107 protein-coding genes and 2 pseudogenes are annotated in these 113873 nt (G+C 69.1%); 67 read left to right on the forward strand and 42 right to left on the reverse strand.

What is annotated here, in order from left to right:
- Nucleotides 1–199: 199 nt before the first annotated feature.
- From D1409_RS19805 to D1409_RS19820, 4 genes are all read right to left on the reverse strand, one after another.
- The gene (locus D1409_RS19805) at nt 200–1363 is read right to left on the reverse strand and encodes a polymer-forming cytoskeletal protein (protein ID WP_123538731.1); all 1164 of its coding nucleotides are present in this window, start codon (nt 1361–1363) and stop codon (nt 200–202) included.
- A 94-nt stretch (nt 1364–1457) separates the two neighbouring features.
- Entirely contained in the window at nt 1458–1688 is a 231-nt protein-coding gene (locus tag D1409_RS19810) for a SelT/SelW/SelH family protein (protein ID WP_123538732.1), read from the reverse strand.
- 80 nt (nt 1689–1768) lie between these two features.
- Nucleotides 1769–2443 carry a DUF7546 family protein gene (locus D1409_RS19815; protein WP_123538733.1) on the reverse strand — a complete coding sequence of 225 codons (675 nt, stop codon included), beginning with the start codon at nt 2441–2443 and terminating at the stop codon, nt 1769–1771.
- A gap of 6 nt (nt 2444–2449) precedes the next feature.
- Entirely contained in the window at nt 2450–3907 is a 1458-nt protein-coding gene (locus D1409_RS19820) for a heme o synthase (RefSeq protein WP_235853635.1), read from the reverse strand.
- Between the two features lie 208 nt (nt 3908–4115).
- Here D1409_RS19820 and coxB point away from each other — a divergent pair, with 208 nt between their 5' ends.
- Nucleotides 4116–4901 (forward strand): cytochrome c oxidase subunit II, encoded by a 786-nt coding sequence (gene coxB / locus D1409_RS19825; protein WP_123538734.1) that lies wholly within the window; start codon nt 4116–4118, stop codon nt 4899–4901.
- 130 nt (nt 4902–5031) lie between these two features.
- Here the strand turns inward: coxB and D1409_RS19830 are convergent, their stop codons facing one another.
- The gene (locus D1409_RS19830; protein WP_206425142.1) at nt 5032–5307 is read right to left on the reverse strand and encodes a DUF2250 domain-containing protein; all 276 of its coding nucleotides are present in this window, start codon (nt 5305–5307) and stop codon (nt 5032–5034) included.
- Nucleotides 5308–5438: 131 nt separating this feature from the next.
- On the opposite strand from D1409_RS19830, the gene D1409_RS19835 reads away from it, so the two are divergent.
- Nucleotides 5439–6020 (forward strand): response regulator transcription factor, encoded by a 582-nt coding sequence (locus D1409_RS19835; RefSeq protein ID WP_123538736.1) that lies wholly within the window; start codon nt 5439–5441, stop codon nt 6018–6020.
- A 54-nt stretch (nt 6021–6074) separates the two neighbouring features.
- Here D1409_RS19835 and D1409_RS19840 read toward each other — a convergent pair whose 3' ends face one another.
- A complete protein-coding gene (locus D1409_RS19840) occupies nt 6075–6548 on the reverse strand; it encodes a redoxin domain-containing protein (RefSeq protein WP_123538737.1) in 474 nt (157 codons plus the stop codon).
- Between the two features lie 108 nt (nt 6549–6656).
- On the opposite strand from D1409_RS19840, the gene D1409_RS19845 reads away from it, so the two are divergent.
- Both D1409_RS19845 and D1409_RS19850 read left to right on the forward strand, forming a co-directional pair.
- Nucleotides 6657–7433 (forward strand): DUF7388 family protein, encoded by a 777-nt coding sequence (locus tag D1409_RS19845; RefSeq protein ID WP_123538738.1) that lies wholly within the window; start codon nt 6657–6659, stop codon nt 7431–7433.
- On the forward strand, nt 7430–8554 hold the full coding sequence (locus tag D1409_RS19850) for an NAD(P)/FAD-dependent oxidoreductase (protein ID WP_123538739.1): 1125 nt from the start codon (nt 7430–7432) through the stop codon (nt 8552–8554). Before D1409_RS19845 ends, D1409_RS19850 begins: the two co-directional genes overlap by 4 nt.
- 119 nt (nt 8555–8673) lie before the next feature.
- Here D1409_RS19850 and D1409_RS19855 read toward each other — a convergent pair whose 3' ends face one another.
- Together D1409_RS19855 and D1409_RS24820 are read right to left on the reverse strand one after the other, a co-directional pair.
- Nucleotides 8674–9228 (reverse strand): Hsp20/alpha crystallin family protein, encoded by a 555-nt coding sequence (locus D1409_RS19855; RefSeq protein ID WP_123538740.1) that lies wholly within the window; start codon nt 9226–9228, stop codon nt 8674–8676.
- Nucleotides 9229–9331: 103 nt separating this feature from the next.
- Entirely contained in the window at nt 9332–9490 is a 159-nt protein-coding gene (locus tag D1409_RS24820; protein WP_164471806.1) for a DUF7559 family protein, read from the reverse strand.
- A 131-nt stretch (nt 9491–9621) separates the two neighbouring features.
- Between D1409_RS24820 and D1409_RS19860 the strand changes: the two genes are divergently transcribed.
- The gene (locus D1409_RS19860) at nt 9622–10410 is read left to right on the forward strand and encodes a DUF429 domain-containing protein (protein WP_123538741.1); all 789 of its coding nucleotides are present in this window, start codon (nt 9622–9624) and stop codon (nt 10408–10410) included.
- 1 nt (nt 10411) lies between these two features.
- Here the strand turns inward: D1409_RS19860 and D1409_RS19865 are convergent, their stop codons facing one another.
- Entirely contained in the window at nt 10412–11824 is a 1413-nt protein-coding gene (locus D1409_RS19865) for a response regulator (RefSeq protein ID WP_123538742.1), read from the reverse strand.
- Between the two features lie 167 nt (nt 11825–11991).
- Between D1409_RS19865 and D1409_RS19870 the strand changes: the two genes are divergently transcribed.
- The 4 genes from D1409_RS19870 (at nt 11992) to D1409_RS19885 (ending at nt 18194) form a co-directional block, all read left to right on the forward strand.
- Nucleotides 11992–13890, forward strand: a complete 1899-nt coding sequence (locus tag D1409_RS19870) for an ABC transporter ATP-binding protein (RefSeq protein ID WP_123538743.1) — start codon at nt 11992–11994, stop codon at nt 13888–13890.
- Between the two features lie 74 nt (nt 13891–13964).
- Entirely contained in the window at nt 13965–14384 is a 420-nt protein-coding gene (locus D1409_RS19875) for a universal stress protein (RefSeq protein ID WP_123538744.1), read from the forward strand.
- Between the two features lie 64 nt (nt 14385–14448).
- Complete coding sequence (locus D1409_RS19880; RefSeq protein WP_123538745.1) at nt 14449–16245, forward strand: radical SAM protein; 1797 nt, start codon at nt 14449–14451, stop codon at nt 16243–16245.
- A gap of 92 nt (nt 16246–16337) precedes the next feature.
- The gene (locus D1409_RS19885) at nt 16338–18194 is read left to right on the forward strand and encodes a flippase-like domain-containing protein (protein WP_123538746.1); all 1857 of its coding nucleotides are present in this window, start codon (nt 16338–16340) and stop codon (nt 18192–18194) included.
- A gap of 21 nt (nt 18195–18215) precedes the next feature.
- Here D1409_RS19885 and yjjX read toward each other — a convergent pair whose 3' ends face one another.
- The gene (gene yjjX, locus D1409_RS19890) at nt 18216–18737 is read right to left on the reverse strand and encodes an inosine/xanthosine triphosphatase (protein ID WP_123538747.1); all 522 of its coding nucleotides are present in this window, start codon (nt 18735–18737) and stop codon (nt 18216–18218) included.
- Between the two features lie 252 nt (nt 18738–18989).
- On the opposite strand from yjjX, the gene D1409_RS19895 reads away from it, so the two are divergent.
- The 4 genes from D1409_RS19895 (at nt 18990) to D1409_RS19910 (ending at nt 22332) form a co-directional block, all read left to right on the forward strand.
- Nucleotides 18990–19958, forward strand: a complete 969-nt coding sequence (locus D1409_RS19895; protein ID WP_123538748.1) for a transcription initiation factor IIB — start codon at nt 18990–18992, stop codon at nt 19956–19958.
- 104 nt (nt 19959–20062) lie between these two features.
- Nucleotides 20063–21028: a methyl-accepting chemotaxis protein gene (locus D1409_RS19900; protein ID WP_449404907.1), complete on the forward strand. Its 966-nt coding sequence runs from the start codon at nt 20063–20065 to the stop codon at nt 21026–21028.
- Between the two features lie 114 nt (nt 21029–21142).
- Nucleotides 21143–21820, forward strand: a complete 678-nt coding sequence (locus tag D1409_RS19905; RefSeq protein WP_123538863.1) for a type I 3-dehydroquinate dehydratase — start codon at nt 21143–21145, stop codon at nt 21818–21820.
- Between the two features lie 62 nt (nt 21821–21882).
- Nucleotides 21883–22332: a zinc ribbon domain-containing protein gene (locus tag D1409_RS19910; protein ID WP_123538750.1), complete on the forward strand. Its 450-nt coding sequence runs from the start codon at nt 21883–21885 to the stop codon at nt 22330–22332.
- 18 nt (nt 22333–22350) lie between these two features.
- Here the strand turns inward: D1409_RS19910 and D1409_RS19915 are convergent, their stop codons facing one another.
- The 5 genes from D1409_RS19915 to D1409_RS19935 all read right to left on the reverse strand — a co-directional run bounded on the left by D1409_RS19915 (nt 22351) and on the right by D1409_RS19935 (nt 26766).
- Nucleotides 22351–23391, reverse strand: coding sequence for a glycosyltransferase family 4 protein (locus D1409_RS19915; protein ID WP_123538751.1), 1041 nt, complete (start codon nt 23389–23391; stop codon nt 22351–22353).
- Nucleotides 23388–23720, reverse strand: coding sequence for a winged helix-turn-helix domain-containing protein (locus D1409_RS19920; RefSeq protein ID WP_123538752.1), 333 nt, complete (start codon nt 23718–23720; stop codon nt 23388–23390). Before D1409_RS19920 ends, D1409_RS19915 begins: the two co-directional genes overlap by 4 nt.
- On the reverse strand, nt 23713–24438 hold the full coding sequence (locus D1409_RS19925) for a hypothetical protein (RefSeq protein ID WP_123538753.1): 726 nt from the start codon (nt 24436–24438) through the stop codon (nt 23713–23715). Before D1409_RS19925 ends, D1409_RS19920 begins: the two co-directional genes overlap by 8 nt.
- Before the next feature lie 241 nt (nt 24439–24679).
- Entirely contained in the window at nt 24680–25855 is a 1176-nt protein-coding gene (locus tag D1409_RS19930) for a 3-dehydroquinate synthase II (protein ID WP_123538754.1), read from the reverse strand.
- Between the two features lie 50 nt (nt 25856–25905).
- Nucleotides 25906–26766 carry a hypothetical protein gene (locus D1409_RS19935; protein WP_123538755.1) on the reverse strand — a complete coding sequence of 287 codons (861 nt, stop codon included), beginning with the start codon at nt 26764–26766 and terminating at the stop codon, nt 25906–25908.
- Between the two features lie 204 nt (nt 26767–26970).
- Here D1409_RS19935 and D1409_RS19940 point away from each other — a divergent pair, with 204 nt between their 5' ends.
- Complete coding sequence (locus D1409_RS19940; protein ID WP_123538756.1) at nt 26971–27402, forward strand: hypothetical protein; 432 nt, start codon at nt 26971–26973, stop codon at nt 27400–27402.
- Between the two features lie 36 nt (nt 27403–27438).
- Here the strand turns inward: D1409_RS19940 and D1409_RS19945 are convergent, their stop codons facing one another.
- Entirely contained in the window at nt 27439–28206 is a 768-nt protein-coding gene (locus D1409_RS19945; RefSeq protein ID WP_123538757.1) for an SDR family NAD(P)-dependent oxidoreductase, read from the reverse strand.
- Between the two features lie 184 nt (nt 28207–28390).
- Between D1409_RS19945 and D1409_RS19950 the strand changes: the two genes are divergently transcribed.
- From D1409_RS19950 to D1409_RS20050, 20 genes are all read left to right on the forward strand, one after another.
- The gene (locus D1409_RS19950) at nt 28391–28834 is read left to right on the forward strand and encodes a GNAT family N-acetyltransferase (RefSeq protein ID WP_123538758.1); all 444 of its coding nucleotides are present in this window, start codon (nt 28391–28393) and stop codon (nt 28832–28834) included.
- A 166-nt stretch (nt 28835–29000) separates the two neighbouring features.
- Entirely contained in the window at nt 29001–30362 is a 1362-nt protein-coding gene (locus D1409_RS19955; RefSeq protein WP_123538759.1) for a ferritin-like domain-containing protein, read from the forward strand.
- 102 nt (nt 30363–30464) lie between these two features.
- Nucleotides 30465–30755, forward strand: coding sequence for a winged helix-turn-helix domain-containing protein (locus D1409_RS19960; protein ID WP_123538760.1), 291 nt, complete (start codon nt 30465–30467; stop codon nt 30753–30755).
- 49 nt (nt 30756–30804) lie between these two features.
- Complete coding sequence (locus tag D1409_RS19965; protein ID WP_123538761.1) at nt 30805–31110, forward strand: hypothetical protein; 306 nt, start codon at nt 30805–30807, stop codon at nt 31108–31110.
- A 540-nt stretch (nt 31111–31650) separates the two neighbouring features.
- Nucleotides 31651–34935, forward strand: coding sequence for an isoleucine--tRNA ligase (ileS, locus tag D1409_RS19970; protein ID WP_123538762.1), 3285 nt, complete (start codon nt 31651–31653; stop codon nt 34933–34935).
- A 355-nt stretch (nt 34936–35290) separates the two neighbouring features.
- Nucleotides 35291–36547 carry a Glu/Leu/Phe/Val family dehydrogenase gene (locus D1409_RS19975; RefSeq protein ID WP_123538763.1) on the forward strand — a complete coding sequence of 419 codons (1257 nt, stop codon included), beginning with the start codon at nt 35291–35293 and terminating at the stop codon, nt 36545–36547.
- A gap of 159 nt (nt 36548–36706) precedes the next feature.
- The gene (locus D1409_RS19980) at nt 36707–37135 is read left to right on the forward strand and encodes a CBS domain-containing protein (RefSeq protein WP_123538764.1); all 429 of its coding nucleotides are present in this window, start codon (nt 36707–36709) and stop codon (nt 37133–37135) included.
- Between the two features lie 181 nt (nt 37136–37316).
- A complete protein-coding gene (gene gltB, locus D1409_RS19985) occupies nt 37317–41897 on the forward strand; it encodes a glutamate synthase large subunit (RefSeq protein ID WP_123538765.1) in 4581 nt (1526 codons plus the stop codon).
- Nucleotides 41898–42033: 136 nt separating this feature from the next.
- A complete protein-coding gene (locus tag D1409_RS19990) occupies nt 42034–42834 on the forward strand; it encodes a MarR family winged helix-turn-helix transcriptional regulator (RefSeq protein ID WP_123538766.1) in 801 nt (266 codons plus the stop codon).
- Between the two features lie 303 nt (nt 42835–43137).
- Nucleotides 43138–44064, forward strand: coding sequence for a 4-hydroxy-tetrahydrodipicolinate synthase (gene dapA / locus D1409_RS19995; protein WP_123538767.1), 927 nt, complete (start codon nt 43138–43140; stop codon nt 44062–44064).
- Nucleotides 44061–44825, forward strand: coding sequence for a 4-hydroxy-tetrahydrodipicolinate reductase (gene dapB / locus D1409_RS20000; protein WP_123538768.1), 765 nt, complete (start codon nt 44061–44063; stop codon nt 44823–44825). The genes dapA and dapB overlap by 4 nt, the downstream gene beginning before the upstream one ends.
- A 60-nt stretch (nt 44826–44885) precedes the next feature.
- A complete protein-coding gene (locus tag D1409_RS20005; RefSeq protein WP_123538769.1) occupies nt 44886–45716 on the forward strand; it encodes a 2,3,4,5-tetrahydropyridine-2,6-dicarboxylate N-succinyltransferase in 831 nt (276 codons plus the stop codon).
- A 12-nt stretch (nt 45717–45728) separates the two neighbouring features.
- The gene (locus D1409_RS20010) at nt 45729–46526 is read left to right on the forward strand and encodes an Nmad3 family putative nucleotide modification protein (RefSeq protein ID WP_123538770.1); all 798 of its coding nucleotides are present in this window, start codon (nt 45729–45731) and stop codon (nt 46524–46526) included.
- A gap of 86 nt (nt 46527–46612) precedes the next feature.
- Entirely contained in the window at nt 46613–47524 is a 912-nt protein-coding gene (locus D1409_RS20015) for an ABC transporter ATP-binding protein (protein ID WP_123538771.1), read from the forward strand.
- Nucleotides 47521–48312 (forward strand): ABC transporter permease subunit, encoded by a 792-nt coding sequence (locus D1409_RS20020; RefSeq protein WP_123538772.1) that lies wholly within the window; start codon nt 47521–47523, stop codon nt 48310–48312. The genes D1409_RS20015 and D1409_RS20020 overlap by 4 nt, the downstream gene beginning before the upstream one ends.
- A complete protein-coding gene (locus D1409_RS20025; RefSeq protein ID WP_123538773.1) occupies nt 48309–49127 on the forward strand; it encodes an ABC transporter permease in 819 nt (272 codons plus the stop codon). The genes D1409_RS20020 and D1409_RS20025 overlap by 4 nt, the downstream gene beginning before the upstream one ends.
- A gap of 203 nt (nt 49128–49330) precedes the next feature.
- Nucleotides 49331–50938 carry a hypothetical protein gene (locus D1409_RS24825; protein WP_164471807.1) on the forward strand — a complete coding sequence of 536 codons (1608 nt, stop codon included), beginning with the start codon at nt 49331–49333 and terminating at the stop codon, nt 50936–50938.
- A gap of 75 nt (nt 50939–51013) precedes the next feature.
- Complete coding sequence (gene lysA, locus D1409_RS20040) at nt 51014–52309, forward strand: diaminopimelate decarboxylase (RefSeq protein ID WP_123538775.1); 1296 nt, start codon at nt 51014–51016, stop codon at nt 52307–52309.
- 2 nt (nt 52310–52311) lie between these two features.
- Nucleotides 52312–53433 (forward strand): M20 family metallopeptidase, encoded by a 1122-nt coding sequence (locus tag D1409_RS20045; RefSeq protein ID WP_123538776.1) that lies wholly within the window; start codon nt 52312–52314, stop codon nt 53431–53433.
- 54 nt (nt 53434–53487) lie between these two features.
- Nucleotides 53488–53733 carry a hypothetical protein gene (locus D1409_RS20050; RefSeq protein ID WP_123538777.1) on the forward strand — a complete coding sequence of 82 codons (246 nt, stop codon included), beginning with the start codon at nt 53488–53490 and terminating at the stop codon, nt 53731–53733.
- 31 nt (nt 53734–53764) lie between these two features.
- On the opposite strand, the gene D1409_RS20055 is transcribed toward D1409_RS20050, so the two are convergent.
- Entirely contained in the window at nt 53765–54382 is a 618-nt protein-coding gene (locus tag D1409_RS20055) for a phosphoribosyltransferase (RefSeq protein ID WP_123538778.1), read from the reverse strand.
- A 74-nt stretch (nt 54383–54456) separates the two neighbouring features.
- On the reverse strand, nt 54457–55845 hold the full coding sequence (gene purB / locus D1409_RS20060; RefSeq protein ID WP_123538864.1) for an adenylosuccinate lyase: 1389 nt from the start codon (nt 55843–55845) through the stop codon (nt 54457–54459).
- A gap of 152 nt (nt 55846–55997) precedes the next feature.
- On the opposite strand from purB, the gene purH reads away from it, so the two are divergent.
- From purH to D1409_RS20100, 8 genes are all read left to right on the forward strand, one after another.
- Nucleotides 55998–57611 carry a bifunctional phosphoribosylaminoimidazolecarboxamide formyltransferase/IMP cyclohydrolase gene (purH, locus tag D1409_RS20065; protein ID WP_123538779.1) on the forward strand — a complete coding sequence of 538 codons (1614 nt, stop codon included), beginning with the start codon at nt 55998–56000 and terminating at the stop codon, nt 57609–57611.
- A gap of 92 nt (nt 57612–57703) precedes the next feature.
- A complete protein-coding gene (locus tag D1409_RS20070; protein ID WP_123538780.1) occupies nt 57704–58834 on the forward strand; it encodes a Gfo/Idh/MocA family protein in 1131 nt (376 codons plus the stop codon).
- Between the two features lie 89 nt (nt 58835–58923).
- Complete coding sequence (locus D1409_RS20075) at nt 58924–59478, forward strand: SHOCT domain-containing protein (RefSeq protein ID WP_123538781.1); 555 nt, start codon at nt 58924–58926, stop codon at nt 59476–59478.
- A 76-nt stretch (nt 59479–59554) separates the two neighbouring features.
- The gene (locus D1409_RS20080; RefSeq protein ID WP_123538782.1) at nt 59555–60397 is read left to right on the forward strand and encodes a hypothetical protein; all 843 of its coding nucleotides are present in this window, start codon (nt 59555–59557) and stop codon (nt 60395–60397) included.
- The gene (locus tag D1409_RS20085; RefSeq protein WP_123538783.1) at nt 60390–60710 is read left to right on the forward strand and encodes a DUF7538 family protein; all 321 of its coding nucleotides are present in this window, start codon (nt 60390–60392) and stop codon (nt 60708–60710) included. The genes D1409_RS20080 and D1409_RS20085 overlap by 8 nt, the downstream gene beginning before the upstream one ends.
- Before the next feature lie 109 nt (nt 60711–60819).
- On the forward strand, nt 60820–63390 hold the full coding sequence (gene folP, locus D1409_RS20090; protein WP_123538784.1) for a dihydropteroate synthase: 2571 nt from the start codon (nt 60820–60822) through the stop codon (nt 63388–63390).
- Nucleotides 63391–63462: 72 nt separating this feature from the next.
- Nucleotides 63463–64125, forward strand: coding sequence for a class I SAM-dependent methyltransferase (locus D1409_RS20095; RefSeq protein ID WP_123538785.1), 663 nt, complete (start codon nt 63463–63465; stop codon nt 64123–64125).
- A 387-nt stretch (nt 64126–64512) separates the two neighbouring features.
- Nucleotides 64513–64869, forward strand: coding sequence for a VOC family protein (locus D1409_RS20100; RefSeq protein WP_123538786.1), 357 nt, complete (start codon nt 64513–64515; stop codon nt 64867–64869).
- A 12-nt stretch (nt 64870–64881) separates the two neighbouring features.
- Here D1409_RS20100 and D1409_RS20105 read toward each other — a convergent pair whose 3' ends face one another.
- Nucleotides 64882–65940: a glycosyltransferase gene (locus D1409_RS20105; RefSeq protein ID WP_123538787.1), complete on the reverse strand. Its 1059-nt coding sequence runs from the start codon at nt 65938–65940 to the stop codon at nt 64882–64884.
- A gap of 176 nt (nt 65941–66116) precedes the next feature.
- On the opposite strand from D1409_RS20105, the gene D1409_RS20110 reads away from it, so the two are divergent.
- Nucleotides 66117–66848, forward strand: coding sequence for a zinc metalloprotease (locus D1409_RS20110; RefSeq protein WP_123538788.1), 732 nt, complete (start codon nt 66117–66119; stop codon nt 66846–66848).
- A 26-nt stretch (nt 66849–66874) separates the two neighbouring features.
- Here the strand turns inward: D1409_RS20110 and D1409_RS24830 are convergent, their stop codons facing one another.
- Entirely contained in the window at nt 66875–67177 is a 303-nt protein-coding gene (locus tag D1409_RS24830) for a hypothetical protein (RefSeq protein WP_164471808.1), read from the reverse strand.
- A gap of 199 nt (nt 67178–67376) precedes the next feature.
- Here D1409_RS24830 and D1409_RS20120 point away from each other — a divergent pair, with 199 nt between their 5' ends.
- From D1409_RS20120 to D1409_RS20140, 5 genes are all read left to right on the forward strand, one after another.
- Nucleotides 67377–69257, forward strand: coding sequence for a S9 family peptidase (locus D1409_RS20120; protein ID WP_123538789.1), 1881 nt, complete (start codon nt 67377–67379; stop codon nt 69255–69257).
- Between the two features lies 1 nt (nt 69258).
- Nucleotides 69259–69825: an NUDIX hydrolase gene (locus D1409_RS20125; RefSeq protein WP_123538790.1), complete on the forward strand. Its 567-nt coding sequence runs from the start codon at nt 69259–69261 to the stop codon at nt 69823–69825.
- A gap of 140 nt (nt 69826–69965) precedes the next feature.
- Complete coding sequence (locus tag D1409_RS20130; RefSeq protein ID WP_123538791.1) at nt 69966–70490, forward strand: NUDIX domain-containing protein; 525 nt, start codon at nt 69966–69968, stop codon at nt 70488–70490.
- A gap of 82 nt (nt 70491–70572) precedes the next feature.
- On the forward strand, nt 70573–71322 hold the full coding sequence (locus D1409_RS20135) for an ABC transporter ATP-binding protein (RefSeq protein ID WP_123538792.1): 750 nt from the start codon (nt 70573–70575) through the stop codon (nt 71320–71322).
- Nucleotides 71319–72914: a hypothetical protein gene (locus tag D1409_RS20140; RefSeq protein WP_123538793.1), complete on the forward strand. Its 1596-nt coding sequence runs from the start codon at nt 71319–71321 to the stop codon at nt 72912–72914. Before D1409_RS20135 ends, D1409_RS20140 begins: the two co-directional genes overlap by 4 nt.
- A gap of 48 nt (nt 72915–72962) precedes the next feature.
- On the opposite strand, the gene D1409_RS20145 is transcribed toward D1409_RS20140, so the two are convergent.
- Nucleotides 72963–73367: a hypothetical protein gene (locus tag D1409_RS20145; protein ID WP_123538794.1), complete on the reverse strand. Its 405-nt coding sequence runs from the start codon at nt 73365–73367 to the stop codon at nt 72963–72965.
- A gap of 175 nt (nt 73368–73542) precedes the next feature.
- Nucleotides 73543–74601: an NAD(P)-dependent glycerol-1-phosphate dehydrogenase gene (locus D1409_RS20150; RefSeq protein ID WP_123538795.1), complete on the reverse strand. Its 1059-nt coding sequence runs from the start codon at nt 74599–74601 to the stop codon at nt 73543–73545.
- A gap of 90 nt (nt 74602–74691) precedes the next feature.
- Here D1409_RS20150 and D1409_RS20155 point away from each other — a divergent pair, with 90 nt between their 5' ends.
- Nucleotides 74692–74970 carry a hypothetical protein gene (locus D1409_RS20155; RefSeq protein WP_123538796.1) on the forward strand — a complete coding sequence of 93 codons (279 nt, stop codon included), beginning with the start codon at nt 74692–74694 and terminating at the stop codon, nt 74968–74970.
- 29 nt (nt 74971–74999) lie between these two features.
- On the opposite strand, the gene D1409_RS20160 is transcribed toward D1409_RS20155, so the two are convergent.
- Nucleotides 75000–75989 (reverse strand): NAD-dependent epimerase/dehydratase family protein, encoded by a 990-nt coding sequence (locus D1409_RS20160; protein ID WP_123538797.1) that lies wholly within the window; start codon nt 75987–75989, stop codon nt 75000–75002.
- Between the two features lie 139 nt (nt 75990–76128).
- On the opposite strand from D1409_RS20160, the gene D1409_RS20165 reads away from it, so the two are divergent.
- A complete protein-coding gene (locus tag D1409_RS20165; RefSeq protein ID WP_123538798.1) occupies nt 76129–76311 on the forward strand; it encodes a hypothetical protein in 183 nt (60 codons plus the stop codon).
- Between the two features lie 43 nt (nt 76312–76354).
- Nucleotides 76355–76852 (forward strand): LabA-like NYN domain-containing protein, encoded by a 498-nt coding sequence (locus D1409_RS20170; RefSeq protein ID WP_123538799.1) that lies wholly within the window; start codon nt 76355–76357, stop codon nt 76850–76852.
- Between the two features lie 59 nt (nt 76853–76911).
- Here the strand turns inward: D1409_RS20170 and D1409_RS20175 are convergent, their stop codons facing one another.
- Complete coding sequence (locus D1409_RS20175; protein WP_235853637.1) at nt 76912–78426, reverse strand: HVO_2922 family protein; 1515 nt, start codon at nt 78424–78426, stop codon at nt 76912–76914.
- A gap of 147 nt (nt 78427–78573) precedes the next feature.
- Nucleotides 78574–78759, reverse strand: coding sequence for a hypothetical protein (locus tag D1409_RS20180; protein WP_123538800.1), 186 nt, complete (start codon nt 78757–78759; stop codon nt 78574–78576).
- Between the two features lie 182 nt (nt 78760–78941).
- Here D1409_RS20180 and D1409_RS20185 point away from each other — a divergent pair, with 182 nt between their 5' ends.
- Nucleotides 78942–79418, forward strand: a complete 477-nt coding sequence (locus tag D1409_RS20185) for a PUA domain-containing protein (protein WP_123538801.1) — start codon at nt 78942–78944, stop codon at nt 79416–79418.
- 41 nt (nt 79419–79459) lie between these two features.
- On the opposite strand, the gene D1409_RS20190 is transcribed toward D1409_RS20185, so the two are convergent.
- Both D1409_RS20190 and icd read right to left on the reverse strand, forming a co-directional pair.
- Nucleotides 79460–80323, reverse strand: a complete 864-nt coding sequence (locus D1409_RS20190) for an alpha/beta fold hydrolase (RefSeq protein ID WP_123538802.1) — start codon at nt 80321–80323, stop codon at nt 79460–79462.
- Nucleotides 80324–80386: 63 nt separating this feature from the next.
- Nucleotides 80387–81655 carry an isocitrate dehydrogenase (NADP(+)) gene (gene icd, locus D1409_RS20195; RefSeq protein WP_123538803.1) on the reverse strand — a complete coding sequence of 423 codons (1269 nt, stop codon included), beginning with the start codon at nt 81653–81655 and terminating at the stop codon, nt 80387–80389.
- 330 nt (nt 81656–81985) lie between these two features.
- Here icd and D1409_RS20200 point away from each other — a divergent pair, with 330 nt between their 5' ends.
- Both D1409_RS20200 and D1409_RS20205 read left to right on the forward strand, forming a co-directional pair.
- The gene (locus D1409_RS20200; protein ID WP_123538804.1) at nt 81986–82375 is read left to right on the forward strand and encodes a nascent polypeptide-associated complex protein; all 390 of its coding nucleotides are present in this window, start codon (nt 81986–81988) and stop codon (nt 82373–82375) included.
- Nucleotides 82372–83100 carry a methyltransferase domain-containing protein gene (locus D1409_RS20205; RefSeq protein ID WP_123538805.1) on the forward strand — a complete coding sequence of 243 codons (729 nt, stop codon included), beginning with the start codon at nt 82372–82374 and terminating at the stop codon, nt 83098–83100. Before D1409_RS20200 ends, D1409_RS20205 begins: the two co-directional genes overlap by 4 nt.
- Nucleotides 83101–83141: 41 nt before the next feature.
- Here D1409_RS20205 and D1409_RS20210 read toward each other — a convergent pair whose 3' ends face one another.
- From D1409_RS20210 to D1409_RS20245, 10 genes and pseudogenes are all read right to left on the reverse strand, one after another.
- Complete coding sequence (locus D1409_RS20210) at nt 83142–83657, reverse strand: hypothetical protein (protein WP_235853639.1); 516 nt, start codon at nt 83655–83657, stop codon at nt 83142–83144.
- 142 nt (nt 83658–83799) lie between these two features.
- Nucleotides 83800–84126, reverse strand: a complete 327-nt coding sequence (locus D1409_RS20215; RefSeq protein ID WP_123538807.1) for a transcription factor S — start codon at nt 84124–84126, stop codon at nt 83800–83802.
- 112 nt (nt 84127–84238) lie between these two features.
- Nucleotides 84239–85144 carry a DUF7139 domain-containing protein gene (locus D1409_RS20220; RefSeq protein WP_123538808.1) on the reverse strand — a complete coding sequence of 302 codons (906 nt, stop codon included), beginning with the start codon at nt 85142–85144 and terminating at the stop codon, nt 84239–84241.
- A gap of 165 nt (nt 85145–85309) precedes the next feature.
- The gene (locus tag D1409_RS20225) at nt 85310–85609 is read right to left on the reverse strand and encodes a hypothetical protein (RefSeq protein WP_123538809.1); all 300 of its coding nucleotides are present in this window, start codon (nt 85607–85609) and stop codon (nt 85310–85312) included.
- A gap of 14 nt (nt 85610–85623) precedes the next feature.
- Nucleotides 85624–86148: a DoxX family protein gene (locus D1409_RS20230; protein ID WP_123538810.1), complete on the reverse strand. Its 525-nt coding sequence runs from the start codon at nt 86146–86148 to the stop codon at nt 85624–85626.
- Between the two features lie 262 nt (nt 86149–86410).
- Nucleotides 86411–86896 (reverse strand): annotated as a pseudogene (locus tag D1409_RS25460) (alkaline phosphatase family protein); the annotation flags it as partial.
- 558 nt (nt 86897–87454) lie between these two features.
- A pseudogene (locus D1409_RS20240) lies at nt 87455–88315 on the reverse strand (alkaline phosphatase family protein); the annotation flags it as partial.
- A 116-nt stretch (nt 88316–88431) separates the two neighbouring features.
- On the reverse strand, nt 88432–88569 hold the full coding sequence (locus D1409_RS24835) for a hypothetical protein (RefSeq protein ID WP_164471809.1): 138 nt from the start codon (nt 88567–88569) through the stop codon (nt 88432–88434).
- Between the two features lie 161 nt (nt 88570–88730).
- Nucleotides 88731–88901 carry a DUF7331 family protein gene (locus D1409_RS24840; RefSeq protein ID WP_164471810.1) on the reverse strand — a complete coding sequence of 57 codons (171 nt, stop codon included), beginning with the start codon at nt 88899–88901 and terminating at the stop codon, nt 88731–88733.
- A 189-nt stretch (nt 88902–89090) separates the two neighbouring features.
- Nucleotides 89091–89624 carry an inorganic diphosphatase gene (locus D1409_RS20245; RefSeq protein ID WP_123538811.1) on the reverse strand — a complete coding sequence of 178 codons (534 nt, stop codon included), beginning with the start codon at nt 89622–89624 and terminating at the stop codon, nt 89091–89093.
- A 220-nt stretch (nt 89625–89844) separates the two neighbouring features.
- Here D1409_RS20245 and D1409_RS20250 point away from each other — a divergent pair, with 220 nt between their 5' ends.
- Nucleotides 89845–90207: a PadR family transcriptional regulator gene (locus tag D1409_RS20250; RefSeq protein WP_123538812.1), complete on the forward strand. Its 363-nt coding sequence runs from the start codon at nt 89845–89847 to the stop codon at nt 90205–90207.
- 1 nt (nt 90208) lies between these two features.
- Here D1409_RS20250 and D1409_RS20255 read toward each other — a convergent pair whose 3' ends face one another.
- A complete protein-coding gene (locus tag D1409_RS20255) occupies nt 90209–90832 on the reverse strand; it encodes a DUF7108 family protein (RefSeq protein WP_235853641.1) in 624 nt (207 codons plus the stop codon).
- Nucleotides 90825–91418: a ribonuclease HI gene (gene rnhA, locus D1409_RS20260; protein ID WP_123538813.1), complete on the reverse strand. Its 594-nt coding sequence runs from the start codon at nt 91416–91418 to the stop codon at nt 90825–90827. The genes D1409_RS20255 and rnhA overlap by 8 nt, the downstream gene beginning before the upstream one ends.
- 161 nt (nt 91419–91579) lie before the next feature.
- Here rnhA and D1409_RS20265 point away from each other — a divergent pair, with 161 nt between their 5' ends.
- From D1409_RS20265 to D1409_RS20280, 4 genes are all read left to right on the forward strand, one after another.
- Nucleotides 91580–92548: a transcription initiation factor IIB gene (locus D1409_RS20265; RefSeq protein ID WP_123538814.1), complete on the forward strand. Its 969-nt coding sequence runs from the start codon at nt 91580–91582 to the stop codon at nt 92546–92548.
- Between the two features lie 55 nt (nt 92549–92603).
- Nucleotides 92604–93542, forward strand: a complete 939-nt coding sequence (locus D1409_RS20270; protein ID WP_164471811.1) for a M48 family metallopeptidase — start codon at nt 92604–92606, stop codon at nt 93540–93542.
- Between the two features lie 61 nt (nt 93543–93603).
- Nucleotides 93604–94854, forward strand: coding sequence for a DNA repair protein NreA (gene nreA / locus D1409_RS20275; RefSeq protein ID WP_123538816.1), 1251 nt, complete (start codon nt 93604–93606; stop codon nt 94852–94854).
- An 83-nt stretch (nt 94855–94937) separates the two neighbouring features.
- Nucleotides 94938–95237, forward strand: coding sequence for a hypothetical protein (locus D1409_RS20280; protein ID WP_206425144.1), 300 nt, complete (start codon nt 94938–94940; stop codon nt 95235–95237).
- 13 nt (nt 95238–95250) lie between these two features.
- Here D1409_RS20280 and D1409_RS20285 read toward each other — a convergent pair whose 3' ends face one another.
- Together D1409_RS20285 and D1409_RS25835 are read right to left on the reverse strand one after the other, a co-directional pair.
- Nucleotides 95251–95703 carry a DUF302 domain-containing protein gene (locus D1409_RS20285; RefSeq protein WP_123538817.1) on the reverse strand — a complete coding sequence of 151 codons (453 nt, stop codon included), beginning with the start codon at nt 95701–95703 and terminating at the stop codon, nt 95251–95253.
- Nucleotides 95704–95791: 88 nt separating this feature from the next.
- On the reverse strand, nt 95792–96232 hold the full coding sequence (locus D1409_RS25835; protein WP_449404906.1) for a DUF7331 family protein: 441 nt from the start codon (nt 96230–96232) through the stop codon (nt 95792–95794).
- On the opposite strand from D1409_RS25835, the gene D1409_RS20290 reads away from it, so the two are divergent.
- The 3 genes from D1409_RS20290 to D1409_RS20300 all read left to right on the forward strand — a co-directional run bounded on the left by D1409_RS20290 (nt 96211) and on the right by D1409_RS20300 (nt 102119).
- Nucleotides 96211–98157 (forward strand): COG1361 S-layer family protein, encoded by a 1947-nt coding sequence (locus D1409_RS20290; protein WP_123538818.1) that lies wholly within the window; start codon nt 96211–96213, stop codon nt 98155–98157. The genes D1409_RS25835 and D1409_RS20290 overlap by 22 nt on opposite strands.
- The gene (locus tag D1409_RS20295; RefSeq protein WP_235853643.1) at nt 98132–100609 is read left to right on the forward strand and encodes an efflux RND transporter permease subunit; all 2478 of its coding nucleotides are present in this window, start codon (nt 98132–98134) and stop codon (nt 100607–100609) included. Before D1409_RS20290 ends, D1409_RS20295 begins: the two co-directional genes overlap by 26 nt.
- Before the next feature lie 100 nt (nt 100610–100709).
- Nucleotides 100710–102119, forward strand: coding sequence for a dihydrolipoyl dehydrogenase family protein (locus tag D1409_RS20300; RefSeq protein ID WP_123538820.1), 1410 nt, complete (start codon nt 100710–100712; stop codon nt 102117–102119).
- Nucleotides 102120–102512: 393 nt separating this feature from the next.
- Here the strand turns inward: D1409_RS20300 and D1409_RS20305 are convergent, their stop codons facing one another.
- The gene (locus D1409_RS20305; RefSeq protein WP_123538821.1) at nt 102513–102887 is read right to left on the reverse strand and encodes a cupin domain-containing protein; all 375 of its coding nucleotides are present in this window, start codon (nt 102885–102887) and stop codon (nt 102513–102515) included.
- 447 nt (nt 102888–103334) lie between these two features.
- Between D1409_RS20305 and D1409_RS20310 the strand changes: the two genes are divergently transcribed.
- The 5 genes from D1409_RS20310 to D1409_RS20340 all read left to right on the forward strand — a co-directional run bounded on the left by D1409_RS20310 (nt 103335) and on the right by D1409_RS20340 (nt 113732).
- Nucleotides 103335–105857: an integrin alpha gene (locus tag D1409_RS20310; RefSeq protein ID WP_164471813.1), complete on the forward strand. Its 2523-nt coding sequence runs from the start codon at nt 103335–103337 to the stop codon at nt 105855–105857.
- A 352-nt stretch (nt 105858–106209) separates the two neighbouring features.
- The gene (locus tag D1409_RS24850; RefSeq protein WP_164471814.1) at nt 106210–108654 is read left to right on the forward strand and encodes an integrin alpha; all 2445 of its coding nucleotides are present in this window, start codon (nt 106210–106212) and stop codon (nt 108652–108654) included.
- A gap of 100 nt (nt 108655–108754) precedes the next feature.
- Complete coding sequence (locus D1409_RS20330; RefSeq protein WP_123538823.1) at nt 108755–111082, forward strand: DEAD/DEAH box helicase; 2328 nt, start codon at nt 108755–108757, stop codon at nt 111080–111082.
- A 387-nt stretch (nt 111083–111469) separates the two neighbouring features.
- On the forward strand, nt 111470–111847 hold the full coding sequence (locus D1409_RS20335; RefSeq protein WP_123538824.1) for a DUF7344 domain-containing protein: 378 nt from the start codon (nt 111470–111472) through the stop codon (nt 111845–111847).
- 217 nt (nt 111848–112064) lie between these two features.
- A complete protein-coding gene (locus tag D1409_RS20340; RefSeq protein ID WP_123538825.1) occupies nt 112065–113732 on the forward strand; it encodes a helix-turn-helix transcriptional regulator in 1668 nt (555 codons plus the stop codon).
- The last annotated feature ends 141 nt before the right edge of the window (nt 113733–113873 follow it).

Raw genomic sequence — 113873 nt, forward strand, 5'->3', positions numbered from 1 at the left:
GGGAGGGCGGATGTGCGTCAGCGGGGTGGGAGGGCGGATGTGCGTCAGCGGGGTGGGAGGGCGGATGTGCGTCAGCGGGGTGGGGGGCTGATGGAGGACGGATATGCGTCAGCGGGGTGGGAGGGCGGATGTGCGTCAGCGGGGTGGGGGGCTGATGGAGGGCGGTTGGGCGTCAGCGGAGTGGGAGGGCGGATGTGCGTCAGACGGGATCGGGCGACGGGTTCGGCGGAGGTGACTCGACGCTGTCGTCGCCGCCGTCGCCCCGCCAGCGGGCGGCGAGGGCGAGAGCGCCCGTGCCGAGTCCGAGGAGGGTGACGGCGAGCGTGATCAGGTCGCCGAAGACGGGGACGCGGCCGAGCGCCTGGACACCGAAGACGCCCAGCGCGAGCGCGGCCCAGCGGTTGTGGACGCCGGCGGCGGCGAGCACGCGGTCGCCGACCAGGAACTCGCCGTACACGAGCGCGACCCAGACCAGGAGCGCGAACACCGCGCCGCCGGCCAGCGCCAGCGGGATGCCGATGAGCGTCATCGCCGTCGCGATCAACACCGCGGGCGCCGCGATCAGGGTCGCGACTCCGGCCGCGGAGGCGCGGACCGGGTCGGTCGTCACCGTCTCGACCATCTCCGCGGTGAACTCGGGGAACAGCAGGAGCAGGAGCCCCCCGACGACGAGCGCGGAGAAGCCGGAGACGACCGCGACGAGCAGGGAGGGGACGCCCGCGAACTCGTCGCCCAGGACGAGGCCGAACTCGGCGTTGTCGAACTGCCAGCCGAGGCTGTCGTCCTCCGAGATCCTCCCGTCGACGGTCGCGCCGGACGCGCGTTCGATCTCCTCGCCGTAGGTCACGTCGCCGCCGACCGACGCGCCGTCTCCGAGGCGGACGGTGTCGCTCCCGGTCACGTCGTCCTCGACCGTGCCATCGACGGTGACCGTCCCGGCGGCGGCTTCCACGTCGCCCTCGACGACTGCGTCGGGGCCGACGTCGACCGAGCCCGCCGCGGCCTCGACCGTCCCGCCGACGCGACCGTCGACGGTGACCGACCCCGCAGTGGCGGTCACGTCGCCGGTCACGTCGCCGGTGACCTCGACCGACCCGGCCATCGCGGTCAGGTCGCCTTCGACCGTGCCGCGGACGAGCACGTCGCCGCTCGCGACCGTCAGGTCGTCCGAGACGGTCTCGTCGGGTCCGACGACCAGGTCGTCGCCGACAGTCTGGTCGGCGGGCGCGGAACCGGCGTCGGGGCCGTCCGCGAGAGCGGGTACTGCGGCCGCCGCACCCGGGAGGAGCGCGAGCGCGACGACGAGGCTGCACACGAGTGCGACGGCCCGCGACGAGCGGGCCTCCGTTCCGAACTTGACCATCGCAACTGGACAGAGAACTCCCTACCCGGTAAGTACCGAACGAGACTTTCCGAGCCGGTAGTCCGGGGGAAGAATTAAATACCAGTTCTGTCGCTCAGAGCTCGGATCGCACGTCACGGACGATGCCGTCGACGTCGAAGTCGTCGGCCTCCTTGTCGAAGACGACCTCGCCGTCCACTTCGATGCGGAAGACGCCGTTGTCGCCCATCGAGAGCTCGAAGCTGTCGATCTCGGCTTCGAGACTCGTGAGGATCGCTTCCTGCGTGTCGAGCGCGCGCTCCCTGAACCCGCAGGGGACGCAGTACTCCAGCGTGACTCGTGTCATGGGGGCCACTCCGTGGGAAGCGGGGATAAAACGTCCGGCGCGGGCGGCGGGGCGGTGTCGGGCGAGTCGGTGAGCGCCCGTCAGTCACGACCGAACGGTCGCCAGTACAGCAGCGCGACGGTGGCGACGAAGACGACGGTGGAGATGCCGTAGGAGCCGTCGGTGACCGCGGCGGCGATGCCGGATCCGCTCCCGGCGATGCCGGTCGCGAGCGAGGCGATGACGGGCCAGCTACACGAGACACAGGAGAGCAGTCCGAGGACGCCGGTGACGGCCGACCCGGCGGCGTCGAGTATCGTCGCGTACACGAGGTAGGCGAGGGTGACGAACCCGACCAGTTTGTACGGGATGAGCGTCAGGGCGACGCCGTTCCCGTTGTAGATGAACGTGGGCGACCAGCCCGGGGGGAGCGACCACGCGATCCGGGCGGTCGTCGGGCCGTGAGCGTGGCCGACGAGCCCGCCCGTGTAGGCCAGGACGCCGAAGTAGCCGAGCGCGAGGGCGGCAGCGATGCGTCGATTGCGGGTCGAGGCCGACGCCGGGGACGTCTTGACGAGCGCCCACAGCGAGACGTTGATCCAGACGAACGGGTAGAGCCACATGCGGAGGCCGCGCGCGGAGAGCAACTCCTGCGAGCCGACGGCGGCGTAGACGAGCACGAGCACGAGTTCGGTGTTGAGGACGAGCGCGCTCCACAGGAGCGTCTCTCGGCCCGGGTCGAAGCTGTCGCGGATCGAGGTGCGGGTAGTTGCCATGGTGGGTCAGACGGCCAGCGCGTCGACGACGATGGCGAGCAGGAGCGTCCCGAGGTAGGCGTTGGAGGCGTGGAACGCTCGGAACGCCGCCGACTCGGTGCGCTCGTGGTGCAGTCGGATGACGGCCCAGAGGAAGACGCCGCCGAAGACGACGGTCGTCGCCGCGTACACCCAGCCGAGATCCGTCAGCGCCGCGAGGCCGACGGCCGCGACCAGCGTCGCCGCGAGGTAGTAGAGGATGTGTTTGCGCGTCTCGGCCTCGCCGCGGACGACCGGCATCATCGGGAAGCCGCCCCTGGCGTAGTCCTCCTTGTACGCGAGCGCGAGGTTGTAGAAGTGCGCCGGGGTCCACAGGAAGATGACGCCCGCGAGCGCCAGGCCCGGCAGGCCGAACGTGCCGGTGACGGCCGCCCAGCCGATGAGCGCCGGGAGCGCGCCGGCGAAGCCGCCGATCACCGTGTTCTGGACGGTGTTCGGCTTGAGCACGAGGGTGTAGATGACGCTGTAGAACAGGATGGCGACCAGCCCGAGGGCGGCCGCGAGCAGGTTCACCTGCGCGAACACGGCGAGCGAACTCGCGGCGAGCGTGACGCCGAACGCGACCGCCCGCCGGACGGGGATCTGGTGGGTCGCGATCGGCCGATCCGAGGTCCGGTCCATCTTCTTGTCTTTCTCGCGCTCGAGGACGTGGTTGAACGTCCCCGAGGCCCCGATGGCGAGGACGCCCCCGCCGAGGGTCAGGACGACGGCGCGGACGGTCAGGTCCGGTCGGCCCGTCGCGGCCAGGGCCATCCCGGCGGCGGCGACGAGACAGAGGAGCCACATCAGCCGCGGCTTCGTCAGTCGGAAGTACGCCGAGAGGGTGGCGGTGGCGCGCCGGAGTGGCGGGAGGTCCGCGGGCGCGGGAGCCGGCGCGTCGGTTGCCGGTGCGTCGATGGCCGGTGCGTCGGATTCGGACACCGACTCGGCCGCGTCGACGCCGGGTTCGACGGCCCAGCCCTCCTCGGGCGCGTCGGACTGGGCCGGTTCGAGGTGCCACGCGAGCGCGAGGACGATAGCGGTGAAGAGCGCCACGCCGACGATGAGATGGGCGCCACTCAGGGCGGCGGTCGGTCCGGCGGTCGCGACGAACGCGCCCAGGCCGATCTGGACGGGGAAGAGTGCGATGCCGATACCGAGCGCGACGAGGACGCGAAGACGGATCCCTTCGCGGTTGCGGAGCGCGACGACGGCCGTCGCGAGCGCGAGGACCCCGACGAACAGGGCCACGGTGCGGTGGCCCCAGGCGACGAGGAGTGCGGGGTCCGAGAGCGTGACCGGGCCGCGACAGACGGGCCAGCTCGAACAGGCTCGCGCGGCGTCGGCGATCGACGCGGTCGCGCCGGCGACGACGAGCAGGTAGACGCCCAGTGCGGTCGCTGCGATCAGGCTCGGGAAGTCCGGTCGAGTGGCGCGTCTGAACACGTAGTGAACCCCGCTGTTACCCCGGCTTTGGGGCGTTCGCACTTAGTGTCCGCGCTTCGCCGGCGGGGAACCGACGCGCCCGCTCGAACATATTCGAACCGGCCGCACACGTTCGGGAACAGACCCTCTATCGACATTCATCATCTCCCGGACACGGCGACGGGATTCAGCACGTTAATATGCGGACGTTCCCAAGCCCCGAGCAACGATGAAGGGTAAGCGCGTCGCACTCCTGACGCTGTTCGCGGCCGCCCTGGCAGCGGTGGCGATCGAACCCGCCGCCGCACAGTCGGCCGACTCCACGACGGAGCGACTCATCTGGGACCTGAACAACCAGTTGATGTACATCGCAGTCCCGATCACGGTGCTCGTCGAGGCCATCCTCTTCTACACCGTCTGGAAGTTCCGGAAGAACGAGTCGCCGCTCCCGACGAAGGAGAACCGCCGACTCGAGATCACCTGGACCGTCGCAACGGCGATCATCCTCCTGTTCGTCGGCGTCGCGTCCTACCAGGTGCTCGCCGAACCGTACGTCACGGCGACCGGGGCGGACGCCGGCGTCGACACGGTCACCGAGGACGAAGAGGAGATCGTCGACGTCCAGGTGACGGCAGTCAAGTACAACTGGCAGTTCGAATACCCGGAACAGGACGTCACGAGCGCCAACACGCTGGTGTTGCCGGCGAACCGGCCGGTGCGGTTGAACATCACGTCGACCGACTGGCTCCACGCGTTCCACGTCCCCTCGATGGGCCTGAAGTCCGACGCGTTCCCGGGTCAGTCCAACTACATCCTCACCAAGCCCACCCAGACCGGTGAACACCAGCTCTACTGCGCCGAGTACTGCGGCGTCGGTCACTCGCAGATGCTCGGCACCGTCGAAGTCCGCAGCCAGTCGGAGTACCAGAGCTGGCTCGACGAGCAGAGCGACGACGGCGGCGCGGACGCCGAGGCAGGCGCGGACGGCAACGAGACGAGCGCGCTCAGCCCCTGACCGACGACGGCACTCCCCGACGCGACTGTTCTCTCACCCGTGCGCGGCTCGCGGATACTCTCTACTGACGACTCGTAGTCGGTACGTCGGATCGAAGTGACGGAGCTGGTCGTAACCGGTCTGGCCGGGGTTAGCTGGGTACGACCAGCCCGGGTTCCGGTGCGCCCTCGTGCTCGGTGTAGGCGGCCAGTTGGTGCTCGCCGCGCTCGGTGATCCGGTAGACGACCTCCGCGCTCACCGGCTCGACGAGCCCCGCGTCGACCAGATTCTCGACTCGCTCCTCGGCGTAGTCCGTGGGCATTCCCAGACGGTTCGCGATCAGCGGTGTGTACGTCGGCCGTTCTCGCGAGAGGTAGCTCAGGATCGCTGCGTCTGCACGGCGGAACCAGTCTGGGTACTGTGACATCGGATATCCCCGACGTACCATGTGTCTTGTTCACACATAACAGTATCGGCCTGACGGGACCCGGGGCGAAAGCGGTCGGGAGCGGAGGCCAACAGAGTGAAACCCGGGCAGTCCTGAACGCGAGTAGAGACGTGTCATCGAGTGTCGACGGCCGGCCGACGGTCCTCGTGGTCGACGACGAGGCGGAGGTAGCGGACATGCTCGCGCTGAAGATCCGCGAGGAGTACGAGACTATCGTCGCCTACGGCGGGGCGGACGCGCTCGACGCGATGGACGAGACCGTCGACGCCGTCCTCCTCGACCGTCGCATGCCCGACGTCCACGGCGACGACGTGCTCGCGACCATCCGCGAGCGCGGCTACGACTGCGTCGTCGTGATGACGACGGCGGTCGACCCCGACCTCAACATCCTCGAGATGGACTTCGACGACTACCTCTCGAAACCGATCGAGACGGAGACGCTCCTGACGACGCTCGACCAGCAACTCGACAGCAGACGCTCGGGCGACCCGAAGCTGGAGGCGTTCTTCTCCGTGGTCTCGAAGCTCGAAGTGCTGGAGGAGGAACTCACGCCGGCCGAACTGGCCGAGAGCGACGAGTACGAGGACCGAAAGCGCGAGGCCGAAGCGCTCGGTCGGGAACTGCAGGAGTCCCACCCCGACTTCGAGGAGATCGTCGACACCTTCCGCGACATCGGTCGCGGGTCGTCGTAGGTCAGGGGTCGTCGTCGGTCGCGACCCTCCGAATGCGTTGGGGAGCCGGACTGTTCAGAGTTCGTCCAGCACGGCCTGGACCTCGTCCCAGTCGGGCTGTTCGACGGGGTCGTCGGCGACCCAGCTGTACCGGACTTTCGTCTCGCCGTCGACGACGAAGACGGCGCGTTTCGACACGTCCCTGTGGCCCGCGAGCTCGTCGTACCTGACGCCGTAGCGCTCGCTGACGGCGCCGTCGCTGTCCGAGAGGAGCGGGAAGGGGATGTCGTACTCGCGGGCGAACGCCCGGTGGCTGAAGGCGCTGTCCCGGGAGATCCCGAACACCGTCGTGTCGTCGCGCACGTCGAACCACCCGAAGTTCTGGATCGCGCACAGCTCGTCGGTGCAGGCCGGGTGGAAGTCGAAGAGGTAGAACGCGAGGACGACGGGACCGTCCCTCGTGCGTTCGGCGAGCATGTACTCGCGGACCTCGTCGCCGTCGGTACCCGGGAGGATGAAGTCGGGCGCGGCGTCTCCGTCTGTGAGCATCGATTAGTGGTCCTTGGCAGTAGAACCCGATAAGTATGGAGGGGCGCGGTCGGTGATCCGCGTGAAGCGACAGAGCTTTTCCCCGCCGCTGGATACTCAGCTATCACGATGCTTCAGGGTGCGACGCTCGCGCAGGCAGGGATCGACGCGGTCGCGATCAAACCCGCGGAGGTCGACGTCGAGCGCGCGGCCGACCTCGACGTCGACGCGCTCGCGGTCGACTACGAGGGCCGCGAGCACCTGCCGTCGCCGGAGACGCTCGCGGACCTCGCGGCCGAGACGGACGTGCGCGTCACGACGCCCGTCCGCGCCGACGGCTTCGACCCGCTCGGCGAGGACGACCTGACGAGGGCGCTGCCCCGGGCCGTTCGGCGCGTGCTCGTCGCCGGGCACTCCGCGTATCTCACCGACGCCGAGCGAGCGCGGGCCGTCGCGCCACGGCTCCGGAAAGCCGCCGCGCGGAGCCGGGACCCCTGGGTCGGCACCGAGGGGATCGAACGGATCGCGCTCGCCGTCGGCGGCACGCAGTTCGAACTGCTCGGTCCCGGCACCGACCGCCGCGTCCGCGCGCTCAGAAACGCCGGCTACGAGGGGGAGATCGCTGTGTACGCGCCGACCGTCCTCACCGACGAGGAGGACTGCGTCCTCGACGCGCTGGGGGCCTACGCCGCCCGGCGCGGTCCCGTCGCGTCGGCGCTTCCCGACGGCGCACCGACCGACGCGACCGCCGACGGGCGCGCCCGCGAAGTCCTCTCGCAGGCCGTCCGCGACTACGGCCTCGTCGGCGACGTCGACGGCGTGACCGACCGCGTCGCGGACCTCCGTGACGCCGGGGCGGACCTGATCGTCGGCTACCCAGCCCGCGGGCTCGACCCCTTCCTGTGACGTCCGAACGCGTCGCCGTCGTCGGTGGCGGGGCCGTCGGCGTGACCGCCGCCCGCGACCTGGCCGCCGCCGGAGCGGACGTGACCCTCTACGAGCGCGACGAACTGGCCAGCGGTGCCTCCGGCCGCGCCGCCGGTATCGCCTACGACGCCTTCGCCGAGGACACCGACGCCGCGGTCGCCGAGCGCGCCGTCGAGCGCTTCCGCGCTCTCGACGAGGACGGTGCGATCGAGTTCACCGACCACCCGTACGTCTGGTTCGCGCGAGCGGGCGACGACCGCCGGGCCGACGCCGTCCGCGAGAGCGTCGAACGCATGCGCGCGAACGGACGCGACGTGACACTGCTCGACGGCGAATCGGTCGCCGAGCGCTTCCCCGCGCTCGCGTCCGTCGACGTGGCCGCGGCCGCAGTCGCCCGTGACGCCGGCTATCTCGACCCCGGTTCGTACGTTCGGGCGATGGGCGGGCGGGCCGAAGCCGCCGGCGCGGCCCTCAGGACCGGGACCGCGGTGGAACTCGCAGACGGTGGGACTGCGGTGACGACGCCATCGGAAACCGAGCGGTTCGACAGCGTGCTGGTCGCGGCGGGCGCACACACGAAGCGCCTGCTCGCCGGCGTCGGCGTTCCGATCCCGATGAAACCGTACCGCGTGCAGGCGCTCGTGACGAACCCCTTCGACGGGGCCGCGGATGTCCCGACGTTCTACGACGCGACGGAGAGTCGCTACGCTCGCCCGTGCGAGGGGGGCCTCCTCGTCGGCGACGGGACGGAGGAGCGCGAGTCCGACCCGGACGAGTACGAGCGCGACGCCGACGCGTCGTTCGAGCAGGCGTCACTGGACTGGGTGTCGGAGACGACCGGGACGACTCGGGGCCTCGCCCGGTCCTGGGCGGGCCTCTGTACGGCCACGCCCGACCGCGACCCGTTGCTGGGTCGGATCGAGCGCGGTCTGTACGTCGCGACGGGCTGGCACGGCCACGGGTTCATGCGCGCACCGGCGCTCGGTGAGCGGGTCGCGGCCGAGATTCTCGGTGGCGACGGCGTCGAGGCGTTCGATCCCCGTCGCTTCGACGGCGACGAGGAGTTCGAGGTGGTCGAGGGGATGACGGTCGGAGAGTAGCGAGGCACGACTGAAGGGAGTGCCTCGAAAGCGAGCGGTGAGAGCGAGGCGTGAGTGAAACGAACGCCTCGAAAGCGACCCGCGAGACGTAGCGTCGGAAGAAGTGCGTCCGCGGTCGGTTACTCGTCGTCGTCGGCCGTCTCCCAGCTGTCCTCGGAGTCGTCCGCGTCGGTCTCCGCTGTCTCGTCGCCCTCGTCGCCGGCGGTGGCCGTCGTCTCGGCGTCGAGTTCGTCGGCGTCGGTCTCGTCGACGGACTCGGTCTCGAGGGCTTCGTCCACCTCGTCGGCGACCGGTTCGTCGACCTTCGGGACGCGGACTTCGAGGGTTCCGTTCTCGCGGAGCGTCGCGGTGGCCGCGGTGGCGTCGACGCGGGCGTCGTCGGGCAGGTCGACGCTGCCGTCGAGCGCGAGGCCGCGGCCCGGATAGCGCATGTCGAAGCCCTCGTGGAACCCGCGGAAGCGGTCGATGCGAACCTCGACGCTCCCGTCGTCGTACTGGACCTGTACGTCCGTGCCCCGGGCGCCCGGCGCGTCGAACACCGCGAGGTAGGCGTCTTCGCTCTCCAGCAGATCGACCGGCAGCGGCGTCCGCTCCTGTGCGCGGCCCATCGCCCGGCCGACGTTCTCGAGGACTGCGTTGCCAAGCGACTCGCCGATGTCGCGGATCGTGTTCATACCTGCCGATTAGGCCGGTGTCGTCTTCAGGATTGTGCCCGCGCCGTCGGGACAGAAGCCGGCGGTCGGCGAGAATCGGCGCGGGTAGGGCGGTCGGCGGCCCCTATAGTTCGATCTCTTCGAGGCAGTCCGTCCCGCCACACACCGGACACTGCAGGTCGTCGACGGAGTGGTCGTCGGGCATGTCGTAGGTGTAGTGGTTCTCGAACATGTCGAGGAAGCAGTCGTCGCTCGTGCATTTGACCTCTTTCGTCGGTGGCATGCTCGCGGGTTGGGACGGCCGACGGATACTGTTTTCGCCACTCCCGCGAGCGGCGCCGTCGACTCCCGAAACCGGGCGCAGTCGCCCTGGGAAGGCGAACTTTCATATCGGACGCGTGAGAGACGATTGGTATGGGTTCGCGTGTCCTGGGGGTCGATTTCAGCGGGGCCAGTGACGCCGGGCGGTCCATCTGGCTGACGGAGGCGCGCCACACGGGGGATGGGCTGGTCGTCGACGACTGCTACCGGGCGGCCGACGAGTGGGGGACCGACCGCGAGCGCGCACACGCCGGCGTGCGCCGACGGGTGACCGACGGGTTCGCCGTCGCGGGCCTGGACTTCCCGTTCAGTCTCCCGCAGGCACTGCTCGACGAACACTGCGGCGGGACCTGGCTCGGTCTCGTCGAGTGGCTCTCGACCGGCGGGCCCGAGGACCCCGACACGTTCGCCTCGACCTGCCGGTCGACGGCGCGCGGATACACCGGCGACGGCACCGCCGCGCTCCGCCGCGAGACCGACCTCAGACGGGCGGCGCTCTGTCCGTACGGAACGCGCGTCCAGTACCAGACGTACTACGGGATCCGGAACGTCCTCGCCGGCCTGGCCGAGACGCCCGACGTGTCGGTCGCCCCCATGCAGTCGAGCGGACGCGGCGACACCCGCGTCGTCGAGGTGTATCCGGCCGCGACGTTCGGCTGGCTCGGGCTCTATCGCGAGGGGTACAAGGGCGACCACCGACAGCGCCGCTCCGCGAACCTCGAGGGTATCGAGGCCTGTAGCGTCGACGTCGGCGGATTTCGGGACACCTACGAGAGCAACCACGACGCGCTCGACAGCCTCGCGGCCGCCGTATCGGCCGGTCGCGTCACGGCCGATCCGCCGCGCCTCGGCCCTCGCGAAGAGGGACACATCTACGTGTAAGTCAGGCCTGTTTCCGGAGCGTGACGACGAACACCGTGCCGGTGGGCTGGTTGTCTTCGACGGCGATACTGCCGCCGTACCGGTCGACGAGCGTGTGCGCGAGGTAGAGGCCGATGCCGGTCCCGGGGCTCTCCGGCCCCATCTCGCCCTTGCCGAACACCGACTCCTTCCGCGAGTCGGGGATGCCGGGGCCGTTGTCGGCGACGCGAACGCGCAGTTTCGTCTCGGTCTCCTCGACGCCGACGGTCACCGCGGGATCCGAGGAGTCGTTGTGTCGGGCGGCGTTGCTCAGGAGGTTGCCGAACACGGAGGAGAGCAGTTCGTTGGCCCTGACGGGCGCGTTCGGGATCTCGCCGTCGACCGACACCGTCAGGTCCTCGTGCTGTCTGTCGGCCTTCTCGACCTCGTCTTCGAGGATGTACCGGACGTTGACGGCCTTGAGGTCGAACTTCTCGTCGCTGCCGATCGTGTCCACGAAGTCGCGCGCGATCGTCGTCAGTTCCGCGATGTGCCCACAGGTGTGCTGGATGCGGTCGACGTACTCCTGGCCCTCCTCGCCGACGTGTTCGCCGGCGCCGTCGGCCCAGGCGACGAGCAGCTGGATGTCGTTGTTGATGTCGTGACGGACCAGTCGGTTGATGACGGCCAGTTTCTCGGTCCGGCTCTGGAGTTCGCGCTCGCGGCGTTTCTGTTCGGTGATGTCGCGGGTGATGAGCTGGAAGGAGTCCGACTCGCTGCCGACGCTGACCGGCGCGGCGACGTTGTGGAAGTGCCGGACGCCGAACCCGTCCTGGAAGGTGACGGCCGACCCCGCCGTGAGCGCTCTGCGACCGTGTTCGATGCGCTTGGCCGCGGTGTCCGTCGGGAGCACGTCCGAGAGGTGGTCCCCGACGAGATCGGTCCGGGTCGTCCCGAACGACCGCGCTGCGGCCTCGTTGGCGGCCATCACCGTCCCGTCCATCCCGACCTGTGTGATCTCGTCGGGCGTGTTGTTCACCAGGAGTTCGTACTTCTCGTTGGCGCGGCGCTGGGCGACGACGTTCTCGATGCGGTTGGCGAGCAACTGGAGCTGGCCCTCCTCGGCGATGTCGTCCTTGCGCAGGTAGTCGTCGATGCCCGCACCGATCGCCCGACTCGCCGTCTGCTCGTCGCCCTGCCCGGTCAGCAGGATGAAGGGGAGTTCGTACTCCGCCTCGACGCGTTCGTACAGTTCGAGCCCGTTCAGCCCCGGCATCTCGAAGTCGCTGACGACGCAGTCGACGGACTGTTCGGAGAGCATCTCCAGCGCCTCGCGCCCGTCGCTCGCTTTCAGCACAGAGATGTCGTCCGTCGCCTTGAGCTTGTCAGAGACTATCGTTCTGAAGAATCCGCTGTCGTCGACGAGGAGCACGTCGATCGACGACGCCTGTTTCATTACAGAGCGTTTCAAACCGGGGTAGTTATAGCTGACTCCCGGATTTTTGTATCCGATAATCGAAGGGGCCGAGCGGCCTCTACGGGGCGAATTGACCGGCCCCCGGTCGAACCGGCGCCGTCCACCGCAAGCCCGGGATATTTCAGTCCGCAGTCGTACTCCGTGGCATGAGCGACGAACACGGCGGCTTCGAGGGCGTCCGCGAGAACCTCGACCGCCACCCGATGGTCCAGCTGTTCGGCTACGCGACGCCGTACTGGCTCCGCCTGACCGTCGGTGTCCTCGCCTCCTTCCTGACGCGCTTCGCTCGACTGGTCCCGCCGATCATCGTCGCCGCGGCCATCGACCGGGTCGTCCTCAACAACAGCGAACCGGGGCTGCTGACGCAAGCAGGTATCCTCCCGCCCGGAGAGATAGCGAGCGAGGCCGCGAAAGTCTCGTTCCTCCAGCGGCTGGTCGTCATCGCCGCGGTCGCGTATCTCGTCCGGTCGGTCACTCGCTTCGCCTCACGGTACCTCCTCCAGTCGACCGCACAGAAGGTCCAGCGCGACCTGCGCAACGACACCTACGACCACCTCCAGCACCTCTCGATGGGGTTCTTCGCCGACCACCAGACCGGCGGCATGATGTCGATCCTCAACAGCGACATCAACCGACTCGAGTCGTTCCTCAACACGGAGTTCCGCCAGTTCATCCGCGTCGTCGCCACCGTCGGCGGCATCGCTATCGTCCTCTCGACGTACTCGGTGAAGCTCGCGCTCATCGCGCTCGCGCCCGTCCCGATCATCGGCCTCGCCAGCTGGCTCTTCCTCAGCTGGATCGAACCGCGCTACCGCTCGATCCGCCAGACCGTCGCGCGGCTCAACACCCGCCTCGAGAACAACCTCAGCGGGGCGGCCGTGATCAAGGCCTTCGACCGCTACGACTTCGAGCGCGAGCGCGTCGAGAGCCAGAGCCAGACCTATCACGACGAGAAGGTCGCCGCCCTGCGCATCCGCCGGGGCTTCTTCGCCGCCCTGCGTCTGCTCACCGGCGTCGTCTTCGTCGTCATCCTCTACGTCGCGGGGATGGACTTCATCACCAGTGCGGAGAACGAAGCGATCCTCTCCGCGGGGGCGTTCACCGCGTTCTTCCTCTATCTCCGCCGCCTCTACTCCCCGATGCGCCGTGTCGGCAAGTCCGCCAACAAGTACCAGCTGGCCAAGTCCAGCGCCGAGCGCGTCTTCGGTCTGCTCGGGCAGGCCCCCGAAGTCACCGAGCCCGACGACCCCTTCGAACCCGAGCGGATCGACGGGGCCGTCGCCTTCGACGACGTGACCTTCGCATACGACGACGACCCCGTCGTTCGGGACGTGTCGCTCGACGTCTCCGCCGGTGATACGGTCGGCCTCGCCGGCCCGACCGGTGCCGGCAAGTCGACGCTCCTGAAACTCGTCCCGCGCTTCCACGACCCCAATGAGGGGACGGTCAGCGTCGACGGCCGCGACGTGCGCGGGTACGGCCTCCAGTCCCTGCGCGACCACGTCGCCGTCGTCGAGCAACAGCCCTATCTCTTCTCGGGGACCGTCGCCGAGAACGTCGCCTACGGCGACCGCGAGGTGCTGGACGGCGAGGAAGACGGCGACGAGGACGCCCGCGAACGTGTCCGCGAGGCCGCCCGCGCCGCCGAGGCCGACGCCTTCATCGAGGACCTCCCCGAGGGCTACGACACCCAGATCGGCGAGCGCGGCATCAAGCTCTCGGGCGGCCAGCGCCAGCGGGTCGCCATCGCCCGCGCCCTGCTCAACGACCCCGAGGTCATCATCTTCGACGAGGCCACCTCCGACGTGGACACCGAGACGGAGGAGCGCATCCAGGAGAGCCTCGACAGACTGGTCGAGGACCGCACCGCCTTCGTCATCGCCCACCGGCTCTCGACCATCCGCGACGCCGACCGCATCGTCGTCATGGACGAGGGACGGGTCGCGGAACGCGGCACCCACGACGAGTTACTCGTCGAGGGCGGCGACTACGCCGACCTGTGGTACGCACAGGCCGACGAACGGCCCGTGAGCGCGGACGATTAGGCGCTTTCGGCGCGGTCGGCCGCTCCCGGGGCGACGGGCCACCGATTTATTCGCGTCGGGGCCGTACTGATCGTATGATATCGCGGATCCTCGTCCCGATGGACGACTCGGAGATGGCCCAGCAAGCGCTCAGGTACGCCCTCGACAACCACGCCGACGCCGAGATCACCGTCATGCACGTCGTGGGCGAACCGTCGTCGATGTGGGGGGTCGCGACCGGACTCGCTCTCGAGGAGGACCTCGAAGCCGCCGCAGAGGAGCGCGCGGCGGACGTTTTCGACAGCGCGCGGGATATCGCTGCGGAGTACGACGTGGAACTCGAGACGAAGGTGCAGCTCGGGAGCCCGGTCCGGGCGATCCTGAACGAGACCGACGACTTCGACGCCGTCGTGATCGGGACCCACGGCGGGACGGTCGCCGACCGGCTGTTCGTCGGCAACGTCGCCCAGAAGATCGTTCGCCAGTCACCGATCCCGGTGGTAGTCGTCCGGTAAGCGGCGGTCGAGCGGTCGGACCGGACACGTCGTCCTTTTATCCGTCGAGAGTGTATCGGCGGGCATGACTGCGGACCCCGCGACCCTCTCCGTCACCATCGTCGACGGGTACGTCGACGAGCCGGCGCACTTCGGCGTGCCGCCGTACATCTCGACGTACCCCCGGTACACCGCGGGGGCGCTCGTCGACGCCGGCGTTCCCGAGGCGCAGATCACCTACCACACTATCGACGCGCTCCGGGACGACCAGCAGAACTGGTCGGACGTCGCCGACGCGGATCTCATGATCTACGTCGGCGGCATGACCGTCCCGGGAAAGTACGTCGGCGGCACCCCCGCCGAACCCGACGAAGTGCGTCGACTCACCTGGGAGGCCGACGGGACGACCCTGCTCGGAGGCCCCATCCGGTTCGGCGTCGGCGAGGAGAACAAGGGCGCCGAGGAGACCGAGCGCGACGATCTGGACTACGACTTCGTGGCGAAGGGCGACGTGGAGGCAGCCGCGTACGACCTCGCGGCGAACGGGCTGGAGGGGTTCGGAAACCGGATGCGCGACAACGAGGAGATCGCCCGCTGGGCCGAGAAGGGCGCGTTCGTCATCGAGCAACACCCCAACCACCCCGACTACCTCATCTGCGAACTGGAGACCTCGCGAGGCTGTGCGTATCGCTGTTCGTTCTGTACGGAACCGCTGTACGGCGACCCCGCGTTCCGCTCGGCGCAGTCGGTCGTCGACGAGGTGGCGGCGCTCAACGACCGCGGCGCCCGCGACTTCCGCCTCGGCCGGCAGGCCGACATCCTCGCCTTCGGTGGCGACGGCGAGGCACCCAACCCCGACGCCCTCCGGGACCTCTACGGCGGCATCCGCGGGGTGGCGCCGGACCTGCGGACGCTCCACCTCGACAACATGAACCCGGTGACGATCACGGACTACCCGGAGAAATCGAGGGAAGGGATCCGGATCATCGCGGAACACAACACGCCCGGCGACACGGCCGCGTTCGGCCTCGAATCTGCGGACCCGCTGGTGCAGGAGGAGAACAACCTGCTCGTGACCGCCGAGGAGTGTCTCGAAGCCGTCCGCATCGTCAACGAGGAGGCGGGCTGGCGGCCGGGCGGCGACAGAGACTCGGCGCCGAACTTCGGCGACGACGCCGCGCGCCGACTCCCGAAGCTCCTGCCGGGGATCAACCTCGTCCACGGGCTCAAGGGCGAGCGCTCGGAGACCTTCGAGCACAACAAGCGGTTCCTCCAGAGCGTCCTCGACGAGGGGCTGATGGTTCGCCGGATCAACATCCGGCAGGTGATGGCCTTCGAGGGGACGGAGATGGCCGAGACGGGCGCGGAGATCGCCCGCGACCACACGGAGCAGTTCCAGCAGTACAAGCGGGAAGTCCGCGAGGAGGTCGACAACCCGATGCTCAAGCGGGTGGCACCGCCGGGGACCGTGCTCCCCGACGTGCACCTCGAGTACCACCAGGACGGCAAGACGTTCGGTCGCCAGCTCGGGACGTACGCGCTCCTCGTGGCGGTGCCGGGCGAGCGCGAACTGGGCCAGACGGTGGACGTGGCGATCACCGACCACGGGTACCGCTCGGTGACGGGCGTGCCCTACCCGCTCGACGTGAACTCGGCCTCGATGGACGAACTGCAGGCCGTCCCGGGCGTCGGTCGGTCGACCGCCGGTGACATCGTCGTCGACCGACCGTACGACGCCGTCGACGCGGTCGGGACCGACGCCGACCTGTCGACGTTCGCGACGGTCGACGGCGCCGAGCCGCCGACCATTCCGGGGCTCGCGGACCGGGACGGGGCCGCGGACGGTTCGGACGGCGCCGGACGGCCGGAAGCCGACGACTGAGTGCTGGTCGGCACCGCTCGCAGCATCCAGATGGGCCGGCCTTTCAGTAGCGAACAGAAGGTTCTTGCCAGTCCCTGACCCTATCTCGACCAATGAGTGACCTCGCGGTCAGCGTCGTTCTCCCGGCCTACAACGAGGAGGCCACGATCGAGGGGACCGTCGAGGTCACGCTGGAGACGCTGGCTACCTTCCTCCCCGCCGGCTCGTTCGAGGTGATCGTCGCCGAGGACGGCTGTGACGACCGCACGCCGGAGATCGCCTCCCGGATGGCGGGCGAAGACGACCGCGTGCGTCACATCCACAGCGACGAACGGCTGGGCCGGGGCGGCGCGCTGGAGTACGCCTTCGAGCGCGCCGAGGGGGAGACCCTCGTCTACTTCGACACGGATCTGGCGACGGACATGAAACACCTCGAGGAGCTCGTCGAGAGCGTCCGGTCGGGCGAGTACGACGTGGCGACGGGCTCTCGCTGGATGCCCGAGAACACGGTCGAGCGGCCGAAAAAGCGCGCCGTGTCGAGCCTCGGGTATAACACGCTCGTGCGCCTCTTCCTGCGCTCGGACATGCAGGACCACCAGTGTGGCTTCAAGGCCATCTCGCGGGAGACGTTCGACGCGCTCCGCGGCGACGTGGAGGACGAACACTGGTTCTGGGACACCGAGGTACTCGTGCTCGCCCAGCGCCGGGGTTACCGGGTCAGAGAGTTCCCCGTCGACTGGGAGCCCAAGGGCGACACGAAGGTCGACCTCGTGCGGGACGTGTTCGGGATGGGGAGCCAGATCCTGCGGACGTGGTGGCAACTCTCCGTGAGTCCGCGCCTCTCACAGCGCGTGAGCATGGCCGCGGGGTCGGTGCTCGTGATGCTCGCGCTCGCGGTCGCGGTCAGCGTCGTGTTCGACCTGAACGCCGTCTTCGACGCGATGAGCGGCGCGGACCTCGGACTGGTCGCGCTCTCTGGCGTCGTCTACCTGTTCTCCTGGCCGCTCCGCGGGCTGCGCTATCGCGACATCCTCGACAGACTGGGGTACTCGGGGGACACGTGGTTCATGACGGGCGCGATCTTCATCAGTCAGACCGGGAACCTCGTCTTCCCGGCGCGACTCGGCGACGGCGTCCGCGCCTACATCGTGAAGGCGCGCCGCGACGTGCCCTACCCCAGCGGGTTCGCCTCGCTGGCCATCGAACGCGTGTTCGACCTGCTGGCGATCACGGTGCTGGCGGGCACCGTTCTCGTCGGACTCGTCCTGACCGGCGGGACCGAACAGATCGCCGAGGCCATCGCCGCCGAGGTGCCGCCGGTCAGTATCGGCGGCGAGACGATCGATCCGGGCGCGGCCGCCCGGACGGCCCTGCAGGTCGCGGCGTTCGTCGGCGGGACCGCGGTCCTCGCGGTCACCGCGATCCTCCTCAGCGCCCGCCGGGACAGCGACTACGTCCACCGCGTCGTCACGGCGGTCAGCAACGACTCCTACGCCGACTACGTCGCCGGCGTCATCGAGCAGTTCGTCGGGGACGTCCAGACGGTCATCAGCGACCGGGGCGCCTTCGCCCGCGTCGGCGTCGGCAGTCTCGTCATCTGGGTCGTCGACGTGGTGACGGCGCTGGTCGTGTTCGCGGCGTTTCCGGGTGAGGCCACGACGCTGACGCCCGCGCTGGTCGCCGCCGCTTTCTTCGCCGTCAGCGTCGGCAATCTCGCGAAGGTACTGCCGCTGTCGCCCGGTGGGATCGGCCTCTACGAGGGGGCGTTCACGCTCATCGTCTTCGGGTTCACGGGCGTCGCAGCGCCCGTCGCCTTCGCCATCTCCATCGTCGACCACGTCGTGAAAAACGCCGTCACCATCCTCGGCGGCCTCGTCTCGATGGCGTGGCTCAACGTCTCGCTGACCACCGCCGTCGAGGAGAGCCGCGAGGCAAGCGAGGTCGAGGCCACCGCGCCGCCCGAGGACTGACGACCCGCGTCGACTCCATTCTCAGTAGAACTCCGTCACGAACGGACCGAACGCGCCCGCGACGGCGTGGGTCAGCGCCGACTCGCGGTCGACGACCTCTCCGGTCAGGACCCCCGCCGCGCCGACCCGCTCTTTGATCCCGTCGGTGTCGAGCACGCCGTCCAGTACCGGCCCGAGTTCCTCGCCCGCTCGAATTCGATCGGCGATGTCGTCGGGGAGGCGGAGCGACGGGCCGCCGCCGCGCTCCAGCCGCTCGCCGTCCGCCACCGCGGCCCACATGATGAGATAGAGGCCCGGCCGCTCTCCGATGTCCGCCACTCCGCCCTCGATACCGACGCCGTAGGTCGCGTCGGTGTCGGCTTCGAGCGCGCGGGCCGCGCGGTTCTCCGCGCCCGTCACGGTCTCCGCGCGCCCGGTCGGCTGGTCTGGGACGCCCGAATCGACGGCGACGCCGACGACCGTCGCCTCGAACAGCTCCTCGACGACGCGTTCCGTCGCTGCGACTTTCACGGGGTTCGTGCTCCCGACTGCGACGCGTTCCATGCCTCCACCTGTGCCAGCGACCGCTTCGGCGTTTCGCTCCGTCTCCGTCCGCGAATCGTATATAAAGTGGCCAGCTAGTGGTATGGAACACGTTCACACACTGCTCGATACGCGCTCTCTGAGCTGTTTACGGCGATCCCCGGTTCCCGCACCGAAAGATTTATAAAATTTTCTCCGAATGTTCGTCTCACCATCGAACGCGTCCGGGATTTTTGGGGAGCTACCCTCCCCGGATGACGACGCCCCAGAGCCATGAGCGACTCCCGACTCAGAACCCACCACACGGACGAACAGGAAGAAGAACAGGAAGACGAGCGGGCCGACCAGGCCTGCCCGGAGTGTAGCGGCCACCTCGTCGTCGACGACGAGCGCGGCGAGACGGTGTGCGAGGACTGCGGCCTCGTCGTCGACACCGACGAGATCGACCGCGGCCCGGAGTGGCGCGCCTTCGACGCCGGCGAGAAGGACGAGAAGTCCCGCGTCGGCGCACCGACGACGAACATGATGCACGACAAGGGCCTCTCCACGAACATCGACTGGCGCGACAAGGACGCCTACGGCAACTCGCTGTCGTCGAACCAGCGCCAGAAGATGCAGCGCCTGCGCAAGTGGAACGAGCGGTTCCGCACCCGCGACTCCAAGGAGCGAAACCTCAAGCAGGCCCTCGGCGAGATCGACCGCATGTCCTCGGCGCTCGGCCTGCCGGAGAACGTCCGTGAGACCGCCTCGGTCATCTACCGCCGCGCGCTGGACGAGAACCTCTTGCCCGGCCGCTCGATCGAGGGCGTCTCGACCGCCGCCGTCTACGCGGCGGCCCGACAGGCGGGGGTCCCCCGGAGCCTCGACGAGATCAACGAGGTCTCCCGCGTCGAGAAGTCGGAGATCGCACGCACGTACCGCTACGTCATCCGCGAACTCGGGCTCGAAGTCGCGCCGGCCGACCCCGAGAGCTACGTCCCGCGCTTCGCCTCCTCGCTCGAACTCTCCGACGAGGCCGAACACCGCGCGCGAAAGCTCCTCGAGAACGCCAAGGAACAGGGCGTCCACTCCGGGAAGTCGCCCGTCGGCCTCGCCGCCGCCGCGGTGTACGCCGCCGCCCTGCTGACCAACGAGAAGACCACCCAGGCCGCGGTCTCGGAGGTCGCCGACATCTCCGAGGTCACGATCCGAAACCGCTACCACGAACTGCTGGAGGCCGAGCAGGGCCTCCCGATGGCCTGAGGACGGCGCCGACTCGTCGCCGAACTCGGGTCCCTGGCGGGACCGTCGCGATCGTAGCGTCCGGCACGAGCGACGCCGATACGACAGATTTCTGGCCGTTCACAATCAGGCCTGATAACCGCGGGGTCACGTTTAATCCGTTCGCTTACAGCGGTACGCGTATGGCTTCCGATACCGGTGACCTCGGCGACGAGGCACTCGACGTCTCCGACGAAGCTGGAGACATGACGGTCGACGAGCTCGGGACGGCGATAGACGAGTTGCTTCGTGCCTCCGAGAGCGTCTCGCAGAGCTCACAGCAGATCAGCGACCTCGCGAACGAACAGTCCGAGAACATGCGGGAGGTCGCGGGCGAGGTATCGAACCTCAGCGCGACGGTCGAGGAGGTCGCCTCGAGCGCGAGTCAGGTACGGCAGGTGAGCACGGAGGCGCGCGAACTCGCCGACGACGGGCGCGAGATGGCCGACGACGCCATCGACGCGATGGAGGCCGTCGACGAGGCCAACACGGAGGTCTCCGACGACGTCGACCAGTTGCGCGACCGCATCGACGAGATCGACGACATCGTCGAGGTCATCAACGACATCGCCGACCAGACGAACATGCTGGCGCTCAACGCCTCCATCGAGGCCGCTCGCGCCGGTGAAGCGGGCGAGGGGTTCGCCGTCGTCGCCGACGAAGTGAAGAGCCTCGCCGAGGAGTCCCAGCAGAACGCCACGGAGATCGAACAGCTCGTCTCGAACATCAAGAACGACACCGAGAGCACCGTCGAGAGCATCGACCACGCCAACGAGCAGGTCGAGGAAGGGATCGAGCAGGTCGACGACACGGTCGACGTGCTCCGCGAGATCGACTCAGCGGTCGAGGAGGCCGCCCAGGGGGCCCAGGAGGTCGCGAGCGCCACCGACGAGCAGGCCGCCTCCACCGAGGAGGTCGCGTCGATGGTCGACGTGACCGCCGAGAGCGCCGAAGAGGTCGCCGGCGAGATCGAACGCATCGCCGCCGCCAATCAGCAACAGACCGCCCAGATCAACGAGATCCAGGACCTCATCCGCGACCTCAAGCGGTAGTCGCGGTCGCGACTCACCGCCCGACTCGGCGGGCGGTCGTCCCTCGCCGGCTCCGACCGTCGGGAACGGATCCGGGCGCTTTTCTCCCGCCTCGCCGATAGCGCCGGTATGCACATCGACTTCTCGTCGTTCGTCCTCACGGCCGCGACGACGGACCTGTCCGCCGAGCCCGCGGCGCGCGACCACGCCGACGCCGTGGAGTTCCGCATGGACCTCGCGAGCGACGCGCTCGACGCGCTGGCGGCGTACGACGGCGACCTGCCGCTCGTCGCGACCAACCGCCCGACGTGGGAGGGCGGCGAGGCGCCCGACGACGACGCCCGCCTCGCCGCGCTTCGGACGGCGGTCGAACACGACGCCGTCGCCGCGGTCGACGTGGAGCTCGCGGCGCTCGAGGCCGGCGACGCAACCGGCGTCGTCGAGGCCGCCCGCGACCACGGGACGGCCGTGATCGTCTCGACCCACGACTTCGAGGCGACGCCGCACCGCGACTCGATGCGAGAGACGCTCGCCGACGCCGGTCAGCGAGGCGACGTGGCGAAACTCGCGGTCACCGCCGAGGGGCCTGGCGACGTGCTCGACCTCCTCGCGGCGACGTGGGAAGCGAGTACAGCGGACGAGACGGTGGCGACGATGGCGATGGGCGAGGCCGGTCGCCACTCCCGGGCGGTCGCGCCACTGTACGGATCCCGCATCGGCTACGCGCCCGTCGACCCCGCCGACGCCACCGCCCCGGGGCAGTACGACCTGGCGACGCTCGCCGGCCTCGTCGACAGTCTGGACGGCGAGTGAGCCCGAATCCGCCGGAGTCGGAAGGTTAACAACGCGTGACGACCGAAACCGGTGTATCAACAGTGAGCACACGCAAGCAAGCGCGCCCGTTGCTGGCGGTTCTGCTGGCGTTCCTCTATCCCGGGCTGGGCCACGTCTACCTGCGTGAGTGGCTCCGGGCGCTCGTCTGGTTCTTCCTCAACGTGACGAGCTTCGCGCTCCTGATGCCGGAGAACGCGGTCCCGGAGACCATCGGGATGGACTCGCTCCTCCGGGCCGCCGAGAGCGTTCCGCCGGAGGCCGCGCTGGCGCTCGCATCCATCACCGTCTTCAGCATGATCGACGCCTACTGGATGGCCAAACGGCAGAACACCGAGACCGCCGTCCAGGAGGGGACGACGTGCCCCAACTGCGGCCGGGACGTCGACGCCGACCTCGACTTCTGTCACTGGTGTACCGAGCGCCTCGCCCCCGAAGCGGAGACCGAGGGCGAGTCCGAGTCAGAATCCGAGGATCCCGGGACTGGCGCCTGAGGGCGTCTCCGCGCTCGATCAACCGGTCGGCGTCCGCTCGTTCGTCGTCCCGCTCACCAGTTCGTCGTAGAGCGTGACCAGTTCGTCGCCGACGGCGTCCAGCGTGAACCGCTCGGTCGTCGCGGCGGCGTTCTCGCCGATCCGGTCTCGCTCGCTCTCGTCCTCGCAGAGTTCGGTGATCGACTCGACGAACTCCCGGTCGGTCTCGCACTTGCGGCAGTCGTCGCCGTCGACCAGCCACTCGTAGGTCGGAATCGACCGGATCACCGGCGGCTTCCCGCAGTGCATCGCTTCGAGGAGCGCCATCCCCTCGTTCTCGTTCTTCGACGGCCAGAAGAACACGTCGCCGGCCGCGGGGGCGCCCCGCGGGTCCTCGATGTACCCCGTGAACCTGCAGTTGTCCGGCGAGTTCTCGACGAGTCTCCGCGTCTCGCGGGGTTGGAGGAATTTGTCGAGTCGCCCGCCGGTGGGGTTGAGATACCCGAACCAGGCGAAGTCGTACTCCGGGAGCTCGCGGGCCGCCTCGACGAACGTCTTCAATCCTTTGCGCTTGATCACGTGACCGAACATGAACACGACCGGCGGCTCCAGGTCGTAGCGGTCGAGGTACTCCCGGCGCAACTCGGGGTCGTCCCAGCCGGCGAAGCGGTCGCCGTCGAAGCCGTTCGAAATCACGGTCGAGGGCGTGTCGGTGTACTCCGCGATGACGCGTTGATTGTGCTCGGAGGGACAGACCAGGTGGTCGGCCTGGCTATAGGCGTACGCGAGGAAGGGTTTCAGGGGTCTCGCGAGCGCGTTCGAGAAGACGAAGCTGTCCCGGAAGTCCGCGGCGGTGTTGTGCGTGTGAAAGAGGACCGGGATCCCCGCGCGCCGGGCGCGCTTGGCGTAGTAGATCGAGCGCGGCCCGGCGTTGTTGAGGTGGAGGAGGTCGGCGTCGAGCGTCGACTCCGTGGTGAAGTCGATGCCGTGTCGGTCCATGACCGTCCGCTGGTTCTCGACGGACTGGGCGAACCCGCCGGTGACGACGCCCTCGCCCTCGAAGTAGTGGCTGACTCTCATAGCAGGTCGGCGACCCGGCCGCCCGCGTCGGTGAGGGCGTACCCGTCGTCGGTCTTCGCGACGAGTTCGCCGCGGAGCTTCTCCAGGTGGTAGTTGAACTGGCCGGAGTCGGTCACGCCCACCCGGGAGCGCAGGTCCGAGAAGCGCACCGCCTCGGCGTCGCTGTCGGCGAGCGCGGCGAGGATGCGGACGCGCGTCTCGTTGCTGAGTAGCGTGAACGTGTCCGTCACCGCCGCGGGGTCCGCGCGTTCGCCGAGGTGCTCGCCGACGGCCCGCGGCGCGTCCTCGTCCCCACTGGGTGCGTCGTCGCCGTCCGCGCGCTCACTCATCATCGAACAGCACCTCCGGGATCCCGACGTCCGAGACGACCGGCGCCCCGTCGTCGTCGCGACGCCAGGCGATGGCCGGGCCGACCTCGTAGGTCTCCTCGTCGCCGAACGACAGCGTCGCCGTCCCGCCGCGAGCGAGGTGTTCGTTGATCGACTGCCGGGTCTCGCGGTCGAAGCGGTTCATCCCGGACACCGACTTCCCTCCGCGGACGGCGACGACCTCGAAGTCGAGGCCGCCGCGACTCGTCTCCAGTCGGACCCGGAGCGGCACCCGGTAGCGCGGGTCGTCACCCGTCACCTCGTCGAACCGGAGGACTGCGTCCTCCGCGCGTTCGAGTTCGGTCACCTCGCGTTCGAGCCCCGCGTCCTCGACGGACTCCATCGAGGCGCGGAGCGACTCCCGCACCTGGTCGTGGACCTGCCCCTTGATCTCGTCGACCATCGCGCCGATGGAGTCGCCGGGGTCGAAGGAGTCGCCTTCGAACTCGACGCTCACGTCGTGGCCGCGTCGACCGCGGTGGTCGCCCTCCGGGCGGCGACCGCTCTCTCTGCCGGGACCTGCGCCCGGCGGGTGAGACTCCCCCTGGCGCTCCTCGGGCACCTCGCGCAATCCCCGATGGAGCACCTCCTCCCATGAGAGGTCGAGTTCCCGCTTGCGGGCCTTCATCCGCTCGAAGACCTCGTCGTCGTCGATGGTGATACGGACCTCGCGCGCCATACTGTGAGTGCTAGCGCAACGAGTACTTAAACTTTTCTTCGAAAACTCACATCGAACTCACATCGAGGGCGCGATCGACTCGCTATCGGGGAGAGATGTGAGTTTCTGAGGCGGGAGAACGGAGAGCGGGCTATGCGTGGAGCAGGTGGCCGGCCGCGGGAACGGCTTCGCACGGAGAAGGCCGTCTGCCGCGGGAGTGCGTCTCGCGTGGAGAAGGCCGTCGTTCGGGGAGGGCGCTACCTTACTGCTCGATGATGCTCTCTTCGATGGCTTCGCCGAAGTGGCGGGCCTTGTCGCCGTAGTAGACGAGCACCTCGTCGCCGGTGTCGAGGTCGGTGACGGCCTTGCGGCCGTCCGCGGTGGCGACCTTGATCGTCTCGGCGTTCTGGAGGAGCGTCTCGATGCGGTCGACGCCGTCGTCGGTCTCGACCTCCGCGCTGACGCGGAACATCGGTCGCTTCTCGATCTTGACGCGGCCGACGATGGCCTCGCGCGTGTGGCCCTCGGTGTCGACGACCTGCACCTCGTCGCCGCTGCGGAGTTCGGAGAGGTACTTCGTCCCGCCGTCGGGCGTGCGGACGTACGCGTGGACGGCGCCGGCGTTTACGCGGAACGGTCGCGAGGCGACGTACGGCGACTCGGCCGTCTCGGCGTGGACGAAGAACAGGCCGCGGCTCATCGAGCCGACGAGCATCCCCTCGTCGTGTTCCATGAGGTTGCCCGTGTCGATGCAGACGCGGTCGGCGGAGCCGGTCTGTTCGATCTGGGTGATCTCGGCGCTGGTCAGCTCCAGCTGTTCGCGCCCCATCTCGTCGCGGACCGCGACGGTCTCGCGGATCTCGTCGGGGTCGTCCGTGTCGAGCAGGACCGAGTCCGACCCGATCTCGAGGGTCTCGTAGGCGGTGCGGGCCTCCTCGGCCGTCGTGACGCCCGCGACGAGGTTCGTCTCGTCGCCGATGCGGGCGATGAGGTTCTCGAGGGGGATGATCTGCCAGTCCTCGCCGACGACGATGGTGTAGTCGGCGGCGGTCGCGACCTCCTCGGCGAACTCCTCGTAGCGCTCGTCGAAGATGCGGACGTAGCCCGCGCTCGCCTTGCCGTCCTGGCGGAGCACGGAGAGGTCCGCCGACCCCGAGAGGTCGCCGGGGATGTCCATCGAACCGTCCCCCTCGCCGTCCTTGCCGACGACGGCGATGTCCGGTTCGTCCTCCTCGTCGGCTTCGGCGTCCATGACGTGGACGTCGCCGTTCGTGAACGCAGCCACGTTGACGGCGCCCAGGTCGCGGACCTTCGCCACGTCGCTCTCGTCGACGAGGACCCAGTCGACGCCCGCCTCCAGGCCGGCGGTGATCCGCCGCTTGCGCGTCTCCCAGTCGCCGACCTCGTCGTCGGCCTTCAGCCACACTTGCCGTGTCATTGTACCCACGGTCGCCCCGGTCTGATTTGAACGTGGCGGAAGCGGCGCTATCAGTCACCGCCGGTTCGACACTCGAGTAGCTCCCCGTTTCGTGGGTCTGTGTCGTCGTCGGCAGTCCGCCGAACGACCCGCTCGTCGACGTAGTACGTCGCGCTCCACCAGTAGTCCCCGTGGAAGTTCGTCGCCTGCGCGGAGAGCTCTACACTCGTGCCGTCGACGTCGACGAACAGCGAGTCGCTCTCACCGGGGCCCGAGAGCCGGTCGAAGTCCCCGGAGAGCGACGCCAGCAGGTCGACGTACCGGTCGACTTCCTCGCCGGGCGGTTCGACGTGGTGTTCGGCCGCCCCGGTCTCGGCAGCCGACGTGAGCAGGTCGACGAGCGCGCCGTCGTCGACGTCGTCTATCGAGGCCACGTCGGCGTCCGCGGGCGGGTCCGCGGTGGTTGCCCCCAGCGACAGCGTCGGTCTGTAGACGCCGCCGCTGCCCGAGTACGAGAGCGTCCACCCGTCGCCGACTGCGGTCGGACTGTCGTTCACGCTCCCGCTCAGGTCGTAGGAGTCGAGTCGCGAGTCGGGTTCGTACTCGACGACGACCTCCCGGTAGTACGCGGCCTCGTAGGCCGCGACGAACGACTCGACCGCCGAGGCGTCGAGGTCGCTCGGCCACTCGACGTCGAGTCCCTGCGTCGTCGGGCAGGATTCAGGGAGCGCGGTGGGTTCGGCGGTCTCGGTGCCGTCGGCGGTCTCGGTGCCCTCGGAGTCGGTTCGGTCGGTGGTTCCGTCGTCCGAACCGATAGCGTCGGTGCCTGTCCCGGGTTCGTCGTCCGTCCCCGTCGGCTCGGAGCCGCTCAGACACCCCGCCAGCGAGGCCGTTCCCGAAGCGACGAGCCCGAGGAGCGTGCGTCGGTGCATACGAGTCGACACGCGACCCCACGGAAAGTGTCTCGTGGACGATCAAACGCCCGTTTGTGCCACGCGGACCAGTCCGTGGACTCGGTCGGCCGTCGAACCGCCGCTCGGGGGACCGTCTCTGCCTCCGCCCCCGCACTCGTCCGGCGTCCGATGAGCGCCTGCCACCCGACCATTTACTTGCGTGGGGCCCCGCGGATGTGTATAGTGCCGTCAGCAGAGTTCCAGCCGACAGAGACGGACAGCGACGGAGACCAGCCGCCCGTCCACTGCCCCGCGTGTCGGTCCGCGCTCCAGTCAGACGGGGGACAGACCACGTCGTTTCTCCTCCTGGACCGGCTGACGATTCCCGTTCTGGGCTGTGAGGACCACCTCTCGGAGTTCACCTCGGTCTGTGACCTGACCACGGAAGACACGGCGGACCTCCTCGGTCACCTCCCGGCCGGCGGGATCCAGTGTCCGGGGTGTCGCAACGCGCGCTACGACGCGGCCCACCCGATGGTGCCGGTCCACGACGGGGCCGTCGTCGTCGCCGCCTGCCCGGAGCACCAGTCGGCGATCCTCCAGCGGTTCCGGACGGGCCTCCAGACCCAGCAGCAACTGACTGCCGACCTCGGTGCGGCGGACTCTCCGCTGTGACCTCGCCGATACGTTCCCCGTTCTGCGCCGAAATTCTCAGACCGAGAACCGGTCGTAACCGCCGTCGATCGTGAGTATCTCGCCGGTCGTGAAGGAGGCGGCGTCGCTCGCGAGGTACAGCGCGGCGCCGCTGATCTCGTCGGGCGTCGCCACCCGATCCATCGGCGTCCGTTCGTCGACGCCCTCGCGGAACTCCGACCCGTCCTCCAGCTTCGGGCCGGCGAGCTCCGTCTTGACGAAGCCGGGAGCGATGGCGTTGACGCGGACGTCCGGGCCGAGGTCGGCGGCTGCCGCGCGGGTGAGACCGTTGAGACCGGCCTTGGCGGAGACGTAGCTCGGCCGGGCTTCGCGTGACTGTTCGGCCGACATCGAGGAGATGTTGATGATGCTCCCGCCGTCCATGGCGGCGCCGAACTCCCTGATCGCGCGGAAGGCGCCCGTGAGGAGCACGTCGATGTCCTGCGCCCACTCGTCTTCGCTCATCTCGGTGATCGGCGTCGTCGCGACCGACCCCTGCGAGGTGACGAGCACGTCCACGTCTCCGATGGCCGACTCGGTCGTCTCGCGGAGATTCTCGATGGACTCCGGGTCGCAGACGTTGCAGGTCACTTCGGCCGTCTCCGCGCCCAGATCGCGTAGTTCCGCGGCGGCGTCGGCGACCGAGTCCTCCGACCGGCTCGTGGCGACGACGTCCGCGCCGTTGCGGGCGAACGCGCGTGCGATCTCCAGCCCGATTCCGCTCGTGCCGCCGATGACCACCGCGTTCTTCCCGTCGACGCTGACGCCGTCTGTGTCGCTTGCCATGTCCCAACGACGCCGCGCTCGTCGGGATACGTTTTCGATTCGCGGCGCTCGTCGGTGGCTGTCGGGACGGCTTCGGGCCCGTCGAGAGTGAACGCAGTTGTTCGGCCCGGGGCTGGGCGGGGAGGGCGGTAGTTTGTGACACGCTGTCGGCACACTTTTCGCGACGCCGTCGGTGCCATCGGGTATGTCGATCACCATCGAGCGCTCGTTCGGTCCGGACGCCGCGGCCGACCTGCTCGATCTCTACGAGACGTTCGAGTGGTGGGCCGACCGCGAGGAGACGCCGCTCCGTCGCGCGCTCGCGGCCACGGACGAGGTGGTCGCGCTCCGCGACGAGGAGACCGACGACCTCGTCGCCGCGGCGCGAGTGCTGACCGACTACACCTACTACGCGATGGTGTTCGACGTGATCGTCCGCGAGGGGTACAGAAGCGAGGGCCTCGGCAGGGAACTGATGGCCGCGCTCGTGACGCACCCGCCCCTGTCGGGCGTCGACCTCTCGCTCCTCGCCCGGGAGGGACTACACCCGTTTTACGAGTCCTGTGGGTTCGAGCCGCTGGACACCGTCGCGCAACCGCACGGCTACCCCGATACGTTGCGGCCGATGGCGTACCGTCGGGACGGCTGACGCGCGTCTCTGAGCGCGCACCCCCAAACATCGCCGGTCAGTCTGCCGGAGAATTACCCCGAAATTGGGTGAGAGTTCTCCCCGACTCACGGGGAAGGCCCGGGGAAGTTATGTAAGAAATCGGAAAACTTGCTTTAGAGGGAGAGTCCACTGATAGGACGGAATCATGACCCGACCCACCGACGCAGACGGCCGAACTCGACGCAAATTCCTCGGAGCGACGGTTTCGCTGGCGGCACTCGGACTCGCTGGCTGTTCGAGCGACGACGGCGACGGCGGCGCTTCGACGGACGCGATGGCCACCGACACGCCGACGGCCACCCCGACCGACGCGATGGGCGGGACGACGGACACGCCGATGGCTACCGACACGCCGACCGACGAGCCAACCGACACGCCGACGGCCACCGACGCGATGGCCGCGCCGGACGTGCCCCTGCTCAACTACGCGCTGACGCTGGAGCACCTCGAGAACGCGTTCTACCGCGACGGCCTCGAACAGTTCAGCGACGACGAACTGACGAACGCCGACGCGCTCTCGAACTTCGGCGAGTCGGTCCGGAGGGAGGTCCCCGACTACCTCGCGACGGTGGGTGCCCACGAGGCGGCTCACGTCTCTGCGCTCTCGGACACCGTCGAGGCGCTCGGTGGGACGCCCGTCGGCGAAGGCGAGTACGACTTCGGGTACACCACCCCGACGGAGTTCCTCGCCGTCGCGCAAGCCCTGGAGAACACGGGCGTCGCCGCGTACGCCGGTGCTGCACCGCAGGTCGTCGACAACGACGTGCTCGCCGCGGCGGCGGGCATCCACAGCGTCGAGGCGCGCCACGCGAGCTTCCTCAACTTCGTCAACGGCGACAGCCCCTACCCCGCGGGCGTCGACGAGGCCAAGTCGATCGACGAGGTACTCGAGATCGCCGGTGGGTTCATCACGAGCGACGTCGATCCGAGCGTCTACGAGACGGGCGACGACCGCCCGACCCACGACCGCAAGGCCGAGAACGACACGACGGACGTGAACGTCCTCAACTACGCGCTGACGCTGGAACACCTCGAGAACGCGTTCTACCGGGACGGCCTCGCGGAGTTCAGCGACGAGCAGATCACGAACGCCGACGCGCTCGACCGCTTCGGCGACGACGTGCGGATGGCCGTGCCGGACCATCTCCGGACCGCTGGCGCCCACGAGGCGGCCCACGTCTCCGCACTCTCGGACACCGTCGAAGCGCTCGGCGGAACGCCCGTCGAGGAGGCCACCTACGACTTCGGCTATACGACCCCGACCGAGTTCCTCGGCGTGGCGAAGGCACTGGAGAACACGGGCGTCGCCGCCTACAAGGGCGCCGGGCCGACGGTCTCGAACGACGACGTGTTCGCGGCGGCTATCGGGATCCACAGCGTCGAGGCGCGCCACGCCGCCCTGCTCAACGAGATCAACGCGAGTTCGCCGTTCCCCGACGGCGTCGACGAACCCAAGACGATGGACGAGGTCGTCGAGGTCGCCGGTCAGTTCATCGTCGAGGAGTAGCGACGAGTTGCCCGTCCCCGTCCGCCGTCACCGCCGCCCGTCACCGGTCGTCCGACAGCGGGCCGATGCGCTTACGTGGGGGCCCCGTGTGGGTACTGGCCAATGGAGGCCGTCCTCTGGTACGTGCTGGCCGGAACGCGCGGCGGCGTCAACCGGGTGCGTATCCTCCGCGCGCTCGACGAACGGCCGCGCAATCCGAACCAGCTCGCCGAGGACATGAACCTCAACTACGACACGGTGCGCCACCACCTCGACGTCCTTACCGACAACGACGTTCTGGAGTCCAGCGGCGACGACTACGGCGCCGTCTACCTCCCGTCGGACACCGCCGAAGCCCACTGGGACACCGTCGAGAGCATCGTCGAGCAAGTCGACGGACCGGACGATTCATGACCCGACACACGAAACCGACCCACGACCGACACCCCCGAACCACCTACAGATGAGCACCCTGTTCACCATCGCGCGGATCGCCGTCGCCCTCAACGTCGCTCTACTGACCGTGCTCGGCGCGGTCTGGGCGCGCAACTACTGGACGCTCCGCTCGAAGCACACCCTCGGGATGCTCGTCTTCGCCGCTCTCCTGTTCGCCGAGAACGCCTTCGCCCTCTACTTCTACCTCTTCGACGAGGTCCTCTCGGCGTGGTTCAGCACCGCCGTCCCCGAGCCCGCCTGGCAGGCCATGCTCCTCTTCCACGTCCTCGAAACCCTCGCTATCGCCGTCCTCACCTGGGTCACCCTGGATTAGTTCGGAGCGTCTACTGGATTCGAGTGACCGCTCTCCGTGACAGTCGTCAGGACTCGAACGGCTCCCCGAACGTAACTGCGAACAGTGTGACCGCTCCCGACTCCTTTCGCTCCCACCCGTGTCGGCTCGTTCGGCGGTCTGTGCGGGTGGGACCGAAAGGAGCGACGCTGTTTTGCGGTAGATCCACTGACGAAGCGGCCCCGACTGACTCTTCCACGCCGAGCGGCGAAAACGATTTATCGACCGAGACGGATCTCTCACGTAATGACGCGGCACGTCGTGCCCGCGGCGACGATCATCATTGCCCCGTCAGGGGCATAGTACCAACTTTCTCGGGGCACGACGGTTCGTTCGAGTTCGACAGCGCCGCCCGTCTCGTCGGGCGCTGCGGTCGTGAGTTCCTCACGAGACCGATCTCGTCACGGGCCCGCTCGTGCCGTGAGTCCTGATCCGACAGCGGTGACTCACCGGCCAGCGGTCGGCCCGCGGTGAGTCGCCGCGTATCGTCCACCGAACGACGCGACGAGACACATCTGAGCGATGCCGGAACGATTACCAGACCACTACGATCCGAACGCAGTCGAACAGGCAGTCAAGGACTACTGGACGGACGCCGACGCCTTCCCGGGCGTCGACGCGCCCGAAGAGACCAGCCACGCATACGAGTACGCCAGACAGCGGGCCGAAGACGGCGACGGCGAGGGGTTCTACTTCCTCGACGGGCCGCCGTTCACGAGCGGGCGGATGCACGTCGGCAACGCGTGGGGGAAGATCCTCAAGGACGCGCTCCTGCGCTATCACCGGATGCAGGGCAGGGCGGTTCGGGCCCGCCCGGGCTACGACACGCACGGCCTGCCCGTGGAGGTGAACGTCGAGCGGGCCCACGAGTTCGAGAGCAAGCAGGCCGTCGAGGAGTACGGCGTCGACCGTTTCGTGGACGAGTGTCGCGAGTTCGTCGAGGACCAGCGCGCGGTCATGGACGAGGAGTTCCGCGATCTGGCGGTGTGGATGGACTGGGACGACGTGTACCAGACGATGGACCCGGAGTACGTCGACACCGTCTGGGACGCCTTCGCCGCGCTGTACGACCGCGGCCTCGTCGAACGGGGCGACCAGGTCGTCAACACCTGCCCGCGCTGTGAGACCGCCGTCTCAGATTCGCGACTGGCGTACGAGGACCGGACGGCCGACGCGGCGTACGTCGGTTTCCCGGTGGTCGATCGCGGCGGCGCGCTCGTCGCCTGGACGACGACGCCGTGGACCCTGGTCGGCAACCAGTTCGTCGCGGTCGACGCGGACGGCGAGTACGCGGCGGTCGAGGTGACGGGCAGCCCGGACTGCGAAGACGGCCCAGCTACCACGGACGGACCGCTCTACGTCGCCGCCGAGCGCGTCCCCGACGTGATGGCGGCACTGGGCGTCTCCGAAGGCGACTACGCCGTCCGCGAGACGCTCCCCGGAAGCGAACTCGTGGGACTGACCTACGAACACCCGCTCGCGGACCGACTGCCGGACCATCCGACACTGCAGGGTGAAGTCGCCCACGCCGACTACGTCGAGACAGGAGGCGACGGAACCGGACTGGTTCACAGCGCACCGGGGTTCGGTCACGAGGACTTCGAGCGTGCGCGGGAACTGGACCTGCCGACCTACTCACCGGTGGACCTCACCGGCCGGTTCACCGACGAGGCGGGGCCGTTCGCGGGCCTGCGCGTCCACGGCGAGGGCCGAGCGGCCGTCCTCGACGCGCTCGGCGAGACCGGAGCGCTCCTCGCCACGGAACAGTTCACCCACGAGTACCCGCAGTGTCCACGGTGTGACACCGACGTGGTCATGCGGGCGGCCGAGCAGTGGCTCGTCCGGGTGACGGGGCTGAAAGACGACCTCCTCGACGCGGTGGAGGAGACGACGTGGTACCCGGCCGAGGCCCGCGACGGCCGCTTCCGCAACACCGTCGAGAACGCGCCCGACTGGAACGTCTCCCGCCAGCGCTACTGGGGGAGTCCCCTGCCCGTCTGGCACTGCGACGACTGCGACCGGGACGTTGTCGTCTCCTCGCGGGCGGACCTCGCCGAACGCGCCGGTCTCGACGACGTCCCCGACGACCCCCATCGGCCCGTGGTCGACGAGGTGACCGTCGCCTGTCCCGACTGCGGCGGCGAGGCGACGCGCGTCGCGGACGTGCTCGACGTGTGGTTCGACTCGGCGGTGGCGTCGTGGGCGAGTCTCCGCGAGTGCCCGAGCGAGAACCCGCGCCCCGACGACTGGCCCGCCGACCTCGTGGTCGAGGGCAACGACCAGACGCGGGGCTGGTTCCTAATGCAACTGTATCTGGGCGTGGCGTTCGCCGGCCGCGCCCCCTACGAGGAGGTCCTGATGCACGGCTGGGCGCTGCTGGACGGCGAACCCATGTCGAAGTCGCGCGGACACGTCCTGCGGCCGCCGGAGGTCGCCGAGGCTCACGGTCGAGACGCGCTCCGGGCGCACCTGCTCGGCCACGAACAGCAGGGTCAGGACGTGTCGGTGACCTCCGACATGGCCGGTGTGGAGACGACCCGCGAACGCTTCGACGTGGTCTGGAACGTCGCGCGCTTCGCGGGGATGTTCATGGCCGAGGACGACTACACTCCCACGCTGACCCTCGAATCCGACTCCGACGACCGGACCGTCCTCGACGAGTGGGTCCTCGCACGCCTGCGGGAGGTGGTCGAAACCGCTACCGTGGCCTTCGAGGACCGCGAGCCGAACGTCGCGCTGGACGCCGCGCTCGATTTCCTCGTCGACGACGTGTCCCGGTACTACGTCCAGACGGTCCGGGACAGGGTGTGGACGCCCGACGCGACGGCGGACAAACGGGCCGCGTACGACGCACTCGGGACGGTCCTCGGGGTCTGCGTCCGCCTGCTCGCCCCCTTCACCCCGTACCTCGCCGAGCGGCTCTACCGCGCGCTCGACGGCCCCGCCGACGCGAGCGAACCGACGGTCCACGCGACGGACTGGCCCGAACCAGACGCGTTCGGACTGCCAGAGCGCCCGGCCCTCGTCGAGTCCGTCGAGGCGCTCCGGGCGGTGGAGAGCGCCGTCGCTCGCGCCCGACAGGAGATGGGTCGCAAACACCGCTGGCCGGTGACGACGGCGGTGGTCGAGACGACCGACGAGTCCGTGGCGACTGCCGTCGAAACCCATCGAGCGCTCCTCGCCGAGCGGTGCAACGTCGAGTCGGTCGAGCTGACGGAGCGGTACCCGGCCCGCGAGCGCGTCGTCGTGCCGGAGATGGACGCGCTGGGGCCGGCGTTCCGCGACGACGCGGCGGCGGTCGCGGACGCGGTGGCGGGTCGGTCCGCCGAGGAGCTACCGGTGACGGTCACCGTCGACGGCACCGAGGTCTCGGTCACGGCCGAGCAGGTCTCGGTGGTCGAACGGGTCCCCGACAGCGTGGTCCGGGTCCCGTTCGAGGGCGGGACGGTGTACGTCGACGAGTCGTTGCCCGAACGGCTCCGTCGACGGGGGCTCGCCCGCGACGTGACGCGGCGTGCCCAGGAGATGCGCGGAGAACTGGGGCTCGACGTCGATCAGCAGGTGCGACTGGCCGTCGTCGCGGAGGACGAACCGCTGGTCGAGGCCGTCACCGCCCACGCCGACGAACTCCGGGCGGCAGTCCGCGTCGCCGACCTCACTGTCGCGTCCGAGTCGACCGAACTCGACGGGGGGTCCGAACTGACCCGGAAGTGGACGGTCGATGGGGTCGCCGTGACCCTCGCGATGGAACCAACCGCTGTCTCGGGAGAGTCCGAGGAACCGCCGCACCGCGAAAGGATGGGATAGGATGGGACGTCCGCCGCGAACGGGGACGGGAGCGTGTGACCGTGCCGCGCCCACGGCAGTATCGAGTCGCGCGTCGTCGGTGATAAAGGGCCGTCAGACTTCGGGCTGACAACCGGCAGACGGAGGGGTGATCTCCAGACGAAACCGCCCACCCGCGGGCCGACTGCGCCCCGATCGCGGCCAGCCACTCGCCCACAGGTACCGGGCCGTCGAACCGCCCGAGTCCGACGAAGTTTATGTGATTATATACCTATTATTCTATCAAGGGCCTTCCTGTATAATATTTCAGCATCTATAGCCCGAATTACTGGAAGAGTCCGAATTATTTTTATCACATGTACACGGTCGTCCAAACATGGGATCCGACGTGAACCCGTTCGAAAGCTTACAGGAACAGGTAGACGAAGCCGCGGAGTACCTCGACGTGGACGAGGGCATGCTGGAGCGGCTGAAAAACCCCGAGCGGATTCTGGAGACGAACCTCTCGGTCGAGATGGACGACGGGTCCGTCGAGGTGTTCCGCGCGTACCGTTCGCAGTTCAACGGCGACCGCGGGCCGTACAAGGGCGGTATCCGCTATCACCCGCAGGTGTCCCGCGACGAGGTCAAGGCCCTCTCCGGGTGGATGGCATACAAGACGGCGACGGTCGGCATCCCGCTGGGTGGCGGGAAGGGCGGCATCGTCATCGACCCCGACGACTACTCCGAGGACGAACTCGAGCGCATCACGCGCGCCTTCGCGAAGGAACTGACGCCGCTCATCGGCGAGGACCGCGACGTGCCGGCGCCGGACGTCAACACCGGCCAGCGCGAGATGAACTGGATCAAGGACACCTACGAGACCCTCGAGAACACGACCGAGCCGGGCGTCATCACCGGTAAGGACCTCTCTAGCGGCGGCAGCGAGGGCCGCGTCGAGGCGACCGGTCGCTCGACGGTCATCGCCGCCCGCGAGGCGTTCGACTACCTCGACAAAGAGGTCGAGGGCGCCACCGTCGCCGTCCAGGGCTACGGGAACGCCGGCTGGATCTCCGCGAAGCTCATCGACGAGATGGGCGCCGACGTCGTCGCCGTCTCCGACTCCAGCGGCGGTATCTACAACGAGGACGGTCTCGACCCCGTCGCCGCCAAGGACCACAAGCGCGAGACCGGCAGCGTCGTCGACTACCACGAGGCCGAGGAGTCGGTCACCAACGACGAGCTCCTCCAGCTCGACGTGGACCTGCTGATCCCGGCCGCGCTCGAGAACGCCATCACCGAGGAGATCGCCGAGGGCGTCCAGGCCGACGTGATCTCCGAGGCCGCCAACGGCCCGATCACGCCCAAGGGCGACGACGTCCTCGAGGACAAGGACGTCATCATCGTGCCGGACATCCTCGCCAACGCCGGCGGCGTGACGGTCTCGTACTTCGAGTGGGTGCAGAACCGCCAGCGCTTCTACTGGGACGAGGAGACCGTCAACGAGCGCCTCGAGGACATCACCGTCGAGGAGTTCTGGAACCTCGTCGAGGCCTACGAGGAGCACGACCTCCCGAGCCTGCGCGTCGGCGCCTACGTCGTCGCGATCCAGCGCGTCCTCGACGCCGCCGAGCAGGCCGGCACCTGGCCCTGAACGGAGACCGAGCCCGCTTCGAACCGGTCCCGATCGACACGCCCGCTTTTCTTCGCGGTTCGCTGCTCCTCCAAAGTTACTTCTGTAATTTCCCGACCTTCTATACACCTTATATGGATACTAAGATTTATATCGGAGTGGGCCGCGTCATCGTGTAGCATGGAAGACACACTCGTGGGGAGTCTGATGTCGTCGCCGGTGAGAACGGTCACGCCCGACACGGACGTCCAGACGGCCGCACAGCCGATGATCGACCACGGTATCAGTTCGGTCGTCGTCGTCGACGACGACAACAGGCTCGAGGGCATCCTCACGTCGACGGACTACGTCCGGATCGCCGCAGACGGCGTGGACGTGACGGCGACGAGCGCGGCGGAGTACATGGCCACGGACCTCGTCTCGACGTCGGTCGACGAACCGGTCCACGAAGTGGCCGAGACGATGATGCGACGGGGCGTTCACCACGTCCCGGTCGCCGACGAGGTCGAAGGCGTCGTCGGGATGATCACCACGAAGGACTTCGCCGCGTACCTCTCGGAAGCGCGTGCGCTGAGCCCGCCCCGTCCGACCGACGCGACCTCCGACTGACCGCGACGAGCACGGGCTTCGCATCGTCGAGAACCCCACAGTCGAGCGCCGGTTCTGAGCCCTCTATGTAACGATTAAGTGGGTCAATCGAAGGAAATTAATACACCTAAGATTGGGTATAATCCCCATATAGTCTATCAGGCCAAGCGTTTTATCGGGGTGTCCGGAAGCTACGAGGCACATGAGTGCGTTCTCTCGCGACGACGAGGACCGTCGGCTGGCAGATTCGGCCGACGAGCGGTCTAACTGCGGCGTCGGGGTCGTAATGGACCTCGACGGCGACGGTGGGCACTGGGTCCTCTCCGACGGACTGGAACTGCTGGAGAATCTCGAACACCGCGGCACGACGGGCGCCGAGGAGTCGACCGGCGACGGCGCCGGCGTCATGATCCAGACGCCCCACGACTTCTTCGCAGACGAGGTCGACGCCGACCTCACACCCGGCGAGTACGCCGTCGGGTCGCTCTTTCTCCCGAAGGACGACGCGGCTGCCCGGGACGAACTGAAAGACGTCGTCGAGGCGCAGTTCGCCGAGGAAGGACTGGACGTGGTCGCCTGGCGGACCGTCCCGACCAACAACGCGAATCTCGGGCAGACGGCGCTCGACTCCGAGCCGGAGATGGTCCAGGTGTTCGTCGAGTCGGCCGACGGGCTGACCGGCGACGCGTTCGACCGACGGCTGTACGTCGGCCGTCGCGTCCTCGAAAATCACGTCGACGAGACCGAACCCGCGGGCCACGAGCGCTTCTACGTCGTCTCGCTGGCCACCGACACGGTCGTCTACAAGGGACTGCTCAAAGGCGAGCAGGTCGCCGACTACTACCCCGACCTGACCGACGAGCGCGTCGACACCACCTTCGCGATGGTCCACGCTCGCTTCTCGACGAACACGCTCGGCGCGTGGCACCTGGCGCATCCCTACCGCGGCATCATCCACAACGGCGAGTTCAACACCATCCAGGGCAACATCAACTGGATGCGCGCGCGGGAGACTGACCTCGAATCGGACGCGTTCGAGGACGGCGAGGCGCGACAGACCTCGGGGGCGGGCGGCGAGCCGTCGAACACGGACAAACTCAAGCCGATCATCGACGACCCCGAGCAGTCCGACACGGCGAGTGTCGACAACGCGCTGGAACTGCTGATGCTGGAAGGGCGCGACCTCCCCCACGCGCTCCGAATGCTGATCCCCGAGGCGTGGCGCGGCGAGGCCAACGACGTGAGCGGCCAGCGCCGCGACTGGTACGACTACCACGCCTCGCTCGTCGAACCGTGGGACGGCCCCGCGCTGGTCGCGGCGACCGACGGCGACCGCGTCGGCGCCGTCCTCGACCGCAACGGCCTGCGACCCTGCCGATACGACGTGCTCACCGACAACACGCTCGTCATGGCGAGCGAGGCGGGCGCGCTCGACACCGACCCCGCCGACATCGAGGAGCGCGGGCGCCTCCAGCCCGGACAGCTGTTCCTCGCCGACCCCGAGGAGGGGCGAGTCATCCCCGACGACGAAGTCTTCGAGGGGCTCACCGACGAGACGTACGGCGAGTGGGTCGACCAGGAACAGGTCGAACTGGCGGACGTCGTCGCCGAACCGGACAACCTCCCCCAGCACGACTTCGACCAGTTGCGTGCCCACCAGGCCCAGTACGGCTACACGTACGACGAGGTCGACCACCTCATCGAGCCGATGGCCGAGAAGGGGAAAGACCCCGTCGGGTCGATGGGCGACGACACGCCCCTGAGCGTGCTCTCGCAGTTCAACCGGCCGCTGTTCACCTACTTCAAGCAGCTGTTCGCGCAGGTGACCAACCCGCCGCTGGACTACATCCGCGAGGAACTGGTCACCTCGCTGGAATCGCGACTGGGCTACCAGCGGAACCTGCTCGACGAGACCCCCGAGCACGCCCGCCAGCTGGTCGTCGACTCGCCGATCCTCACCGACCAGCAGACCGCCGCGATCCGCGACCTCGACGCGAACGGCATGTCCTCGACGGTCGTGGACATCAGCTACGACCCCGACGAGGCCGACCTGCGCGAGGCCGTCGAGAGCGCCCGTGACGAGGCCTCCGCGGCCGCGTCGGAACACGACGTCATCGTCCTCTCCGACCGCGCGGCCGGCGAGGACCGGATCGCGATCCCGAGCCTGCTCGCGGTCGGCGGCATCCACCATCACCTCGTCCGCAACGGTCTGCGCAACCACGTTGGCCTCGTCGTCGAATCGGGCGACCCCCGCACCGTCCACCACGTGGCGACGCTGGTCGGCTACGGCGCGGGCGCGGTCAACCCCTACCTCGCCTACCAGACCATCGAGGACCTGGTCGCCGGTCCCGACGGCGCGGAACTCTCCCGGGCCATCGACGCCTACGTCAACGCGCTGGAGGACGGCCTCCTGAAGACGATGGCCAAGATGGGTATCTCGACCGTCGAGAGCTACCAGGGCGCCCAGATCTTCGAGGCCGTCGGGCTCTCCTCGGACTTCGTCGACGAGTACTTCGAGGGGACCGCCAACCGGACCGAGGGTATCGGGCTCGAGGAGATCGAGGAGGACCTGCTCGACCGCCACGAGGTCGCCTGGGGCGACGACCCCGACCTCGAACGGCAGGGCGAGTTCGAGAACCGTTCGGGCGGGATCCACCACCAGTGGAACCCCTCCACCGTGGGGACGATCCAGCAGGCCGTCCGCACGGGTGACTACGAGCGCTACAAGGAGTTCGCCGCCGAGATCAACGACCAGAACGAACAGCTCCAGACCCTGCGCGGGCTGCTGGAGTTCGACTCGGACCGCGACCCGGTCCCGATCGAGGAGGTCGAACCGGTCGAGGATATCGTCACGCGCTTCGAGACGGCCGCGATGAGCCTGGGGAGCCTCTCCCCGGAGATGCACGAGAACAACGCCATCGCGATGAACCGGCTGGGTGCCCACGCCAACACCGGCGAAGGCGGCGAACCGCCGGAACGGTTCGACACCGAGAAGAACTGCAAGACCAAGCAGGTCGCCTCCGGCCGCTTCGGCGTCACCAGCGACTACCTCTCCTCGGCCGACGAACTCCAGATCAAGATGGCTCAGGGCTCCAAGCCCGGTGAGGGCGGCCACCTGCCCGGCAAGAAGGTCAACGAGATGATCGCCCAGATCCGCTACGCGACGCCGGGCGTCGGCCTCATCTCGCCGCCGCCGCTCCACGACATCTACTCCATCGAGGACCTCAAACAGCTGATCCACGACCTGAAGGCCTCGAACCCAGACGCGGACGTGAACGTCAAACTCGTCGCCGAGGACGGCATCGGCACCATCGCGGCCGGCGTCGCGAAGGCCAACGCGGACAAGGTCCACATCTCGGGCCACGACGGCGGGACCGGCGCGTCGCCGAAGACGAGCATCAAGAACGCGGGGCTCCCGTGGGAACTCGGCCTCGCGGAGGCCAACCAGATGCTCCGCGCGACGGGCCTGCGCTCGCGTATCGAGGTCACCACCGACGGCGGGATGAAGACCGGCCGCGACGTGGCCGTCGCCACCCTGCTCGGCGCCGAGGGGTACGCCTTCGGCACCGCGTCGATGGTCACCTCCGGCTGCGTGATGGCCCGGCAGTGCCACGAGAACACCTGCCCGGTCGGCGTCGCGACGCAGAACGAGAAGCTCCGCGACCGCTTCCCGGGCGAGCCCCAGCACGTCATCAACTACATGACCTTCGTCGCGCAGGAACTGCGCGAGATCATGGCCGAACTGGGCTTCACCAGCGTCGACGAGATGGTCGGCCGCCCGGACGTGCTCGCCCAGCGGACCGACGTGAGCCAGCCGAAGGCGAAGAAGGTGAACCTCGCCGGCGTCATCGCCGAGCCCGCCGGCGACGACGACCGCTACAAGACCCGCGAGCAGACCCACGACGTGGCAGACGCGCTCGACTGGGACCTGATCGAAGACGCCGAACCCGCCCTCGAATCCGGCGACCCGGTCGCTATCTCGACCGAGGTGGACAACGTCGACCGCGCGGTCGGCGCGACGCTCTCGAACGCGGTGTCCTCCCGCTACGGCGGCGACGGTCTCCCGGACGACACCATCGACTGTCGCCTGGAGGGGACCGCAGGCCAGTCCTTCGGCGCGTTCCTCCAGGGAGGGATCACGATGGACCTGGTCGGCACCGCCAACGACTACGTCGGGAAGGGACTCTCCGGCGGCAAACTCCTGGTTCGGACGCCCGAGAACGCCAACTACGCGGCCGCGGACAACGTCGTCATCGGCAACGTCGCGCTGTACGGAGCGACCCAGGGCGAGGCCTACGTCAACGGCGTCGCCGGCGAGCGCTTCGCCGTCCGCAACTCCGGCGTGAAGGGTGTCGTCGAGGGCGTCGGCGACCACGGCTGTGAGTACATGACCGGCGGCGCTATCGCCGTGCTGGGCGAGACGGGGAAGAACTTCGCGGCCGGGATGTCAGGCGGCGTCGCCTACGTGTACGACCCCGACGGCCAGTTCGCGCGGAAGGCCAACACGGGGATGGTGACCATCGACCCGACGCTCGACGAACTCGACCGCGATCTGCTCACCCGACTCGTCGAGAACCACGTCGAGTACACGGACTCCGACCGCGCGGCCGAACTGCTCTCCGACTGGGACGCCGAGCTGTCGAACTTCACGAAGGTGATGCCCGACGCCTACGCCGAGATCGTCGAGGAAGACGCGAGCGCGGACGTGCGGACCGAACTGCCCGACCCCGCCGCACCGTCCTCCGAGACCGGCGCCGCGACCCACGGCCAGGCCGACGACTGACGGCTCACGGACGCGTCGGTAGCTCCGCCCTCCCGACGACCTGCCGACGTCGAAACCGCGAGCGGTGTGGCGAATTCTCTCTCGACTTTCCCCGGAGCGGAAGGCATATAGCCGAGCAGAATCTGTAGACGTGACAATGAGTCGAGCGGACCGGAGACGGGACCAGCCCCGGGCGATGATCCACCGACGGATCCTCGACGTCGCCGCGTCCGAGCCGGATGCGTCGATGGAAGCCGTCGCCGACGAGGTCAGTGGCGCGTCCCCCGCGCTCGTCGAGCGCGTCCTCGACGAGTACGGCGACCCCGCCAGCGAGACCGACAGTTCCGTCCAGACCGATCAACCTATGAACGCCACGAACGCGGACGAATCCGACACGGAATCCGTGACCGACACCGACGACGGATCGACAGCGCCGAACGATTCGGACGGCGAACTGGCCGACGTCTCGCTCTCCAAGAAACAGCGCCGGACTCTCCGGGCGCTGTACGAGCGCCCCGACGCGTCGCAGGGCGACCTCGCCGAGGAGCTCGACGTGACGCGCGCGACCGTGAGCCGCCGCCTCAACGCGATCCCCGGCTTCGAGTGGTCCGACCGCCGCGCCTTCGCCGAGTCCGTCTTCGGCGGGGAAAGCCAGTCCACGGTCGAACCGGAGGCGACGGAGACCACGGAGGACACCGAGACGGAACCGGACGAGCCCGACACGAAGGCCCCCGAAGCCGTCCGCACCGGAACCCCGAACGCCGGCGTCGGCGAGGCGCTCGCGGACGTCGAGGAACGGCTCGCGACGATCGAGTCCCGGCTGGCGGCCGGGGCCGCCGAGTCGGGTGCACCGCTCCCGCCGGAACTCGCTCACAAGGTCGCGCACGCCTGTATGGAGTCGGACCGGCTGAGCGAGGACGAGGAGCTCGCGGTGCTGAAGGCGCTCATGCGGGACTGACGGCGCTCGTGCGGGACTGACGGGCGCGCTCGCCTCGAACGAGTCCGGGAGTGGACCGCTCCGACCGTCTCCGCAACGAATAAGTCGCTCGCTGGATCTTCTCCGTACATGACTCACGCCGCGCTCGGGGTATCGCGTGCCGCCGAGCCGAGCGTGTCCGCCGATTCTCCGAAACGCAAGCGGTCGTAACCGGCTCCCGGCGAGGGTGGCGTCCTCGTCGCGGGTCGACCCCCGGCCGCTCGGCGCAGTTCACCTCCGACCGATCCCGCGCAAGCTATCAGCGACGACCGCGAACCCAGACCAATGACAACGTTCCAGTTCCGCGGCGTGTACCCCGCGATGTGCACGCCGTTCGCCGACGAGGGGAGCATCGACTTCGAAACACTCCGACGCGACGCCCAGCGGCTCGAAGCCGCGGGCGTCGACGGGCTCGTCCCCTGTGGCTCGACCGGCGAGTCGGCCACGATGACCCACGACGAACACATCGAGGTCGTCGAGGCGGTCATCGACGCCGTCGACGACGTGCCTGTCATCGCCGGCTCCGGCTCGAACAACACCCGCGAGGCGCTCTCGCTCTCCCGGCGCTCGGCCGAGGCCGGCGCCGACGCCCTCCTCCTCATCTCGCCGTACTACAACAAGCCCGAACAGCGCGGCTTCGTCGAGCACTACGAGCGGATCGCCGACGAGGTCGACCTGCCCCAGATCGTCTACAACGTCCCCTCGCGAACCGGCCAGAACATCGAACCCGAGACGGTCGAGACGCTCGCCCAGCATCCGAACATCCAGGGCTACAAGGCCGCCAGCGGTGACATGGGTCAGATCAGCGAGATCATCGAACGGACGCGCGACACGGACCTCGACGTGCTCTCGGGCGACGACGGGATGACGGTCCCGATGCTCTCGGTCGGCGCGACGGGTGCGATCAGCGTCGCCGCCAACGTCGAACCCGAGCGGACGTGTGCGATGGTCGGCGCGGCGCTCGCCGAGGACTTCGAACGCGCGCGCACCATCCACCACCGACTCGGGCCGCTGTTCCGCGAACTCTTCGTCGAGACGAACCCGATCCCGGTCAAGGAAGCGATGCAGATCCGCGGCTACGGTCCGGCGCGGATGCGCTCGCCGCTGACCCGCCTGTCCGAGGAGTACCGCGACGACCTCGAAGCGGTGCTCGACGACCTCGAAGCGGAGACCTTCGACTACGAGGACGAGTACGCGGAGATCGAGCGATGACGACGAGGGTCGCTGTCAACGGCGCCGCCGGTCGAATGGGTCGGACGGTGATCGAGACGGCCGCCGAGCGCGACGACGTCGAGGTCGTCGTCGGGTTCCACGCGAGCGACGCCGGCGAGATCGGGGGCGTCCCGGTCGTCGGCGCCGAGGACGTTCCCGAGGCCCTCGACGAGTACGACCCCGACGTGGTCGTCGACTTCTCGCTGCCCGACGCGGCGCTGGGCATCGTCGACGCCTGCGTCGAGGCGGACGTCGGCCTCGTCGTCGGCACCACCGGCTTCGACGACGACGGCTTCGACGCGCTGGAAGCCGCGAGCGACGAGATTCCCGTCCTCAAGGCCACCAACTTCTCCCGGGGGATCCAGGTGCTCCTCCGCACGATTACGGAGGCCGTCGGCGCGCTCGACGGGTACGACCTCGAGCTAATGGAGACGCACCACAACGACAAGGTCGACGCGCCCTCGGGGACGGCCAACACCATCCTCGAAACGGTACAGGACGAACGCGACGTGGAACCCGTCTACGGTCGGGAGGGGCACGCCCCGAGAGAGGAGGACGAGATCGGCGTGTTCGCCCGTCGTGCGGGCGACATCCGCGGCGAACACGAGCTCGTCCTCGCCGGGAACGACGAGGTGGTGTCGCTCTCCCACCGCGCCGAGGACCGCGCGGTCTTCGCCGCCGGTGCGCTCGACGCCGCCGCGTGGCTCGCGGAGCAGGGCGACGGCTGGCACGAGTTCGACGAAGTGATCGACGCGGACTGACCGCGCCGGTCGCATTCCAGACCACGAGTGCTATTACGCCGGAGCGAAAATCGGGGAACAATGAGTCTGCAAGCCGATATCGAGGACCTCTGGGCGAGAAAACAGGATGGCCTGACGGCCGCCGACACGACCGACGACCACCTGGCGACGCTCGAGGAGTTCCTCGCCGCGCTCGAAGCCGGCGAGGTCCGCGCCGCCGAGAAGCAGGGCGACGAGTGGGAAGCCAACGAGTGGGTCAAGCAGGGCATCCTCCTCAACTTCGGTCTGCGCGAGACGCAGGCCCGCGAGTACGGCGACGTGACTTACCACGACGTGCTCCCCCTGCGCGAGACGGGCGACCTCGCCGACCGCGGGACGCGAAACACGCCCGACGGAACCGTCATCCGGCGCGGTGCCTACGTGGGAAGCGACGCCATCCTCATGTCGCCGGCGTTCGTCAACATCGGCGCCCAGGTCGGCGACGGGACGCTCGTCGACTCCTGTGACACGGTCGGTTCCTGCGCGCAGATCGGTGACGACGTGAAACTCGGCGCGAACACGCTCATCGGCGGCGTGCTCGAACCGGTCGAGGACGCGCCGGTCATCGTCGAGGACGGCGTGTCGCTCGGCGCCGGCTGTCGCGTCACCAGCGGGTTCGTCGTCGGCGAGAACTCCGTCGTCGGCGAGAACACGCTCCTGACGCCGCGCATCCCGGTCTACGACCTCGTCGAGGAGGAAGTGCTGTACGGACACCTCCCACCCGAGCGCCGCGCGTTCACCCGCTTCGTCGAGTCCTCCGTGTCGGACCACGACCTCATCGACGGCGGCGCGTACAAACCCGCCGTCGTCGCCACGAGCGTCGAGGAAGAGACGCTCGAAGCGACCGAACGCGAGGACGCGCTGCGAGAGTGAGCGGATAGAGTCTTGACAGTCGTCCTCTGCGGCGTCGGCGCGGACACCGGCAACGTCAGGCCAGTCCCGGCGGTCGACGCCGCCGGGCGATTCGAGTACGTCCCGATCCCGGAGAAGGGCGCGACGGCCGAGCCGGCGACCTACGGGACGCTCGACCAGCGTTCGGGAGGTGGGACGCTCGCCGACCTGCTCGACGGGATCCGCCCCGGGAGCGACGGCGACTGGATCGCCGACCCGGCGGCCGTCCGCGAGCGGTGCGTCCACCGCGACCCGAACTTCGAGGCGCTCACCTACGGCGAGCACCGGCCGGGATACGTCGCGAAGCTCCGCGACCTCGAACCGGGCGACGTGGTCGCGTTCTACGGCGGCTTCCCCGGCCCGGAATCGACGTACAAACACCGGTACCTCTTCGGGTACTTCACCGTCCGGGAACCGCCGACCGTCGTCGAACCCGGGATGGACCACGAGGCGAAGCGGGCGGCGCTGGCGTCCCATCCCGACAACGCTCACGCGAAGCGGTTCGCCGCGCACGGGGACCTGTACTACCACGACCCGGCGTTCACGGATCGACCGCATCCGGTCGCGATCGTCTCCGGTCGTGAACCCGGGGGACTGCTGGATCGGGCGATACGGCTCAGCGACGCCCGTCGCGGCCCCAACTACTACATGAGCGAGGCGGTCGCGGACGCGCTTGGACCCGAGTCCGACGGCGGGCACGGCGCTCACCTGGGCGGGTTCAAGCCCGCCGTCCGGTGTGACGCGACCGCCGAGTCGTTCTACGAGTTCGTCCGCCGCGAATCTCCGGTCTGAGCGCCCTCGCGGTGGGCCGATCGAACAGTTGCTGAGCCTGAAGCTCTTCTCTCGGTATTAATACCCCGTCACTACAACGCAGTGATATGGTAGCCATCGAAGCCGACGAGGTATCGAAGCGGTACGGCACCGAGACGGCGCTGGACCGCGTCGACCTCACGGTCGAGGAAGGGGAGACGTTCGGGTTTCTCGGTCCGAACGGGGCCGGCAAGTCGACGTTCATCAACATCCTCCTCGACTTCGTGAAGCCCAGCGAGGGGTCGGTCGGGATATTCGGCCACGACTGCCAGGCCGACGGCACCGTGGCCCGCGAACGGATCGGCGTCCTCCCGGAGGGGTACTCGGTGTTCGACCGGCTCACGGGACGCCAGCACATCGAGTACGCGATGCGCTCGAAGGGCGCCGACGCCGACCCCAGCGAGATCCTCGATAGGGTCGGAATTCTCGAAGACGCCGACCGGCTGGCGAGCGACTACTCGAAGGGGATGGCCCAGCGGATGGTGCTGGGGATGGCGCTGGTCGGCGAACCGGACCTCCTCCTGCTCGACGAGCCGAGCACCGGGCTGGACCCCAACGGCGCCGCGGAGATGCGCCAGATCCTCCGCGAGGAGAACGAGCGCGGCGCGACCATCTTCTTCTCGTCTCACATCCTCGAACAGGTCGAGGCGGTGTGTGACAGGGTCGGCATCCTCCAGGACGGCGAACTCGTCGCCGTCGACACCATCGAGGGGCTCCGCGAGTCGCTCGGCGGCGGGACGAAGCTCGTGATCACGCTCGATCACCTCGAAAACGGCGTGCTCGACACCGTCCGTACCGTCCGGGGGGTCGAGACGGCGGTCTCGAACGAGGACTCGACTCTGGAGGTGACGTGTACGAACGACGCGAAGATGGACATCCTCGTCGAGTTGCACGACGCCGGCGTCGACGTGGTGAACTTCCGGACGGAGGAGGCATCGCTGGAGGACATGTTCATCGAGTACACCGGACGACAGCGATGACCTGGCGCTCCATCGCCCGGCAGGACAGCGCGCTGACGGTGAGCGCTCGCTCCGTCAAGTACCTGCTGAGCCTGCTTGTCCTCGGAATTCTCCTGCTCGGATACATCTACCCGGTCGTCGGCGCGGAGCCGTATACGACGTCACGGTTCCCGGGGTTCGCGCAGGGGCTGTTGACGACGCTGGTGCCGTTCGTCGGCGTCTTGCTCGGCTACAACGCGGTCGTGAGCGACCGGGAGTCGGGGGCGATCCGGCTCACGCTGTCGCTCCCGCAGAGCCGCTCGGACGTCGTGCTCGGGACGTTCGTCAGTCGAACCGGCGTGCTGGCCGGCACGCTCGTCGCCGCGCTGGTCGTCTACCCCTTCGGCGAACTCGAACTGGGCCGCTTCCTGCTCTTCGTCGGCCTGACCGTCGCGTTCGCGGCGGTGTGGAGCGGTCTCGGGATCGCCGTCTCGCTCGCCGTCGCGACCAAGCGACGGGCACTCGTTCTCGGGTTCGCACTCCTCTTCCTGTTCGTGCTCGTCTGGGATACGCTCGAGAACGCACTCACGGCGGGCCTGAGCGCCGCCGGACTCGCCGACGACGGCTTGCCCGCCGCCGCGGAGTTCCTCTTCGCGCTCGCACCCGGTCGCGTGTTCGAACGGGCGACGGCGGGGTTCGTCGACCCGAGTCGGAGCCTCGGTGAGGCGTGGTATCTCGGCGAGTGGGTCGCGCTGGTCCTGCTCGCGCTCTGGATCGTCGGGCCGATCGGGCTCGCGTACGCCCGCTTCGCCGGGAGGGACCTGTCGTGAGCTGGAGCGTTCTCGCGCGGAAAGACGTCAGCGACGCCGGTCGGTCGAGGACCATCTGGCTGCTGGCGATACTGCTGTCGGTGCTCTCCGTCGGCTACGCGTTCGGTCACTCGTATCTCGGCGCGTCGGAGTTCCCGGCGTTCCTGAGCGGCCTCAGCGACGTGGTCGCCACGGTCCTGCCGATACTCGCCCTGCTGCTGGGATACAAGTCGATCGCCGACGACCGGACCAGCGGGAGCCTGTTCCTCACGCTGTCGTTCCCCCACTCCCGACGAGACCTGCTCGCCGGGACGTTCGTCGGTCGGACCGTCGTGTTACTCGCGCCGACGCTCGTCGCGCTCGTCGCTGCGGGCGTGGTCGGCGCCGTCCGCTACGGCACCGAGGGCGTCGCGATGTACCCCTGGTTCCTGTTCGTGACCGCGCTCTACGCCGTGGCGTTCCTCGGCGTCGCCGTCGGGCTGTCGATGTCCACGACCGCGGACCGCCGGATCACGTTCGCCGCCTTCGGGGTGTACATGCTCGCCGTGAATCTCTGGGGGAGCGTCCACTCGCTGGTGATGTTGGTCCTCCACCGGTTCGACTTCACCGTCCTGCGCAACATGCCCGACTGGGCGCTGTTGTTCCGGCTGATCGGGCCGAGCGAGTCCTACGGCCGCCTCGTCCGCGCCGGCTTCGACGTCGAACAGGCGAGTCGGTACGTGACCGACACCGCCCCGTTCTACGTCGACTGGTGGATGGCGGTCGTGGTACTGCTCGCGTGGACGCTGGTACCGCTCGCGCTCGGCTACGGACGATTTCGGAACGCCGATCTGTAAGCCGGGGACCGTGCGCGGACGGCCGCCGGAACGGAGTCGCGCGAACGGCCCGCTCGACACTCGTCGTCCCGGGCTCTGGCCCGTCGAGTCGGCGGACGGTACACGACTCGGCGAGGTGACGACTCCGGTATCGAGCGTCCGCAGGCGGACGTTACTCGGACTTTCGGGCGATTAACAATTGGCGGCTCGCGCCGTGTTCCGTCATGGACCACGCCGCGTCTCCGTCTCTCGTCGCAGTCGTGCTCCTCGTGGTAGTCGCACTGACCGGCGGTGCCGCCGTGACCGGGAGCGTTCCGACGACCGGCACCGGCGATGACGGAACCGGTCACGCCGAGGGAGTTCCACCGTCGGCGGACGACCCCTCGTTTTCGGTCGCGACGGACCACAGTGACGACGAAGAAGAAGAGGACGAAGACGAGGACGAGGAAGAAGAGGACGAAGACGAAGAGGAAGACGAGGACGAGGAAGAAGAGGACGAGGATGAAGACGAGGACGAGGAGGAGGACGAGGAAGAGGACGAGGATGAAGACGAAGACGAGGGGGAAGGAGGAAACGACGGGAGCGAAGCGACGACGACGCCGGAACCGGCGCCGACGCTGACGGCGACGGTGACTCCTGTACCGACTCGAACGCCCACGGCGACGCCGACCGACACGCCCACGGCGACGTCGACCGCTACGCCGTCGCCCTCGCCGACTGCGACACCGAGTCCGACGCCGACTCAGACACCGAGTCCGACGCCGACTGCCACGCCGTCGCCGGCACCTACCGCCACGCGAACTCCGACCGCGACACAGTCTCCCACTCCGACGCCGACTGCCGCCCCCACTGCGACGCGGACGCCGTCGCCGACGGATACACGGACCGATACGCCGACGGCGACCCCGGCGCAGACCGATACGCCGACGGCGACTCCGATGCAGACCGATACGCCGACGCCCACGGGTGCAGTGACCGATACGCCGACCCAGACGACCGAGCCCGTGGCAGTCGAGACGAATGCGGGCGAGGCCACTTCCACGGAGACACCGGCCCCGGAAGCGACGGAGCGGTCCGAATCGCCGTTCGAGGTCGTAGAGGCACAGGCCCTCGATTCGACGGTCTCGACGGGAGAATCGGTGGTGATCGCGGCCGAGATAGCCAACCGGGGCGACCGCGAGGAGACAGAAGTGGTCACCCTCCGGATCGACGGCCGACTGGTTGCGACGAAGGGCCTCAGCGTCGAAGCGGGCGACTCGCGGACTATCACCTTCGACCGGACGTTCGACCGCCCCGGCGACCACGAGGTCGCGGTCGCCGGGACGGAACTACCCGAAATCACCGTCGTCGCGGCCGACGACGGAGCGGACCGATCGGAACGAGACCCGGATCCCGTCGCGGAGAGCGAGGGCGTCGACGCGTCGTCCGACGACGTCGCAGTCGTCGAGACGACGGGGCTGGCCGACTGGGTGCGGACCGGATACGACGCGTCGGTGCAGGCGACGCTGGTCAACCGGGGGAACCAGACTGTGCGGCACACCGTGCAGGTCACTGTCGACGGGCGGACCGTGGCGAACGAGACGGTCCTGGTGCTCCCGGAGGAGCGGACGACGGTCTCCGTCGAGTTCCCGGCCGCCGAGGGAGTCGTCGCGGTCGACGGGGTTGAGGCCGGTCGACTGGCCGTCGGCGACTCGAGGGAGCCGACCGCCAGCGCGACTGCCGACGCGACGAGCGGTGACGGCCCCGGATTCGGACTCTGGGCCGCCGCGGTAGCGGTGCTGGCCGTGGCGCTGTCCCGTCGTGTGATCCCGGCGAGCCGTCGATCGGAGTGACCGGGCCGTCACCGGCGAAATCGCGGAGGCGGCGAAGCGCAACCCTTGTTATCGGCCGTCACCCGAGTACCGCCAATGAGTCACTCCTCTGCTCCCGTCCGTCGCGTGACGGACTGGGACTTCGAGCAGTTGTCGGCGCTGGCGGGCGAGCACGGCACGCCGCTGTACGTCGTGGACCTCGACCGCGTCGCGGAGAACTACGAGCGGTTCTCGGCGGCGTTCCCCGACGCACACGTCATGTACGCGGCGAAGGCCCACACCGGCCGGGCAGTGCTGGAGACGCTCCTCGACGCGGGCGCGGACATCGAGTGCGCCGCTCGCGGCGAACTCCAGCGGGCCATCGAGGCGGGCGCCGACCCCGACACGCTCCAGTACACGGCGGTCAACCCGCCGGACGCCGACCTCGACTACGCGGCGGAACTGGGCGCCGAACATCCCGGACTGACGGTTACCGGTGGCGCTCGCGACACGTTCGACCGGCTGGAAGCCCGCGGGTACGACGGCCGCGTCGCCATCCGGATCAACCCGGGCATCGGCACCGGGCACCACGAGAAGGTCGCGACCGGCAAGGACGCGAAGTTCGGCATTCCGTACGACGACGTTGTCGACCTCGCCGACGACCTCCGCGACCGGTTCGACCTCGTCGGTATCCACGCGCACGTGGGGAGCGGCGTCCTCCACGACGACCTCGACGACCACTGCCGCGCTATCGCGAAAGTGGCCGACCTCGCCCGCGACGTGGGCGACGAGGACCTGGAGTTCGTCGACTTCGGCGGCGGGTTCGGCGTGCCCTACCACGAGGACGAGGAACCGCTCGACATGCCGACGGTGGGCGAACGGGTGCGCGAGGCCGTGGGTGACCTGGCTGCACGGGTGAAACTCGAACCCGGTCGCTACGTCGTCGCCGACAGCGAGGTCATCCTGACCGAGGTCAACACGGTCAAGGAGACGCCGGCGTCGACGGTGGTCGGCGTCGACGCGTCGCTGGCGACACTGATCCGCCCGGCGATGTTCGACTCCTACCACCCGATCGCGAACGTCTCGGCCCCGGACCGAGCGGCCGAGCCGGTGTCGATCGGTGGCCCCTGCTGTACGAGCGCCGACGTGTTCTGCACCGACCGTCCGGTTCCCCGACCGGAGCGCGAGGACCTGCTGGCCATCGGCAACGCTGGCGCGTACGGCTACGAACTCGCGAACCAGTTCCACTCCCAGCCCCGGCCGGCCGAAGTCGCCATCGAGGGCGGCGAGACGCGAGTGGTCCGCCGGCGCGAGTCGATGGACGACGTGACGCGCGTGGAGCGGGAAGCAGGCGAGGCGCGAGCGGAGCGAGCGCCTCGGAACGGCGAGCGGGGAGCGGAGGGCACGCGATAGCGATGCCGTTCGACGCGCTCGAGTTCCACGAGCGGGCCGTGCGGACGGACTCGTCCGAGTCCGTCGAGGAGATGCGCGAGTTGCTCGTCGAGACGCTCCGGGAGGCGGGCGCCGACCCGGTCGTCGACGAGGCGGGCAACACGCTCGCGACGCGGACGGCTCACGGGTTCGAGTCGGGCGGTGCCGCGGTCGGGGCGTCCGAACAGCCCCACATCGTCCTGAACACGCACATCGACACGGTGCCGCCACACGTCGCCTTCACGGAGCGCGAGGACGGCGCCGTCGTCGAGGGGCGGGGCGCGTGCGACGCGAAGGGGCCGCTCGCGGCGCTGGTCGACGCGTTCCTGACCGCCGGGATCGAAGACGGGTGGGGGCGATTGACGCTCGCGATCACGCCCGACGAGGAGACCGTCCAGACCGGTGCGGCCCACCTCGCGGGGACGCTCGACGCGGACGGGTTCGTCGTCGGGGAGCCGACCGGGCTGGACGTGTGTACCGCCGCTCGCGGGCAGTACGAGGGGACGATCACGATCACCGGTGCGGCCGCCCACGCCGCGACGCCCGAGAGCGGCGCGAACGCGATCAGGGCCGTCGCGCCGGTCCTGCAGGCGATGGAGACGTACGACGAGGAACTGGGCCCGGACGAGCACGAGACGCTCGGACGGCCGACGCTCACGCCCACCGTCGTCGAGGGCGGCGAGGCGTCGAATCAGGTGCCCGAGGAGTGCGTGATCACGTTCGACCGGCGTCCGGTGCCCCCGGAGACGCCCGAGGAGTTCCGGGCGGGCCTGGAGGAGCACCTCTCAGAGTGGATCCCCTCGGGGATGGGCCTGGAGGTCGCGCTCTCGCCGCGGGAGACACCGTTCCTGACGGCGTTCGCGACCGAGAGCGACGAACCGCTCGTCGAGGCGCTCGCGACCACAAGCGGCGGGGAGGTTCGGCCGTTCGGTGCGGCGACCGAGGCGTCGTACTTCGCGGAGCACGCGCCGACTGTCGTGTTCGGCCCGGGCGACCTGGCGGACGAGGCGGGCGCGGTCGCCCACAGCGAGCGCGAGTACGTCCGACGCGACGAGGTGCGAGCGGCCGCGCGGGCGGTGCGTGACGCCGTCGACGCGCTGCTGTAGCCTGCGACGCCTTCTCACGGAACGTATATGAATCGGTGTAGCATACCGGGTGCAATGCGAGAACTCCTCGTCGGACCGGTCGCCGAACTACTCGGCGTCGTCTTCTACATCGTCGTCGCGGGCGCGCTGACTGTCGTCGGCGCGCTCGCCGAGAGTGCAGGGTTCCAGAATCTCACTGCCGGCCAGATGACGCTCGGTCTCTGGGAGGCCGCCATCGGTGCCGTCCTCCTCTACGCCGGGTACAGCGTCGCGTACCACATCGCGCTGCCGCGGCTCCGCGGCGACGAACCGACGGCCTGAGCCCGCGAGCGCGAGAGACTCCCCGGCCGACCTACGCCAGATACGACATCGCTTCTTCGTCGCTGACCTGACCGAAGTTCCGGTAGTGTGCGCCGACGGCCCGGAAGTTCCGCGGCCGTTCGACCGCGACGACGTCGTCGGCGAGCGACTCGAGCGTCTCGAGCGTGCCGGGCGGTCCGACGGGGACGGCGACCACGAGGCGCTCGGGGCCGTCCTCGCGGACAAGCCGGAGGCAGGCGCGCATCGTCGCTCCCGTGGCGACGCCGTCGTCGACGACGACGACGCGTCTGCCGGTGAAGTCGGGCCGCCCGCCCTCGCGGTAGGTCGCGGCCTTCTCCGCGGCGACCTCGCGCTCGCGATCCGATTCGCGAGAGAGGTAGGCGTCGCTCACGTTCAACCGGTCGAGCGCGTCGTCGTTGAGCCAGACAGACCCGTCCTCGGCCACGGCGCCAATCGCGAACTCCTCGTTGTGCGGGGCACCGATCTTCGACGCCACGACGACGTCGAGCGGTGCGCGGAGCCGGTCGGCGACGACACGCGCCGTCGGCAACGCTCCCCGCGGAATCCCCAGTACCACGTCTGCCTCGACCCCCCGCTGTTCGAGCGCGTCCGCGAGCCGTTCCCCCGCTTCCGTCCGATCGCGGAACATGTGCGCTAGTTGGCGGTACGCAGTCAAAGATGTGTGGTCGGATCTCGGAGCGGCACGCGAACCGCCTGTCGCCCTCACTCGCGCGCGTCGTCGACCATCTCGTCGGCGATGCCGGTGTACCCCGCGGGGGTCAGCGCGTGGAGTTCCTCGCGTACGTCCTCGTTCACGTCGAGGTCGTCGATCATCGCGGTGAAGTCCGCCATCGACACGTCGCGCCCGCGGGTGGCCTTCTTGACGTGCTCGTACGCGTCGTCGAACCCCTCTCGGCGGAGGATCGTCTGGACGGCCTCGCCGACGACTTCGGGCGTCGATTCGAGGTCGTCGGCCATCACCTGCTCGTTGGGAACGACCTTGCCGAGGCCGTTCTGGAGCTTCGAATAGCCGATGAGACAGTGGGCGAGCGCCGCGCCCACGTTGCGCTTGACCGTCGAGTCCGAGAGGTCCCGCTGGAGACGGGACTTCGTGACGTAGTCGGCGAGGAAGGTGAGATCGGAGTTGGCCTTCGAGAGGTTCCCCTCGCTGTTCTCGAAGTCGATGGGGTTGACCTTGTGGGGCATCGTCGACGACCCCGTCTCCCCTTCGGTCGTCTCCTGCCCGAGGTAGCGGTCGGAGACGTAGAGCCACACGTCCAGGTCGAGGTCGAGCAGGACGTTGTTCGCGCCCCGGAGCGCGTCGAAGACGGCGGCGAGGTCGTCACAGGGGTTGACCTGCGTCGTGACGGGTTCGTGTTCCAGTCCCAGACCACCGACGAACTCGCGGGAGAAAGCCGGCCAGTCGACGTCCGGGTAGGCGGCGTCGTGCGCGGCGTAGGTGCCGGACGCGCCCGCGAGCTTCCCCGAAATCTCGACGCTCGCGCGGTCGATCCGGCCGAGCGCCCGGCCCAGCCGGGAGGCGTAGACGGCGAGTTCCTTGCCGAAGGTCGTCGGCGTCGCGGGCTGGCCGTGCGTGCGCGCGAGCATCGGGAGGTCGCGGTACTCGCGGGCCTGTTCGACGAGCGCGTCGCGCACCTCGCGGAGCTGGGGCACGAGCACGTCGTCGACGGCAGGTTTGACGAGGAGGCGATGGGCGAGGTTGTTCACGTCCTCGCTGGTGAGTCCGAAGTGGATCCACTGGGCGGCGTCCAGGCCCTCGGGGAGGTGCTCGCGGACGAAGTACTCGATAGCCTTCACGTCGTGGTTGGTCGCCGAGTACTCGCCGTACCCCTCGGTCTCGATCTGCTTGACGAGGGCGGCGTCGTCCCCGTCGAACGTCTCGTACACGTCCCGGAGGTGTTCGCGCTGGCCGTCGTCGATCTCCAGCGGGGTCGCGTCGAGGTCGGCCAGCGCGATCAGGTACTCGACCTCGACCTGCGTGCGGGCGCGCATCAGCGCCTGCTCGCTGGCGTAGGGGACGAGCGGTTCGGTGTAGCGGGCGTAGCGTCCGTCCAGTGGCGAGACGGCCTGGAGCGCCGAACGGTCGGTCATGTTCGCCCCTGTGACGAGTCGGCCAAAGAGCGTGTCGGTCGGCGTTCGCGCCGCGAACGACCCGGGCGCGGCCCGCGCGGCCGTGTCGTCTGTGTCGACTGTGTCCTCGCCGATTCGCAACTACTTTGCGCGGCGGCGACGGCCCTCCAGACATGAAACTCGCGGGATTCGCAAGCAATCGCGGGCGGAACCTCATGAACATCGCCGACCGCGCCCCGGGCGGGGCGGAGTTCTCGGTGGTCCTGACGAACGACGCCGAGGCGCCGGTGCTCGACGCCGCGGCCGAGCGCGGTATCCCGACCGAAGTGGTCGAACGCGGCGACGACGAGGGCCGTCGCGAGCACGAGGAGCGTATCCTCGACGCGCTCGCCGACTACGACTTCGAACTGGTGACGCTGGACGGCTACATGCGCCTCCTGTCGGACACGTTCCTCGACTCGGCGCCGACGACGCTGAACGTCCACCCCTCCCTGCTCCCCTCCTTCCCCGGCATGGACGCGTGGGGCGACGCGCTCGACTACGGCGCGAAGGTCGTCGGCTGCACCGTCCACGTCGTCACGAACGCCATCGACGAGGACGGCGAGATCATCGAGGAGGAAGTCGACGGCGGCCCCGTCGTCACGCAGGAACCGGTCCCGGTCTACGAGGGCGACGACGAGGACGAACTCGCCGACCGGGTCCTCTACGAGGGCGAGTTCAGGGCCTACCCGCGCGCGGTGAAGTGGTTCGCCGAGGACCGCGCGACGGTCGACTACGACGCGAATCAGGTCTCCGTCGAGGGCGACACCAGCGGCGACCTGCCGTCCCGACTGTTCAGTTCCGTGGACCGCGCCGCGGACCTGCGCTACGGTGAGAACCCCCATCAGGACGCCGCGGTGTACGCCGACAACACGGTCGACGAGGCCAGCGTCGTCCACGCCGACCAGTTGAACGAGGGCGCGAAGGCCCTGTCGTACAACAACTACAACGACGCCGACGGCGCCCTGAATCTCATCAAGGAGTTCGACGAGCCCGCCGCCGCGGTCATCAAGCACACCAACCCCGCGGGCTGTGCGACCGCGGACACGCTCGCCGACGCCTACGCCGACGCGCTCGCCACCGACCCCAAGAGCGCCTTCGGCGGCATCGTCGCTCTGAATCGCGAGTGCGACGAGGCGACTGCGGCGCAGATCATCGATTCGTTCAAGGAAGTCGTCGTCGCGCCGGGCTACACCGACGCCGCGCTCGACACGCTGTTCGAGAAGGACAACCTGCGCGTCCTCGACGTGAGCGAGCAGTACGAGGTATCGGAGACCCTCACCGAGAAGAAACTCGTCGGCGGTCGCCTCGTTCAGGAGCGGGACACCCAGTCGCTGACTCCCGACGATCTGGAGGTCGTCACCGAGCGCGAACCCACGGACGAACAGATCGACGCGATGCTGTTCGCCTGGCAGACCATCAAGCACGTCAAATCGAACGCCATCGTCTTCGCGAAGGGAACCGAAACAGTGGGCGTCGGCGCCGGACAGGTCTCCCGCGTCGACGCGGTCGAGATCGCCGACATGAAGGCGCGCAAGGACGCCGAGGGCAAGTCCCCCGAGGGCGCCGTGATGGCCTCGGACGCCTTCTTCCCGTTCCCGGACGGCATCGAGAAGGCCGCAGAGGCGGGCATCGAGGCGGTCATCCAGCCCGGCGGGTCGAAGAACGACGACATCGTCACCGAGGCGGCCGACGAGCACGACATCGCGATGGTCATGACCGGTCAGCGCGCCTTTAGACACGACTGAGTCGGGTCCGTGGTCGCCGTCCGCGCCGTGTTCCCCCGGTCGGTCTCTCCTCGACCGGGCGATTTACGGTCCGATGGGTCGCCCGCTACGGTATGACATATCGCGTCATCCAGGTCGGAACCGGCGGGCAGGGCGGCCGCTGGTGTGACACGTTCCTCCCGCCGAACGTCGAGAAGGGGCTGATCGACGTCGTCGCCGCCGTCGACCTCGACCCCGACGCCCACGAGAACGCCGTCGAACACCTCGACGTCCCCGACGACCGCTGTTACACCGACGCCGAGACCGCCTTCGCCGAGGTCGACGCGGACTTCTGTACGATCGTGACGCCGCCGTGGACTCACGAGGAGGTCGTCGACGCCGCCGTCGAACACGACCTCGACATCCTCTCCGAGAAACCCATCGCCGACACGCTGGCGGCCTCCGTCCGCATCGCCGAGAAGGTGAAGCGGGCGGACCTGCGGATGGGCGTGACGATGAGCCACCGCTTCGACCGGGACAAGACGACGATGCGTCGGCGGCTCCGTTCGGGCGAGCCCGGTCCGATAGACTACCTCGCGGCGCGGTTCACCTGCAACGCCCGCACGTACGGCGCGTGGGGCGCGTTCAGGCACGACATGGACAACCCGCTGCTCGTCGAGGGAGCGGTCCACCAGCTCGACTTCCTCGCGGACATGGCCGGGGCGAACTGCGAGCGGATCTACGCCGACACGTGGCTCCCCGAGTGGGCCGAGTACCAGGACGACGTCCAGGCGACGATCCAGATGCGCTTCGAGAACGGCGTCCGCGCCACGTGGGAGGGTGCGAAGGCGAACGCGACCACGCTGAACGGCTGGGGGAGCGACTACGTCCGCGCGGAGTGTCGCGACGAGACGCTCGTCCTCGACGACCGCGAGATCGTCCGCTACCCCTACGAGCAGGAGGCCGAGACGGTCGTCGGCGCGACCGACGCCGACGGCGAACCGGTCCCGCTCGACGAGCAGGAGTCGTGGGGCAACACGTGGCTCGTCGAGCAGTTCGTCGAGTGGCTCGACGGGGTCTCCGGGAGCGGAGCGACCGGAGGCTCGTCGGACTCGTCCGACGGCGGCGAGCCGATGGCGACGAACGTCGAGGCGAACCTCCAGTCCGTCGCGCTCGTCGAGGCGGCCATCCTGAGCAGCGAGCGCGACGAACCCGTCGACGTGCAGGAACTGCTCGCAGAGGCCCGCGAGAACGTCGACCTGTAGGCCGGGCGCGCCCTCGTCACGAGACCGTGTGATCGCCCGACCGCGACCCGGCCGGTGTGCTTAGGTACGCTCGACTCGTGACCGGGGACATGGGACTCTCGGAGTGGGCGCGCGACCACCTCCTGCTGGTCGTCGGCCTCTCGCTGGCGTTCGGCACGCTGACCGTCGTCTCGGTCCTCGGCGTCGTCGGCTGGCTGCTCCTGGCGCTGCTGGGTGTCGGGGGCGCGTCGACGCTCGGAACACTCCTGCCGCTGTTCCTCCTCGGCCTCGTCGCCGGCGTGCCGGGGACCGTCGTCGCACTGATCGCCGCGGCCGTCGGACTCGCCGGCCGCGCCTCCTCGGCGGTCAGCGGGAAGACGGAGTTCGCCGGTGTCAGGCTCGGGCAGGTCGCCACCTACGTCGAACGCGAGAGCGACCTCGCTCGACTCGTCGGCCTCTCGGACCTCGTCGAGGACTTCGACACGCGCTCGCCGGAGCAGCGCGCCGACGAACGGATCGAACGCCTGAAAGACCGGTACGTCGACGGCGAGATCTCGGACTACGAGTTCGAACAGCGCATGCAGCGGATCATGGACGAGGAAGGCGTCCACCGCGACCGGACCTCGGCGATCGACGACGAACTCCGCGCGACCGAGCGGAACTGACCGCGCCGCCCCGTCGGAACGCAACCGCGCAGGCGCACCACGCAGTTATTTCCGGTGGCTGGCCCATGGGTCGAACATGGGAAAGACGCTGCTGGGGATCGACCTCGACGAGTCGCCCGTCGGGGGGTACATCGAACGGCTCCTCTCCGAGGAGGACCTGGAGAAACTCACCGACGGCGGCCGCGAACCGCGGGACGAGAGCGACGCGAGCGACACGAGCGACGCCGCCGCGGACGGCGGCGACGCGGCGACGGACGACCGCGACGCCGGGACGGACCTCGTCGACGACGCGGTCGACGACGGCTCGGAGACGACCGTCCCCGTAGGGACCAGCGGCGACGATCCGAGCGACGCGTGGGACACGCCGAACCCGGACGGCCCGGCCACCCTTCGGGATCCGGTGCCGTCACCCGGTGACGCGGACGCCGACGACGGCGGCTGGAAGGAGAAACTCCGGTCGGTGCTCCCGAAGGTCGCCGTGGCGCTCGTGGTCCTCGCGGTCGTCGCCGTCCTCGCCTACCGCTACCTCGGGAAAGCCAAGCGCGTCGCGAGCGACAAACTCGGGAGCGACGACGAGTCCGACCAGCCGGAGCCTCGCCCGACCGAGGTAACCGGCGACGTCCCCGAGGCGCGCCGCCGGGCGAAGGCGCCGAGCCGAGACGAGCGCGAGGAGTTCGCCGACCAGCCGGTCGACGAGACGGTCGACCGCGCCAGGCGAGCGGAGTCCGACGAGCGCGACGACCGCGAGGACGACGAGGCCGGCCCGGACAGCGTGGGTCGGCCGCGCACGGACTCGGACGTCGGCGCGCTCGTCGGGCTGGCCGCGCTCGCCGTGGTCGCGGCCGCGGTCCGGAAGTTCTCGGAGGAGCCGGAGCGAGACCCGCTGGTCGACGGCCCGCGCGACGACGCCGATGAGTGAGGACGGCGCGAGCGAGCGGTCCGAGCGCGACTCCGGCGGGAGCGACTCGCTCGCCGGCCTCGGCGACCGCGAGGGCTGGCGCGTCGAGGGGTCGGCCGCGCGCGTCCACTACGAGGGGGAGGGGGACCGCTACAGCGTCGAGTACTACGCGCCGAGCGACTGCGTCGTCTACTGGAAAGTTCCCCCAGAAGACGCCGGCGAGACGGCCGTTCCCGTGGGGCGAGACACCGTTCCGACGCCGCTCCGCGAGCGGATCCGGATGGACCTGAACGCCGCGGGGGTCGACCCCGAGGTCGAGCGGCGGTCGCTGTAGCGTGTTTCGGTCGTGAGTTGCGGATTCTGTGACGACTGTGTCGGCAGTCGCGACGCGCACGTTGGCAAGTCCGACAGGTCTAAGCGGGCCCATCGGGAATCGCACGTGCATGGAGTTTCACGAGGCGGCGGACTTTCTCTTCGATCTGCGCCGGTTCGCGCCGCGGCCGGGGCTGGACCCCACGCGGAACCTGCTCGGCCACCTCGGCGATCCGCAGGAGCGCCTGCAGTGCGTCCAGATCGCGGGGTCGAACGGGAAGGGGAGCACCGCTCGGATGGTCGAGCGCGCGCTCCGCGAGGCGGGGCTGTCGGTCGGGCTCTACACCTCGCCCCACCTCGACGACGTGCGCGAGCGGGTGCGCGTCGACGGCCGGCCGATCACCGAGTCGGCGGTCACCGAGTTCGTCGGCGAGTTCCGCGAGTACGCCACCGACCGGGCGACCGACGGCGAGTCGCCGACGTTCTTCGAGACGGTGACGGCGATGGCGCTCTGGGAGTTCGACCGACAGGACGTGGACGTGGCCGTCCTCGAGGTCGGCATCGGCGGGTCGCTCGACGCGACGAGCGTCGTCGATCCGGTCGCGAGCGCGGTCACCGCAGTCACGCTCGAACACACCGACCTGCTCGGCGACACCGTCGAGGAGATCGCCCGTGACAAGGCCGGCGTCGCGCCCGCGGACGCGCCGCTCGTGACGGCGACGACGGGCGACGCGCTGGCGGGCATCCGCGAGGAAGTCGACGACGTGCTGACCGTCGCGGACGCGGACTGGGACGACCGCGAGGACGACCCCGACGTGACCGTCCGCTACGGCGGCCGCGAGGGGCTGGAGGGGGCGGTCACCGTCGAGGGGTCGGCCGGGGGCGACGAGGGAACGGAGTGGACCGTCGACACCCACCTCCCGCTACTGGGCGCCCATCAGGCGCGCAACGCGGGGGTCGCCGCGGTACTCGTTCGACAGGCCGCGGAGCGACTGGACGCCGACCTCGCGACCGACGCCGTCGAACGGGGGTTTCGCAACGCCCACTGGCCGGGCAGGTTCGAGGTGATGGGCCGGGAGCCGCTGGTCGTCCTCGACGGCGCGCACAACCCCGGCGGGTGCGAGACGACGGCGGACGTGCTGTCGTCGTTCGACTACGACGACCTTCACCTCGTCGTCGGGGCCATGACGGACAAGGACCACCGCGGCATCGCGAGCGCGTTCGCCGACGCGGACCTCGCTCGCGTCGTCGCCTGTCGGCCCGACCACGACCGCGCCGAGTCGGAGGCGGTCGTCGCGCGGGCCTTCGAAGCGGAGACCGAGGCCGACGTCGAGACGCACGCGGCGGTCGCCGGCGCGCTCGACCGGGCGTTCGACGCGGCCGGGCCGGACGACGCGGTGGTCGTCGCCGGGTCGCTGTACGCGGTCGCCGAGGCGCGGACCCGCTGGGCGCGCCCCGTCGTGCCCGCGACGGTCGATTCGCTCGCCGAAGCCCGGAAGACGCTCGAACGCGGCCACGTCGCCGAGCGCGAAGTCGAACGAGCCAGCGGCGACGCCGTCCATCGGGTCCTGCGAACCCGTCTGCGCCCACGGCAGGCCCGGCGTCTCCAGTCCGAACTGCGCGCGCTGGGGGGCGAGGTCGCCCTGTCCGCGCTCGCCGAGCAAGACGAAGAGGTCGTCGACGCGGTGCTGATGGCCACGCGGACACAGTTCGATCGCCTGCTCGCCGACCTCTCGGACCGCGACGACGACCTCGCGCCGCTGGTCGACGAGTTCGCGACCGCGCTGGCGGGCACGCCCGGCCCGAACGAGGCGACGCCGACTATCGAACCGGGGACAGCGAGCGCCGACCCGGGAGCGACCGACTCGGAGGGCGCCGACCGCGAGTACCCGTGGGAAGACGGCACCGCGGTGATGGGCATCCTGAATATCACGCCGGACAGCTTCCACGACGGCGGCGAGTACAACACCGTCGACGCCGCCCGCGAGCGCGCCGAGCGGATGGTCAACGCCGGCGTCGAAATCCTCGACATCGGCGGCGAGTCGACCCGTCCGGGCGCCGAGGTCGTGCCGGTCGACGAGGAGATCGACCGCGTCGTCCCGGTGATCGAGGCGATATCGGACCTCGACGTGATGGTCTCCATCGACACGCGGAAGGCGGCGGTCGCTCGCGCGGCCATCGACGCGGGCGCGGACCTGCTCAACGACGTCTCGGGGCTCGAAGACCCGGAGATGCGACTGGTCGCGGCCGAACACGACGTGCCGGTCGTCGTCATGCACAGCATCGAGGCGCCGGTCGACCCGGAGACGAGCGTCGAGTACGACGACGTGGTCACCGACGTGATCGACTACCTCTCCGAGCGCGTCCTGCTGGCCGAGAAAGCGGGTCTGGACCGCTCGCAGATCCTCGTCGACCCCGGGCTCGGCTTCGGGAAGTCGGCCGTCGAGAGCTTCGAACTGCTCGGTCGGCTCGACGAACTCGCGGCGCTGGGCTGTCCGGTCCTCGTCGGGCACTCCCGGAAGTCGATGTTCGACCTGACCGACGGCGGGCGCGAGGGCGCGCTGGACGAGACGGTCGCGGGGACGGCACTGATGGCCGAGCGGGGTGCGGACGTGATCCGCGTCCACGACGCTCACGAGAACGTCGCCGCGGTCCGGGTCGCGCAGGCGGCCGACGACCCCGAGCGGTTCGCCGACGAGTGAGCGAGTGACGGGCGCCCGGAACGGGTGACGGACTCCCGGTAGCTTTTTTGCCCCTCTCTCGGCTGTCGGGATGTGAGCGACGAGCGAGATTCGGACGGCGAGCGCGACCACGCGGAGTGGGCGCGAGCCGTCATGACGGGCTACGACGGCGTGGCCGAGGCGTACGACGCCGACCGCCGCACCGCCGACGAGGTGCCGTTCGTCGAATCGGTGGTCGACGGGCTGGCGAGCGACGCCCGCGTGCTCGACGCCGGCTGTGGCGGCGGACGCGCCGTCCTGGAGACGCTCGCCGACGAGTACGAGACAGTCGGTCTGGACCTCTCGGCCGAGCAACTGGCGCTGGCGAGCGAGCGGGCGCCCGCCGCACGGCTGGTCCGCGGTGACCTGACGCGATTGCCCGTCGGCGACGATGCGGTGGACGCGCTGACCGCGCTCCACTCGGTCATCCACGTCCCCCGCGAGCGCCACGAGGACGTGTTCGCGGAGTTCGCGCGCGTCCTCCGACCGGGCGGTCGACTCCTCCTCACGACCGGGGTCGGCGACTGGGAGGGCGAGAACGACGACTGGCTCGACAGCGGCGCGGCGATGCAGTGGAGCTTCCACGGCCGCGAGCGGAGCCTCGAACTGCTCTCGGAAGCGGGATTCGCGGTCGAAGACGAGGCGGTCGTCGGCGACGAACTCGGCGGGGGCGAGTGGCTGTTCGTGAGCGCCCGCTTCGAAGCGGGGGAGAGCTGACAGACGCCAGTCGAGTCTGGGCCGTCCGCTGTCCCGACCGGGCCGTGTGCAGTCCCGACGGTGCCCTCGCGCCTACTTCAGGACCGGGCTGTCGACCGTCCGGAACCGATGCTCGCAACGGGGGCACTCGGCGAAGCGCCGCCCCGCGTCGTCGACGGTAGCGAAGCTTCGCGACAGGCCGACGTGACCGCAGTCGGGACAGCGGCGGACGAGCGGGGGGATCATCGGAGTCGCGGTTACCTACGCGCCCGAGCGGCAAGGGCGCGTCGGGGACGGCGGATCCCCCGGCGGGCCCTGCGGTGGCCGTCGCGTCGCTCCCGGCGGTCGGAGTGGCGGTCGCGGGGTCCGTCCCGAACGGTTTTGGAGTGTCCAGCCCACTCCCGGACCGTGAGCGGAATCGTGTTCTTCCGGACGCGGGACGAGGACCGGGTCGTCGAGTTCTACCGCGAGCGGGTCGGCGCCGAGACGTGGCTCGAACAGGACGGGTGTACGATCCTCCAGCACGGGGAGTTCACGTTCGGCTTCTGCGGACGTGACGCGACAGACGACTGCGGGATCCTCACGTTCTACTACGACGACCGGGGGCGCGTCGACGAACTGTACGAGCGGTTCGAGGACCGGGCCGACGGGCCGCCGGAGACTAACGACCGGTACGACGTCTACCAGTTCTTCGCGGAGGACCCGGACGGGCGGACGATAGAGTTCCAGACGTTCCTGCACCGGCTCCCCGGCGAGTCCGACTAGCGGGGTCGGTGGTCAGAACAGCCCGTAGGATTCCTGCAGGTCGCGATACGTCTGGAGGTAGCGTTCGAGGACTGGTGTGTGGTCGAACTCGCCCCACTCCTCGTCGACGGTGAGTCGCTCGAACTCGCCGGCGTCGACGATGGCGTCGGCGATCTGTTCGGGGTCGGTGGCGCGGAAGCTCCGCTCGGCCCCCTCGATGAGTTCGTGGGCGCTGGACTCGGCCTGGTACTCGACGATGCCGACGCAGCCACAGGCCATCGCCCACAGCAGTTCCGTGGCGAAGTACTCGCGATAGGCGGTCTGGACGAACGCGTGAGCGCCCTTGTAGAGCGCGACCCGCTCCTCGCGGTCGCAGGCGCCGGCGAAGGTGACGCGGTCGTCGATCCGCAGGTCGCCGACCTGTCGTTCGTAGTCCGCGCGACGCGGGCCGTCGCCGATGATCGTCGCGGTCCAGTCGCGGTCGCGTAACTCCGCGAGGCCGAGCAGGAAACTCTCCACGTTGGCGCTCTCGTCGAGCGGGTGGGCGAACGCCACGTCCACCTCCTCGGCGGGCTCGGTGTCACGGACGAGCGACATGTCGATGCTCTCGGGGACGACCTGCGAGGTGCTGTCCGTCGCGCCGAGCTCGCGGACGCGGGTACGGACCATCTCCGAGGGGGTGACGACCGTCTCCGGGAGGGTGGCGGCCCGCTCGGAGAACCGGGACTCGTCGACGTCCTCGTCGCCGAACCACTCGACGACGAGGGGGGCGCGGGCGAGCGTGCCGCCGAGGCTGGCGGCGAGGACGGTCACCGGCGGCTCGGGGCGAGCGTGGACCACGTCGGGGTCGTAGACCGCGAGCAGAGCCGGGATCCGGACGGCGAACGAAGTGAGGGCTGGCGAGAGGGTGACGCCCCGGTACGTGACGCCGTCGCGTTCGACGCGCTCGTCGGTGCCCTCCCACCACTGCGTGCAGAAGACGGTCACGTCGTGACCGCGGGCGGCGAGGTGGCGTGCGACGCGTTCGAACCGGCGTGCCCCTTCGGTGTCGCGATAGTGAGTCGTCTCCATCGAGACGAACGCGACGCGCATACGGTGGGGGATGGGGTCGGGTATCAAAAATCCCCACCATCCAACCGGGTACCGATCGCGTCGCCCCCTGAGGCCGGTAAGACCGTCGTACCCTGGACCGATTCGCACTGCCGCCGGAGTAAGTCGCACCTACCGTGCAGGAACCCTTATCATCGATGATCGGGATCGAAGGAGTAGTGAACCGCCGGAGATTCCTCGCAGGCGCCGGCGTCGCCCTGTCGGTCGGCATCGCCGGGCGACGGGCCGCGCGTCCGACGGATCCGGTCGTCGTCCGCGTCTGGTTCAGCGAGGCCGCCGCCGCGCACGACTCGCTCGCCGACAGGGTCGAGGGGTACCTCGGCAGCGCGCTCGAAGCGCCGCTGGGCGCCGTCGAGTTCGACTTCGTCCCGTCCCCGGTCGCCCTGCCCGCGGAGGGCGGGAAGCGCGTGCTCTCGATGCACTGGCCGTCGCGAGTCGTCGAGGGCGCCGTCGGGATGGGCGGCGTCGACCCGGTCGACGGCGTGAACCTGCTCGTCACGGACGGCGACCCGCGGAAACAGCCCGCCGGGTACGCCCGACCACACGTCGCCGCCGTGACCGGCGCGGGCTACATCGCGAGGATGGCGCCGGCCACCGAGACGCCGACGGTCGTGCCGTACTCGGTGCGGGCGGCCGCGACGCAACTCCTGCTCCACGAGTGCGGCCACGCGCTCGGACTCGGCCACGAGCACGGCTCAGCCCGACGCCGCGACGACGCGATCGTCGCGAGCCCGATGGTCGGGAGCTACGTCTGGGCGCCCGACCACGTGCGGGAGAACCAGCTCGCGGACGAGAGCGCGTGCGGCGAGTCGTTCCCGCGCGACAGCGCGGCGCCGAATCGACGACTCGCGCTTCGATTCACGGACTGCGCCGAGCAGGCGCTCCGGTAGCTCGCTACCGTCAGAGGACCGCTCGATCACTCGGCCGTCGCCGTCTCGGTCTCGGTCTCGGTGTCCGTCTCGTCGGTCATCTCGTCGCCCTCGTCGGTGGGCGTCTCTTCGGTGCCGCCCTCGTCGGTCTCGGTCTCGTCGCCGAGGCCGTCACCTTCCTCGGTGGGCGTTTCGTCGCCGATGCCGTCTCCGTCTTCCGGTGAGGCGCCGTCTCCGACCCCTCCGTCCTCGGCGCCGGGTGTCGCTGTATCCGCGCCCGGACCGGGACCTCCGCAACCGGCGAGGGCGACCAGGGCGACGATGCAGACTGTCGCGAGTACACGGTACATGCGATTTCGCCTAGGAGATGTCGACCTTTCGTTATTGACGGACATTCGGAGAAGGGACGCAACGTTTCCGCCGTTGTGACCGTTTCGTCGCTTCAAACGGACACTTACCGGTGACCTCTCTCACGCTTACCGTCGGCGGCCGGCGCCGTCGCGGCGGACGCCCGGAAGGACTTTCTCCGTGCCGCCGCTTGCCGGGCGTATGTACGACCTCGAGCGTTATCTCAACGTCCGGAGCGCGTACGGCGCCTCCTTCGCACCCGACGGGGCGATCTCCTTCCTGCTCGACGCGACGGGGACGCCCCAGGTCTGGACGCTCGACGCGCCGCTCGACTGGCCCGTCCAGCGCACCTTCTACGAGGAGCGAGTCACCTTCGCCTCCTGGTCGCCCGAACGCCGCGAACTGGTCTTCGGGATGGACGAGGGCGGCAACGAGCGCGCCCAGCTCTACCGCCTCGACCCCGACGACGGGACGATCACGAACCTCACCGCCCACCCGGACGCGAAACACCGCTGGGGCGGCTGGTCGCACGACGGCGACCGGTTCGCCTTCGCCTCCAACCGCCGCGACGAATCCGTCTTCGACGTGTACGTCCAGGACCGCACGGCGACCGGCGAAGATGCCGAACTCGTCAACGAGGGCGACGGCTGGGTCTCCGTCGGCGGCTGGTCGCCCGACGACGACCGCCTGCTCGTCTCGCAGGCTCACTGGAACTTCGACCAGGACCTCTACGTGCTCGAACTGGACTCCGGCGAACTGCGTCACGTCACGCCCCACGAGGGGGACGTGCGATTCACGAGCGTCCAGTGGAGCCCCGACGGCGACGCGTTCTACCTCACGACCGACTACGAGGCGGACACGAAGTACCTCGCTCGGCTCGACCTCGACGCGATGGGGCCCGACGCCGACGAATCGGACCTCGCGGACGCCCTCGATGTCGTGGCCGAGGGCGGCGAGTGGAACGTGGGCGGCGTCGCGCTCGACGACGAGACCGGTCGGCTGGTGTACTCGCGCAACGTCGACGGCTACACCGACCTGACCGTCGGCGAACTCGCGGGCTCGACCGATATCGAGGAGTTCCCGGCGCCCGACCTGCCGGGGAACCTCGCCGGCGGCGTCTCCTTCGACGAGGACGCCGAGCGGTTCGCCCTCTCGGCCACCGGCCGCACGGAGAACACGAACGTCTACGTGGTCGAGATGGAGACGGGCGCCGTCGAGCGCTGGACCGACGCCGCGACGGCGGGCATCCCGAAGTCGACGCTGGTCGAACCGGAACTCGTGCGCTACCCGACGTTCGACGGCAGAGAGATCCCGGCCTACTTCTCGCTGCCCGAGGAGTGGGCGGCCGGTGAGACGGGCGTGGCGGCGGAGCCGCCACGTTGTTCGGAAGCCGGCGAAGCCGGCCTCCCAGTGATCGTCGACATCCACGGCGGGCCCGAGAGCCAGCGCCGCCCCTCCTTCGCCGGACTGACGCAGTACTTCCTGTCGCGGGGGTACGCCGTCTTCGAACCGAACGTCCGCGGGTCGACGGGGTACGGTCGCGAGTACACCCACCTCGACGACGTGGAGAAGCGGATGGACTCGGTGGCAGATATCGAGGCCGCGGTGGAGTGGCTCACCGACCACGAGGCGATAGATCCCGACCGCGTCGTCGCGATGGGCGGCTCCTACGGCGGGTTCATGGTGCTCGCGGCACTGACGGAGTACCCCGACCTGTGGGCCGCGGGCGTCGACGTGGTCGGCATCGCCAACTTCGTCACGTTCCTCGAGAACACCGGGTCGTGGCGCCGCGAACTGCGAGAGGCCGAGTACGGTTCGCTCGCGGAGGACCGCGAGTTCCTCGAGTCCGTCTCGCCGATCAACAACGCGGACGCGATCGAGGCGCCGCTGTTCGTCCTCCACGGCGCGAACGACCCGCGCGTCCCCGTCGACGAGGCCGAACAGATCGCCGAGAAGGCCGCCGACCAGGGTGTCCCCGTCGAGAAACTCGTCTTCGACGACGAGGGCCACGGCATCACGAAACGCGAGAACAAGATCGAGGCCTACACGGCCGTCGTCGACTTCCTCGACGAGCACGTCTGAGATGAGCGACGGCGACGCGGACCCCGACGCGGACCTCCCGACCCGCTCGCGGGAGCGAGTCGACGACTGGCTCGCCGACCTGCGCGAGCGCTACGACGGGTTCGAGCGCGTCGAGAAGTGCTGGGACCTCTCGGCTGACGCGTACGAGCGCAACCGAGAACGGGTCGCGGCCGGCGCGAACGGCGGGGCCGGGATCTGGATCACGAACGACGCCGGGGCGGTACTGCTCGTCCGCAACGAGGGCGACGAGGGGTGGGCCGACCCCGGCGGGAAGCGCGAGGCGGGGGAGTCGTTCGAAGCGGCCGCCCGCCGCGAGGTCCGAGAGGAAGCGAACGTCGACGCCACCGTCACGGGCGTCCGCGAGGCGCACGTCCTCGAACTCGTCGACGAGACCGACCCGGACCGACCGGCCCTGTGGAGCCTCATCGTCATCTTCGACGGGGAGTACGCGGGCGGCGACCCGCGTCCCCGGGAGGGAGAGATCGCGGCGGTCGAGTGGTTCGAGGGGACGCCGGACGCGGTGCTGTACCCGGAGGTGGCCGACCGGCCGTTCCCGACGAACGGGTGAGATCGGGCGGCGGGCGACGGCGACCGAGCGGGATCGGGCGGAAGGCGACGCCAATCGGGCGTTCTGCCGGATGTGTGTAGCTCGCACATCCGTCTGAACGAAGGGACGGGTTTATCTGGGAGTGGACGCAGTTGCGGACAATGTCCGTCACCGAGGCCTCCCGCGACCGGGTGGAAGACCGACTGGTCGCGCTCCGGGAGGACTACAGTGGGTTCCCCATCAACCAGACGACGGTCGCCGTCTCACGGGACGCCTACGAGCGTGCGAGCGAGCGCTGTCGACGGGGTATCGTCGACGCGTACGTCCAGCTGTACAACGACGCGGAGGACGTCCTGCTGGTCGAACACGACGGGGAGTGGGTGGTGCCACGCGGCAAGCCGCGAGCGAGCGAACGGGTCGTCGCCGGGACCGAGCGAGCGATCCGGGACCGGACCGGCGTCGACTGCTCGCTCACCGGTCTCGAACGGGTCACGATCCTCGGCGTCCGCGACGAGGAGGACCCGGAACGGCCGCCGGTGTACCGACTCGTCGCCGTCTTCGAGGCGGAGGCCGACGCGGAGTCGACCGCCTCGGTCCCCGGACCGAACGGGGACGGCGGAGCGTCGGCCGACGACGGCGTCCGCTGGGAGGCGACGCTCCCGGACTCCGCGGTCCCTTCGCACTGACGCGGGTCGACCGAACAGCGCCGCCTGCGCTCCTCCCGGTCACCGGAACACTTAGCACCGCGCTCGCCCCTACTGCCGGTCAGTGGCAGCCATCGAGACCGACGGGCTCACGAAGCGATACGGCTCGGTCGCCGCCGTCGAGGGACTGGACCTGACGGTCGAGCGCGGGACGATATACGGCTTTCTCGGTCCCAACGGCGCCGGGAAGACCACGACGATGCGCCTGCTGACCGGGTTGACACGGCCCAGCGACGGCACAGCGACGGTCGCGGGCGTCGACGTGCGCGACCGCGACCGCCTCGGCGAACGCATCGGGTACGTCCCGGACACGCCGCCGCTGTACGAGAAACTCACCGCCCGCGAACAGCTGTCGGCCGTCGCCGACGTGCGCGGTCTCGACCCCGAACTGGCGCGCGAGCGCCTCCCCGAGCTCCTGGACCGGTTCGGCCTCGACGCGGCCGACGACCGCATCGAGACCTACTCCAAGGGGATGAAACAGAAGACCAGCGTCGTCCAGGCCATCGTCCACGAACCCGACGTGCTCTTCCTCGACGAACCGACGAGCGGGCTGGACCCCAACGCCGCGCGGACGCTGAAGGCCGCACTCACCGAACTGCGCGACGGCGGCGCGGCGGTCTTCCTCTCGACGCACGTTCTGCCGGTCGTCGACGAACTCGCCGACACGGTCGGCCTGCTGTACGACGGCGAACTGCTCGCCGAGGACGACCCGGAGCGGCTGAAGGCCGACCTCGACGGCGAGACGCTCGAGGACGCGTTCGTCGAGCTCACGACCGACGCCGACCCCACCGCTCGGCTGCGCGAGCAGTCATGAAGCCCGTCCATCCGGTCGTCGTCGTCGCGCGGACCTCGCTCCGACAGATCTACCGGAAGGTCCGCGAGTCGACCCGGATGACGGTGTTCTTCTTCGTCATCCCCGTCTTCTTCGCGCTCCAGCTATCGGGCCTGTTCGGGCCCGGCGCGTACGACGTGGGCCAGCAGTTCGCCCGCGGAGACAGCGTGGCCGCGGTCGCGCAGGTCCGCGGCGCGACGCTGTCGGGGCTCGTCCTGCTCTCGTTGATGGGCGTGCTCGGCGCCGCCGGGGGCAACAGCGAGTTCAAGGACCGGTACGTCGCCTTCCTGACGGCGACGTCGACGCGCTCGGTCGCGGTCGGGAGCGTCGCCCGCCAGACGGCCATCTGGACGGCGCTGTTCTGGCCGGCGGCGCTGACGGCCGGTGTGGCCTTCGCCGCCGGCGCCGACATGCCCGTCGCGGCCGTCTCGCTCGTCGCCGGCAGTTTCTGGTTGTTCGTCGTCGCCGGCGTCGTGACCGCGCCGGTCGGCTTCGCCGCTCGCTGGGTGCTCGACGGCTACGACCTCTCCGGCAACGCCCGCTTCGGGCTCGGCGTCGTCATGCTCGGCGTCTTCTACCTCGTCCTGTTCACCCGCGAGTACGTCAGCGCCGTCCTCGAGGCGACGCCGCTGTCGTGGGCCGGCGACCTCCTCCTCGTCACCGTCCCGGGCGCGGGCGCCTCGCCGGTCCTCGCCGGTGGATTCCTCGCCGTCTCGCTGGGGCTCGTGGGAGTGGCGCTCGCCGCGTCGGTCCGCCTCGCCGCGGCCGTCTGGTACGGCGACCACGTCCGCCGCCCGACCGAGGAGACCGAGGTCGCCGACGTCGGGCAGTCCACGCCGATCAGGGACGTGCTCGCGTCCGTCGTCCCGCGCCCGACGGCGACGCTCGTCGAGCTGACGTGGCGTCGCACCAAGCGCACGCCCAAGACGCTCTGGTACGTCTACCCGGGGGTGTTCGTCGGTCTCGTCATGGGCGAGCAACTCGTGTATCACGGCCCCTTCTCGACCGCGATGTACCCGGCGATCGTCGCCTTCGCCGGCTCGCTGGCGGCGGGGAGCGGGTTCACGCTCAACCCGCTCGGGACGGAGGGGGACGCGCTCCCCGGACTGCTCACGTCGGGGCTGTCCAGCGCCGACATCGTCCGGGCGAAGGCGCTCGCGGTCGTCCTGCCGGCGATGCCGCTGGTCGTCGGCGGCGCGCTGGGCGTCGCGCTCGGCGTCGGGGACGCGAGTCCGCTGGCCGTCCTGTCCGTCGGCGTGTTCGCGCTCGCGCTCGCGGTCCTCGCGCCCACGCTCTCGCTCGCGCTCGGCGTCCACTACCCGCCCGACTCCGAGGGGCTGCTCGGCGGGAGCGTCAAGGTGCCCAACAAGTCGGCCTCGGCCGTCTACACGGTCGGGATGATCGCGGTCGCCGCGCCCGGGTTCGGCGCCGTCGGCGCGCTCGCGCTCTCACCGTCGGTCGCACCGACCACGCTCGTCGGCGGCGTCGCCGTCACCGCCGCCGTCGCCTCCGTGGTGTCGTGGTTCGCCTATCGGCACGCGGTCGCGAGGCTCGACGCGTACTCGGTCGAGTGAATGGTAACCCGCGGGGGCGGGAGTCGACGAGCGAAGGAATCGAGTCGACTATCGGAGGTCGAGGTCCGTCTGCTGTTCTTCCTCGAGACGCTGACACCCGACGACCAGCGAATCCGGGATGGCGGTCGCGTTCGAATGGAGTGCCTCGAACACCGCTGCGACTTGCTCGAACTGCGGACCGCGAGCGGCGACCAGCGGCTCCCGCTCCCACTCGACGAACCCCAGATCCGCTAACATCGGCAGATGGGTGTGGTGCAACTCCCGACGGAGAGATTTCGGGTCGGCCGGGACGTTGGGGTTGACCGCGCTCTCCGGCAACGGCACTGACCCGTCCGCGGGAGCATCGCTCAGAGAGACGACGAGCTGACGACGCGGCTCCGCGGAGAGAGCTCTGAAGACGGCGTCCCAGTTCTCGATGATCTGTCTCCCGTTGTCGTAGCGGGTTGACACCATGCTGTGTCGATAGGGTCCGTGTCACGAACGTATGTAATTGCTGGACGTGACGATCCGAGAGACAGCACTGTCCGCGACACCTCGCTGGGATGCGGACGAGCGCTCATTCACCTGCTATCGAGAACGTGCGGTGGCACCGTCAGTAGCGACGCTCCGCGGTCGATCCGTTCGCCCGTCAGATGACGCCGGTGACGCGAGCGGCTTCACGGGCGGCTTCCTCGCTCATGCCGTCGCCGAGGATGGTGTAGCGGTCTCTGATCTCGTGGGCGGTCGTCAGCGCCTCGATGACGGTGTCGGCCTCGATACCGAGTTCCTCGGCGGTCGTCGGCGCGTCGATGCTCGCGAGCGCGTCGCGGATGTCGCGCCACTGGCCCTTCGGGCCGGAGTGGAGGTACTCGGTCATGATCGACCCGACGCCGACCTGGTGGCCGTGGAGGCCCGGGTCGGGGGCGATGCGGTCGAGCTGGTGGGAGAAGAGGTGCTCGGCGCCCGAGGCGGGTCGCGACGACCCGGCGATAGACATGGCGACGCCCGAGGAGACGAGCGCCTTGGTGACGATCCAGGCCGACTCCTCCAGTTCGGGCCGGATGGAGTCGGCGTTCTCGACGAGCATCTCGGCGGTCATCCGCGAGAGCGCACCGGCGTACTCGTGGTACTCGACGTTTTTCAGCCTGTGCGCGAGCTCCCAGTCGCGCACCGCGGTGAAGTTGGAGATGATGTCCGCACAGCCGGCCGTGGTGAGTTCCCACGGGGCGTCGGCGAGTATCTCCGTGTCGGCGACGACCGCGAGCGGCGGTTCGGCGGCGACGCTGTGACGGGTGTCGCCCTCCGGAATGGACGCCCGGCCGGAGACGATGCCGTCGTGGCTGGCGGCGGTCGGGACGGAGACGAACCCCTTGCCCACGTCCTCGGCGGCCATCTTCGTCACGTCGATCACCTTGCCGCCGCCGACGCCGACGAGATAACCGACGGAGTCGGCGACGGCGACTTCGATGACCTCCTCGACGGCGCCGAAGGTCGCCTCCTCGATGCGGACGACCTGCGGGTCGAATCCGGCGTCCGCGAACCCCTCGACCACGCGCTCGCCGGCGACCCTGGCCGGCGTCGGGCTCGTGACGATCAGCGGGTCGCCGGCGAGGTGGAGTTCGTCGACGGCCGCCACGGTGTCGTCCAGCACGCCGTGGCCCACGACGACGTTCCGCGGCAGCCGTATCCAGGTCGACTTCTCGAACATACTCCGACTCTCACACGGCGAGACAAAAAGATGGCCGTCACGTTCACGCGTGACAGTAGTTTTAGACGACGGCGGAGCCACCCTCCGGGCATGAGTCGTGTCAACGCCGGCAGCATTACCGACGCCGGCCGCCGGTTCGCGCGAAGCGCCGGACGGCGCGCGTTCGTCGTCGAACTGGCGGTCGCCGTCGGCCTCCTGGTCCTCGCACAGGCGTACCTGAACCTCCTGAACGTCGTCCTCCACCCGGTCCGAACGTTCGGCTCCCGTACGGCCAGCGGTCTACCCGCGATGGCGTACCTGTCGTTCGCCGTCGTCGACGAGGTACTCCGGAGCGTGTTGACCAGCGTGTGGGTAGCCCAGCTGGCGTAGGCGCCGCGCTCGGGGTCAGGCGGTAACCCCTAGAGCGTCTCCAGCACGCCCAGCACCCGCTCTTCCGGCTCGCGGTCCGGCCCCTGCTGGGCCTCGTCGGCCTCGGACTCCGGCGACGCCTCGACGGTCTCGGCGATAGCGTCTTCGGGCGCCACGGGGTCCCAGCCCAGCGACCGGAGTTTGTTCGTGTCGAGGACGTGTGGCGGGCCCCGGTACAGGGGGAACTCGGCCGGGTCCAGTCCACCGGCGGCGAGTTCGCGCTCGCCGGCGGTCACGACCTCCACGTCGGTGTCCAGCGCGTTCGCGACCGTCTCGACGGTCTCCCGTAGCGTCTGGAGTCGCCAGTCGCCGACGTTGTACGCCTCGCCGGGGGTCCCTTCCTCGGCGACGACGCGCAGTGCGCGGGCGACGTTCTCGACGCTCACGCGGTGCCAGAGGTTCGTCCCGTCGCCGGGGACGAGCACGCGGTCGTAGTTCGCGACCCGCTGGATCCAGTAGTCGAACCGGCGGGTGTAGTCGTGCGGTCCGTAGACGACGCAGGGGCGGACGCTCAGGGCGTTCACTCCGTCTTCTGCGGCCGCGAAGACGGCGCGGTCGCCCTCGGCCTTCCGCGCGCCGTACGTCTCGTGTGAGTCGTCGGTCGCCTGCGCGGCGCTACAGGGTTCGAGCGGCGTCTCGCCTTCGCGTTTGGGTACGTCTTCCGCACCGTACGCGGCGCCGCTGGAGACGTAGACGTAGGCGTCGGCGCCGTCGAACACCTCGGTCGCCGCGCGCACGTCGCGTGGTTGGTAGGCGACGAGGTCGACCACGACGTCCGGGTCCGTGGCCGCAGCGGCGGCGAGGTCGCTCTCGTCCGTGCGGTCGCCCCGGACGTGGTCGATACCGTCCTCGCCGGCGAACGGGCTCTCGTGTTCGCCGCGGTGGAAGACGGTCACGTCGTAGCCGGCTTCGCGGAACTCGTCGACGGCACGGCGGCCGATGAAGCGCGTTCCACCGACGAAGAGTACGTGTCGGGTCATACCGTCGATTGGTGCCCTCGGTGGTAAAAACCGGTGACCGACGGTCGGCGGACTCCGGGCGAGCCGTCGTGGAGGAATCGCTCGACAGAGCGCGTTTATAGGCCGTATAACAAAGGTACCGGGACCGTTCGTGTCGTGTATGCAGTGTGCAAACTGCCGGGAGGAGGGGAGACCTGCGTACACGCTTCGGGCGCACGTCGAGAGAGACGGGGAATCGGGCGGTCAGGACGAGGCCGAGTCGAGCGCGCGCACCGACGGGGGCGAGGCGGCGACGATCGACCTCCGGTTCTGTTCGCTCGTGTGTCTCCGCGCCTGGACCTGAACAGAGCCAAAGAGCTATCCGGGCGGCCCGTCCACGCACAGGCATGGAAAACGTCCATCCGGGACAGCGCGTTGCGGTTCTCGCAGACGCGCAGAACCTCTATCACACGGCCCGGAGCCTCTACACGCGCAACATCGATTACTCGGCGCTGCTCGACGAAGCCGTCGCCGGCCGCCAGCTGACTCGCGCCGTCGCCTACGTCATCCGAGCCGACGCCCCCGAAGAGGAGACGTTCTTCGAGGCCCTCGTCGACATCGGCTTCGAGACCCGCATCAAGGACATCAAGACCTTCGGCGACGGGTCGAAGAAGGCCGACTGGGACGTCGGAATGAGCCTCGACGCCGTCACGCTCGCCAACCACGTCGACACCGTCGTGCTCGCGACCGGTGACGGCGACTTCTCCCGGCTCTGTTCGCACCTCCGTCACGAGGGCGTCCGTACCGAAGTCATGGCCTTCCAGGAGTCGACCGCGGAGGAACTGATCGCGGCCACCGACCACTTCACGGACATGAGCGACGAAGTCGACCGATTCCTGCTCTGAAGGCGTCGCTCACGCGTCCGTCGAAACCGAAAAATCGCCGTCGAGACCGCTTCTCCGAGTTACTCGCCGTCGGCGCTCGCGTCTTCGGCCGCGTCGAGGTCCGCGAACTCGGCGTTGAGCGCGTTGCGCTTGACGCTCTGGATGCCGTGTATCGCACCGGTGCGTGAGGCGTAGCCTTCGCCGCTGTCGCCCACGATCTGGCCGTTCTCGTGGAGGAGTCGCCAGCGGTACTCGCCGGCGTTGTCCTCGTAGAGTTCGAAGGCGGCGCCGGTGTAGTCCAGCGCCGACGCCTCGGGCGCGTGCTCCCGGACGCGTTCGATGGAGTCACGAGCGCCCCGCTCGGAGGCGAAGCCCTCGCCGCCGTCGGCGATGATCTCGTCGTTGCTCGCGACGAGTCGCCAGCGGTACTCGCCGGCGCTGTCCTCGAACACCTCGAACGCGTCGTCGTCGCCGACGGTCTCGCGGACGCTTTCGATGCCGTCCTGAGCGTTCGTCCGCTCGGCGTAGCCCTCGCCGCCGTCGGCGAGGATCTCGCCGTTGCGGTGGATGAGCCGCCAGCGCCACTCGTCGGCGGCGTCGCGGTACACCTCGAAGGCCGCCGGGTCGACGCGGAGGTAGTCGGCGTCGCCGACGTACTCGCGGACGCGCTCGACGGCGTCCTCGACGCCGCTCCGGTCGGCGTACCCCTCGCCGCTGTCGGCGACGATGTTACCGTTCCGGTGGACGAGGCGCCAGCGGTACTCCCCGCCCGCGTCCTCGTACACTTCGAACGTCCCCTGGCTCTCGCCCGGCGGGTACGGTTCGACGGCGGGGTCCTCGTCCTCCTCGACCTCGACTTCCTCGTGGACGGCCGGCGCGCCGCCGGCGTTGTTCCGCACGCTCTCGAGGCCCTGTTCGGCCTTCTGGCGGGAACTGTACCCCTGGCCGCCGTCGGCGATGATGTTGCCGTTGCGGTGGCGGAGCCGCCAGCGCCACTTGCTGCCGCGGTCCTGGAACAGTTCGAAGCGTGCCTTGCTCTCCTCGACGGCGTCCGCTTCGCTCTCGTCGGTCTCACTGGCGTCGACGGTCGCGTCGGTCGCGGCCGTGTCGTTGTCGAACTCGTCGACCGCGGCGGCGTCGATCTCCGGGACGCGGCGCGTGCCGCCGACGACCGGGATCAGCGCGGCGCCGACGGCGATCAGGACGACGCCGAACCCGTACAGCGAGATGACCGGGATGGCCAGGCCGGCGTCGCGCCAGCCGGGATACACCAGCAGGAACCCGACGACGCCGGCCAGTGCGACCGCGCCGCCGGCGTACGCGACTCGGTTCGCCGTTCGCTGGAGGGGCAAGCGGATCACCGGACCGATCATCAGCAGTACGAGCGCGATAGCCGCGAGCGCGATGCCGGCTTTCCCCGGCGTCGTCGCAGTCGTCACGTCGCTCGTCAGGAACAGGAGTATCCCGAGGATCCCGACCAGGATCCCGAAGACGAACACCCAGTAGCCGTACACTTCGTCGCTGGTCGTGGGCTCCGCGATGCGTTCCTGGTACCACTGTACCATCACGTCCGGGTTGGACCGTTCACCTGACATGTGTCGGTATCAGTAGACGTATTTGCCACGGTTAAAGATGTATCACGATTCAAACGACAGGCTCGCCGCTGTACGTGTCGAAAAACGGGAGAACCGGAGAGATGGAGAGCGGCAGTATACACCGACTGATATCGAGAGATCTCGGCTCTACACCGGACGACCGGGGTCGGACGTGCCGACGAGCAGGGCGCCGGCGGCGAGACCGAGGGTGCCTGCGGCGATGGCGACGACGGGAACGCCCGCACCGAGCGTGCCCGGACCGAAGACGAGAACCGTGCTGACCGCCAGCAACAGCAACCCGAACGCGACTTTCCGTGTATCCGTCTCTGTCATAACACCCTCAGTTTGGTAATCGATCCGTATAAATTCTCCTGAAACCGCGTCACACGGCCACGATCGATCGTGATAGAATCGAAGGGTGTCGTGCATTGGTATCGTGGGACACGGTTCGGTCGGGGTGGCGGGCGTCACGGAGTGAGACAGATACAAGACGGGGCGGGGCAAACGGGGGAGCGATGGACGAGCACGACGAAGCGATGCTGACGCGGGTGGCCGACTACCAGTGGGGTCGGGGCGCCGGCACGGCGCTGTTCGCCGACGGCGACCCGGAGGTCACCCACACGAGTTCCGGGCGGCCGCGGCAGGTCATCGGCGCGGACGGCCGACTCGTCACCTACGCCACGGACGGGAGGTTCACCCTCGGCGTCGCCGGCGGGAAGCGCCTCCACGCCGCCCTCCCGGACGGTCGGTACCGAGTCGTCGTCGGCGACGAGAGCGAACCGTTCGTCCGCGAGGGCCGCAACGCCTTCGCCAAGTTCGTCAGCGACGCCGACCCCGGCATTCGCCCGGGCGACGAAGTCGTCCTCACACACGAGCGCGGCGAGGTGCTCGCCGTCGGCCCCGCAGAACTGAGCGGCGACGGAATGCTCGACTTCGAGACCGGCGTGGCGGTGTCCGTTCGGGACGGGGCGGAAGCGGACGGGAACGACTGAGCCGCCCCGTCCCGGGGTTCGGTGCGGTCGAGCGACGGAGATCAGGCGTCGAGGAAGCCGGCGATCGTCGTGGTCACCTCCCGCTGGGCTGCGGGCGAGAGGACGTGTTTTTCGCCCTCGAGGATTTTCGTCGTCGAGAGGCCGGAGAGCCGAGACCGGGCGCGGGGGACCGTCATTTCGGGCGGGAAGAACGGGTCGTGCTCGGCGACGAACAGCGCGACCGGCGCGTCGAAGCCGTCGAGTTCGGCTTCGGTCGCGCCGGGGAACTCCCGCTCGAGGTCGACGTGGCGGAGCGAGGCGGCGACCGTCTCCCGGACGACCGGGTCGGGATCGGACGCGGTCACCAGAGCCGAGAGAACTCGTTCGAGGAACCACTCGGACCCGAGATAGCGGTAGAGTATCGCCGGGAGTCCGACACGCAGCAGGGAGACGACGGATCCGGTCCCGAACCCGGCCGGGACGACCAGCGCGGCGCTGTCGATCCGGTCGGGCGCGACCGCGGCCGTCCGGAGGACGATACCGCCCCCGTACGAGGTCCCGACCATCGGCGCGCTCTCCAGCGTGAACGCGTCGAGGAGGTCGACCACCCACTCCCCGTAGCCGTCTCCGTCCGGGTCGACCCGCGTTTCGGCGCTGTGTCCCGGTTGCCCGATCGTGTCCGGCGCGATCAGTCGATACTCGTCGGCCAGCCCCGCGTACCACCCCAGCGTCATCGGGTTCGTGGCGTTGCCGCCGTGGAAGACCACGAGCGGCGGCCCGTCTTGCGGCCCCGCCAGGAGGACGTGCGTCTCGCCGTGTCGCGTCTCGACGTATCGCTCCTCGACGTCGACGCCGAGTCTCTCGACGGCTCTGGCGTAGGCCGCTCGTAGCACGTCTCGCCCCGTCGAGGAGCGGTAGATTCCCATCGGTCGACACGACGGCTGGCTCTCTCAAGTAGGTGCAGGGCGGAGCGCTCCGCCCGGTGATGGTTACGGCGAAGCCCGTATGCGGTCGGCCACTTCCGTCGCGAACTCGCTGGTACCCAGTCGCTCGCCGTCGTCGAGGTGTCGCTCGATGTCGTACGTCACTCTACCGGACGAAATCTGGGCCCGGAGAGCTTCCAGGACCACCTCGGACGCGTCCTCCCAGCCGAGATACTCGAACAGCAACCGGCCGGAGAGGATCATCGCGGTGGGGTTGACTTTGTTCTGGCCGGCGTACTTCGGCGTGCTCCCGTGGACGGGTTCCGCCAGCATCCGTCCGTCGCCGACGTTGGCTCCCGGGGGGACACCGAGACTCCCCAGTTGCGCTCCGGCGGCGTCCGAGAGATAGTCGCCGTTGAGATTCGGCATCGCCAGCACGTCGTACTCGTCGGTCCGCGTGAGCAGTTGCTGGAGCATGTTGTCCGCGATGCGGTCGTTGACGACTACGGCGTCCTCGGGCGGTTCGCCGTCGCGCTCCTGCCACAGGGTGTCCTCGGTGATCACTTCGTCGCCGTACTCCGCTTCGGCGACCTCGTAGCCCCAGTCGCGGAACCCGCCCTCGGTGAACTTCATGATGTTGCCCTTGTGGACGAGCGTCACCGAGTCGCGGTCGCGTTCGAGCGCGTAGTCGATAGCTCGTCGGACCAGTCGCTTCGTCCCGAACTCCGAGACCGGCTTGACGCCGATGCCGACCGGGCCGTCGTGGATCATGTCGTCGTACCCCATCTCTTCCTCGACGAACTCGCGGACTCGTTCGACGTCTGCCGTGTCCTCCTCCCACTCGATACCGGCGTAGACGTCCTCGGTGTTTTCCCGGAAGACGACGACGTCCATCTCTTCGGGGTCGTGCCTCGGCGACGGGAGCCCATCGATGTAGTACGCCGGCCGGACGTTCGCGTACAGGTCGAGTTCTCTCCGGAGTGCGACGTTCAACGAGCGGAATCCCGCGCCGACCGGCGTCGTCAGCGGTCCCTTGAGCCCGACGCGGAACTCGCTGAGCGCCGATAGCGTCTCGGCGGGGAGATTCTCGCCGTACCGTTCTCTGGCGGACTCCCCCGCGTAGACGCGCATCCAGTGGATCTCTCGCCCGGTCGCTTCGGCGGCCGCTCCGAGCACTCGTTCGGCCGCTGGACCGATATCCGTCCCCGTCCCGTCCCCGTAGATGATCGGCACGATGGGATCGTCTGGGACGTTCAGTTCGTCGGCCGCCGCGTCGGTCACCGACACCGGTTCTCCGTCGGGCGGAACCTCGATTCGTTCGTACTGTGGCACCATTGCTTCGACGTGTCGGCGAATCGGATAGCCAGTTGCTGATCGCACAAATATTGAAATCGGTGCGATGCGACTGGTCAGACCGTAAACTGCGCGGGAGAGCGCGGTGGCTGTCGAGTGGGGTAATGGCGGTGGCTGTCGAGTGGGGTAATGGCGGTAGCTGTCGAGTGGGGTGAGCGTCCGGCGCCGGAGGCGCCGGTTCCTCCGCGAGCGCCGCCGGCGCTCGCGGCCTTTTTCGCCCACGTTTTTGCCGGAGGGGTCGCGCACCGCGCGACCCCTCCGGGAAAAAGGTGGTTGTTAAGGCTTTTTGCGCCGGCCGCCAGAGGTAGGTGTATGTTCCCAGGAGGCGGCGGCATGGACGACCGCAAGATGCAGCAGATGATGAAGCAGATGGGTATCGACATGCAGGACCTCGACGCCGAGGAGGTCATCATTCGGACGGCCGACGAGGAACTCGTCTTCACCAAGCCGGACGTCCAGCGCATGGACGCGCAGGGCCAGCAGACCTACACGATCGTCGGCGAACCCGAGTCCCACGCCGTCGGCGAGGGCGGGAGCGAACCCGCCATCGAGGAGAGCGAGGGCGACAACGGGGCCGCGGAGATCCCCGACGAGGACGTGGAACTGGTCGCGACGCGAGCGGGCGTCGGCGAGGACGAGGCGCGCGACGCGCTCGAAGAGACGAACGGCGACCTGGCGGCGGCCATCGAGCGGTTAGAGTGAGCCTGCTGTTCGTCCACGAGGCGGAGGGTCGCGAGCACTTGCTCGGGCCGGGCGACACGCTGGAGTCCGACCTCGGCGTGATGGAGGTCCCCGAGGACGTCGAACCGGGCGACATCGTCGAGACGCATCTGGGCGAACCGTTCACAGTTCGGAAGCTCCGCGGACCGGATCTGTTCAATCACTTCGAGCGGACGGGCGCGCCGATGATGCCCCGAGATATCGGGTTGATCGTCGGCCACACCGGGATTTCCGCCGCCGACCACGTGCTCGACGCGGGGACCGGGACCGGCGTGCTATCGGCGTATCTCGGGCGCTGTGGCGCGACGGTGACCACGTTCGAGCAGGACCCCGAGTTCGCCGACGTGGCCCGGGAGAACATGGAGCTGGCGGGCGTCGCCGACCGCGTGGACGTGCGAACCGGCGACGTGACCGGGCAACTGGGCGACCTCGGCCGCTACGACGTGGTGACGCTGGACACGGCGGACGCGCCGACGATGGTCGAGCGGACGCCGAACCTGCTGCGGGACGGCGGTTACGTCGCGGTCTACTCGCCGTTCGTCGAGGACACGCGGGAGGTCGTCTCGGCGGCTCACGAGGTCGGGCTGGCCGACGTCGAGACGCTGGAGACGATCCAGCGCGAGATGGACTTCGACGACCGCGGGTCGCGCCCCTCGACGGCGGGCGTCGGCCACACCGGCTATCTCACCTTCGGCCGTCGGGTGTAGCGACTCGCTGTGCCGTTCTCCCCGTTCGCGTCCGAACCCGTTCAGTCGACGGCTCGGAGGATGTCGAGCAGTGCATCTCGGTAGTCGCTCGGCGAGCAGTGGAGGGGCGCGTGGTCGTCGCTGTCGTCGGCTTCGACGCCGAGTCGGTCGGCCAGCGAGACTCGCGGATACGCCCCGCCGCCGACGGTGATATCGCCGTCGCTCCAGACGCCGACCCACCCTTCGACCGGGACCGACTCCCGGTCGTCGAGGGCGACCTCACCGGTCACTTGCCGGAGTCGCCGTCGGCCGCCGGTCTCGGTTCTGACGCGCTCGCGCCGGCCGCGCTCGACGTCGACGACGCCGCGGGCTCGCAGGTCGTCGGCGAACCGTCTGACCGCCTCGCTTCGCACCGACGGCAGAATCATCGCCGGCCCGATGCCGGGCGCGAGCGGCGGGCGAAAGGCGAGTCCGGTCGCGAAGACGAAGCGCCAGGACAGGTCGACGGCGCCGTCGGTCGCGGCGCGGACCGCCGCTCGAAGGTCGGTGTCCTCGTAGAGAAGCGTTCGGCCGCGCACGTCGGCCCCGTCGACGCCGAACAGCGTCTCGGTGGTGTCCGCGACGCGCTCCCAGCAGTCGCCGAGCAGGTCTTCGGGGACGGCGGGGGCGGGGACCCCGCCGTCGGGGGCGGTCGCGGCATCGGTCCGAGTCAGCGGGCCGTCAGTGGTCGTCCTCGCGCCACTTGTGCTCGCACTCGGTGCAGGTGAAAAACCGCGTCTCGCTCTCGTCGGCCGCGCGGATCTGTTTCATCTCCCAGAACGCGCGGTCGTTGCCACACTCGGGACAGCGAGTCTCGGTCGTCGGCCCCATATCGGCGGCGTCCACGTCGGAGGTGTCGACGACTTCGCTCTCCTCCTGGCCCTGCGTCGTGACGGCGGTCTTGGCCTCTTCGGCCTCGTCGCGTCGTTCCTCGGCGCCGCAACTGTCACACACCCATGCGTCTCCCTCGGTCTTCATCATCGAACCGCACTCGTCGCAGAAGTTCATACCCGGCGTACACCGCGGCTCCTTGAAAAATGCCCGGATCCGCCGTCCGGCCCGGGGCGGAACGCGGACGCCGCTGGGGACCGAAATACGTCAGAAGTGGAGGAACAGTCCGTCAGTCGGCTTCCGACCACTGGCCGCAGGCGTCCATGTCCTCCATGAGTTCGTCGTGGAGCCCGCAGTAGGGGGTGATCTTCTCGTCGACTTTGACGTACTCGAAGTGAGCGCAGTTGCCGCAGTAGGCGTCGGGTCGACCGCGCTCGCTCGCGGTCTCGAGGAACTCGGCGTCGGTGCGATCGTCGACGGTGGCCGACCCGCCGTCGGCCGCTGCGCCGGCGCCGCGACCGGGGTTCGAGCGTGGTCCGCTGGAGTCCGAGAGGATCTCGGCGTCCTGACCCCGGCTCGTGGGTTCGTTCCCGGGCGGGTCCTGCCGGTTGGTCTGGGTCTGGACCTCGCCCTGCGGGTCCGAGCCCAGGAAGCCGACGCTGCCGAAGCCACCGCTCGGTTCGGCGTCTTCGACGAGGCGGACGTTCCCCTCCTCGGTGATATCCATGCGGGCGGTGCCGCCGGGGTCGTTGCGGGTCTTGAACGTGGCGAGACCGGCGAACACGCAGGAGAGGGTCGTCATCGCGCCGAAGAAGTAGACGGCGACGGTGACGAGCGCGAGCGGGTCGCCGGCACCGAACCACTGCTCGGGGTAGGCGACCCGGAACAGGGCGACGCCGAGGAGGCTGACGCTCGCGCCGATGACGGACGCGGCGCGGGTGGTCCGGCCGGCCGGGAGGACGGCGAAGACGCCCAGCAGCGCCGCCGGGAGTCCGAGTCCCGCGAGCGTGCCGGCGAGCGTGCGCGCAGCGATGCGGTCGAGTCCGAGCGATGCCCCCGCTGTCGTCGTCGATACGACGATGCTCCCGACGACCATCGCCGCCCCTGCCGCGAAGAGACTCGCCCCCGTGTAGAACCGACGAGAGGTCGTCACCGTCCGCAGGTGCCCCTCGTACACTTCCGTCAGGCTGGCCATACGGATCGATCTCCGTGAGACACCAAAACAACCCGTCAGACGCGCGTCTGACTCCGTCGACGCGCTCGCTCCGGAGTCGCGCGGACTGGGTGGAAAAACGGACGAACGGGACCGCTGCGGTCGATCCGGTGTCAGCGGCGGAATCGGCTCAGCGCGTCGCTCGTATCAGTCGGCGGCCGTGTCGACCCGCCGGTCGGTATGCTCGGTCGCCGGCGTCGCGGCCATGCGGTAGAGCTGCCAGACCAGCAGGACGACCAGCCCGGCGATCACGAGGCCGGTCCTGATGTTCGGGTCGATCAGGGGAGTCGCGATCACCTCACCGGCGTCGTTGGTCAGCGGTGCCGCCCCGTAGGGCTCGCCCGCGAGCATCTCGACGATGCCGAGCACGACGACGCCCATGAGTATCAGGGCCCCGCCGAGTGCCATCGCCGCTCTGTCGATCGTGTCGTCGATAGTGTCTTGCATTGGTGGTCACCGCCTCAGCCGAGTATGTATTTGAGCTTCGGGTGCTGTTCGACGAGCTTCGTCCGCTCGATCAGGGGCGCGAGGCCGTAGTACCGGCCCGCGGCCAGCGCGGCCATCGTGATCATGAGCAGCAGGCCCATGAAGTCGCCCGTCACGAGCCCGTGCCCGAAGCCGGCGTTCCCGACCCAGAACAGGGTCATGAAGAACGCCCCGCCGAACGCGGCGAGTCGCGTCAGGACGCCGAACATGATCCCGAGCCCGATGAGCGTCTCGAACAGCGGGACGCCCGGCTCGATGAGCCACGCGAGGTTGTTGCCCATCCAGACCGGGATGCCGCCCAGGGCCGTCCCGTCCATGCCCTGCATGTAGATCGGCCCGTAGCTGTAGGCCAGCCCGTTCTCGATCAGCTTCGTCGCGCCGGCGTGGAAGAACCACCAGCCGGTGATCACGCGCAGGATCGCGACCCAGTACGTCGCGATCGGGCCGCCCATGTCGAACGCGAACTCCTCGCCGAGTGGGTTCGCCGCTTTGGTTGCCATAATCGTCACCTCACATGTGTAGGTGGGTGCCGATAGCACATATAAAGCGGAGCACGTTCCCGGTAACTGAAAATCGACAGACGGCGACGCCCCGGTTCGAGATAGATTGTAAAACACCACACGAACAGGGGTCCGAAATCGGGGCTGCGAGCGGCTGGTCGAAGGCTGGCGGCGCGCTGAACGGCAGAAGGTCGAGACGGCGAGCGACGCGCCGGGGGCTCCCGGGAGAGCGAGCCGGAAAATACGCGTCGGGCGGGCGTTCTCAGACGAGCGAGGAGCCGTCGAACTCGCCGCGCTCGTAGTCGATGTCCATCAGTTCGAGGATGGTGGGCGCGATGTCGTAGAGGTCGACGTCGGAGATGCGGACCTCGTCGTCGTCGACGAGCAGCGTCGCGTTGTCGAAGCTGTGCATGCCGTTACGGGCAGAGAACTCCACGAAGGGGTCCTTCCGGCCCTTGAAGCCCGCCTTCAGGTCGAAGCCGTGGTTGGGGACGATGACGAGGTCGGGGGCGATGTCGTCGTGGTCGCCGCGGAAGGCGTCCTCCTTGGTGACGACGCGCTCGGCGACGGGCTGGCCGTCGGGGCCCTCCATCTCCTCGAGTTCCGCCTTCAGCTCGGACCGGACCGCGTCGTACTCGTCTTCGGGGACGCTCCCGCGCGGTTCGCGGCCCTCCAGGTTGAGGTAGAAGCGGCCGGGGATGAGCGAGTAGGCGTCCGCGTCGTCCGCGATGTCGGGCAGTTCGTCGTGGGTGTACTGGAGGACGTCGGTGTCCTCGCCCAGGTCGGTGCCCAGCGCGACGCCGTCGGCGGCGACGAGAGTGATTCGGAAGCCGTCGCCGTCGTCCTCGACGCGCACGTCGTCGAGCAGTTCGGTGGTGTCGGCCTTGTCGGCGCCGAGCGACTTCGGGGTCACGTTCTCGAGCCCCTCGACGACGTGGTCGCGGGCCTCCTCGGTGAGCGCCACGACGCCGTCGCCGTCGACGTAGGCGTCACCCGACGCGCTCACGAGGTCGGCCTCGACGTGATACTCCTCCCCGTCGTCGGTCTCGGCGGCGCTGGTCTCGACCGACTCGGCGGCGACGACGACGGCTTCCCCGTCGTCCTCCTCGACGACCGCGGTGGCGTTCTCGACGGCGGCGACGGCCTCGTCGCGGGCTTCCTCGCTGCCGGCGACGAGTCGGCCGTCCTCGAACGCGGCGGTCAGTTCCGCCGGGTCGACGAGTTCGTCGAGGTCGGCGGCGTACCCGGCGCCGAGGGACAGGCGGTCGCCCTCGCGGAGCCAGGCGCCGACCTGGAACACGTAGTCGTCGTCCTGCTCGTAGGAGAGCCAGCCGTTCTCGCGGAGCCAGGCGTTGCAGTTGACCTCGTAGTCGAGCGACGTGAACCCGTGGTCGGAGGCGACCATCATCGTCACGTCGTCGGGGAGCAGCTCGCGGAGTTCGCCGAGGTAGTCGTCGACCTTGCGGTAGAACTCCATGAACTCCTCGCTGTACTCGCCGTTCTCCTCGTAGTCGCGAAAGAGGAAGTGGTTGACCCGGTCGGTGGTCATGTAGACGCCGAAAAAGAGGTCCCAGTCGTCTTCCTCGATGTAGTGTTTGAACGCCTCGTGGCGGGCGTCGATGGTCTCGTGGGCGTCCTCCATGAACTCGCCCTTGTCCGTGTGCCCGAGGCTGGCGTTCGTGTCGATGCGGTAGTCGACGGACTTGAGGTAGTCGCGGAAGTCGTCGGGGTAGGCGGCCTTGTCGACCTGCGGCGAGAGGAAGCCCGACACCATCCGCTGGACGTCGCGCTGGGGCGGGAACGTGGTGACGACGTTCATCACCGTCGCGTCGCGGCCGGCCTCGTGGACGCGGTCCCAGACGCGCCTGGTCTGGACGTCGCGGCGCATCGGGACGTACGTGTCGTAGGAGCCGACTTCGCGGTCCTGGAAGCCGTAGACGCCGGTCTCGCCGGGGTTGACGCCGGAGGTGAGCGCCGGCCAGCAGGCGGAGGACTCCGGCGGGACGATGCTGTCGATGGCGCCCCCGGCGCCCTCGTCGATCAGCCGAGCGAGGTTCGGGAACTCCTCTCTGTGCTCGTCAATGAGGCTATACGGCACGCCGTCGATACCGAAGAAAGCGACCCGCGGGTCGTCGTCGCCGCCGCGGATACGGTCGAACAGTCCCATACCCCGGCTTACCGCTGTGGGGCACAAGAAGCTTCTTCTCGCGGACAGACACGGGGGCCGTCGGTGACGCCGTCAGCACGTCGTTCCCCGGCGCCGTTTACCGTCGCCGCGCGCCGCTACTCCCCGGTACGGTCCTCGGCGGTCGCCTCGACCACGTCGTCACCGTCCGCCGGCGCCTCGTCGGCCGCCGGGTCGTAGTTCTCTGGGACGACCGTCAGGTGCGCCATCCCGGTGGTCGCGTCTCTGGTTGCCATACGCGTCGAGATACGCACGCGCCACCCAAGTAATTACCCATGCTCATAATTTATGGGTCGAGCGGGCGCGATGCGCCCGGGACATACGTCGAGGGTACCGGCCGGCGGACCCAGCGGATCAGCGTCCCGGACGCGGAGCGGGGAGGACGGTCAGATCGCGGTTACCGCACGGATTCGGGGTCGACGGCGCCGTCGGACAGGACCCAGGCGTCGGGGTCGGTCGTGTCGAACACGACGGTGTCGCCGTCGACCTCGACGGCGACGTATCGCTCGGAGACGGCGGAGAGTTCGTCGCGCAGTGCGGCGGCGGAGGGCTGGTCTCGTTCCTGCATCAGTGTCACCTCGGACAGATATCCGTAGTGACGGACGGACCATATAGGGGGTCGACGTCGTACGTGGTTTCGCCCGGTTTCGAGTGAGTTCGAGACCGTTCACGTCGCCGGTACGTCCGGCGTTCGAACCGTTCACGGGCCGTGAAATCACGTGAAAAAACGAACGACGCGACCGGGCGGGCGCGCGCGCTACTGGAACTCTTCGTCGTAGAGGTCCTGGGCGTGTTCGATGGCGTCGTAGGCGGCCTGTTTGTCCTCCCAGCCCAGGGTCTCGACTTCCTTGCCCTCCTCCAAGTTCTTGTAGGTCGCGAAGAACTCGTCTATCTCGTCGAGGGTCTGCTGGGGGATGTCCTCGAGGTCCTCGATGTGGTCGTAGCGGGGGTCCTCGACGGGGACGGCGATGACCTTGTCGTCCTGCTCGCCGTCGTCGTCCATCTTCATCATGGCGACCGGGCGGGCCTCGATGACGCAGCCGGGGAACGTCTGGTCCTCGACGAGGACGAGCACGTCGAAGGGGTCCTCGTCGTCGTAGTACGACTGCGGGATGAACCCGTAGTCGGAGGGGTAGTGGACGTTCGAGTGGAGCACGCGGTCGAGGACGACGCCGGGGATATCCTTGTCGTACTCGTACTTGTTGCGCTCGCCTTTGAGGCACTCGACAACTGCGTAGATCTCCTCGGGCGGGTTCGGCCCCGTCTCGAGGTCTTCCCAGAGGTTGGACATCACCCGCGACTCCTCCGGGCGGCGGCAAAGAGTTTTCGACCTCGACCGATCGGCCGCAGCGACCGCCCCGGTCGGCGCCGATATCGGCGTCTCTCCGGGGTCTCGGTCGGATTATCATCACGTGATATTACCCCGATGAGGGAGTCGTTACCGTATAAATCCACCCAGTTACGGAAGAAAGTTAACAAGTGTTAAATAGCCAGATGACATTCGACTAACCATGTCAGAGGCACAATCGGTAACTGACACACCCGGAATCGCACGTGAGCTGACCGCGTTCCAGCAGAACATCCTCGTTATCCTCGGTGAAGAGCCGCGCTACGGCCTCGCTATCAAACGTGAACTCGAGGACTACTACGACGACGAAGTGAACCACGGTCGGCTCTACCCCAACCTCGACGACCTCGTCGAGATGGGGCTCGTCGAGAAGAGCGAACTGGACAAGCGAACGAACCAGTACGCGCTCACCGACGACGGCTACGAGACGGTGCTCGACCAGCTCTCCTGGGAGTTCTCGAAACTCGTCACCAGCGAGGACCGCGCGGACGACCTGCGCGACCTCGTCGACGCCGTCCAGGAGTAACTCACTCGTCGAGCGGACACCGCTCGTCCGCCACGTCGAACGCGACACCCACCGATTTTTCCACGACCGAACGCTGCTCGGGAGTCGGCCATGCGTTGCGCCTGTAGTAGTCCTCGAGGAACTCCCGTAGCTCCTCGGCCGTCGCGTCGTGGAGGGGCTTGGCGTAGTGGTTGCTCATGAAGTCCGCCAGCTTCTCGACGTTGGCGGCGTGGTCCTCGTCGTGGGCCTCGCGGACCTCGTCGACGACGTCGCGGTTGTACTCGTCTATCTCCTCCCAGTCGTCGCCTTCGCCGGGGCCCGACAGCGGGATCTCGATCCCGCGGTCGACGTCGTCGATCCGTTCGGTGCGGATCTGGCCGTCCTCGGTCCACGCCTCCGGGTGGAGGACGAGCACGTCCCGGGTCTCGTCCTCGCGGACCCGGGCGGTGTACTCGTGGTCGGCGAGCCGTTCGTCCCGGTCGGTCCGGTAGGCCTCGGCCTCCTCGTCGACGACGGCGTCTCTGGCCAGTTTCGTGAGTCGTTCCGCTGCCTCGACGACCGGTTCGGGCGGCAGGTCGTCGGGGTCCGATTGGTCGTCGGCGAGCACGTCCGGGGCTTCGCTTGGGTCTGGTGTCTCGTCAGGCATCGTCGAGTGCTTCGTTCGCGAGTTCGTCGGCGCGGTCGTTTATCTCTCGCGGAACGTGCTCCAGCGACCACTCGTCGAAGTCCATCAGGAGTTCGCGGACGGTGACGCGGTACTCGCGCAGGTCGGGGTCGTTGGTGTCCCACTCGCCGCGGACCTGCTTGACGATGAGCTCCGAGTCGCCGCGCACGTCGATCTCGTCGAAGCCGTAGTCGCTGGCGACGCTGACGCCCTCGATCAGCGCCTCGTACTCGGCCTGATTGTTCGTCGCGCGCCCGATGGTGTGGCCGCCCTCGGCGACGATGCCGTCGCCGCTGACGATCACCCAGCCCACCGCCGAGGGGCCGGGGTTTCCGCGGCAGGCGCCGTCGAAGTAGACGTGCGCACGGCCGCCGCCGTCGCGGATCACGCCCTCTAGTTCGACGGGGTTGGCGCCCTGGATCACGACCTTGTCGTCGTAGGCGACGGCCGTCGCGTCGCCGCGCTCGGCGCGCCACTGCTCGTGGTCGGTGTTCCCCGGCCGGATCTCGACGCCCGCGGCTTCGAGTCGCTCGCGGGCCTGGTCGACGTCGCACTCGACTGTCGGCATTGGTTCGGTTCTCGCCGGGCGTCGTCAAGAGGGGTTCGGATCCGACCCGGCGACCCGTCGTCCCGCCGCCAGACGCGTCCCACCTCCCGGCAAATTGCCGCGGTGTCGAAAAGTATTTATCCAAGGATTTAAATCGTGGCAAGGAGTAACACACAGGTGCGATGACACGGTCCAGCAGTCAGCGCGAGCGGGTGCGCACGACCGAGAGTGAACCGACGGAACAGACGGAGGGTGTGAGCGAGCGCTGTCCGGAGTGCGAGTCGGAGAACCTGATAACGAGTTCCGACCGCGGCGAGCTGGTGTGCGAAGACTGTGGGCTTGTCGTCGAAGAGGGCACCATCGACCCCGGGCCGGAGTGGCGAGCGTTCACTCACCGGGAGCGAGAGGAGAAGTCGCGGGTGGGGGCGCCGACGACTCGCACGATGCACGACAAGGGGTTGACGACGACCATCGACTGGAAGGACAAGGACGCCTACGGGCGTTCGATATCCTCGGAGAAGCGGAGCCAGATGCATCGCCTGCGCAAGTGGCAAGAGCGCATCCGGACGAAGGACGCGGGCGAGCGGAACCTGCAGTTCGCCCTCTCGGAGGTCGACCGCATGGCCTCCGCCCTGGGCGTGCCCAGGTCGGTCCGCGAGATCGCGTCGGTGATGTACCGGCGCGCGCTCGACGAGGACCTCATCCGCGGGCGCTCCATCGAGGGCGTCGCCACCGCCTGCCTCTACGCGGCCTGCCGGAAGCAGGGGATCCCCCGCAGTCTCGAGGAGATCGCGGAGGTGTCCCGCGTCGACCGGAAGGAGATCGGTCGCACCTACCGCTACGTCTCGCAGGAGCTCGGGCTGGAGATGGAGCCGGTCGACCCCAAGCAGTACGTCCCGCGGTTCTGTTCCGAACTCGACCTCCCCGAGACGGTCCAGACGAAGGCGACGGAGATCATCGACGAGACCGCGGAGGCGGGGCTCCTGTCGGGCAAGTCGCCCACCGGGTTCGCCGCGGCGGCCATCTACGCCGCCTCCCTGCTCTGCAACGAGAAGAAGACCCAGCGCGAGGTCGCCGACGTGGCCCAGGTGACCGAGGTCACCATCCGCAATCGCTACCAGGAACAGATCGAGGCGATGGGCATCCGGTGACCGGCGCTCGGCCGACCGCTTTTTACACCCGCGTCCGAACAGCGCCTCGCTAGCCGTGTCGCTCACGCATCGACTCGACCGCGCCGTCGGCCTCCCCGCAGCCTACCGCCTGATCGATGCCGGCTTTCTCCTCGCGCTCGCCGCGGCGCTCGCGGCGTGTCACGCGACGGGCGTGTCGCTGGCCGGTGTCGCGGCGATCGGTCTGGTCGCGTTCGGACTGGAGTACGCCGTCAGCGGGGTCGTCACCGACGGCCTCTTCCGCGGCGTCGAGTGGGCCGACGAGGCGCCACCGCGACTCCGGCGCGTCGTCGCCGACCTCGCGGCCACCCTCGACGTCGCGGCGCCGGCGGTCGTCGTCGACCGCGAGAGCGCGGGCGGCGTGAACGTCGTCGGCGACGGCGACCGCGCCGCGCTCGTCGTCTCGTCGTCGCTCGTCGAGTCGCTCGACGACGCGGCGCTCCGGGCGGTCGTCGCGCACGAACTCGCCCACCTCGCGCTCGGTCACTTCAGTCGAGTCCCCGTCCGCGAGTCGGTCACTCACGTCGTCGGCGTCACGGCGTTCTGGCTGCTCGCGCTCCGGCACCTGCCGCCGCAGGTGGCCGTGCTGGTCGGCGGCGCGTTCCTCGTGGCCGGCGTCGCGCGGTCGAACTCGACGAACGCGCTCTTCTACGTGGTGGGAAGCGCCGGCACGGTCGTCCTCCTGCGCGCGCTCGCGGCCCGCGCGAGCCGGCTGGAGGAGTGTCACGCCGACGACCTGGCGGTCGCACACACCGGGGCGGCCGACTTCTGTACCGGACTGTACGCCGTCGGCGCGGTCGAACCGGAGGACGAGGACGACGCCGTCGCCGGCGTTGCGCCGTTCGCGGCCCGTCGCAGCCGCGTCGAGCGACTCACCGCCGTCCACCCCTCGATCGAGTTCCGGCTCGCGCGCCACGGGCTCACGACGGACGACGTGGTCGAGCGCGCGACCGCCGGACGCGCGGTCGACGAGTGACGCCGGCCCCCACCGACTCATTCAAGCCACTGGGGACTGTACGCCCAGGTCAATGGCGGGTATGCGTCTCGACGACTTCATCGAGGACTTCCAGCGCGACGAGGCGGCCGAGAAGCGCCGGCTGGCCGAGGAGAAGTCCTACGAGATAACCGAGTACCTCGACGACGTGGAGCGGGAGTTCCAGCAGGCGGTCCAGGGGGACTCCATGTTCGGCTCCACGGCGCCGGAGGTGTTCGTCGGCCGGTCGGGCTACCCGGACGTGTCGACGGGCGTCCTCTCGCCGATGGCCGCCGACAGCGACGCCGCCGACTTCGCGACCAGCGGCGACTGGTACCAGAAGGGGTACCAGATCGACGACGTCCTCCAGCGGCGGACGGGGATGCTCAACTCCACGCGCTCGGCGAAGGTGGACGTGAACGACGTGTGGGACGGCTTCGTCGGCACACAGCGAGAGGTCGCCATCGCCGACCACCCGGTCGACGTGGAGGTCGGCCTCGACGGCACCCCCGACATCGACCTGAGTCTCGACGACGTGTCGACGCCGACGGGTCCGCGCGCACGCGCGACGAACGCGGACCTGGCGGAGAACCCGCACGTCCCGCGGCCGGTCGAGAAGACGCTGGAGGACGACGACTGGCAGGCCGAGGGGGCGATGACCTACCTCTACCGGCGCGGCTTCGACGTGTACGACATCAACACCATCCTCTCGGCGGGGGCGCTCGGGCAGGGTCACCAGCGCCGTCTCGTTCCGACGCGGTGGTCGATCACGGCGGTCGACGACACGGTCGGGAAGTTCCTGCGCGGGGGCCTCCAGCACAGCGACACCGTCGACCAGGTCTCGGTCTGGACGAACGAGTACATGGGCAACCGCTACTGGGTGGTCCTCGCCCCGGGCAACTGGGAGTACGAACTCGTCGAGATGAAAGCCCCGGAGAGCGTCTGGAACCCCGCGGCGGCGAACTACTACCTCTCCAGCGCCTCCGAGGGCTGGGAGGGCCGGACGAGCTACGTCGACGAGACCGCCGGCGCCTACTACGCCTCCCGACTCGCAGTACTGGAACACCTCCACGAGCGCGACCGGCAGGCCAAGGCGCTCGTCCTCCGCGAGGTGACCGACGACTACTGGGCGCCGGTCGGCGTCTGGCAGGTCCGCGAAGGGGTCCGCCACGCCTTCGACGGCGAGTACGGCGTCGCCGAGAGCTTCCACGGCGCGATACGGGAGATCGTCCCCCAGATCCCGGTCCCGCTGGGCCAGCTCCGCCGGAAGTCCGACCTCGTCGCCGGCCTCCAGACCTCGATCACCGACTTCTGAGTGGGCCGGCGGGCCAGCGTGACCACGGCCGCCCCCTCGCTCTCGACACAAGGGTTTTCGCGCGGTCGGTCGTATCGGCGGCCATGCTCCTCCAGTTCGGGATCCCCGGCGGCGTCGAACTGCTCGTCATCGCCGTGATCGCGCTGATCGTGTTCGGACTCCCGCTCGTGCTCATCGCGACCGTCGGGGTACTGTGGCTCCGCTCGGACGACGACTACGACGAGCGGATCCGCGAACTCGAGACCGAGATCGCCCGACTACAGGCCGAGATCGGGACCGACTCGGACGACGCCACGACGACCGAGACCGGGTCCGAGGGCACGACGACGGACACCGGAACCGACGACCCGGCCGCCGACGGGGGACGCGAGAGCCAAGACTGAGCGGCGGCGGGTTTCAGGTCATGTCGTCCAGATTCGCCCACGCGTCGTCGACCATCTCGCCGGTCTCGGCGACGATGTCGGCCCACTCCTCGGAGTCGGGTGCCATCCCGGCCAGTCGGGCGAGACGCATGATCGAGACGTGATACACCGTCTGGATGCCGGGCTCTTCCTCCCAGACGACGACGCCGCAGGGGAACAGCCCGCCGATCCGCCCCTCGGAGGCGTCGAGGGCGCGGTCGGCCATCGCGGGGTTGCAGGCGCCGAGGAAGTAGTAGGGGTCGCGGTCCGCATCGACCTTCTCGTTCAGGAGTTCGGAGGGAGAGAACTCCGCGGGGAAGCCGAACCCGGCGACCTCGAATGCCGCCCGGACGTGCTCGATCGCCGCCTCGTGCTCCATCTCCAGGGTCGCTCGCTTCTCGCCGATGTCGCCGCTGTTCAACGCTTCGGGGTCGAATGGCAGGTCCATACCTCGATCCGACGGTCGCTGAGACAAAAACAGTAGTCCCGGCGGCCGCGTGGCCGCCGAGGGTGAACGCGACTCCCGCTCACCCGGCTCAGGCCATCTCGTCGCCGGTCACTGTCTCGTCCGACTGGATCCACGCCCGGTGGTTGTCGACGTCGTAGATGACGACGTCTCCGTTCGCGATCTCGAGTTCGTCGTAACGGCTCGTCTCTGAGCGGGTTTCGTGAGTTGCCATTGGTAGTGGTTGCGTTCCGTCGCTGTCTGTCGGTTCGACGCTATCGGTAGGTACGCCCTGTGCCTTGTTAAGTGTTACCAATCCTGTACCCGCCGATCGCACGACACGACGGTCGCGGGCCACGGCCGGAAACAACTCGACGAAACTTTCCTCCTGTTTACAATCATTGACGGGTGTGGGGCCAGAAACCGAGGACGACACCTGCGTCGCCGCCGTTGGTCCCCGCGGCACGGTGGGTGAGGAACGTGAATCTACGCATGCAACGGTCAAAGGCTGTGGTAGTCGCGACAGTCGCACTGCTGGTCGTCACACCCGGCGCCGTCGCCGCGGTGAACGACCACGAGATCACCGGGAACCCCGGCATCGACGTGTCGGTGCCGGACACGGACTTCCGGCCGGGAGAGCAGACCTCCCTGCAGGTCGTCGTGCTCAACGACGGCAACGTCACGAACGGGTCGCTGTCGAACCCGCAACTCGAAGAGCGGGTGACGACCGCCCGAGCGATGCGGGTCAGCGTCGGCGACGACCACGACGCGCCGCTGACGGTGAAGACCAGCGAGCGCGCCATCGCGCGGCTCCCCGACGGCGGGTCGGCCCCCGTCGAGTTCCGCGTCGACGTCGACCAGGACGCACAGCCCGGCACGTACGACGTGCCGATCAACGTCTCGTACAACTACACGCAGTCGGTCGACCCCGAGACCAGCGAGTACAACACGACGACAGCGACGCGGAACTTCACGGTCGACGTGACAATCGAGGAGTCCGCGCAGTTCCAGGTGCGCGAGGTCGACTCGACCGCGCGTATCGGCGCGACCGGGACGGTCGACGTGACGCTCGAGAACACCGGGACCGCGACGGCCCGGAACGCATCCGTCGTGCTCGAATCGCAGAACGCCGACCTGACGTTCGGCCAGTCGGCCTCCTCGACTCGCTACGTCGGTGGGGCGTGGGAGCCCGGCGAGCGCCGGACAATCTCCTATCGCGTCAGCGCCGCGGCGTCGGCGAGCGAGCAGCGCTACGCGTTCGCCGCGACGGTCAACTACGACGACGAGGACGACACGCCGATGCAGTCGCGGGCGATCACGCTCGGCGTGACGCCCGAACCCGAACAGACCTTCAGCATCGTCTCGACCGAGAGCGACGTGGCCGTCGACGACGACGGGCCGGTCACCGTCACGATCCGCAACGACGGCCCGGCAGCGGTCAGGGACGCCTCCGTGACGTTCACCTCACAGAGCGCTGCGCTCGTGTTCGGTGGGTCCGCCAGTGCCAGCCAGTACGTCGGCACCTGGGCGGCCAACGAGACGCGCGAGATCACCGTCGAAGCGACGGCGACGCCCGACGCCGAGGCGCGGAGCTACTCGCTGCAGGCGTCGGTCGCCTACGAGGACGGCGAGGGCGACCCCGGGGAGTCCGGGACGCTCCAGTTCGGCGTCAGACCCGACCCCGAAGTCGAGTACGAGTTCGAGGCCAGCAACCTGACGTCGTCCCTGCGCGTGGGCGAGGAGGGGACGCTCTCGGGGACGCTCACCAACACCGGCGACGCGCGAGCGGAGAGCGTCGTCGTCGCCCTCGAGACCGAGAGTTCGAACGTCTCGCCGCTCGAACGGGAGTACTCGGTGGGCGACCTCCGGGTCAATCAGTCGAAGAACTTCTCGTTCGACGTGGAGATCAGCGAGTCGGCCGAGTCGGGGCCGCGCCAGTTCACGATGCGTCCGACCTACCGTAACGACGACGACGAACGACGCGAGGCCGAGAGCTTCGACACCCGCCAGCGAGTCAGGGCACAGCGCGACCGCTTCGACGTGTCCGTCGACAACGCGACCGTCGAGCGCGGCGCGGGCCGCGTGCTGGAGGTGACGGTGACGAACGCGGGCGAACAGCCCCTCGAAGACGTCTCGGCGGCGATGTACGCCGACGACCCGGTCTCGGTCGACGACGGCGAGGCCTACGCCGAGCGGATCGAGCCCGGCGAGTCGGAGACGCTCGTCTTCGAGGTCAGCGTCGGCGGGAGCGCGCTGACGAAGTCCTACCCGGTCGAGATGGACTTCCAGTACGACGAACCCGACGGCGACACCAAGCTCTCCAGCGGGTACAAGTTCGCCGTGGACGTCGTCGAGCCCGAGGACGACGGCGAGGGCGGTGCGCCCCTGGCGCTGATCGCCGTCGGCATCGTGGGCGTCGTCGCGGTCGTCGGTGGCTACCTGCGGTACGGCAGGTGACCGGATGGTCTTCGAGTCGCTGACGGACGAGGTCGGCGACGCCATCTCCGCCTATCCGGGGCGGATAGCCGTCGCCTTCCTCCTGTTGACGGGCGTGTTCCTCTTCGGTCTCGGCAACGTCGAGACCGAGGGCGGGAGCGACCAGTTCGTCGAGGACCTGGACTCCTTCGAGGCCTTCGAGGACATCCAGCGGGAGTTCGGTGACAGTTTCTCGGAGAGTTCGACCACCACGCAACTGCTCCAGCGAGAGCAGAACGTCCTCTCGAAGCCGAGCCTGTTGCGCATGTTACGGGCACAGGAACGGCTCGAGGACAGTCAGGGACTGCGCGTGACGGGCGTTTCGAGTCCCGCGCGGACGGTCGCGCTGCAACTCGACCCCGGAGCGACGACGGTCGACCGGCAGGTCGACGCCGTCGAGTCGGCGACGGCCACGGAGATAGACCGGGCCGTCCGGCGGGCCGCCGAGACGCCCGGGTTCACGTCGCAACTCAGCGAGGACTTCGATACGGAGAGCGCTGCCGCCCGGGCCGCTCAGGCCTCGGTCACGCACGACCGGGACGTGAACGACCGCGAGGAGCGCGTCGAACGCGTCGTCGCGAGCGTCGGCGGGAACGTCGAGACGATCGGCAGTACGCCCGACACGCTGACGTCCTCGCTGGCGCTCGTCCTGCCGGCGGCGTTCGTCCTCATCGTCCTCTTCCTGATCGTGGCCTACCGCGACCTGGTCGACCTGGTGCTGGGCGTCGTCGCCATCCTGATGACGCTCTTCTGGACGTTCGGCTTCCTCGGGCTGGCCGACATCGCGTTCAACCCCCTGCTGGTCGCGGTGCCGCCGCTGCTCATCGCGGTCGGTATCGACTTCGGTATCCACTCGGTCAACCGCTACCGGGAGGAACGGGAGCGGGGCCAGCCCGTCGGCACGGCGATGAAGGTGACGACCGAGCAGCTGCTCGTCGCCTTCTTCATCGTGATGGGGACGACGGTCATCGGCTTCCTGTCGAACCTGACCAGCGCGCTCGCGCCCATCCGCGACTTCGGCGTCGTCGCGGCTATCGGCATCTGTTTCACCTTCCTGATCTTCGGGATATTCCTCCCGGCCGCGAAGGTGAAGACCGACCGCCTGCGCGCCCGCTACCCGATCCCGACGATGAGCGAGCGGCCGCTCGGGTCGGAGGGGTCGGTGCTCGGCCGCGCGCTCCAGGGCGGGGTCGTCGTCGCCAGGCGCGCCCCGGTCCTGTTCATGCTCGTGGTCCTCGTCGGGAGCGTCGGGGCGGGGGTGTACGCGACGGGCGTCGGCACCGGCTTCAGCGAGGACGACTTCCTCCCGCCGGAGTACGACGAACTCCCCCAGTGGCAGAAGGACCTGCCCGAACCGTTCGGCCCCGCGGAGTACGACTACGTCGAGAAGACGAACTACGTCGACGACAACTTCCCGACCAGCAGTTCCGTCCTGCTGTTCGTCGAGGCGCGGATGGGCCGCGACTCCTCGCTCGACAGGGTCCACCGCATCGGCCGGGACCCGCCACCGACGTTCGAACGGGACGGTCGCTACGCCGAGAGCCAGTCGGTCGTGACGGTCGTCCAGTCGACCGCCGAGCGCGACCCCGAGTTCGCCGACATCGTGGCGCGCAACGACCCCGACGCCGACGGCATCCCCGAGCAGAACCTCGGTGAAGTGTACGACTATCTGGAGGCCAATCCCAACAGCGGCGTGGGCGGCGTCCTCGCAGAAGACCGCCGGAGCACGCTCGTCACCTACACGGTGGACCCCGACGCCACCAACGGCGAGGTGACCGCCGACGCCGAGGCGGTCGCCGAGGAGACGCCGCTGAAGGCGACGCCGACGGGCAACGCCGTCATCTTCGAGGAGGCGTCGGCGCTCATCCTCGACACCGTGATCACCAGTCTGCTCATCACGCTCGTCGGGGCCTCGGCGTTCCTGATCCTCGTCTACTGGGCGCTGGAGGGGCGGCCGTCGCTCGGCATCGCCAACGTCGTCCCCATCGCGCTGACGGTGATGTTCGTCGTCGCGTCGATGCGCTACCTGAACGTCGACTTCAACGCGATCAACGGCGTGATCCTCTCGCTGACGATCGGACTGGGCATCGACTACTCCGTCCACGTCACCCACCGCTTCGCCGACGAGTTCCACACCGCCGACATCGACACGGCGCTCGACCGCGCGGTCCGCGGCACCGGCGGCGCGCTCACCGGGAGCATGCTCACCACCGTCGCCGGCATGGGTGTGCTCGTGTTCGCGCTCAACCCCGCCATCGGCGTCTTCGGGCTCCTGACCGCCCTGTCGGTCATCTACGCCTACGTCGCGTCGATCGTCGTCCTCCCGTCGACGCTCGTCGTCTGGGACCGCATCGTCAACCGCTCGCGGCCCGCCCAGTGGCTCCGCGCTCGGCGACGGGACGCCCCCGCGGCACGCTCGCCCGTCGAGGACTGACCGGGGACGGGACGCCTCCGTCCGGCCTGCACCGTCGCGAGGCCGCACCGCTCGCGCACGCGCCCCGAACCCTTTACCGCTGGTCCGTCAAACCGGTTGTATGGTTCACGTGGTCATCGTCGGCGCGTACGGCAGTGCCGGCGCCGCAGTCGCGGACGAACTCGCCGGACAGCCGGACGTCGAACTCACACTGATCGACGACGGCGACCCCGGGGGCGGCCTCTGTATCCTGGACGGCTGTATGCCCTCGAAAGAGGTGCTCTCGGCCGCCGCTCACCGCTTCCAGGCGCGCCACGACGACCGCCTCCTCGGCGACCCCCACGAGGTTGACCTCGAACGCACGATCGAGCGCAAGGACGACCACACGCTCGGGTGGGCCGAACACCGCCGGGAGGCGATCCACGACCTCGCAGAGCGCGATGACGTGACGTTTATCCACGACACCGCCCGCTTCCTCGACGACCGCACCCTCCGCGTCGGCGGCCGCGAGATAACGGGCGACTACGTCGTCGTCGCCACCGGGTCGTCGGTCAACGTCCCCGACCTCCCCGGCATCGACGACGTCGACTACCAGACCAGCGCCGGCCTGCTCGACGCGACCGACCTCCCCGACTCGGCGGTCGTGATGGGGCTGGGCTACGTCGGCCTGGAGATGGTCCCCTACCTCAGCGAGGTCGGCGGGACAGACGTGACCGTCGTCGAACACGACGAGCGACCGATCGACGAGTCCGACCCGGCGTTCGGCGACGCCGTCCTCGACCTCTACCGCGAGGCATTCGACGTGTCCATCCCGACCAACTGCTACGAGAAGCGCGTCGAACCCACCGAGGACGGCGGCGTCCGCCTCTACCTCGAACACGCCGACGGCGAGGACCAGTGCGTCGAGGCCGAGGAGCTCTACCTCTTCACGGGTCGCCGGCCAAGCATCGGGCGGCTCGGACTGAAGAACACCCGTCTCCAGCCCGGGCCGGGCTGGGTGCTCGACACGATGCAGACCCGCGACGACGACCGGGTGTTCGTCGTCGGCGACGCAAACGGCAAGGAACCGATCCTCCACGTCGCCAAGGAGCAGGGGTTCACCGCCGCGGAGAACATCCTCCGGTGCGAGCGGGGCGTCCCGCTGGAAGCGTACGAGAACGTCACGCATCACGTCATCTTCTCGGGGCTCGGGGTGTACCCCTACGCCCGCGTCGGCATGACCGAACGGGAGGCCCGGGACGCCGACTACGACGTGGTCGTCGCGATGCGACAGGCGAGCGACGACGGCGTCTTCGAGGCCAAGGACACGCCGGAGGGGCTGGCCAAACTCGTCGTCGACCGCGAGAGCGCGACGGTGCTGGGCTGGCAGGGCCTGCACTACCACGCCGACGTGATGGCGAAGACGATGCAGGTCGTCGTCGAGATGGGACTGGACGTGCGCGAGGTGCCCGACCGCGCGTACCACCCGACCACCCCCGAGATCCTCGACGGCCTCCTCCGCGACGTCACCGCCGACCTCGACGCGGAGTGATCGGTCGATCCGCGACGGCGACGTTCCGAACGGCGCGCGCTGTCGCGGCCTCCGTGCCGCGACGTAGTCGCGCGAGGGATGACTGAACGAGCGTAGCGAGTGGAGGAATCGGCTGGGGAGGTGTGTGGCCGTCTGCGGTGCCGCGCGCGGCGGTTGCTGTCCCTGGCGGATTGAAAGGGCGAGGCCCGCTCGCGTTCACTTCAGTCGCCTGAGCGGCCCCAACCCGAACGACCGGAGGTCGTGAGGGTATGCCGCTCAGCGACCGCGAGCGGGTCGAGGGCTTTCAGCGCTTGCTGTCTCCAGCGGTCAGTACAACTCCTAGCGAGCGGGTCGAGGAGACGGATAGAGGACGTTCGTCGCCTGCGACCGATCAGGCTCGGAGACGACCTCGACTCACTCCCCTTCGTACGAGTGGCCGTCGCTGACCGGCGGCGCGCCGAGTCCGAGCACCGACGCCGGCTCCCCTGCGTCGTCGGCGACGTGCGCGCGGTGAGGACTCCCCGGCTCTGCGACGAAGAACTGCCCCGACTCGACCGTGTACAGTTCGTCGGGGGTCTCGACCGAGAGCGTCCCGGAGCGGACGAAGAACACCTCCTCTTGCTCGTCGTGGTAGTGCATGCCCGAGAGGGGTATCTCCTCGCCGGGGCGGACGGTGTAGGTGCGCACGCCCATCCGTTCCATGCCCGCGGCCTTGCTCACGTACCGCATCTCGGAGGGGCGGTCCGGTTCCGGTTCGAGGTCGTCCGGGTCGACGACGTGATAGCCCATACACGAGCGCTCGGCGGACGGGGCCGTAAGCCTTCACCCGGCGGTCGATAGCCTCGGCGTATCGCCGCGGCGGCGCTCGACCGCGGCCGAAGTCGACCGACTGCGGCCGAACGAACGCCGGTGCGAGCCGCGGCTGCCGGACGGCGGCGACAAATATCGACTTTCTCGGATCTCCGGGAAGACGGCGCTCGGTGAAACTCACTGACAGCGGCCGGTCGCGACCCGACCGGTCGGTGAGTTCAGGGGGATCGGTCGGCCGTCGAGTGCGGCCGCGGTAGTCTCACGCTGTTCTCCACCGCGCCCGGCGTAACCCAGACCAAGCCGTACGAGGGTGATAGACGTGGATACGGCTACTTTCGGAGGTCGCTGAATAACAATGGACCGTTCGGTCGTGGATCCGTTGTTATGTTCAATGGTATCAATGAACGAGCGACGGATCGTCGGCTGGTGGTCGTGACAGTCGTCGCGCTGTTCGTAGCGAGCACGGTCGCCGCGGGGGCCGTCCAGATCGGATCGACGGACGGGTCGGCCGCCGTCGCCGAAGCGTTTCAACAACAGACGGACGACGCCGGCTTCGAGGGCGAGATCAACCTGACAGACGCTAACGCGACTCTCGTGGGCGAAGCCGCCAACGACACCGCCGGGTGGTCGGTGGCCGACGCCGGCGACGTGAACGGCGACGGGGTCGACGACCTGATCGTCTCCGCGCCGCGCAACGCGAGCGCGGGGCCGAACACGGGCGCGGCCTACATCGTGTACGGCCCGGCCGACCGGGGGACGGTGAACCTCTCCGACGCCGACGTGGTGCTCCGCGGGACCGACAACAACGATCTCGCGGGCTATTCGGTCTCGACCGCGGGTGACGTGAACGACGACGGCTACGCCGACGTCGTGGTAGGGGCACCGTACAACGACACCGGCGCAGCCAACGGCGGCGCCGCCTACGTCATCTACGGTGGCGAGTCGATGCCCGACGAGATGGATCTCTCCGAGGCGGACACGACCGTCTACGGGAACGAGGCCGGCGCGCTCGTCGGCTACGACGTGGCGGACCTGAACCGAACCGACGACACGGACGGGATCCTCGTCGGCGCGCCCGGCCTCGACGAGGCCGGTCAGGACGCCGGCGGTGCCTACCTCGTCGACGGCCTGACGGTGGTCGAGTCAGGCGACTTCCTGAACGTCACGGACGCCGACGCGACGTTCCTCGGGGAGCGCAACGGCAGCGCCGCCGGTTGGTCCGTCTCGACGGCCGGTGACGTGGACGCCGACGGCGAGGAAGACGCCATCGTCGGCGCGCCGCGGTACAACGCCACCGCCGCCGAGTCGCCGACGGGCGAGCGGCTCAACCGCTCCGGCGCGGCCTACCTCGTCGACGGCTCTCAGCGGGGCGAGCAGTCGCTGTCCGACGCGACGGCGACGTTCGTCGGTACCGGTGAGTTCGACCGCGCAGGCCAGTCGGTCGCGGACGCGGGCGACGTGAACAACGATAGCGTCGCCGATATCGTCGTCGGCGCGCCGTACAACGACTCCTACGACCGGACCAACGTCGGCGCGGCCTACGTCGTCTACGGCGGCGACACAATCGACGGTCAGCAGTCGCTCGCCGACGCTGACGTGCGGCTGGCCGGTGCGGGCGCGTTCGACCGCGCGGGCTGGTCGGTCTCCTCGGCCGGGTCCGGTGACGTGACCTGCGACCGCATCGCCGACGTGCTCGTCGGCGCACCGGGCAACGACACGAACGGCGAGAACGCCGGCGCGGCGCATCTCGTCGCCGGCGACGAGGCGCTGAGCGACCGGAATCTCTCCGACGCCGACGCGACGTTCCTCGGCGCCAACGCGAGCGACCGGGCCGGCTTCGCCGTCTCCGAGGCCGGCGACGTGAACAACGACAGCTTCGCCGACGTCGCCGTCGGCGCGCCGTACAACGACTCGATGAACCGCACCGACGCCGGCGCGGCCTACGTGGCCTACAGCGACTGTGAGCGCGTCGCGGCGGAGACGCCGACTGAGACCGAGACGGCGACGCCGACTGCGACGCCAACTCCAACGCCGACGCCAACCGCAACGCCGACTGCGACGCCAACCGCAACGCCGACGCCGACTGCGACGCCGACTGCGACGCCAACCGCAACGCCGACGCCGACTGCGACGCCAACGCCGACGCCGACGCCCACCGCAACGCCGACTGCGACGCCAACCGCAACGCCGACTGCGACGTCAACGCCGACGCCGACGCCCACCGCAACGCCGACGCCGACTGCGACGCCAACGCCGACGCCGACGCCCACCGCAACGCCGACGCCGACTGCGACGCCAACGCCGACGCCGACGCCCACCGCAACGCCGACTCCGACGCCGACGCCGACTGCGACGCCAACCGCAACGCCGACTGCGACGCCAACCGCAACGCCGACTGCGACGCCAACGCCGACGCCGACGCCCACCGCAACGCCGACGCCGACTGCGACGCCAACGCCGACGCCGATGCCCACCGCAACGCCGACCGACACTCCCGGGACCGACGAACCGTTCGAGGTGACGTTCTTCGGCTGTGGGAACGTCGTACTCGGCGGTCCCGACGACGAGTTCCCGACGGACGTCACCCTGCTTATCTACAATCAGGGGCAGGACCAGGTGATAGAGGTCGAACGGACGCTCGACGAGGGTGAACGGCCCGGGAGCCCCGGCGGGCAACTGGTCGGCATCGAGACCGAGTTCGGGACCTACTACAACCCGAACTTCGACTACGACGAACTGAACTGCGGGAACTCCCAGGGACAGGCACCCGGCGAGCCGGGTGACCCGCGGGACCTCCTGGACGATGACAACAGCGCCGGCAACGTGCCGGCTGGCGACGCGAGCGGCCTCGAGCAACTGTCCCAGTCGCCGCTCTTCCCCCTGCCGTTCGTCGCGCTGATGGGTCTGTCGCTCGCCGTGCTGACGACAGCCCGCTTCCGCGAGGACTAACGCGGTCGGCCGTTCGTTCGTTTTTTCTCGCTCTCTGTCGACGACAAACCCGGACTTTCCCGCGAGTAGCGCAGTACAACTCTCCCCGTCGGTCGCCAGCGGTGGCGCCCGCGCGCTCGTGGGCCGGTCGAACGACCGATCCGGCGCAGTCCTGCGATCGACGACGGTCGCCACGATAACTCGACGCTGTCGGACTGCCCGACGGAGTAACCTCGGCCACTCTGAGACCGGCCGGCTCGCTTGGCCGCGGCTACTCGCCGTGGTCGCTCAATAACAATGGCCCGACCTGACCTGTGTCCCATGCATGCCTTCACATCTTTCAGATAAGTCGACACGTGTACGTCTGCTCGTGTTGAGCATCGTCGCGCTAACCGCCACCAGCGCGGTCGCCGCGGGTGCCATCGGGATCGGGTCGAACTCGGCGACGCCGACGACGGCATCGTCCGCCGACTCCGGGGACGCCGGAGGAGCGGTAGACGACGCCCAGGCGGTCGACGACACCGGCTTCGATGGCGAGATCAACCTTACCGACGCAGGGGTGAATCTCACCGGTGAGGCGGCCAACGACACGGCGGGTCACGACGTTGCGTCGGCGGGCGACGTGAACGGCGACGGCGTGGCCGACCTGATCGTCGGCGCGCCGCGCAACAGTTCGGAAGGGCCCAACACGGGCGCGGCCTACATCGTCTACGGTCCGGCCGACCCGGGGACGGTGAACCTCACCGACGCCGACGTGGTGCTCCGCGGGGCCGACAACAACGACCTTGCAGGCTGGTCGGTGTCGTCGGCCGGTGACGTGAACGGCGACGGCCTGTCCGACGTGGTCGTCGGCGCGCCGTACAACGACACCGCCGCGTCGAACGGCGGCGCGGCTTACGTCGTCTACGGGAACGAGTCGCTCCCGTCGGCGATGAACCTCTCCGAGGCCGACGCGGTGCTCGCCGGCACGAACGCCAGCGGACTCGCGGGCTACGACGTGTCGAGCCTGAACCGGACGAACGAGACCGACGGCGTCGTCGTCGGCGCGCCCGGCGTCGACGCGGCCGGGCAGGACGCGGGCGCGGCGTACGCCGTCGAGGGCGACTCGCTCGACGCCGAGGTGAACCTCTCCGAGGCCGACGCGACGTTCCTCGGCGAGCGCAACGGGAGCAACGCGGGCTGGTCGGTCGCCGGCGCGGGCGACGTGACCGACGACGGCGTCGCTGACGTGCTCGTCGGTGCCCCGGAGTACAACGTCACCGCCGAGGAGGCCGCGGACGACGAGCGACGGAACCGCACCGGTGCGGCGTACGTCGTCGACGGGTCCGAAGCCGGCGAGGTCTCGCTGGCGAACGCGGCGGCGACGTTCGTCGGCGAGTCGGAGGGTGACCGCGCGGGCTGGGCGGTCGCGGACGCGGGCGACATGAACAACGACAGCGTGGCCGACGTGGTCGTCGGTGCGCCGTACAACGACTCGCTGAATCGAACCGACGCCGGCGCGGCGTACGTCGTGTACGGCGACGACGCCCTCGACGGCGAGACGGGGCTCGCGGACGCGGACCTCCGCATGGCCGGCGCAGGGGCGTTCGACCGCGCGGGCACGTCGGTCTCGTCGCACGGTGCGAACGAGACCGGGTGTGACCCGGTGTCGGACGTGCTCGTCGGCGCGCCCGGCAACGACACGAACGCTCAGAACGCCGGCGCGGCGTACCTCGTCGCCGGCGACGCGGACCTCGACGTCGAGGTGAACCTCTCCGAGGCCGACGCGACGTTCCTCGGTGCCAACGCCAGCGACCGGGCCGGCTTCTCGGTCGCCGACGCGGGCGACTTCTACGACGACGGCGACGCGGACGTCGCAATCGGTGCGCCCTCGAACGACTCGCTGAACCGGACCGACGCCGGTGCGGTGTACGTGGTCCAGGCCGACTGTCCCGAGGAGGTGGCGCCGGAGACGGAGACGCCGACGCAGTCGCCGACCGAGACCGAGACGGCAACCGAGACGGAGACGGCGACTGAGACGCCCACTGAAACGGAGACGGCGACCGAAACGCCGACCGAAACGGAGACGGCAACCGAGACTGAGACGGAAACGGAGACGGCGACCGAAACGCCGACCGAAACGGTGACGGCAACCGAGACGCCGACCGAAACGGAGACGGCAACCGAAACGCCGACCGAGACTGAAACGGAGACGCCCACTGGGACTGAGACGCCGACCGAGACGCCCGGTGCCGAGCCCGAAGTCGACGGGATCGACTTCGTCGCGTTCTGCTTCCCCTCGGACGAGACGGACCAGACGGACCGGCGGGTGCTCATCATCAACAGCGTCGACAGGAACGAGGACGACGAACCGATCACCGTCGGATATCGGAAGGGCGGACCCGGTGACCCGCCCGAGTCGGTCGTCCACCAGTCCGGCGGGTCGCTGTACGAGCAGTCCGGGAGCCCGGGGACCGTCGAGGCCGGTGAAGGCACCGACGTGACCGGCGAACGCTCGGCGGCCGAACCGTGCCCCGACGGACAAACTGCACTGCGCTTCTCGCAGGACGAGATCGAACGCGGGTCGGTGAAGGCCTACCCGGACGACGTCGACACCGGCGCGGGCGAGGAGACCGAGACGCCCACCGAGACGCCCACCGAGACCCCCGAGGACGACGACGGCGACGACGGCGACGACGGCGGCGCGGGCAACGTGCCCGCGGGCGACGCGAACGCGCTGGAGACCCTCTCGCAGTCGCCGCTGTTCCCGCTCCCGTTCGTCGGCCTCGTTGGCCTCTCGCTGGCCGTGCTGGCGACGAACCGGCCCCGGAAGGAGTAGGCACACGAGGAGCCACGAACGGACGCGGACCCGACCACGGTTCGCCTCGAACTCGTGAGGCGCAACCGCTTTTGCTCCGCTCGCCCACGCACGGGTAGACGTGGACGAGACGATCCGCTGGCTGCAGAGTCGCCCCTACTACGACGGACAGATCACCGAGCGGCGGACGACGCCGGGCCGCGAGGCGACGTTCGCCGACGTAGATCTGGACTCGCGGCTGGCGAGCGCGCTCGAATCCGACGGGGTCGACCGCCTCTACGACCACCAGGCGCGGGCGGTCTCCGCCGTCCGCGGAGGTGACAACGTCGTCCTCGCGACGCCGACGGCCAGCGGGAAGTCCGTCGCCTACACCGTCCCGGCCTTCGAGCGTGCGCTCGACGAGCGGGCGACGACCCTCTATATCGCGCCGCAGGTGGCACTCATCAACGACCAGGAGGAGACCCTGTCCGAGCTGGCCCACGGCCTCGGGTTCGGGTCCGGCGTGTCGGTCGCGCAGTACACCGGCCGGCAGGACAGGTCCGAGAAGGAGGCCATCCGGGAGCGCCAGCCGACGGTGCTCCTGACGACGCCCGATATGCTCCACTACGGGATCATGCCCCACGGCCACCGGCTGTGGGACTGGTTCTTCGAGCGCCTGGAGACGGTCGTGATCGACGAGGTCCACGAGTATCGCGGCGTGTTCGGCAGTCACGTGTCGATGGTGTTCAGACGGCTCCAGCGCATCTGCGAGCGCTTCGACTCCGACCCGGACTGGGTCTGTTGCTCGGCGACGATCGGCAACCCCGTCGACCACGCGGCGACGGTGACGGGCCAGTCGCCCGACTCGTTCGAGCTCGTCAGCGAAGACACCAGCGCGACGGGGCCGACCCACTGGCTGTTCTGGAACCCCCCGGAGTACGGCGCGAACGAGGGGTTCGGGAGTGGGCGTCGCCGGTCGAACCACGTGGAGACGAAACGGCTGTTCGTCGACCTCGTCGACCGCGGGTATCAGACCGTCGCGTTCACGCAGTCGCGCCAGGTCGCCGAGCGCTACGCGACCGACAGCGCGAGCGACCTGCGCGACCGCAACGAGCACGAGGCCGCGCGGAACGTCCACGCCTACCAGGCCTCGCTGACCGACGAGCGCCGCGGCGAGATCGAGAGCGGTCTCGACTCCGGCGAGGTACGCGGCGTCTGGAGCACGAACGCGTTAGAGCTCGGCGTGGACATCGGCGGGCTCGACGCAGTCCTGCTCGACGGCTATCCCGGTACGCGGATGGCCGCCTTCCAGCAGGGCGGACGCGCCGGTCGGGGCACGGACCCGTCGCTCGTCGCGATGGTCGCCGGCGAGGACCAGCTCGACCAGTACCTGATGGCACATCCGCGGGACTTCTTCGAGAGCGCTCCCGAGGAGGCCATCTCGAACCCCGAGAACGAACACCTCCTGCCGGACCACGTCCGTTCGGCGGCCCGGGAGACGTGGCTCCGGCCCGACGACGACCGCCACTTCGGCGAGCCGTTCCCCGACGTGGTCTCGGCGCTGACCGAGTCGGGTGACCTGGAGCGGCGGACGACCGACGCGGGGCTTCGCTGGCTCTACGACGGCGAGGGGAGCCCCCAGCACGAGATGAGCCTGCGGAGCGTCGGCGACCGCGAGGTTCGCCTGCGTGACCGTCGGAACGGGAACGCCATCGCGACGCTCTCGTTCGGCGACGCGCTCCGTGACGCGCATCGCGGCGCGATCTACCACCACCAGGGGCAGGACTTCGAGGTGGTCGAACTGGACCTCGACAACGACGTGGCGAACCTCGCGCCGGTGCGTCCGAACTACTACACGCAGGTGCTCCACGACAAGACGATCACCGTCGAGGAGGACCGGGCGGAGCGGACGCTTCCGACGAGAGCGGACGTGACCGTCCGCTTCGCGGACGTGAGCATGCGCAAGCAGATCACGGGCTTCGAGCGCTACGACCGCCAGAGCGGCGAACCGATCGGTCGCGAACCGCTCGACCTTCCCGAGACGACGCTGGAGACCGAAGCGCTGTACTTCACCGTCCCCGGCGACGTCGAGACGGAGATCCGGACGGCGGGCGACGGCCCGGACGCGTTCCCCGGCGCCATCCACGCGGCCGAACACGGGATGATATCGCTGTTCCCGCTCTCCTTCCTCTGTGACCGCCGGGACGTCGGCGGCCTCTCGACGCCGCAGCATCCGCACACGGACTGCGCGACGATCTTCGTCTACGACGGCTACCCCGGCGGCGTCGGGCTGACCGAACGGGCCTACGAGACGGTCGTCGACCTGCTGGAACGGACGCTCGGGATGCTCCGGGACTGCCCTTGCGAGTCGGGCTGTCCGGCCTGCGTCCAGTCACCCCACTGCGGGAACGCAAACGACCCGCTCGAGAAGGGACTGGCGGCTGACCTGCTCGCGGCGCTCCTCGAGTAAGCGCACCTTATTTCGCACAGGCGGATCGTTGTGTCGCTCCACAGACTCTCCAGTTCGCCGTCGTTCGCCGTCGAAATCGGTCGCGAAACTGATCTGGTTCTGATAGTTTCGGCCGTTTCGCGGGGTGTACGCAACTGTTGGGAGCGTTCTCCGGCGGTCGCGTCCGAAACGGGGAATATCCGGCCGCTATCCGGCGGTCCGGGGTCGTTCACGGGTCCGTGAGGGTGTGGGGAACGGTGGCAACGGTCGGGACGGGTTTGCGGTTCTTTGCCACTCTCGGCCGAATATCTGAGCACGGGGCGCGGTGGACACCGGCGTCGTCACGGAGCCCCGGAATGGCCAACCATGTCAGATACGCACTCTCCAACGGGACCGGCTCGCCGCTGCATGTCGCTCGACTCGACCGAGATCGAGACGATGCACGATGTCTTCTCGGACTGGGAGCGTCGCGCGATCCTCTACTACCTGCAGGAACACGGCGGTCGCGCGACCGTCGACGAGCTGTGTCGGCACCTCGTCGGCTGGTGGCGCGGACGCGAGCGCCCGGCCCCGAGAGACGACGACCTCGTGAGACGGGTCCGCGAGCAGGTCGCCTGCACGCACCTGCTGAAACTCCAGAACTTCGGCGTCGTGTCGTACGACCCTCGCCGGGAGACGATACGACTCTCCGAGGAGATGAAGGTCTCCGTCAGCGAACCGTGGACGAACCCGCCGGCGGAGGACACGGCCCCGACGCGACTTCTCGGCGAAGCACCCGAGGCCTGACGGCCTCGTAACGCTCGCCTACCGCGCCACTCGCCGCGCCGTGCCAGGAGTAAGGAGCGCCGAGCTGTCGGAAAGGTGGGCATACCCTTCTGGGGGCGGCGTAAGATTCCTAACGCCAGCTACCGTAATCAAGACACTCAGTCATCCGCACGTGTGACCGGGTCGCGGGGAGCGGACCGGACCACGTCCGGCTGACGGACAGGATACTCACGACGCTATGGTACGCAACGTCCACGTCTGGCTCCTCGCGGCACTTCTACTGGCCGGTATCGCGGCACCGGTCGTCGCGGCGGACGCGCGGATATCGGACGTCTCGTACGAGGGCGACGGCGCCGTCTCGGGCGTCGACGACGACCTGACGCTCTGGCAGTCTGCGTCCCACCGCTTCGCAGTGACGGTCGTCAGCGACGCGGGTATCGACGACGGCTCGATCTGCGTGTTCGTCGACGGCCCGGACCGCGAGCTCGGCTGCGGGGCCGTCTCCGTGGCCGCCGGGGAGAACCAGACGGTCACGGTCGGCGTCGGCGACTGGCCGACGAACCTGACCGGCGAGCAGCGACTCCGATTCGAGGTCGGGGCGCCCAACGAGTCCGCCCCGCTCGACAGCGAGACCTACCCGGTCACCGTCTTCGCGCGGGACGGCGACCTCGACGACGACGGCCTCTCGAACGAGCGAGAGGTCTCGCTCGGGACCTCGCTCCGCTCGAACGACACGGACGGGGACGGCCTCGGCGACGGCGCCGAAGTCGAGACGTACGGCACGAATCCGACGAACCCCGACACGGACGACGACGGTATCGACGACGGCGACGAAGTCACCGTCCACGAGACCGACCCGACGAAGGTCGACACGGACGACGACGGCCTGACGGACCCGCGCGAGCTCGAGATGGGGACGAACCCGAACAAGGCCGATACGGACGGCGACGGCGTCGCCGACGGGCTCGAGGTCAACACGTACGAGACGGACCCGACCGAACCCGACACGGACGAGGACGGCCTCGACGACGGCGCCGAGATCAACGACTTCGAGACCAACCCCCTGGAGGCGGACACGGACGGGGACGGGCTGGACGACAACCTCGAGGTCAACACCTACGGCACCGACCCCAACCAGATCGACACGGACGGTGACGGCCTCGAAGACGGCGTGGAAGTCGGCACCCACGAGACGGACCCGACCGACCCCGACACGGACGGCGACGGCCTCGAAGACGGTCCCGAGGTCAACACCTACGGGACGAACCCGACGAACGCCGACACGGACGGGGACGGCCTCGAAGACGGAGCCGAGGTCAACGAGTACGAGACGGACCCGACCGACCCCGACACGGACGGCGACGGCGTCCCCGACGCCGAAGAGGTCGACACCGGGAACGCGACCGTGCCGCCCGTGGCCCTGGCGGGACTGGCCGGCGTCGCCGTCGCGGCGACGGCGGTCACGCTCTTCCTCGCCTGGTCGGGCCGCCTCCCCGTGGCTCGTCTCCGCCGTCGGTTCGGTGGCGGTGAACCGGCCGAACCGGCCGACGGAGACCGGGCGGACGCCGAGACGGACGGGGACGCCGAGCCGGTGCCCGCCGCGGTCGTCTCGGAGACGGACGCCGGTTCGACGGACGTCGAGTCCCCCTCCGCCGACGAGGAGGAGATCCCGACGGAGTTCCTCTCCGACGAGGAGGTCGTCTTCACGCTCCTCGACGACCACGACGGCCGGATGCGTCAGGCCGCCCTCGTCGAGGAGACCGACTGGTCGAAGTCGAAGGTGAGCCGCGTCCTCTCGGCGATGGAGGACGACGGCAGTATCGTCAAGGTCGACGTCGGACGGGGCAACGTCGTGATGCGACCCGAGGACCTCCCGCCGGGCGCCGAGTCCGCCTTCGAGGAGTGAATCACCTCTTTCCCGGAGGGGTCGCGGAGGAACCCGCGTCCACGCGAGCCTGGGAGCGTGGGATCGAAAGGGACGAAGCGCCTTTCAGCGCCTTCGGCGCCGGATGCTCGGTATTGGGGATCTATTCACCGAGTCCGTGGG

Source organism: Halosimplex salinum (assembly GCF_003730195.1).
Classification (GTDB): Archaea; Halobacteriota; Halobacteria; order Halobacteriales; family Haloarculaceae; genus Halosimplex; species Halosimplex salinum.

What these genes read in the sequence shown, in the direction of transcription:
- D1409_RS19860 (WP_123538741.1), top strand. Translation starts at nt 9,622, where the DNA reads ATGGGTTCGCGTGTCCTGGGGGTCGATTTCAGCGGGGCCAGTGACGCC.
- D1409_RS24830 (WP_164471808.1), bottom strand. Translation starts at nt 67,177, where the DNA reads ATGTACCGTGTACTCGCGACAGTCTGCATCGTCGCCCTGGTCGCCCTC.
- D1409_RS20015 (WP_123538771.1), top strand. Translation starts at nt 46,613, where the DNA reads ATGGTAGCCATCGAAGCCGACGAGGTATCGAAGCGGTACGGCACCGAG.
- folP (WP_123538784.1), top strand. Translation starts at nt 60,820, where the DNA reads ATGGAGTTTCACGAGGCGGCGGACTTTCTCTTCGATCTGCGCCGGTTC.
- D1409_RS20140 (WP_123538793.1), top strand. Translation starts at nt 71,319, where the DNA reads ATGAAGCCCGTCCATCCGGTCGTCGTCGTCGCGCGGACCTCGCTCCGA.
- D1409_RS19915 (WP_123538751.1), bottom strand. Translation starts at nt 23,391, where the DNA reads ATGAGAGTCAGCCACTACTTCGAGGGCGAGGGCGTCGTCACCGGCGGG.
- D1409_RS20160 (WP_123538797.1), bottom strand. Translation starts at nt 75,989, where the DNA reads ATGACCCGACACGTACTCTTCGTCGGTGGAACGCGCTTCATCGGCCGC.
- D1409_RS20285 (WP_123538817.1), bottom strand. Translation starts at nt 95,703, where the DNA reads ATGGACCTGCCATTCGACCCCGAAGCGTTGAACAGCGGCGACATCGGC.
- coxB (WP_123538734.1), top strand. Translation starts at nt 4,116, where the DNA reads ATGAAGGGTAAGCGCGTCGCACTCCTGACGCTGTTCGCGGCCGCCCTG.
- dapA (WP_123538767.1), top strand. Translation starts at nt 43,138, where the DNA reads ATGACAACGTTCCAGTTCCGCGGCGTGTACCCCGCGATGTGCACGCCG.
- D1409_RS19830 (WP_206425142.1), bottom strand. Translation starts at nt 5,307, where the DNA reads ATGTCACAGTACCCAGACTGGTTCCGCCGTGCAGACGCAGCGATCCTG.
- D1409_RS24820 (WP_164471806.1), bottom strand. Translation starts at nt 9,490, where the DNA reads ATGCCACCGACGAAAGAGGTCAAATGCACGAGCGACGACTGCTTCCTC.
- D1409_RS19810 (WP_123538732.1), bottom strand. Translation starts at nt 1,688, where the DNA reads ATGACACGAGTCACGCTGGAGTACTGCGTCCCCTGCGGGTTCAGGGAG.
- D1409_RS20050 (WP_123538777.1), top strand. Translation starts at nt 53,488, where the DNA reads ATGCGAGAACTCCTCGTCGGACCGGTCGCCGAACTACTCGGCGTCGTC.
- D1409_RS19875 (WP_123538744.1), top strand. Translation starts at nt 13,965, where the DNA reads ATGATATCGCGGATCCTCGTCCCGATGGACGACTCGGAGATGGCCCAG.
- D1409_RS19975 (WP_123538763.1), top strand. Translation starts at nt 35,291, where the DNA reads ATGGGATCCGACGTGAACCCGTTCGAAAGCTTACAGGAACAGGTAGAC.
- D1409_RS20180 (WP_123538800.1), bottom strand. Translation starts at nt 78,759, where the DNA reads ATGACAGAGACGGATACACGGAAAGTCGCGTTCGGGTTGCTGTTGCTG.
- D1409_RS20220 (WP_123538808.1), bottom strand. Translation starts at nt 85,144, where the DNA reads ATGGCCAGCCTGACGGAAGTGTACGAGGGGCACCTGCGGACGGTGACG.
- D1409_RS20305 (WP_123538821.1), bottom strand. Translation starts at nt 102,887, where the DNA reads ATGGGCTATCACGTCGTCGACCCGGACGACCTCGAACCGGAACCGGAC.
- purH (WP_123538779.1), top strand. Translation starts at nt 55,998, where the DNA reads ATGAAACTCGCGGGATTCGCAAGCAATCGCGGGCGGAACCTCATGAAC.
- D1409_RS20075 (WP_123538781.1), top strand. Translation starts at nt 58,924, where the DNA reads ATGGGACTCTCGGAGTGGGCGCGCGACCACCTCCTGCTGGTCGTCGGC.
- gltB (WP_123538765.1), top strand. Translation starts at nt 37,317, where the DNA reads ATGAGTGCGTTCTCTCGCGACGACGAGGACCGTCGGCTGGCAGATTCG.
- D1409_RS20020 (WP_123538772.1), top strand. Translation starts at nt 47,521, where the DNA reads ATGACCTGGCGCTCCATCGCCCGGCAGGACAGCGCGCTGACGGTGAGC.
- nreA (WP_123538816.1), top strand. Translation starts at nt 93,604, where the DNA reads ATGCGTCTCGACGACTTCATCGAGGACTTCCAGCGCGACGAGGCGGCC.
- D1409_RS20340 (WP_123538825.1), top strand. Translation starts at nt 112,065, where the DNA reads ATGGTACGCAACGTCCACGTCTGGCTCCTCGCGGCACTTCTACTGGCC.
- D1409_RS20335 (WP_123538824.1), top strand. Translation starts at nt 111,470, where the DNA reads ATGTCGCTCGACTCGACCGAGATCGAGACGATGCACGATGTCTTCTCG.
- D1409_RS19965 (WP_123538761.1), top strand. Translation starts at nt 30,805, where the DNA reads ATGAGCACCCTGTTCACCATCGCGCGGATCGCCGTCGCCCTCAACGTC.
- D1409_RS19920 (WP_123538752.1), bottom strand. Translation starts at nt 23,720, where the DNA reads ATGAGTGAGCGCGCGGACGGCGACGACGCACCCAGTGGGGACGAGGAC.
- D1409_RS19840 (WP_123538737.1), bottom strand. Translation starts at nt 6,548, where the DNA reads ATGCTCACAGACGGAGACGCCGCGCCCGACTTCATCCTCCCGGGTACC.
- D1409_RS20150 (WP_123538795.1), bottom strand. Translation starts at nt 74,601, where the DNA reads ATGTTCGAGAAGTCGACCTGGATACGGCTGCCGCGGAACGTCGTCGTG.
- ileS (WP_123538762.1), top strand. Translation starts at nt 31,651, where the DNA reads ATGCCGGAACGATTACCAGACCACTACGATCCGAACGCAGTCGAACAG.
- D1409_RS20250 (WP_123538812.1), top strand. Translation starts at nt 89,845, where the DNA reads ATGTCAGAGGCACAATCGGTAACTGACACACCCGGAATCGCACGTGAG.
- D1409_RS19980 (WP_123538764.1), top strand. Translation starts at nt 36,707, where the DNA reads ATGGAAGACACACTCGTGGGGAGTCTGATGTCGTCGCCGGTGAGAACG.
- D1409_RS19925 (WP_123538753.1), bottom strand. Translation starts at nt 24,438, where the DNA reads ATGGCGCGCGAGGTCCGTATCACCATCGACGACGACGAGGTCTTCGAG.
- D1409_RS20255 (WP_235853641.1), bottom strand. Translation starts at nt 90,832, where the DNA reads ATGCCTGACGAGACACCAGACCCAAGCGAAGCCCCGGACGTGCTCGCC.
- D1409_RS20245 (WP_123538811.1), bottom strand. Translation starts at nt 89,624, where the DNA reads ATGTCCAACCTCTGGGAAGACCTCGAGACGGGGCCGAACCCGCCCGAG.
- D1409_RS19885 (WP_123538746.1), top strand. Translation starts at nt 16,338, where the DNA reads ATGAGTGACCTCGCGGTCAGCGTCGTTCTCCCGGCCTACAACGAGGAG.
- D1409_RS20215 (WP_123538807.1), bottom strand. Translation starts at nt 84,126, where the DNA reads ATGAACTTCTGCGACGAGTGCGGTTCGATGATGAAGACCGAGGGAGAC.
- D1409_RS20265 (WP_123538814.1), top strand. Translation starts at nt 91,580, where the DNA reads ATGACACGGTCCAGCAGTCAGCGCGAGCGGGTGCGCACGACCGAGAGT.
- D1409_RS19865 (WP_123538742.1), bottom strand. Translation starts at nt 11,824, where the DNA reads ATGAAACAGGCGTCGTCGATCGACGTGCTCCTCGTCGACGACAGCGGA.
- D1409_RS20130 (WP_123538791.1), top strand. Translation starts at nt 69,966, where the DNA reads ATGTCCGTCACCGAGGCCTCCCGCGACCGGGTGGAAGACCGACTGGTC.
- D1409_RS20280 (WP_206425144.1), top strand. Translation starts at nt 94,938, where the DNA reads ATGCTCCTCCAGTTCGGGATCCCCGGCGGCGTCGAACTGCTCGTCATC.
- D1409_RS19805 (WP_123538731.1), bottom strand. Translation starts at nt 1,363, where the DNA reads ATGGTCAAGTTCGGAACGGAGGCCCGCTCGTCGCGGGCCGTCGCACTC.
- D1409_RS20170 (WP_123538799.1), top strand. Translation starts at nt 76,355, where the DNA reads ATGGAAAACGTCCATCCGGGACAGCGCGTTGCGGTTCTCGCAGACGCG.
- icd (WP_123538803.1), bottom strand. Translation starts at nt 81,655, where the DNA reads ATGGTGCCACAGTACGAACGAATCGAGGTTCCGCCCGACGGAGAACCG.
- D1409_RS19870 (WP_123538743.1), top strand. Translation starts at nt 11,992, where the DNA reads ATGAGCGACGAACACGGCGGCTTCGAGGGCGTCCGCGAGAACCTCGAC.
- D1409_RS19930 (WP_123538754.1), bottom strand. Translation starts at nt 25,855, where the DNA reads ATGACACGGCAAGTGTGGCTGAAGGCCGACGACGAGGTCGGCGACTGG.
- D1409_RS20175 (WP_235853637.1), bottom strand. Translation starts at nt 78,426, where the DNA reads ATGTCAGGTGAACGGTCCAACCCGGACGTGATGGTACAGTGGTACCAG.
- D1409_RS20005 (WP_123538769.1), top strand. Translation starts at nt 44,886, where the DNA reads ATGAGTCTGCAAGCCGATATCGAGGACCTCTGGGCGAGAAAACAGGAT.
- D1409_RS24835 (WP_164471809.1), bottom strand. Translation starts at nt 88,569, where the DNA reads ATGGCAACCAGAGACGCGACCACCGGGATGGCGCACCTGACGGTCGTC.
- D1409_RS19855 (WP_123538740.1), bottom strand. Translation starts at nt 9,228, where the DNA reads ATGAACACGATCCGCGACATCGGCGAGTCGCTTGGCAACGCAGTCCTC.
- D1409_RS20080 (WP_123538782.1), top strand. Translation starts at nt 59,555, where the DNA reads ATGGGAAAGACGCTGCTGGGGATCGACCTCGACGAGTCGCCCGTCGGG.
- D1409_RS20190 (WP_123538802.1), bottom strand. Translation starts at nt 80,323, where the DNA reads ATGGGAATCTACCGCTCCTCGACGGGGCGAGACGTGCTACGAGCGGCC.
- D1409_RS20105 (WP_123538787.1), bottom strand. Translation starts at nt 65,940, where the DNA reads ATGCGCGTCGCGTTCGTCTCGATGGAGACGACTCACTATCGCGACACC.
- rnhA (WP_123538813.1), bottom strand. Translation starts at nt 91,418, where the DNA reads ATGCCGACAGTCGAGTGCGACGTCGACCAGGCCCGCGAGCGACTCGAA.
- D1409_RS19950 (WP_123538758.1), top strand. Translation starts at nt 28,391, where the DNA reads ATGTCGATCACCATCGAGCGCTCGTTCGGTCCGGACGCCGCGGCCGAC.
- D1409_RS19895 (WP_123538748.1), top strand. Translation starts at nt 18,990, where the DNA reads ATGAGCGACTCCCGACTCAGAACCCACCACACGGACGAACAGGAAGAA.
- dapB (WP_123538768.1), top strand. Translation starts at nt 44,061, where the DNA reads ATGACGACGAGGGTCGCTGTCAACGGCGCCGCCGGTCGAATGGGTCGG.
- D1409_RS19880 (WP_123538745.1), top strand. Translation starts at nt 14,449, where the DNA reads ATGACTGCGGACCCCGCGACCCTCTCCGTCACCATCGTCGACGGGTAC.
- D1409_RS19845 (WP_123538738.1), top strand. Translation starts at nt 6,657, where the DNA reads ATGCTTCAGGGTGCGACGCTCGCGCAGGCAGGGATCGACGCGGTCGCG.
- D1409_RS20045 (WP_123538776.1), top strand. Translation starts at nt 52,312, where the DNA reads ATGCCGTTCGACGCGCTCGAGTTCCACGAGCGGGCCGTGCGGACGGAC.
- D1409_RS20200 (WP_123538804.1), top strand. Translation starts at nt 81,986, where the DNA reads ATGTTCCCAGGAGGCGGCGGCATGGACGACCGCAAGATGCAGCAGATG.
- D1409_RS20055 (WP_123538778.1), bottom strand. Translation starts at nt 54,382, where the DNA reads ATGTTCCGCGATCGGACGGAAGCGGGGGAACGGCTCGCGGACGCGCTC.
- D1409_RS19945 (WP_123538757.1), bottom strand. Translation starts at nt 28,206, where the DNA reads ATGGCAAGCGACACAGACGGCGTCAGCGTCGACGGGAAGAACGCGGTG.
- D1409_RS19815 (WP_123538733.1), bottom strand. Translation starts at nt 2,443, where the DNA reads ATGGCAACTACCCGCACCTCGATCCGCGACAGCTTCGACCCGGGCCGA.
- D1409_RS19990 (WP_123538766.1), top strand. Translation starts at nt 42,034, where the DNA reads ATGAGTCGAGCGGACCGGAGACGGGACCAGCCCCGGGCGATGATCCAC.
- D1409_RS20185 (WP_123538801.1), top strand. Translation starts at nt 78,942, where the DNA reads ATGGACGAGCACGACGAAGCGATGCTGACGCGGGTGGCCGACTACCAG.
- D1409_RS20225 (WP_123538809.1), bottom strand. Translation starts at nt 85,609, where the DNA reads ATGCAAGACACTATCGACGACACGATCGACAGAGCGGCGATGGCACTC.
- D1409_RS20125 (WP_123538790.1), top strand. Translation starts at nt 69,259, where the DNA reads ATGAGCGACGGCGACGCGGACCCCGACGCGGACCTCCCGACCCGCTCG.
- D1409_RS20070 (WP_123538780.1), top strand. Translation starts at nt 57,704, where the DNA reads ATGACATATCGCGTCATCCAGGTCGGAACCGGCGGGCAGGGCGGCCGC.
- D1409_RS20230 (WP_123538810.1), bottom strand. Translation starts at nt 86,148, where the DNA reads ATGGCAACCAAAGCGGCGAACCCACTCGGCGAGGAGTTCGCGTTCGAC.
- purB (WP_123538864.1), bottom strand. Translation starts at nt 55,845, where the DNA reads ATGACCGACCGTTCGGCGCTCCAGGCCGTCTCGCCACTGGACGGACGC.
- D1409_RS20085 (WP_123538783.1), top strand. Translation starts at nt 60,390, where the DNA reads ATGAGTGAGGACGGCGCGAGCGAGCGGTCCGAGCGCGACTCCGGCGGG.
- D1409_RS19935 (WP_123538755.1), bottom strand. Translation starts at nt 26,766, where the DNA reads ATGCACCGACGCACGCTCCTCGGGCTCGTCGCTTCGGGAACGGCCTCG.
- D1409_RS20145 (WP_123538794.1), bottom strand. Translation starts at nt 73,367, where the DNA reads ATGGTGTCAACCCGCTACGACAACGGGAGACAGATCATCGAGAACTGG.
- D1409_RS24825 (WP_164471807.1), top strand. Translation starts at nt 49,331, where the DNA reads ATGGACCACGCCGCGTCTCCGTCTCTCGTCGCAGTCGTGCTCCTCGTG.
- D1409_RS19955 (WP_123538759.1), top strand. Translation starts at nt 29,001, where the DNA reads ATGACCCGACCCACCGACGCAGACGGCCGAACTCGACGCAAATTCCTC.
- yjjX (WP_123538747.1), bottom strand. Translation starts at nt 18,737, where the DNA reads ATGGAACGCGTCGCAGTCGGGAGCACGAACCCCGTGAAAGTCGCAGCG.
- D1409_RS20155 (WP_123538796.1), top strand. Translation starts at nt 74,692, where the DNA reads ATGAGTCGTGTCAACGCCGGCAGCATTACCGACGCCGGCCGCCGGTTC.
- D1409_RS24840 (WP_164471810.1), bottom strand. Translation starts at nt 88,901, where the DNA reads ATGCAGGAACGAGACCAGCCCTCCGCCGCCGCACTGCGCGACGAACTC.
- D1409_RS20120 (WP_123538789.1), top strand. Translation starts at nt 67,377, where the DNA reads ATGTACGACCTCGAGCGTTATCTCAACGTCCGGAGCGCGTACGGCGCC.
- lysA (WP_123538775.1), top strand. Translation starts at nt 51,014, where the DNA reads ATGAGTCACTCCTCTGCTCCCGTCCGTCGCGTGACGGACTGGGACTTC.
- D1409_RS20165 (WP_123538798.1), top strand. Translation starts at nt 76,129, where the DNA reads ATGCAGTGTGCAAACTGCCGGGAGGAGGGGAGACCTGCGTACACGCTT.
- D1409_RS19960 (WP_123538760.1), top strand. Translation starts at nt 30,465, where the DNA reads ATGGAGGCCGTCCTCTGGTACGTGCTGGCCGGAACGCGCGGCGGCGTC.
- D1409_RS20300 (WP_123538820.1), top strand. Translation starts at nt 100,710, where the DNA reads ATGGTTCACGTGGTCATCGTCGGCGCGTACGGCAGTGCCGGCGCCGCA.